The 104,316-nt window shown below is 45.1% G+C and carries 94 protein-coding genes and 1 pseudogene (1 of these 95 cut by a window edge); 53 read left to right on the top strand and 42 right to left on the bottom strand.

All coding sequences use genetic code 11. The features are described 5' to 3' along the window. Positions 1-189: 189 nt before the first annotated feature. From R7R78_RS14905 to R7R78_RS14885, 5 genes are all read left to right on the top strand, one after another. Positions 190-2,466, top strand: a complete 2,277-nt coding sequence (locus tag R7R78_RS14905; RefSeq protein ID WP_225473912.1) for an S-type pyocin domain-containing protein — start codon at positions 190-192, stop codon at positions 2,464-2,466. Then, positions 2,384-2,677: a colicin E3/pyocin S6 family cytotoxin gene (locus R7R78_RS14900; RefSeq protein ID WP_225473910.1), complete on the top strand. Its 294-nt coding sequence runs from the start codon at positions 2,384-2,386 to the stop codon at positions 2,675-2,677. Before R7R78_RS14905 ends, R7R78_RS14900 begins: the two co-directional genes overlap by 83 nt. Then, a complete protein-coding gene (locus tag R7R78_RS14895) occupies positions 2,677-2,922 on the top strand; it encodes a hypothetical protein (RefSeq protein ID WP_225473908.1) in 246 nt (81 codons plus the stop codon). Before R7R78_RS14900 ends, R7R78_RS14895 begins: the two co-directional genes overlap by 1 nt. Before the next feature lie 343 nt (positions 2,923-3,265). Continuing rightward, on the top strand, positions 3,266-3,514 hold the full coding sequence (locus R7R78_RS14890) for a bacteriocin immunity protein (RefSeq protein WP_225473906.1): 249 nt from the start codon (positions 3,266-3,268) through the stop codon (positions 3,512-3,514). Between the two features lie 127 nt (positions 3,515-3,641). Further along, positions 3,642-3,872 carry a hypothetical protein gene (locus R7R78_RS14885; RefSeq protein ID WP_225473904.1) on the top strand — a complete coding sequence of 77 codons (231 nt, stop codon included), beginning with the start codon at positions 3,642-3,644 and terminating at the stop codon, positions 3,870-3,872. A gap of 184 nt (positions 3,873-4,056) precedes the next feature. Here R7R78_RS14885 and R7R78_RS14880 read toward each other — a convergent pair whose 3' ends face one another. From R7R78_RS14880 to R7R78_RS14865, 4 genes and pseudogenes are all read right to left on the bottom strand, one after another. Continuing rightward, positions 4,057-4,386: a hypothetical protein gene (locus tag R7R78_RS14880; RefSeq protein ID WP_225473902.1), complete on the bottom strand. Its 330-nt coding sequence runs from the start codon at positions 4,384-4,386 to the stop codon at positions 4,057-4,059. Then, positions 4,344-4,775 carry a hypothetical protein gene (locus tag R7R78_RS14875; RefSeq protein WP_225473901.1) on the bottom strand — a complete coding sequence of 144 codons (432 nt, stop codon included), beginning with the start codon at positions 4,773-4,775 and terminating at the stop codon, positions 4,344-4,346. The genes R7R78_RS14880 and R7R78_RS14875 overlap by 43 nt, the downstream gene beginning before the upstream one ends. A gap of 287 nt (positions 4,776-5,062) precedes the next feature. Beyond that, a complete protein-coding gene (gene hemB / locus R7R78_RS14870) occupies positions 5,063-6,043 on the bottom strand; it encodes a porphobilinogen synthase (RefSeq protein WP_225473899.1) in 981 nt (326 codons plus the stop codon). Positions 6,044-6,379: 336 nt separating this feature from the next. Continuing rightward, positions 6,380-6,705 (bottom strand): annotated as a pseudogene (locus tag R7R78_RS14865) (transposase); the annotation flags it as partial. A gap of 395 nt (positions 6,706-7,100) precedes the next feature. On the opposite strand from R7R78_RS14865, the gene R7R78_RS14860 reads away from it, so the two are divergent. Further along, positions 7,101-8,705 carry a S8 family peptidase gene (locus tag R7R78_RS14860; protein WP_225473897.1) on the top strand — a complete coding sequence of 535 codons (1,605 nt, stop codon included), beginning with the start codon at positions 7,101-7,103 and terminating at the stop codon, positions 8,703-8,705. A gap of 257 nt (positions 8,706-8,962) precedes the next feature. Here R7R78_RS14860 and fabG read toward each other — a convergent pair whose 3' ends face one another. From fabG to R7R78_RS14840, 4 genes are all read right to left on the bottom strand, one after another. Beyond that, positions 8,963-9,682, bottom strand: coding sequence for a 3-oxoacyl-ACP reductase FabG (gene fabG, locus R7R78_RS14855; protein WP_225473895.1), 720 nt, complete (start codon positions 9,680-9,682; stop codon positions 8,963-8,965). A 299-nt stretch (positions 9,683-9,981) separates the two neighbouring features. Then, positions 9,982-10,776, bottom strand: coding sequence for a metal ABC transporter permease (locus R7R78_RS14850; protein WP_225473893.1), 795 nt, complete (start codon positions 10,774-10,776; stop codon positions 9,982-9,984). Positions 10,777-10,779: 3 nt separating this feature from the next. Continuing rightward, positions 10,780-11,706 carry a metal ABC transporter solute-binding protein, Zn/Mn family gene (locus R7R78_RS14845; protein WP_213866908.1) on the bottom strand — a complete coding sequence of 309 codons (927 nt, stop codon included), beginning with the start codon at positions 11,704-11,706 and terminating at the stop codon, positions 10,780-10,782. After that, entirely contained in the window at positions 11,696-12,838 is a 1,143-nt protein-coding gene (locus R7R78_RS14840; protein ID WP_054577734.1) for a hypothetical protein, read from the bottom strand. The genes R7R78_RS14845 and R7R78_RS14840 overlap by 11 nt, the downstream gene beginning before the upstream one ends. A gap of 208 nt (positions 12,839-13,046) precedes the next feature. Between R7R78_RS14840 and R7R78_RS14835 the strand changes: the two genes are divergently transcribed. Continuing rightward, on the top strand, positions 13,047-13,718 hold the full coding sequence (locus R7R78_RS14835) for a cupin domain-containing protein (protein WP_213961044.1): 672 nt from the start codon (positions 13,047-13,049) through the stop codon (positions 13,716-13,718). A gap of 73 nt (positions 13,719-13,791) precedes the next feature. On the opposite strand, the gene R7R78_RS14830 is transcribed toward R7R78_RS14835, so the two are convergent. Then, positions 13,792-14,031 carry a YdcH family protein gene (locus tag R7R78_RS14830; protein ID WP_005373737.1) on the bottom strand — a complete coding sequence of 80 codons (240 nt, stop codon included), beginning with the start codon at positions 14,029-14,031 and terminating at the stop codon, positions 13,792-13,794. A 232-nt stretch (positions 14,032-14,263) separates the two neighbouring features. Between R7R78_RS14830 and R7R78_RS14825 the strand changes: the two genes are divergently transcribed. Continuing rightward, positions 14,264-15,301: a DUF4382 domain-containing protein gene (locus R7R78_RS14825; RefSeq protein WP_225473891.1), complete on the top strand. Its 1,038-nt coding sequence runs from the start codon at positions 14,264-14,266 to the stop codon at positions 15,299-15,301. Positions 15,302-15,381: 80 nt separating this feature from the next. Here the strand turns inward: R7R78_RS14825 and R7R78_RS14820 are convergent, their stop codons facing one another. Then, complete coding sequence (locus R7R78_RS14820; RefSeq protein ID WP_225473888.1) at positions 15,382-16,278, bottom strand: LysR family transcriptional regulator; 897 nt, start codon at positions 16,276-16,278, stop codon at positions 15,382-15,384. Between the two features lie 80 nt (positions 16,279-16,358). Next, positions 16,359-17,228, bottom strand: coding sequence for an AraC family transcriptional regulator (locus R7R78_RS14815; protein WP_005387011.1), 870 nt, complete (start codon positions 17,226-17,228; stop codon positions 16,359-16,361). Between the two features lie 124 nt (positions 17,229-17,352). Between R7R78_RS14815 and R7R78_RS14810 the strand changes: the two genes are divergently transcribed. Both R7R78_RS14810 and R7R78_RS14805 read left to right on the top strand, forming a co-directional pair. Then, positions 17,353-18,501 (top strand): PLP-dependent aminotransferase family protein, encoded by a 1,149-nt coding sequence (locus R7R78_RS14810; protein WP_225473887.1) that lies wholly within the window; start codon positions 17,353-17,355, stop codon positions 18,499-18,501. Positions 18,502-18,910: 409 nt separating this feature from the next. Continuing rightward, positions 18,911-19,939 carry a hypothetical protein gene (locus R7R78_RS14805; protein ID WP_225473885.1) on the top strand — a complete coding sequence of 343 codons (1,029 nt, stop codon included), beginning with the start codon at positions 18,911-18,913 and terminating at the stop codon, positions 19,937-19,939. Between the two features lie 79 nt (positions 19,940-20,018). Here the strand turns inward: R7R78_RS14805 and R7R78_RS14800 are convergent, their stop codons facing one another. Beyond that, complete coding sequence (locus R7R78_RS14800) at positions 20,019-20,345, bottom strand: DUF4156 domain-containing protein (protein WP_025767966.1); 327 nt, start codon at positions 20,343-20,345, stop codon at positions 20,019-20,021. A 224-nt stretch (positions 20,346-20,569) separates the two neighbouring features. On the opposite strand from R7R78_RS14800, the gene R7R78_RS14795 reads away from it, so the two are divergent. Then, entirely contained in the window at positions 20,570-21,280 is a 711-nt protein-coding gene (locus R7R78_RS14795; RefSeq protein ID WP_225473883.1) for a biotin/lipoate A/B protein ligase family protein, read from the top strand. A gap of 52 nt (positions 21,281-21,332) precedes the next feature. On the opposite strand, the gene R7R78_RS14790 is transcribed toward R7R78_RS14795, so the two are convergent. The 3 genes from R7R78_RS14790 to R7R78_RS14780 are packed head-to-tail and all read right to left on the bottom strand — an operon-like array spanning position 21,333 to position 25,030. Next, positions 21,333-22,370, bottom strand: coding sequence for an HlyD family secretion protein (locus R7R78_RS14790; protein WP_225473881.1), 1,038 nt, complete (start codon positions 22,368-22,370; stop codon positions 21,333-21,335). 1 nt (position 22,371) lies between these two features. Continuing rightward, complete coding sequence (locus R7R78_RS14785) at positions 22,372-23,688, bottom strand: glycosyltransferase family 2 protein (RefSeq protein WP_213963647.1); 1,317 nt, start codon at positions 23,686-23,688, stop codon at positions 22,372-22,374. Next, positions 23,675-25,030: a diguanylate cyclase domain-containing protein gene (locus R7R78_RS14780; protein ID WP_225473879.1), complete on the bottom strand. Its 1,356-nt coding sequence runs from the start codon at positions 25,028-25,030 to the stop codon at positions 23,675-23,677. Before R7R78_RS14780 ends, R7R78_RS14785 begins: the two co-directional genes overlap by 14 nt. A gap of 718 nt (positions 25,031-25,748) precedes the next feature. On the opposite strand from R7R78_RS14780, the gene R7R78_RS14775 reads away from it, so the two are divergent. Next, positions 25,749-27,317 carry a DEAD/DEAH box helicase gene (locus tag R7R78_RS14775; RefSeq protein ID WP_225473877.1) on the top strand — a complete coding sequence of 523 codons (1,569 nt, stop codon included), beginning with the start codon at positions 25,749-25,751 and terminating at the stop codon, positions 27,315-27,317. A 104-nt stretch (positions 27,318-27,421) separates the two neighbouring features. Here R7R78_RS14775 and R7R78_RS14770 read toward each other — a convergent pair whose 3' ends face one another. Further along, positions 27,422-30,301: an amylo-alpha-1,6-glucosidase gene (locus R7R78_RS14770; protein ID WP_225473876.1), complete on the bottom strand. Its 2,880-nt coding sequence runs from the start codon at positions 30,299-30,301 to the stop codon at positions 27,422-27,424. Positions 30,302-30,521: 220 nt separating this feature from the next. Here R7R78_RS14770 and R7R78_RS14765 point away from each other — a divergent pair, with 220 nt between their 5' ends. After that, positions 30,522-31,433 carry a LysR family transcriptional regulator gene (locus R7R78_RS14765; protein ID WP_213866902.1) on the top strand — a complete coding sequence of 304 codons (912 nt, stop codon included), beginning with the start codon at positions 30,522-30,524 and terminating at the stop codon, positions 31,431-31,433. Here the strand turns inward: R7R78_RS14765 and R7R78_RS14760 are convergent. Next, entirely contained in the window at positions 31,386-32,321 is a 936-nt protein-coding gene (locus R7R78_RS14760) for a LysR family transcriptional regulator (RefSeq protein WP_213866901.1), read from the bottom strand. The genes R7R78_RS14765 and R7R78_RS14760 overlap by 48 nt on opposite strands. A 216-nt stretch (positions 32,322-32,537) precedes the next feature. Between R7R78_RS14760 and grxB the strand changes: the two genes are divergently transcribed. After that, positions 32,538-33,167 (top strand): glutaredoxin 2, encoded by a 630-nt coding sequence (gene grxB, locus R7R78_RS14755; RefSeq protein ID WP_029825713.1) that lies wholly within the window; start codon positions 32,538-32,540, stop codon positions 33,165-33,167. A gap of 10 nt (positions 33,168-33,177) precedes the next feature. After that, the gene (locus R7R78_RS14750) at positions 33,178-34,302 is read left to right on the top strand and encodes an alkene reductase (protein ID WP_225473874.1); all 1,125 of its coding nucleotides are present in this window, start codon (positions 33,178-33,180) and stop codon (positions 34,300-34,302) included. 82 nt (positions 34,303-34,384) lie between these two features. Here the strand turns inward: R7R78_RS14750 and R7R78_RS14745 are convergent, their stop codons facing one another. The 3 genes from R7R78_RS14745 to R7R78_RS14735 are packed head-to-tail and all read right to left on the bottom strand — an operon-like array spanning position 34,385 to position 36,762. Then, positions 34,385-35,443, bottom strand: a complete 1,059-nt coding sequence (locus R7R78_RS14745) for a zinc-binding dehydrogenase (RefSeq protein ID WP_225473871.1) — start codon at positions 35,441-35,443, stop codon at positions 34,385-34,387. 4 nt (positions 35,444-35,447) lie between these two features. Then, positions 35,448-35,960 carry a 2,4'-dihydroxyacetophenone dioxygenase family protein gene (locus tag R7R78_RS14740; protein ID WP_025509742.1) on the bottom strand — a complete coding sequence of 171 codons (513 nt, stop codon included), beginning with the start codon at positions 35,958-35,960 and terminating at the stop codon, positions 35,448-35,450. A gap of 40 nt (positions 35,961-36,000) precedes the next feature. Next, complete coding sequence (locus tag R7R78_RS14735) at positions 36,001-36,762, bottom strand: SDR family NAD(P)-dependent oxidoreductase (protein WP_225473869.1); 762 nt, start codon at positions 36,760-36,762, stop codon at positions 36,001-36,003. A gap of 131 nt (positions 36,763-36,893) precedes the next feature. On the opposite strand from R7R78_RS14735, the gene R7R78_RS14730 reads away from it, so the two are divergent. After that, the gene (locus tag R7R78_RS14730) at positions 36,894-37,916 is read left to right on the top strand and encodes a helix-turn-helix domain-containing protein (protein WP_054576148.1); all 1,023 of its coding nucleotides are present in this window, start codon (positions 36,894-36,896) and stop codon (positions 37,914-37,916) included. 20 nt (positions 37,917-37,936) lie between these two features. Here R7R78_RS14730 and R7R78_RS14725 read toward each other — a convergent pair whose 3' ends face one another. Continuing rightward, entirely contained in the window at positions 37,937-39,370 is a 1,434-nt protein-coding gene (locus tag R7R78_RS14725) for a PLP-dependent aminotransferase family protein (RefSeq protein WP_225473867.1), read from the bottom strand. Between the two features lie 271 nt (positions 39,371-39,641). Between R7R78_RS14725 and doeA the strand changes: the two genes are divergently transcribed. The 6 genes from doeA (at position 39,642) to R7R78_RS14695 (ending at position 46,309) form a co-directional block, all read left to right on the top strand. Next, positions 39,642-40,829: an ectoine hydrolase DoeA gene (doeA, locus tag R7R78_RS14720; protein WP_005387041.1), complete on the top strand. Its 1,188-nt coding sequence runs from the start codon at positions 39,642-39,644 to the stop codon at positions 40,827-40,829. A gap of 54 nt (positions 40,830-40,883) precedes the next feature. Beyond that, positions 40,884-41,891: a N(2)-acetyl-L-2,4-diaminobutanoate deacetylase DoeB gene (gene doeB, locus R7R78_RS14715; RefSeq protein ID WP_225473865.1), complete on the top strand. Its 1,008-nt coding sequence runs from the start codon at positions 40,884-40,886 to the stop codon at positions 41,889-41,891. A 123-nt stretch (positions 41,892-42,014) separates the two neighbouring features. Then, entirely contained in the window at positions 42,015-42,494 is a 480-nt protein-coding gene (locus R7R78_RS14710; protein ID WP_005387046.1) for an Lrp/AsnC family transcriptional regulator, read from the top strand. Between the two features lie 155 nt (positions 42,495-42,649). After that, positions 42,650-44,170: an NAD-dependent succinate-semialdehyde dehydrogenase gene (locus tag R7R78_RS14705; RefSeq protein WP_225473863.1), complete on the top strand. Its 1,521-nt coding sequence runs from the start codon at positions 42,650-42,652 to the stop codon at positions 44,168-44,170. Positions 44,171-44,211: 41 nt separating this feature from the next. Beyond that, complete coding sequence (locus tag R7R78_RS14700; protein ID WP_005373789.1) at positions 44,212-45,615, top strand: aspartate aminotransferase family protein; 1,404 nt, start codon at positions 44,212-44,214, stop codon at positions 45,613-45,615. 172 nt (positions 45,616-45,787) lie between these two features. Then, positions 45,788-46,309: a DUF2058 domain-containing protein gene (locus R7R78_RS14695; RefSeq protein ID WP_017633576.1), complete on the top strand. Its 522-nt coding sequence runs from the start codon at positions 45,788-45,790 to the stop codon at positions 46,307-46,309. 93 nt (positions 46,310-46,402) lie between these two features. On the opposite strand, the gene R7R78_RS14690 is transcribed toward R7R78_RS14695, so the two are convergent. The 3 genes from R7R78_RS14690 to R7R78_RS14680 all read right to left on the bottom strand — a co-directional run bounded on the left by R7R78_RS14690 (position 46,403) and on the right by R7R78_RS14680 (position 48,376). Further along, a complete protein-coding gene (locus R7R78_RS14690; protein WP_031781094.1) occupies positions 46,403-47,017 on the bottom strand; it encodes a LysE family translocator in 615 nt (204 codons plus the stop codon). Between the two features lie 77 nt (positions 47,018-47,094). Continuing rightward, complete coding sequence (locus tag R7R78_RS14685; protein ID WP_017819813.1) at positions 47,095-47,487, bottom strand: ribosome recycling factor family protein; 393 nt, start codon at positions 47,485-47,487, stop codon at positions 47,095-47,097. Positions 47,488-47,506: 19 nt separating this feature from the next. Then, positions 47,507-48,376 (bottom strand): LysR family transcriptional regulator, encoded by an 870-nt coding sequence (locus tag R7R78_RS14680; protein WP_005373812.1) that lies wholly within the window; start codon positions 48,374-48,376, stop codon positions 47,507-47,509. 105 nt (positions 48,377-48,481) lie between these two features. Between R7R78_RS14680 and R7R78_RS14675 the strand changes: the two genes are divergently transcribed. Then, on the top strand, positions 48,482-49,738 hold the full coding sequence (locus tag R7R78_RS14675; RefSeq protein ID WP_005387066.1) for an adenylosuccinate synthase: 1,257 nt from the start codon (positions 48,482-48,484) through the stop codon (positions 49,736-49,738). A 370-nt stretch (positions 49,739-50,108) separates the two neighbouring features. After that, positions 50,109-51,173 carry an L-asparaginase 2 gene (gene ansB / locus R7R78_RS14670; protein ID WP_115386508.1) on the top strand — a complete coding sequence of 355 codons (1,065 nt, stop codon included), beginning with the start codon at positions 50,109-50,111 and terminating at the stop codon, positions 51,171-51,173. Positions 51,174-51,249: 76 nt separating this feature from the next. On the opposite strand, the gene R7R78_RS14665 is transcribed toward ansB, so the two are convergent. After that, entirely contained in the window at positions 51,250-52,086 is an 837-nt protein-coding gene (locus R7R78_RS14665) for a pyruvate, water dikinase regulatory protein (RefSeq protein WP_005373820.1), read from the bottom strand. 251 nt (positions 52,087-52,337) lie between these two features. Between R7R78_RS14665 and ppsA the strand changes: the two genes are divergently transcribed. From ppsA to tyrS, 4 genes are all read left to right on the top strand, one after another. Further along, positions 52,338-54,710 carry a phosphoenolpyruvate synthase gene (gene ppsA / locus R7R78_RS14660; RefSeq protein WP_005373822.1) on the top strand — a complete coding sequence of 791 codons (2,373 nt, stop codon included), beginning with the start codon at positions 52,338-52,340 and terminating at the stop codon, positions 54,708-54,710. A gap of 170 nt (positions 54,711-54,880) precedes the next feature. After that, the gene (locus tag R7R78_RS14655; RefSeq protein WP_005373824.1) at positions 54,881-55,660 is read left to right on the top strand and encodes a hypothetical protein; all 780 of its coding nucleotides are present in this window, start codon (positions 54,881-54,883) and stop codon (positions 55,658-55,660) included. A gap of 193 nt (positions 55,661-55,853) precedes the next feature. Continuing rightward, the gene (locus R7R78_RS14650; protein WP_225473914.1) at positions 55,854-56,660 is read left to right on the top strand and encodes a response regulator transcription factor; all 807 of its coding nucleotides are present in this window, start codon (positions 55,854-55,856) and stop codon (positions 56,658-56,660) included. A gap of 81 nt (positions 56,661-56,741) precedes the next feature. Beyond that, a complete protein-coding gene (tyrS, locus tag R7R78_RS14645; RefSeq protein WP_222712040.1) occupies positions 56,742-58,001 on the top strand; it encodes a tyrosine--tRNA ligase in 1,260 nt (419 codons plus the stop codon). 106 nt (positions 58,002-58,107) lie between these two features. Here the strand turns inward: tyrS and R7R78_RS14640 are convergent, their stop codons facing one another. Further along, the gene (locus R7R78_RS14640; RefSeq protein WP_054577719.1) at positions 58,108-59,142 is read right to left on the bottom strand and encodes an ABC transporter substrate-binding protein; all 1,035 of its coding nucleotides are present in this window, start codon (positions 59,140-59,142) and stop codon (positions 58,108-58,110) included. 137 nt (positions 59,143-59,279) lie between these two features. Further along, entirely contained in the window at positions 59,280-59,639 is a 360-nt protein-coding gene (locus tag R7R78_RS14635; RefSeq protein ID WP_054577718.1) for a DUF6559 family protein, read from the bottom strand. A gap of 167 nt (positions 59,640-59,806) precedes the next feature. Here R7R78_RS14635 and R7R78_RS14630 point away from each other — a divergent pair, with 167 nt between their 5' ends. Then, positions 59,807-60,061: a hypothetical protein gene (locus R7R78_RS14630; RefSeq protein WP_005387084.1), complete on the top strand. Its 255-nt coding sequence runs from the start codon at positions 59,807-59,809 to the stop codon at positions 60,059-60,061. 101 nt (positions 60,062-60,162) lie between these two features. On the opposite strand, the gene R7R78_RS14625 is transcribed toward R7R78_RS14630, so the two are convergent. Beyond that, a complete protein-coding gene (locus R7R78_RS14625; RefSeq protein WP_213987127.1) occupies positions 60,163-62,571 on the bottom strand; it encodes a beta-mannosidase in 2,409 nt (802 codons plus the stop codon). Positions 62,572-62,874: 303 nt separating this feature from the next. Between R7R78_RS14625 and R7R78_RS14620 the strand changes: the two genes are divergently transcribed. Further along, positions 62,875-64,461, top strand: coding sequence for a BCCT family transporter (locus R7R78_RS14620; protein WP_005373846.1), 1,587 nt, complete (start codon positions 62,875-62,877; stop codon positions 64,459-64,461). Between the two features lie 61 nt (positions 64,462-64,522). On the opposite strand, the gene R7R78_RS14615 is transcribed toward R7R78_RS14620, so the two are convergent. Beyond that, on the bottom strand, positions 64,523-65,251 hold the full coding sequence (locus R7R78_RS14615) for a UTRA domain-containing protein (protein WP_005387087.1): 729 nt from the start codon (positions 65,249-65,251) through the stop codon (positions 64,523-64,525). A gap of 210 nt (positions 65,252-65,461) precedes the next feature. Between R7R78_RS14615 and R7R78_RS14610 the strand changes: the two genes are divergently transcribed. The 9 genes from R7R78_RS14610 to R7R78_RS14570 all read left to right on the top strand — a co-directional run bounded on the left by R7R78_RS14610 (position 65,462) and on the right by R7R78_RS14570 (position 75,984). Continuing rightward, the gene (locus tag R7R78_RS14610; protein WP_225473861.1) at positions 65,462-66,529 is read left to right on the top strand and encodes an ABC transporter substrate-binding protein; all 1,068 of its coding nucleotides are present in this window, start codon (positions 65,462-65,464) and stop codon (positions 66,527-66,529) included. Positions 66,530-66,541: 12 nt separating this feature from the next. Further along, a complete protein-coding gene (locus tag R7R78_RS14605; protein WP_054577716.1) occupies positions 66,542-67,366 on the top strand; it encodes an alkaline phosphatase family protein in 825 nt (274 codons plus the stop codon). After that, a complete protein-coding gene (locus R7R78_RS14600; RefSeq protein WP_053304599.1) occupies positions 67,363-68,253 on the top strand; it encodes an ABC transporter permease in 891 nt (296 codons plus the stop codon). Before R7R78_RS14605 ends, R7R78_RS14600 begins: the two co-directional genes overlap by 4 nt. A gap of 2 nt (positions 68,254-68,255) precedes the next feature. Then, the gene (locus R7R78_RS14595) at positions 68,256-69,044 is read left to right on the top strand and encodes an ABC transporter permease (protein ID WP_225473859.1); all 789 of its coding nucleotides are present in this window, start codon (positions 68,256-68,258) and stop codon (positions 69,042-69,044) included. Next, positions 69,041-70,060 carry an ABC transporter ATP-binding protein gene (locus R7R78_RS14590; RefSeq protein WP_005373862.1) on the top strand — a complete coding sequence of 340 codons (1,020 nt, stop codon included), beginning with the start codon at positions 69,041-69,043 and terminating at the stop codon, positions 70,058-70,060. Before R7R78_RS14595 ends, R7R78_RS14590 begins: the two co-directional genes overlap by 4 nt. A 2-nt stretch (positions 70,061-70,062) precedes the next feature. Further along, a complete protein-coding gene (locus R7R78_RS14585) occupies positions 70,063-70,722 on the top strand; it encodes an HAD family hydrolase (RefSeq protein WP_225473857.1) in 660 nt (219 codons plus the stop codon). A 192-nt stretch (positions 70,723-70,914) separates the two neighbouring features. Continuing rightward, the gene (locus R7R78_RS14580; RefSeq protein ID WP_225473855.1) at positions 70,915-71,571 is read left to right on the top strand and encodes a TetR/AcrR family transcriptional regulator; all 657 of its coding nucleotides are present in this window, start codon (positions 70,915-70,917) and stop codon (positions 71,569-71,571) included. Then, positions 71,558-72,886: an efflux RND transporter periplasmic adaptor subunit gene (locus R7R78_RS14575; protein ID WP_225473854.1), complete on the top strand. Its 1,329-nt coding sequence runs from the start codon at positions 71,558-71,560 to the stop codon at positions 72,884-72,886. The genes R7R78_RS14580 and R7R78_RS14575 overlap by 14 nt, the downstream gene beginning before the upstream one ends. Further along, positions 72,883-75,984 (top strand): efflux RND transporter permease subunit, encoded by a 3,102-nt coding sequence (locus tag R7R78_RS14570; protein ID WP_213972650.1) that lies wholly within the window; start codon positions 72,883-72,885, stop codon positions 75,982-75,984. The genes R7R78_RS14575 and R7R78_RS14570 overlap by 4 nt, the downstream gene beginning before the upstream one ends. Positions 75,985-76,482: 498 nt before the next feature. Here the strand turns inward: R7R78_RS14570 and R7R78_RS14565 are convergent, their stop codons facing one another. The 4 genes from R7R78_RS14565 to R7R78_RS14550 all read right to left on the bottom strand — a co-directional run bounded on the left by R7R78_RS14565 (position 76,483) and on the right by R7R78_RS14550 (position 82,647). Continuing rightward, the gene (locus R7R78_RS14565; protein WP_213972649.1) at positions 76,483-77,331 is read right to left on the bottom strand and encodes a DNAase; all 849 of its coding nucleotides are present in this window, start codon (positions 77,329-77,331) and stop codon (positions 76,483-76,485) included. 395 nt (positions 77,332-77,726) lie between these two features. After that, positions 77,727-77,993 (bottom strand): hypothetical protein, encoded by a 267-nt coding sequence (locus R7R78_RS14560; protein ID WP_005373876.1) that lies wholly within the window; start codon positions 77,991-77,993, stop codon positions 77,727-77,729. 324 nt (positions 77,994-78,317) lie between these two features. Next, entirely contained in the window at positions 78,318-81,476 is a 3,159-nt protein-coding gene (locus tag R7R78_RS14555; RefSeq protein WP_225473851.1) for an efflux RND transporter permease subunit, read from the bottom strand. Positions 81,477-81,489: 13 nt separating this feature from the next. After that, positions 81,490-82,647 (bottom strand): efflux RND transporter periplasmic adaptor subunit, encoded by a 1,158-nt coding sequence (locus R7R78_RS14550; protein ID WP_005373881.1) that lies wholly within the window; start codon positions 82,645-82,647, stop codon positions 81,490-81,492. A gap of 518 nt (positions 82,648-83,165) precedes the next feature. Here R7R78_RS14550 and R7R78_RS14545 point away from each other — a divergent pair. Both R7R78_RS14545 and R7R78_RS14540 read left to right on the top strand, forming a co-directional pair. Then, a complete protein-coding gene (locus R7R78_RS14545; RefSeq protein ID WP_005373883.1) occupies positions 83,166-84,683 on the top strand; it encodes a phospholipase D family protein in 1,518 nt (505 codons plus the stop codon). A 92-nt stretch (positions 84,684-84,775) separates the two neighbouring features. Next, positions 84,776-85,363 carry a class I SAM-dependent methyltransferase gene (locus R7R78_RS14540; protein ID WP_225473849.1) on the top strand — a complete coding sequence of 196 codons (588 nt, stop codon included), beginning with the start codon at positions 84,776-84,778 and terminating at the stop codon, positions 85,361-85,363. A gap of 54 nt (positions 85,364-85,417) precedes the next feature. Here R7R78_RS14540 and R7R78_RS14535 read toward each other — a convergent pair whose 3' ends face one another. Next, complete coding sequence (locus R7R78_RS14535) at positions 85,418-85,888, bottom strand: ASCH domain-containing protein (RefSeq protein ID WP_005373887.1); 471 nt, start codon at positions 85,886-85,888, stop codon at positions 85,418-85,420. A gap of 200 nt (positions 85,889-86,088) precedes the next feature. Here R7R78_RS14535 and R7R78_RS14530 point away from each other — a divergent pair, with 200 nt between their 5' ends. Together R7R78_RS14530 and R7R78_RS14525 are read left to right on the top strand one after the other, a co-directional pair. Next, a complete protein-coding gene (locus R7R78_RS14530) occupies positions 86,089-86,934 on the top strand; it encodes a tetratricopeptide repeat protein (RefSeq protein WP_005373890.1) in 846 nt (281 codons plus the stop codon). Positions 86,935-86,947: 13 nt separating this feature from the next. Next, complete coding sequence (locus tag R7R78_RS14525) at positions 86,948-87,343, top strand: DUF2391 family protein (protein WP_005373896.1); 396 nt, start codon at positions 86,948-86,950, stop codon at positions 87,341-87,343. 9 nt (positions 87,344-87,352) lie between these two features. Here R7R78_RS14525 and soxR read toward each other — a convergent pair whose 3' ends face one another. Then, positions 87,353-87,787 carry a redox-sensitive transcriptional activator SoxR gene (gene soxR, locus R7R78_RS14520; protein ID WP_005373898.1) on the bottom strand — a complete coding sequence of 145 codons (435 nt, stop codon included), beginning with the start codon at positions 87,785-87,787 and terminating at the stop codon, positions 87,353-87,355. A 201-nt stretch (positions 87,788-87,988) separates the two neighbouring features. On the opposite strand from soxR, the gene R7R78_RS14515 reads away from it, so the two are divergent. The 5 genes from R7R78_RS14515 to fusA all read left to right on the top strand — a co-directional run bounded on the left by R7R78_RS14515 (position 87,989) and on the right by fusA (position 94,699). Further along, a complete protein-coding gene (locus R7R78_RS14515) occupies positions 87,989-89,197 on the top strand; it encodes an MFS transporter (protein ID WP_225473846.1) in 1,209 nt (402 codons plus the stop codon). Positions 89,198-89,350: 153 nt separating this feature from the next. Then, positions 89,351-90,232, top strand: coding sequence for a LysR family transcriptional regulator (locus R7R78_RS14510; protein WP_005373905.1), 882 nt, complete (start codon positions 89,351-89,353; stop codon positions 90,230-90,232). A 101-nt stretch (positions 90,233-90,333) separates the two neighbouring features. Continuing rightward, entirely contained in the window at positions 90,334-91,338 is a 1,005-nt protein-coding gene (gene dgcN, locus R7R78_RS14505) for an N-acetyltransferase DgcN (protein ID WP_005373907.1), read from the top strand. Positions 91,339-91,388: 50 nt separating this feature from the next. Beyond that, positions 91,389-92,381 carry an N-acetyl-D-Glu racemase DgcA gene (gene dgcA / locus R7R78_RS14500; RefSeq protein ID WP_225473844.1) on the top strand — a complete coding sequence of 331 codons (993 nt, stop codon included), beginning with the start codon at positions 91,389-91,391 and terminating at the stop codon, positions 92,379-92,381. 293 nt (positions 92,382-92,674) lie between these two features. Then, the gene (fusA, locus tag R7R78_RS14495; RefSeq protein WP_225473843.1) at positions 92,675-94,699 is read left to right on the top strand and encodes an elongation factor G; all 2,025 of its coding nucleotides are present in this window, start codon (positions 92,675-92,677) and stop codon (positions 94,697-94,699) included. 75 nt (positions 94,700-94,774) lie between these two features. Here the strand turns inward: fusA and R7R78_RS14490 are convergent, their stop codons facing one another. Then, a complete protein-coding gene (locus R7R78_RS14490; protein ID WP_005373920.1) occupies positions 94,775-94,969 on the bottom strand; it encodes a hypothetical protein in 195 nt (64 codons plus the stop codon). Positions 94,970-95,156: 187 nt separating this feature from the next. On the opposite strand from R7R78_RS14490, the gene R7R78_RS14485 reads away from it, so the two are divergent. Further along, positions 95,157-95,969, top strand: coding sequence for an aminoglycoside phosphotransferase family protein (locus tag R7R78_RS14485; protein WP_213867563.1), 813 nt, complete (start codon positions 95,157-95,159; stop codon positions 95,967-95,969). Here R7R78_RS14485 and nqrM read toward each other — a convergent pair. The 3 genes from nqrM to R7R78_RS14470 are packed head-to-tail and all read right to left on the bottom strand — an operon-like array spanning position 95,947 to position 96,945. Further along, entirely contained in the window at positions 95,947-96,156 is a 210-nt protein-coding gene (gene nqrM / locus R7R78_RS14480; protein WP_017635136.1) for a (Na+)-NQR maturation NqrM, read from the bottom strand. The two genes, R7R78_RS14485 and nqrM, sit on opposite strands and share 23 nt — an antisense overlap. 1 nt (position 96,157) lies before the next feature. Beyond that, complete coding sequence (locus R7R78_RS14475) at positions 96,158-96,658, bottom strand: NifB/NifX family molybdenum-iron cluster-binding protein (protein ID WP_025577643.1); 501 nt, start codon at positions 96,656-96,658, stop codon at positions 96,158-96,160. After that, on the bottom strand, positions 96,655-96,945 hold the full coding sequence (locus R7R78_RS14470; RefSeq protein ID WP_005373924.1) for a DUF134 domain-containing protein: 291 nt from the start codon (positions 96,943-96,945) through the stop codon (positions 96,655-96,657). The genes R7R78_RS14475 and R7R78_RS14470 overlap by 4 nt, the downstream gene beginning before the upstream one ends. Positions 96,946-97,445: 500 nt before the next feature. On the opposite strand from R7R78_RS14470, the gene R7R78_RS14465 reads away from it, so the two are divergent. The 4 genes from R7R78_RS14465 (at position 97,446) to ompV (ending at position 101,360) form a co-directional block, all read left to right on the top strand. Beyond that, positions 97,446-98,345: an ABC transporter permease gene (locus tag R7R78_RS14465; protein ID WP_064354518.1), complete on the top strand. Its 900-nt coding sequence runs from the start codon at positions 97,446-97,448 to the stop codon at positions 98,343-98,345. Next, the gene (locus tag R7R78_RS14460) at positions 98,338-99,567 is read left to right on the top strand and encodes a glycine betaine/L-proline ABC transporter ATP-binding protein (RefSeq protein WP_225473841.1); all 1,230 of its coding nucleotides are present in this window, start codon (positions 98,338-98,340) and stop codon (positions 99,565-99,567) included. Before R7R78_RS14465 ends, R7R78_RS14460 begins: the two co-directional genes overlap by 8 nt. A gap of 261 nt (positions 99,568-99,828) precedes the next feature. Then, positions 99,829-100,362, top strand: coding sequence for a copper resistance protein NlpE (locus R7R78_RS14455; protein ID WP_005373930.1), 534 nt, complete (start codon positions 99,829-99,831; stop codon positions 100,360-100,362). A gap of 221 nt (positions 100,363-100,583) precedes the next feature. Next, complete coding sequence (gene ompV / locus R7R78_RS14450; protein WP_017635134.1) at positions 100,584-101,360, top strand: outer membrane protein OmpV; 777 nt, start codon at positions 100,584-100,586, stop codon at positions 101,358-101,360. 75 nt (positions 101,361-101,435) lie between these two features. Here ompV and R7R78_RS14445 read toward each other — a convergent pair whose 3' ends face one another. The 3 genes from R7R78_RS14445 to R7R78_RS14435 form a co-directional block, all read right to left on the bottom strand. After that, positions 101,436-103,103, bottom strand: a complete 1,668-nt coding sequence (locus R7R78_RS14445; protein WP_171345914.1) for an ABC transporter substrate-binding protein — start codon at positions 103,101-103,103, stop codon at positions 101,436-101,438. A gap of 160 nt (positions 103,104-103,263) precedes the next feature. Then, positions 103,264-103,878, bottom strand: a complete 615-nt coding sequence (locus tag R7R78_RS14440) for an outer membrane beta-barrel protein (RefSeq protein WP_005373936.1) — start codon at positions 103,876-103,878, stop codon at positions 103,264-103,266. Positions 103,879-104,058: 180 nt separating this feature from the next. Continuing rightward, on the bottom strand, positions 104,059-104,316 hold the final stretch of the coding sequence (locus R7R78_RS14435; protein ID WP_005387224.1) for a LysR family transcriptional regulator. 627 nt of this gene lie beyond the right edge of the window; only the last 258 of its 885 coding nucleotides appear in the window; its start codon lies beyond the right edge, outside the window; the stop codon is at positions 104,059-104,061.

The following is a 104,316-nucleotide window of genomic DNA, read 5'->3' as shown; positions in this document are numbered from 1 at the left end:
GAGTAGTTTTACAGGCAAAGCCGAAACGGATGATAACCACCTACTGAAGTAGGTGGTTTAGGGCTGAAAACAAAAAATTGTATCGGCGTATACTTCTATCGTCCTACCTAGCTGATTTTTTCAGAAGAAAGTTAATGGCATGCTTACTGCTTATTTCCGTGATAACTAGTATTTACTTTAGGTATTTGTGTGTCCTATAAAGTCCTCCCTCTTTCGGAAGTGATGTCTCATGAATTTGGATTGATAGAGGGCAACTTCCATAATATTTCGAAAGCAGATATCGCCTCTGCTATTCCTTCACATCTTACTTTTGAACAGCTAAAACAGCATCTCTACGAAGGCAATCTCGCACTCGTGAGTGATACGCCTCAAACTCCCGCTCTGCTTAGTTACAACGACCCAATAGGTCCTAAAACTTGGCGGCTGAATTCTGAGGTTATCTCTGAGCTTTCGGATGATGCGGCTAATAATTTGTTAGCAATAACGAAAACCACCAGAGCAACGGGAGGTTACCGCTCTTGTATCGGGGAAACCTCGACGCCCGAACGAGTTTACACGCCGCCGCCAATCACAACCGCAAGTGAAGAGGAACTAATCAAGGAGTTTGAGTACAGCTTCGAAGTCGGATGCTCGGATACCACCATAAAGAAAATGGTGCACAGTGACTTTGCTTTAGCGAAAACTGAAAAAGAGAACGCGGTGACCCGTTGGGAGCAAGCCAATACCGAGCAAGGCACCCGCTACACAGCGTTATGTGTGTTTGATGAGCCAAAGCGTTTAAATATCCACATCGCTGATGACAATCTCGGACTGACACCATTGGAAGCCGTCACATTACAAAAAGCCGGCAGCCATAAAGCTGAGGAAGGTTTTATACCTGTTGTCCCTGCAGTGCGATTGGGTGAACGTTTAGGTTTGCCTACAGAAGGCTATTACTACCACTTTAATGATGGCGAACTTGTCCAAGAATACAAAATTCTTGGGGAAGAAAAGTGGGCGTTTTACGCTACGCAATCGACACAAGACAAGCTCAATGACGAGCGTGGTTTTACTAAAGACCAAAGCGCTATTTTGGTGTATTGGAAATTAGCCGATCAAATCATCGAAAATCAATACATCATTTATCTTGAGCGACAAATCACGCGTGAAGAGCTCGATAATCTCAGTGAAGATTGGCTGTGTGAAAACGGGATAAAGTTGGATATCCCCGCATTGTTTGATACGGTCAAACAGCCGGAAGAAGCGCGCTCAGAAGTTAACAACGATGAGACGCAAGCGGAACAAACCGCAGCGACGCACACCGTAACAGCAGGGGAAGACTGGCAAAGCATCGCTGAACTATATGGTATGGGAGCTAAAGCCTTGCTCTTGCTTAACCCAGTGTTTGAGGCCGACCCTCTGTCACTCGCGGTCGGTGGTGAAATTACTGTTGCTGAGAAACAGCAACAACAAGCACCGGACAAAAAGAATACCTTTCCGCCGCTGCGCCCACAAACTTACAACCACATCCGCAACAGTCATTATCAGCACAGTGATCCATTGCTCGGGTTGACCAAATATAGAGCCATTAACACTGCCGATTGCATAGAAGGCGATGTGGTAATCCTCAATTTAAAAGACGCCACAAGCTTGCTCGTGTTCGCTAAATCCTGCACCAGACCAGAGGGATGTATTGAAATTGGCGACCAACAAGAGTCAATAAGTAACTTTGGTCCTTGGTCATTCTTCTTTGCACAAGCCAATGCAAACCCAGCTGCTGTCATACCCGCCATTCAAGCGACACAAGCACAAATGGCTATGGGCAGTTCCGCAGCTGTCGCCGGTTCCCCAGAGCAAATGCAGCAAACTCAAACCGCAGCGATGCAGTTAGATAAACTGGCCGGCACATTGAAAGACAAAATCGTCGAGGGCTACCGCTGGCAGGTCGAGGGCATTGGCGCTTTGTTTGCCATGCAGCAAAGCTTGTTTGGTGATAACACCCAATACACAGACCAAGATTTACGCCAAGTGACCACAGCGCAAAGCCGTGTTCGTGTCCACATTACCGAGCCCCAAGATGGCGAGTTTTATCCGCACGTACAGGGCTATCATGTAGATGACACACGAATCCCCATCAAATATGTGAAACAGGGGAACAATGGTCAGTTGTTCGTTGCGATTGAAGAGAACGGACCAACCATCTATTGGACACCAGAAGAAAACGGTGAAGCAAGTTGGCAAACTACCCCCGATCATAGTGATGGGTTTGAAAAAGACGATATACTGGTCACGCCAATCCACTCGGGTAGCGATGCGAACGTCACCGTTACGCCTGCGCCAGAAGAAAAAGACTGGCGTGATGCGATTTTAGTGTTCCCTGAAAGCTCAGGTATTGCTCCGCTCTATGTGGTTTACAACAAACCGAATAGCGATATTAAGTACATTCCAGCCCCTAAGGGGAGCCCACCATTACCCGTTTGTCCCTGATGCAATTAAAGCAAAGAAAAAAACGTCAGTACAAGGTGGAGGGAAACTAAGAGAACGGTGGAAAGATAAAAAAGGACGAATCTACGAGTGGGATTCTCAGCATGGAAAAGTCGAAATTTATACGAAAAATGGTAAACATATCGGCGAGTTTGATCACATATCGGGAGAGCAAACAAAAGAAGCAGACCCGGCTAGAAAGGTAGAGAAATAATGAAAATTGTTATTGAAAAGTTCGACAAACAGACTGAGTTACTCGTTTCAGAGTTAGCCATTGAACAAGAACACCTCGATGGAATTGCTCAAGTATTAGGGTTAAAAGAAGATGATATTCAGTTCCTAACAAGTGGGGTTGGCGGATTTGATATTAGTGACGCGCAAGCTTTAGACATAGAGAAGTTGATTGATAAATACTTCTATGAACCAGAGTATGATTATCAGTTAGGTACTGCCGACTAAATATGAGAAAACCTCGGCTCCGATGAATCTATCACAAATAGTACAAAACAATAGGCATTTACATTTAGATCCTGACTTAACTATTTACATTGACAGTACATGGAATCCTGAATCCCATATTTTACTTTGCACAGAGCCAGAGGATGGAGGCTTACCGAAGGGGTATGACTACTTCTTAAAAGTATTTATACTGCAAGAATTACTTGAAGGTGTCCCTGAAATCACCGTCGAGCGAATCATCAAATATGCTCAAGTTAATGCTTAATATCAGCTCAAAACTCTCTTGTGACACTTTCAAAGCGGACATTTACTACTGTTGCTGAGATACATAAGGTTCAATAATATGAAGCTTGTGATTAAAGATGCCTTACAAGACTACACCGAGGCGGAATTGTATCGCTTCTTAGAAGAATTTTTCGAAGATACCGACACTAACGATTTAGATGATGAAGCTTATGACTTGCATATATCAAATCTATCCGCTCATTTTTCAGAGTTAGTATCTCACCCTGATGGTAATGCTGTGATCTTCCACCCTTCCCCAGGTAGAGATGACTCTCCTGACGGTGTTATTTTAGAAATAAAAGAGTAGTATACTAATCAAGGAAAACCTTGCTTAAAAGAGTAAAAAGCAAAAGGAGTCACGATGACGCCTTTTCTTATTCACACGATTCAATCTGTTCTAAAAACAGTTCAAAGTCCTCTTGTGTCAGAACCTTATGGCTGTTCTCGGTGAACATAACATTTTGTCCATTGCGATTGAAGATAACGGACCAACCATCAATTGGACGCCACAAGAAAACGGTGAAGCAAGTTGGCAAACTACTCCCGATTCAAGTCAATTTATACCTGAGAACCTTAAAAAGATGATGGATGGCAAAGCTCCTCAAGCAAGGTTTAAGGGTGCCGTTGGGGGAAGACGTTCTTTCGAAATGCACCATTTTGAATAAATACAACATGGCGGTTCTGTATACGATGTAGACAACTTAAGACCCCCCCCCCGTAATACAACACGAGGATTAACAACGAACAGAATTAGAAGAATGGATTACTTTTAGTAAGGCAAAACCCAATTAACAGGATATGAATGAGTATTTACTCTGTCTTATAATGGGGAAAAAATAAGCTATTTTGTTACAGCCCATCAATTAAGTAATTTGGAAAATGACCGATATCCCATGGCTTTTCATTCTTTGCTTCGAAGTCATTCATGACGCTCTCGAGCAAAGTATCACATAGTTTAGCCAAAAATTGAGTAGGGTAAATAAGTTCTAGTTGACCGCCATTCTCAAGTTTATTCCAGAAAATGTAATGTACGTTTTCTTGTTCCTTCGGAAATAGAGGCAAGCCTTTAGCAGCATACTGTTGGTGTAATAGTCCATTTCTCATACCGTATAGTAAATTTGCGTAAGTGAAATGACTTAGTGTTTTTTTATGATGTTTTTTTCTCCATTGTCCGGCCATAATACCGCTATTTCAATTTTGGTCGGAGCTAAATCTAGAAAAATCATACCATCCTGGTTGCTTCTCCAATCATCGATTAAAAATGCCAAGTGTTGTGTTAGTTTGGGCAAGCCTGGTGAGATGTCCAAAAAACGATGTAGATGCATTGGGCATATTTTTTCAGCTTCGAGCCAATTGCCATGTTCTATGATTACACGAGTAAAGCGTTCTCGAGTGTCAACATTACTACCATATCGTGTAGCCCCTAATGCATCTATAAAGGATGAGTACAATACAGCCTGCATTACGGGGAGGTTGTCCGGATGTGCTTGAATCTCATGTATATCAGTTAATCGTACTTGCAGAAAGTAGCGAACTTCTGTAATACGGTCTTGAATTGCCGCTACCATAGCTACCTCTTTAATCGGCATTAGAGTGATATATAGTTGCATATTAAGTGTATTAGATTAATTGAGTCAAAAGAGAACTTTCGCAAATGTTGCAACCATGAGTTCTAACACACTTAGGGGCAGAAATGTTTCAGCCAGAACGGGCTGAAACCTTAAAGCTTTAAACACTTGGGAATATGCCAAATCTGAAAGTTGAATAATGTGGACGAAGAGCATTCCTTTAGTCCACAGTCCTGTTGCGGCAGAGAACTTATGTTACTTATTAAAATTCATAGTCAAATATTCAGCTAAACTTCTTCACTTAACCATTTCGCATACTGCTTGGTGTAGTAGCTGACAATTAAATCTGCTCCCGCTCGTTTTAGCCCAATAAAAGTTTCGTTCACCACTAACTTTTCATCTAGAGCACCAGCCAGAGCCGCAAATTTAATACTCGCATACTCTCCACCTACTTGATAAGCTGCTAACGGTAAATGAGTCTCTTGTCTTAAGCGGGAAAGCACATCTAAATAAGGTGTACCTGGTTTGACCATAAGGATATCAGCACCTTCAGCTTCATCAAGTGAAGCTTCGAGTAAAGCTTGTCGACCGTTGGCATAGTCAAGTTGATAGTCTTTCCTATCACCATTGAGTTCACAATCTACTGCCGTTCTAAATGGCCCGTAAAAGGAAGAAGCAAACTTAGCTGAATGTGCCAAAATTGCCACGTCATGATAACCGGCAGCATCAAGACCCAGACGAATCGCTTTTACTTGACCATCCATCATTGCTGAAGGGGCTAACATGTCAGCACCCGCTCGAGCTGCTGCTAAAGCTTGCTTGACCAAGTTTTCAACCGTAAGATCGTTACACACTTTACTACTCTTTATTGCTCCACAATGTCCATGATCAGTATATTCACAGAAACAAATATCTGGAATGACCATCATATCTGGCACAGCAGACTTTATTATTTTAATCATACGTGCAAGTAAACCATGATCATTCCATGTGTCGCTTCCTTGCGCATCTTTAGTATGAGATATACCAAAAGGCATCACATAGCGTATACCTAAAGCATAAAGTTCTCGGACCTCATCCGCTAAATGAGACTCTGGGATTCTGCTTATGTTAGGTAGAGTAGAAATTGGCACAGCTCGCTCTATATGTTCCTCGACAAATATAGGATGAATTAAATCACCTAGCTGCACATAATTTTCTCTTAATAAATCTCGCATAGCTTCGGAACTGCGGAGGCGTCTAAGGCGTCGTATTGGGGCCGTATTCAAAATATCATATCCTAATTTAAGTTACTCGATGAAAAGATTCGTTAGTCAGATCTTATGATTTCTCTTTAGCAACAAATCACTTTTTGATCTAAAAATGCAGTTTTTTCACTCTGCTCTTCAATACAAAATCAGTCAATAGTTATTTAAGAAATGAGGTGGCAGCCCGTAACGCAATACTTTTCTATATTTAGGATTCGTATAACTTAAGGTATGGAAAACATATGCCCTCAAAGTTTAAAAGAGTATTTGCACCAAATGATTTTGGGGCAAAAGTGTGTTTCAGTTCTTAAATGGGGAAGTGTTTTCCTCATATTCCTCAACCAATACAGCTAGCCTTTCAAGTTTACAAATTAGTCTTATATTTGCTTTATAGAAAGGCATTGAGGTTACTTACCTTGGCGAGATTTTTTAAAGTACTCAATACCGTGTTGTAAGCGAAATTCAACACTTTTACTGTTTCCCTAACGCCAGAACTATTCGTTGACATATCGACAATTTTTTCTTTTTCATCTGGCTTGCAGGCTTCGTAAACTTAATCGAGCTGAAAGCTCTTTAGACACTCGATACATCTGGAGCGAGGAAAGCCAGAATGCCCTTTTCCATGTTCACGAACGGGCTCTAGTTTTATTATAGAAACGACATTGAACTTGGATAGTAACCATGAGTTAAAAAACATCAGAAATCAGGTGGCTATATTAACATCTATCAACCGATTTGAGTTATGACCAATAAAAGGATAATTAGGTTTTTATTGCGTAAATCATCGGTAAGATGAAGTCATATAACAGGCAATATGTCAGGTGTGTAGAATTATTCTATTTTAGGGATTTTGCTCTAAGTCTAAATGAATCTTTGCATTTCAATTTCAATAAAGCTTGGTTATTGATCATGTTTCTGAGTATGCGAATTATTATCAGTTATGCATATGATTGCTCATTGTCTAGTTTGACTTGTGTAACGTCACTTCAGCACGTACTACGCTGATTGTCTGTGTTTTCGTGTTGACAGTTTGGTACTAGGTAAAAATCAACAAGACTATGATTTCAAGGAATATTTTATGTTAAAGAAACTACTAAGTTGTTGTATCACCTCCGCGCTCTGTTTTCATTCTTCTCTCGCTTTTTCGCAATCCAATGAGATTGTGTACAGTACAGAGTTACAACAAGCTCCGGACATATTACCAGCCACATTAATGCTCGCACCGGACGAGATCGCCATTGCAGATCGCTACATAGTGGTATTTCAACAACCACAAATGATGGCGAGCAACTCACCGGAACTCGAGCAATTCACGCAACAATCCGTAGACCGCATGTCTGGTTTGTATTCGATACAAGTGGAGTCGGTTTTTGACCACTCGATAAGTGGATTTGTCGCTAACTTGAGTCCTGAGCAACTAAAAGATCTGCGTTCTGATCCTCGTGTGGACTACATTGAGCAAGACAGAATCCTATCGCTTGACCCAATAGTCTCGGAAGACGCAAATCAAACCAATGCCATTTGGGGACTAGACCGAATCGACCAACGAAACTTGCCACTCGATAACAACTACAGTGCCAACTTTGATGGGACTGGGGTAACGGCTTATGTTATCGATACTGGTGTGAATAACGCGCATGTTGAGCTCGGTGGTCGCTCAGTTTCAGGGTATGACTTTGTCGATAACGATGCAGATGCAAGTGACTGTAATGGACACGGCACACACGTAGCTGGCACCATTGGCGGCAGCTTGTATGGTGTTGCAAAAAACGTCAACCTTGTCGGCGTGAGAGTATTGAGCTGTACCGGATCGGGTTCTACTTCTGGTGTTATTGCCGGTGTGGACTGGGTGGCTGCGAACGCTTCCGGACCTTCAGTCGCCAACATGAGTTTAGGCGGCGGTCAATCCGTCGCTCTGGATAGTGCGGTGCAAAGTGCGGTTCAGTCAGGTGTCAGCTTTATGCTTGCAGCAGGTAACTCCAACTCCGATGCGTGTAACTATTCTCCAGCACGCGTTGCTTCCGGAGTAACTGTCGGATCGACCACTAGCACGGATGCACGTTCGAGTTTTTCAAACTGGGGCAGTTGTGTGGACGTGTTTGCGCCAGGTTCACAAATCAAATCCGCATGGTATGACGGTGGCTACAAAACCATTAGTGGCACTTCGATGGCGACGCCACATGTGGCGGGTGTAGCAGCATTATATCTTCAAGAAAACCGTTCACTGTCTCCAAGCCAAGTAGAGACCTTGATCGTTAGCCGCGCAACTAGCGGAAAAGTGACGGACACAAGAGGCAGCGTGAACAAGCTACTTTATAGCTTAACGGATGCAGATTGTGGCCAAGACTGTGGTGGCCCAGATCCAACACCGGACCCAGAAGGCAAATTAACCTCGGGCGTGCCAGTAAGTGGTTTAAGTGGTTCAACTGGTCAAGTAGCGTATTACTATGTTGATGTAGAAGCTGGGCAGCGCTTAACCGTACAAATGTATGGTGGCAGTGGCGATGCGGATTTGTATCTCCGTTTTGGAGCAAAACCAGCACTGAATGCATGGGACTGCCGACCTTTCAAATACGGTAACAATGAAACATGTACGGTCAGTGCGACGCAAAGTGGAAGTTATCACGTCATGATTCAAGGTTACTCAAACTATAGCGGTGTCAGCATTCAAGCGAGCTACTAGTTATTCTTCTCTTTACTAAAAGAGAACAAAGCCCGCTTTTCGGTGGGCTTTTCTTTTGGGAATACGGTGCTTTAGGGAATGCAGTGTTTAAGAGGAGACGCTATTCAAACGTATTGGCCTTTTGCTTCAAAAACTCAACTCGAAGCGGCATCGAAGCTTTCTATTAGTTAGTAGTACTCGCATAAGTCGGGTTCCTCAAACAAAAAAGCCCTTTACATAAGTAAAAGGCATTTTTAATTTAGTTTTTGATTAACGAGCTATAATACCAACCCACCGTCAATCTTGAGCACTTGGCCTGTGATGTAGGCGCTCTTGTCTGAGGTTAGGAAAGAGACGCCATTGGCAATATCTTGCACTGAGCCCATGCGCCCTAAAGGGGTTTTGCCTTCCATCATTTGAATGACTTTCTCTGGCAGGTTCTTGGTCATGTCGGTGGCGATAAAGCCTGGAGCGACACAGTTGACGCGTATCTGTGCACCCTTTCTTGAAAGTTCTTTCGCCCAGCCTTTGCTCATTGAGATGACGCCGCCTTTACTTGCGCCATAGTTGCTCTGGCCGATGTTACCATCCGTTCCCACTATAGAAGAAATGCTAACAATACTGCCTGTGCCCTGCTCTAGCATGACAGGAGCAACACGTTGGGTGAGTAAGAACACCGCTTTTAGGTTCACGTCGATCACGCTGTCCCAGTCTTGCTCTAACATATCTGGCAACAATGCATCTCGAGTGATGCCCGCGTTGTTAACCAGAGCATCGATTCTTCCGTGCTGCTCTACAACACTTTCTACTACTTCACTGACGGCTTCGGCATCACACAAGTTGACTTGATAACTGCTTAGCTGCGCCGACTGGCTCCATTCCACGGGCGATATATCTAGCCCGACAACATGGAATCCATCCTCCAGTAATTGTTCACAAATCGCTTGGCCAATACCACGAGCCGCACCAGTGATTACTGCTACTTTTTCCGGTTTCATCTTGGTCTTCCTTAAATGTTGAGATTACAAATTCGCTTGTATCCCTAGCGTTTTTGTTTTTATGCCTAATCGCGTTACAGCTGCGCTTCTCATACGCAGGGTCTTTTATATCTTATAAAAACTATAGAAACAGTCTGGGAGTCGGATGTGAACTAATCAAGGCAACTTGATGACTATGGCAAGATCAACGTAAGAAAGTGTGTTGGAAGGCGCAAAGTTACACGATTGGAGGACTTGGATAGAAAAGTATTGGTCTGATTAATCAAATACTACTTCATCAGACCAATATTACTTGTCTCTTAATCTCTTACAAAAGCTGGTTTTGTTATTTTCACCAGAAAAGGCTGAAGCAAGAGATTAAACAACATGCCAGCAATAAACAGGGTGATCACAATACTCGCACCACTCGGTAAGTCATAGCGAGCCGATGCGGCAATACCCGATAAGATCCCAACAATACCAATGCTGATACCGGCGACAAAGAATCGAGTTCCCTTCAATGCTGCCGCACATAAAGCTGGAATCACCAACAAAGCAAATTCTAAATAAATGCCGGTTAACTTGACCGTAATGGGCATCAGAATAGCAAAGATCAGATAAAAACCACTACCGCGCATAAACGCAGGTTTTAACCAAACTAATAGCAACATCGCAGCGGTAATGAGTGCCAAAGGCCAAACGTCTGCCCAAGTCGCCCATAACAGTTGCCCACTAAGAATGCCTTGAATAAAATCTCCGCCGTGTGGGTCTTTGCTCACCAGCAGGATCGCCAGCGATGCAGACACGACAAACAAGCTGCCGATCATGGGCTCTAAATGCTGCTGGTATCGTTTCTCCATTAAGGCGATCAAACCGCAAAGCATCAAAGACATCACCCAAGGGCCAATCATTTCGCCAAAGAATGAGCCTGAGAACAGCGCGTATTGGCTCAACCAGTAGTGGCTTAGTGCTGCCCCCAATGCCGCGACTTGCGCCACCGCCAAATCTATAAAGATGATCTGACGATTAAGAACTTGTTGCCCCAGAACGATGTTGCCAACTAACGCAATTAAACCACACAAAACCGCAGGTAAAAGCCATGCATAATCCGCCATGGCTTAGATCTTCACAGGAACGGGCGGCACTAACACATCCAGTAAATCATCAATGACCTGATCGTACATCTCATCCAAGCTTTCACCCTCAGAAACGGTCAATGGCAGTTGAATCACAGGTTTGTCAGTATGATCTTGCAACCAGTTCGCTGGACGCTGATCCTGATGGGAGGAGTAAACAATCGCATCAAAACTGTCAGCATCTAACTTGGTAAGCGATTGCAGGTGAGATGTGGTCGGTGAAATGCCCGGTTTAGGTTCGAGATCGGCAATCTGCTTCATTCCGAGCCAATCGTACAAATAACGATACGTCGCGTGATAACCGACAACTTGCTTACCCTTTAAAGCAGCCCCTTTCTCATTCCATTCTTTAAGCTTTTTACGCCAATGAGCACGAAACTTCATACCATTCACTTGGTAACTTTGTGCGTTGTCGGGATCAATCGCTTTTAGGCGCTCCGTGACTTTACGAGATAATGGAATCATGTCATTTGCCGCAAATTGAACATGTGGGTTACCGTGAGCGTGTATATCTCCCATGCTACGGTCAACGTGAGCATGAGTATCTAACATGCGCACGAAGTCCGTCGCGTAGATCATGCTCGGCGCACCATTTTGCACCGCCGCATTGCTGCTACGAACTTGCAGCATAGGTAACCACCCCACTTCTAGTTCTGCACCCGAGCACATTGCCATGTCCGCTTGGCGCATCTTCGCAATCAAAGAAGGACGAGCTTGTACGTAATGTGGGTCTTGCTTAGCCGTTGTCGCTGAATAAATACTGGCATCTGGCGCGTGGCTTTCAAGAAAGGCTTTCCATTCTGGCTCACAAACGAAAATGTTGAGAGCCAAAGCAGGCGAAGAGATGATGGCAGCTCCTGCTGCCATCATCACCAAACTGCATTTATTCAATGTTAGCTTAGAACGCATGAGCACCGTGCGCTCCAAATGTCATCACGTATTGCAGAGTGAACACGTTGTCTGTCTCGCTGTCTTGGTTATCAATGCGAGTGTATTGCGCACGGATAGTACCGAAATGAGAAGAATCCCATGCGATCATCGCATCCATTTCTTTATCATTCAGCTCAGTGAAATGCATGTGGTCGCCGTGTGCATGACCATCGTAGCTTTCTGCTTCGCCGTAACGTAGACCTGCTGACCAGCTTGGGTTGAAGCGATAAACACCCGAAACATAGTAAGCGCTTAAGTTGTCTGGTGACTCTGCATCGTTTTTATATTTGCTGTCTACCACACCGTCTAGCAGCATGTATTCAGCCGATAGCGTGAAGTTGCTGTATTTGTAATTACCGTCTGGTGCCCATTTCCAAACAAAATCAGCCCCGTAAAGGTTCGCACCTGTCACTGCTGCGCCATGATGGTGATCGTGATCATGCTCTTCTTCATGACCGTGGTCGTGATCTTCGAACTCTTTAACCTTGCCGTTTTCGTTGCGCAGGTAACTTAAACCAAACTGCCAACTTGAAGATTCGGAGAAGTCATTCCCAAGCTTCAGCGTCGTGGTGTACACGCCAACTTCAGAACCATCTTCGACAGAAGACATTTTGCTACCACTAAGCGCTTCTACACCAAATTTTACGTAAAGGTCGGTTGGCAACACGATGTTTGCACGTACACCATCATCGTAGTAGTGCGAGCCAAGGAAAGTACGATAAGCAATTGGACGCTCGACAAAGCTATCGGTGTGCATGTGTTGGTTATTCAGATAACCAAAGTCAGATAGGAATCGGCCAGCGCGCACATTTACACCATATGGCAATGCCAAAGTTTCGATGAATGCCTCTTCAAGCTCTAATTCTGTCTCATCACCGTGACTTTCAAGAACCGCGGTCAATGCGCCGTAAAACTTGTCGTCGATATTCGATGAGAAGTTTAATTCCGTATGGCCTAGACCAAAGCCTTCTTCGCGCTCAGAATTATGACGTTGGCCATCTTGGTAGTAGCCATCAACAACAACACCAATCTGTGGGTTCGATAGTGTGTCGGCAAAAACAGGGGATGCAAAAATGCTACCGATCACGAGAGACACCAATTTCTTATTCACTACTTTTTCCTTTTTGTTATGTTATAACATTTAATTTTGCGATGTTATAATATAACAATTCTCATTACACAAGCAGAAATTTAAATTAGGCTCCGATTTCATGTTCGTACTCAATCCATGAATTAGGCTATCAACAAATGAATCAATTGATGTTTTTTAAACGTATACTAATGAGAATTAGTAATTAAATAAGTAACGGAATTTCAATATGTTGAATATGGATTTTTCAAAAAGAATCGTGATAGATACTGCTCAACAGGAATGGATCGCCAGCCCTTCCAAAGGTGTGTGGCGCAAACCTTTGGAAAGAGAAGCCAAAGAATCAGGGCACACCACCAGCGTAGTGAAGTATGAGCCAAACTCGCACTTTTCGACTCATCCTCACCCTCAAGGAGAAGAAATATTAGTGCTCGAAGGAGTGTTCTCTGACGAAGATGGTGACTACCCTGCTGGAACCTACTTGCGTAACCCTCCTGGAAGTAAACATGCGCCCTATAGCAAAGAAGGCTGTGTGATTTTAGTTAAACTAAATCAATTCAATTCTGATGATCTTGAAACAGTTCGCATCAACACGAACGAAGCGAATTGGTTACCTGGCATCGGTGGGCTGAAAGTCATGCCATTGCATGATTTTGAGCACGAACATGTCGCGTTGGTTAAATGGCCAAAAGGTGAGAAATTTCAACCACACCGTCACTTTGGTGGTGAAGAAATTTTCGTATTGTCAGGCGAGTTTAGAGACGAGCTAGGTACCTATCCCGCTCTCTCTTGGATCCGAAGCCCACATATGAGCGAGCATTTTCCTTTTGTAGAGCAAGAAACGATCATTTGGGTAAAAACTGGTCACCTGCCGCTCCAAGCTCCTGCTCAGCACTCCTAATGTTTGCACACTTGGCATCGTCCATTGGAACTAAAATCGGCCCGCTATTTACGAGCCGATGATCATTTCGTCACTAAGAACCCATTATTCGCGAGTGGAGCCAGTCTTTGAGCTCAGCCCGGTTATGTTTTAACACGTTCATTTCGTGATCATCAATCGGGCTTCCTTGAAGTTCTAGTACGCGGATTTCCTTATCTAAAGCATTGTAGTTTTTAACGGTTTCAGCAAATGATGCATCGTTTTCGGTAAGCTGGGTAATGGTATCCAAATGTTCTGGGAATTCATGAGTTAATGAGTGATTTTCACCTAACATAGAGACCTCTTGGCTAGAGTTGTTGATGTATTTATCCGCTCATTTTTTGAGCGACACATTTCTAACCATAGCACTTCAAATAGCACAATATCGTCGATTTGAGCACACTTTTACTGAACTTCTTAGTCATGGTTTATCACTCTTTTAACCGCGCGACTCCGCTCGTTATTATTCTGTGTTTTATCAATAATCGACTACATTTAATACACTTCTCATAAAAAGGTACATCTAAATGAACAGCATGAAAATTGGCTTGATCAGTGCGTCAATAACAGTTGCGTTGATTGGCTGTAATTCAGACAGTGACTCTGTCAGCACAATGACTCCGGTTACCTTGTCTGTATCAGATGCCCCTATTGATGACGTATCAGAAGTGGTTATCGCATACAACAAAGTGGCATTTCTCCCTTTGGATGGTGGTACACCACAAGTTTTCGATGTGTATAAAACCGACGAAGACGGAAATTTCGTTGACGAAAATGGTAATCCTCTGCTCGATAATGAAGATCCAATACCATTAAGCGTTAACTTACTCGACTTCCAGGGCAGTAACGCTCAAGAGTTAGTGGACGACGAGCTGATACCCACTGGCAATTACAAACTCTGCGTGTTTGCGAATGATGGCGATCATCCGGATTATCCATCCTATGTTGTTGATGAAGCGACCGGCAATCAAATACCACTGACCGTAAAAGGTAATGGGGCTTGTCCGCAGGGGGTCGGAAAAGATCCGAATTCTGGGGTACTGTTCTTTAATGATACCTTCGCAGTCAACCCTGACAACAACGAATTTGTGGTGGAGTTTGACCTGCGTCGTGGCTTAAAAGACGGAACTGGGCAAAACGAGGGCTACAGTATTCAGCGCACCTCAGTCACTTTAATTAACACGGTTACAAGGGGTGAAATTCAGGGAGATATCGCAACATTAACCTACCAAAACTGCGAAACGGATACCCCAAGCGCAAATGGGTATGCACACGCGGTCTACCTATATGAAGGAAATATCGCCGAAGAGAACATGGGGCCATTTGCAGGCGCAGAAGGCCAAATAATGCCAATCGCAGCGGCGAACGTAGTGGAAGACATTGATGAAGCAAATTACGAATATGAATTTGGCTTTGTAGAGCCCGGTACGTACTCCGTCGGCTATACCTGTACCGCAAATGACGATTCTGTAGATGGTATTGTTGCAGGTGAAACCTTTAGCATTTATCAATCTACCAGCGGAATTAGCGTCTTTGTTGGTACCGATACAAACGCAGACTTTTAATCTCTCTAACACTGCAGACCCTGCATGGGTCTGCTTTTTTTGCTATTCCAACTGAGCACGGATCATGGTCTTTGTGACTTTTAAACCTCTTCCCAATAAGGTGGCGTGCCATAGTATTCAGCAAAGTAATCAATAAAAGCACGCACCTTAGGCGCAATTAAACGAGAGCTTGGGTACACAGCCCAAATCCCAGCATCCATCGCTAAAGGGTGATCTTCGAGTACTTCCACTAGCTGACCACTTTGTAATTCTTGATAAACACTCCAAACCGAGTTGATAGAAATACCTAACCCGTTTACCGTCGCGTCTCTCATCGCATCACCATTATCGGTTTTAAAACGACCAGAAGTTCTTACATTGAACATTCCATCTTTTGTATTGAATGACCAATTATTCATTCCAACTAAGTTAATACATTCATGATTCGTCAAGTCTTGGGGCTTGTTAGGTCTCCCAAATTGTTCAATATAATCTGGTGATGCAACGATAATACGACGATCTGGCGCAAGCTTTCTTGCGACCAATGAAGAATCTTTCAACTCAGCGACACGAATGGCGACATCAAAACCTCCCTCAACCAGATCAATAATGTAATCAGAAAATCGGCAGTCCACGGTTAACCCTGGGTAACGCGCCATAAAACCTTTTAATGCGGGCACAATATGTAAGCGACCAAAAGTTGCAGAGGCGGTTATACGTAATACTCCCGTTGGCGCACTCTGCCCTGATCCAACAGCTCCCCTTGCTGCCTCCACTGTTGCAAGGACCTCCTCCGCGTGAGGTAAAAAAGCCTGCCCTTCTTCAGTTAAGGAAACTTTGCGTGTGGTGCGATGAACTAAACGAACTCCTAAGCTGTCCTCAAGTTTGTTGATGTGCGCACTAGCGACAGCAGGAGAAAGTCCAAGCTCCTGACCAGCCATGCTGATGTTGTGTGTCGAAGCCAAACGGACAAATAGCTTTACATGATCGATGTTCATTTAATTTTCAATTATTTGTAAAAAATCATCATATAGAGCTTAGCATTTTATTCCTTACGGATAGTAAATAAAGACTCCAATTAGAAAAAGCTGATAGGCAGATAGAAGTCCAGCTCAAACGCCTCATCATGGCTAAGGAAATGGTTTTTATGATAGTGAACATAAGCGGGAGTAGAACGCTGCTTAAAGCCTGAATTCGGCAACCACTTCTCTAACACCATACTCAATTGAGGAAGAAGCTCTCCATATACCCCTGTTAAGCGAAAAACAGCATGCAAACCACCCGGAATCGTCATTTGATTCACGACACCGCGTACTTTGAGCGGCTTATCAATCGCCATACAAGCCACATAACGACACTTGTCGAGCTCAACCCAGGCGGGGTTGGAGTGATGCAAACCGTATTGAACCGAAAAGTCCCGATTCTCAGAGCTTGCCCACGCCTTCAAAATCAGCCACGCATTGCGAATGGAACGGCTATAACCCTCATGCCGCACATAAGCCGCAAAGCGTTGTGGAACCTCCATAATTTTAGGTTCTGGCAACTCGCGTTTAGCAACCCGATGATAACCCGCAGCCACTTCCGGATCTTTTAGATACGGCTTTTCTGCGACTTGTAAATCATGCTTTCGCCACGCACCAGGAGACATAGCGAACGTTGCTTTAAACGCTCGGCTAAAAGAAGACACCGAGCTAAAGCCGCACTTGTTAGCAATGTCTAACACCGATGAGCTGGTATCAAACATCAGTTGATTGGCGGCGTATTCCATTCTTGTGCGACGGATATATTGATGGACAGACTCCCCTACCACATCTTTAAAAATACGATGGAAGTGCTGTTCAGAATAGGCTGCTACATCTGCTAGCTCTTTAGCCGATAAATCTCTGCTAATGTCCTGGTGAATGTAAAACAGCACGTCATTGATTCTGGAAACTTGTTGATGGCTCACGGAGTAAACTTTCGCTTAAATAGCATAAACAGACATGTTTAACAGCATAAATGGACACACCAAGCTTGGCAATTTACCTATACTATTTCTGACATAAAAAAGACAATTACGAGAAGCACAGCACATGGAAATCGCACAGTCATTACAACAAACTAAGTCATCCTACATCCGAGAGATCCTCGCAGCAGCGAGCGATAAGAACGTTATTTCTCTTGCAGGTGGCTTGCCGGACGAAAAAACCTTCCCGATCGACTTAATGAAACCGACTCTCGAAAACCTCGCGAATATGCCAGAGGTGTTTCAATATGGCGCAACAGCAGGCTACGCCCCGCTACTTAACTTTTTGACCGATTATTACCAGCTGCCAGAATCTCATTTGGCGATGATCACAACGGGCTCTCAGCAAGGGCTAGATTTGATTGCGCGTGCGTACGTGAATCCGGGCGATAAAGTGGTGATGGAAGCACCGAGCTACCTTGGTGCTATACAAGTATTCGGTCTAGTGCAAGCCAACATCGTGACCGTTTCACAAACCGAGTGTGGCCCAAACCTTGAAGAACTCGAACAATGCTTTGCCACGCAGCAACCAAAAATGTTCTACGCCGTACCCGATTTTCACAACCCAACGGGCGTATGCTGGGCGCTAGAGACTCGCCAAAAAGTTGCCGAGCTTTGTATACAATACGACGTGGCGTTCATTGAAGACGCACCATACCGCGAGCTGCGTTTTTCTGGTGAAGCACTGCCGCTAGTTTCGGACTTCTGCCCACAGCACTCCATCGTATTGCGCTCTTTCTCCAAAATAGCTTCACCAGGCTTGCGTATTGGTGTAGTTACGGGCAAAAACAGCTACCTTGAGCCACTCATCAAAATTAAACAAGGTGCCGATCTGCACTCTAGTATTCCTATGCAAGCTTTGCTGCATGGTCTACTGCAACATGACAACTTCGAAACGCACATTTCAACCATCTGTGCGCTTTACAAATCACGTTACGATGTCATGTTTGCTGAACTGCAAAAACAGCTGCCAGAAAGTTGCGTACTCAAACCCGTCGATGGTGGTATGTTCGTTTGGGTCGAGATTCCAGAATGCGACACCTTCGAACTGGCGAAAAACCTTCTCGCAAACTGGGTTGCCGTAGTGCCGAGCCCGGTCTTTTATCCAGAAGGTTCAAAGGTAAAAGCCGCTCTGCGTCTTAACTTTACCAATGCTACACCAGAAGAACTGACGACAGCTGTCTCTCGACTCGCGGATGTCCTCAACACGTTGTAATTGAGCGCGAGTGTAAGAACCTGCCTTTGAGATTCGAAAAAGTCTCAAAGGCAGCATCAAAAAAGTTCCCCAAAAAATTTATATTTTTCCTTCAAATCAACTCTCTACAGTAAGTGCCTGTTTTCTCTTGAACCTCTCACTCATATAAAAATGAGAACTCAATCACGTATTTGATGGTTAGAAAAGTTACGTCTATCTTTCAGTCAAAGACATCAACTTCGCAGCGTTAATGCTCTCAATTTCAGACACTTTATCTATCGTGGCTTAGCGGTTGATAAACGACTAAAAAAGCATCTGTGGGCATACCCACTACGAAGGGTTGACCAGAACCATTCTGAATGTCGCGAGCCAATCTTTTGATTGGCAATTACGTCAGCGAATCGCACCAAATGACAGAGGGGTTATCAGGATGAATACTCGAACCACGACAGGACTCGTCACCATCGGCTGGTCCGTTACACTTTCACTTTTTACCGCATTCGCCGTGTATGCCAATACGTCGCCAAACTGTAGTGACGTATTAGCGGGCAACACAAGCGCCGCATCGCAAAAAATGATGGTTTTATTGGGCGAAGACATCACCAAATCCAACCGTATAACTACGGTGATTCCAGCCGAAAACAATCCATTTGTGACCGAAGAACTGGTTTCGGTTTCTAACGACGTATCGCCAAACGGTCGTCTTTCACAAAAGAGTTTGGAAGAGATTCGGAAAGTCCGCTCAAATCTAGAGAAAGCAGCACAGGAAGTAAGCCGATTACAGGGCACTTTTGAAGTGGCTTTCATCAGTTTGATTGATGGTTACTGCCAATTTTCTAATCATAAACGTACTCAACATGCCAAAATCGACTTTGACCATTTGGAAGGCCTCACTTTGTATTCAATCCCCGCTTTAATAGCAATGGTCGATCAGTCGTACTACATGGCAAAGAATCGAATCGCTAATGAGCAGAAACAGTTAAGCGACATTGAAAAAGAGAAACAGCGGCAGAAACAACAAGCAACCGCGGCAGCAGCCGCTCGTTACCAAGACGGTAACGTACTCGTAAGAGTCGAGAACTTTGATGGCGCTAATGTGACATTTTCCGTTACTAACATTGGATCACAAGGATCATTACAACCAAATTTCAACACGTCTAATGCCTATCGCACAGAAAGTGGAGAATTAATCTACAATTCAGAATCTTTACTACACCTGGCGGATACTGCAGGTAACACACTTGAAACAATGGGTATCGCTGAGCTCTCATCACAAGGTGGAAGTGACATATCGATCTCTCCTGGAGAAACCCGAAAATTCGTTACTAGCATTGCTTCAGAAGTCGCGCCACATACACAGTTGAGCTTAGAGTTTCCAGCCAAAGTACTTAATACCGAGCGAGACTTTACGTTGTCGTTTTCTGATACATCAGCGGTGGCGACAGCAAACGTCAATTAACGCAAAGTCTCCAGTATTTGTAGAGCGCATCAAAGACAGGCGAGCAGCGCCTGTCTTTCAATTATGATCAAGCCAATAGCTACTGTTTGCACTTGTAAGCATTTGCAAACATCGTCACTGACGTAGAAAAGCTCAACGGTTGATATAAGTACAAGGTATCTGCGCCTAAATCCGCCGCCTTGATGCGCATTTGGTTTAGCGTCCCCCAAACCATGTCTTTATCGGCGTGAAGCCAATAGTCGTAAAAGTGTCCTTCTGAGCCGATCACGGTACCCATTAGTTCACAGTTTTCAATCGCATTCACATTGTCCCAAAGCACCTGTACTTGCTCAGATTCTTGAGTTGGGAACGTCACACATCCCGTTAATGATGCCGCTAACGCGAGAGTCATCACTCGCTTTTTCATACTTATATCGCCAAAAATTTTCATAGATGGCAGATTTTATGAATGGCTGATGTGATGACTAGCAAAAACTTTTTATCGCGTGTTCAAGCAAACTTAATGGACAACGGAAAAGACTCAAAAGGTGATCATGCAACTAGCGAGCAAAAACCTAATCACTCAAACCTAGCAATAAAGCTGTATCTGAGATACAACAGTAATGATTAAATAGCCGCGAGGGATAGAGTTTGGTTGCTAAAAATAAGCTAATTCGCTACACAGCTACGGAAGTCGCTGATGCATTTGACAAAGAAGATGAGCTCATTAAACAAGTTCAGTCCAACCAACTCTCGCAAGTGCTATTGCTTTGGCAAGTAAAAAGTCCAACGCTCGTGCTTCCCGCGGGTAAGAAATGGCCAGTGTCTAATGAGTTAGAACATGCGTTAAATACGTCTGGCTGGAAGCTCTTTTCTCGTAAAACCGGTGGTGCCCCAGTCCCTCAGGTGCCAGGTATTATCAATCTATCCCACATTTACCACTGGCCAGAAGGCGAGCCTTACAACATCAAAAAAGCGTATCTCGATTTATGTGCGATATTAACGGTTTTCTTTAAACAGCTCGGCGTGAAAGTGGATGTTCATGCTACGCCTTATTCCTACTGCGATGGCGAGTACAACCTCAACATTGGCGGGCAAAAAGTCGTGGGAACCGCGCAGCGTGTTTTACTTAAAAAAGGCGGCGGACAAGTGGTATTGTCACAAGCATGCATTCTGATTGATGCCGACGTCGAGAAGATTGTCGAACCAGTACGAATGTGTAATCAGCTTTGCGGTCACAGCGATGATATTCGTGGTGATGTCCACACACCACTCTTCTATCATATATCCGACCGCCCATCGGTAGATTCGCTCTTTCAGCAATTGACGAGTGCGTTTTTAACGCATGCAAAAGCGGAGTAAAAATCAGTGTAAACAAAAAGGGAGCAAAAGCTCCTTTTTTTGTTTAACGATATTAAAAGCGAACTTCGACTTCTACGCCTTCAATCCAACGGCTTTTTTCTAGAGCTTCATCAAAACTCAGCGTCACCTTCAAATACGCAGGTTGACCTTCGAATGGGCTTTGCAGTTCAGAAGGCAATTTGTTCACAACCTCAACTGGCTTCGATACCGTCGCTCTAAACTTTCGACCATCAGGAAATACAACTTTCGCTTTAGTATCCATCTTACTGTATTGGAGATATTTAGGGTTTAAGAAAGCGGTTATCTCCGGCGTAACATTGCGAGCGATCGTAAGTAAGGGAGTATTTTCAGAGACATTTTGCCCTTCGTGTACATGAACATCGAGCACTCGCCCTTTCATAGGAGAACGAAAAGTTAAATTTTCTTGTTGCGCGCGTTTGACTACCAATTCACGCATTAATGATCGGTACTCTTGAGTTACCGGACCAGCAAGCTCCAGTTCTTCTAAATCGCGCATCGCATCTACGTAAGCAATTTTTTGACTACTCAATTGATTACTCAAAGAGTTATTTACACTAACAATTGCAGCATAATCGACCTCTGAAACCTGTCCCTTTTTTCTATACACGTCATATTTTTTTTGAATTTCTTGTACTTTTTTCAAGCCCTCTTCAGAACTTGCAATCGCATTTTTATACAGTTCATCCGTACTCTGAACCTGATTTTTAGACAATTTAATCAACTCTTCTTTTATAAAATCAATCTCCTTGTTCAGAGCATTGTCTTTTAACAGCAAGAGCGCTTGGTCCTGAGCTACTTCCGTACCAACATTGAGCGGAATAGGGCCAACAATCGCTGAGCGAGTTGCGGTTACCGTTAATGGGTAAGAAGTAATTATCGCTGGCGCTGTCACTAACACCTGAGTTCGAAACAAGTAATATGCCATGAACAAGAGTGGACTGACTACAATGGCTAAAATCAGGTACCAACGAAGACGATAGCCGCCACGTTTTGCCTGTCCATAGACGACTTTCATACCGCTCTCAGACTGCGGTTTGTTTTTCTTATCTAAGTGAAAGTTAACTTTCATACTAAAACTTTTTACCTCGCTTCAATACCCACCAAGGTGCCATACTTGATTCTTCATGACTTCTCCTCACAACCTCGTTAACCATTGAGAAAGCGGTAATCAAACGCATGAAAAACTGGTAGACAGGGTAAAGAAATAACCATTTCGCTGACTTCAGATCCTCTTTTTTTCTCTCTGATACAAGCCCAATGTAGACAACAAAAATCAGAGCAGATAAGAAGAGGTAGACAAAATAGAGCATTAGCATCAACGCCAATACAAATTTAAGTGGATAGACAATCACCATGTACACGCTAAATATCACCACAAGCAGCGGCAATAAAACGTTTTGAATCACGCCATAAGCCAAAGTGAATAAGAAGTTTCCCCAACCAAGTAACCGTGGAGACAACCCTTCATTGTGTTTACGCAAAAACAAAAACAATAAATCGCCATCCCAACGCAACCGCTGCAATACCAAACCTTTCAACGTATCTGGTACATCAGTATGGCCGATGGAGTGCGTCGAAAAGGCCAATTTATTATCAGGGTAACGACGTTTGTATTGCTTCAAGCGCATGGTTAAGTCGAGATCTTCTGCGGTATGCGTATCCCAGCCCCCCACTTGCTTAAGCAGGTTCTTCCGAAACGCTCCGAAGGCGCCAGAAATGTTATTGAGCACTCCCCACGTCGCCATCCCCGTTTTACCGGCTTGCATCGACAGCATGTACTCCAAGGATTGCATTTTGGTCAACAAGTTGGCGTTATGGTTGCGAACTCTTAACGCACCACCGCTCGCAATCACATTTTTATCCGCAAACTGTTTCATCATGGTGAAGACCATGTCGTTATCGAATGACGTATCTCCATCCACGTTAATGACGATTTCACCACTAGCCATTGATAAGCCGGCATTCAGTGTTGAGACCCTGCCTCCTCGTTGCCATTTTGGCAACACGCGCACTTTACGATTACGAACGCCTGCATGCCTTTTCTCACCATTTAACGCGGCTTGATAGGTATCTTGGTTTTGTACCGCCCCATCAACCACAGCAAGTACTTCAATATGACCTGGGTAAACTTGCTCAACTAACGTATCGATAGTGATCCCAATCGCATCACCTTCACCATAACAAGTAATAACGAAACTCACTGAAGGAAACCGCTTTAATTCTCGGTCTTCTTGCGCATATGACCAACGAAATATCCCTGTTAGCACCAGCAAATATAGAGGTAGCTCGATAATGATCATGACGGGAAACAGTAATAGCCATAACTCTTCATTGTGAAGTAGCATGCCTCGAAGATAGTCGAGCAGAACGAGACTATCTTGCAGCATAAATCTCACCCATCAGCGATTCCATCCAAACAGAAACACCGTCTTCAATGATCGGATCGGGCAGGTCCCAAGCAAAGGCATCCAACTCAAACTCTTCGTCTTCAACTAGTTCACCCAGATCCGATAATTTTTGCTGTAAAATGGACAGGCTCGCGTTGGTCGTATTTGGCATTAGGACAAGCAAAACATCCTGTTTGTACTGACAACAGATATCGGTATCTCTAAACAAGCCGCTAAGACGACGCGTCAGTTGATCCATCAATGAGAACAATCTTGCATCGCCATATTGCTTACCGTATTCATCGATCGTCGGTAAATGCAGTCCAAGTAGAAGGTGCTGTTCTTTGTGTCTCAGCGCGACTTTATTTAACCATGCAAGCAAATTTTGGAAAAAGCTGACTTCCACTTTGCCTTTGATCGAGAGTTCAGGAGCTTGAATGGACTTACCGTGTTGGAAAATGTATTCACCCACTTCACCAAGTCGATATTGGTAAATTTTACGGACAACAAGCTCTTCAACCTTGATCTTTGAGTCACAACTTAAACATTGACTGATCGTCGCCGCTTCAACAAATAAACTGGAGCAACTATTACAAACGTGGTTTTCAAGCGGGCGATCATAATCAACGCCGATATGGCGCAGCTGAGTCAAACATTTGGGGCACTCGAGCTTTCCACGGCGCTGAAAGCTGTGTTGTTCACCAACATGGCCACAAGTGAAGCAGTGCAAAGAGCTTTGAGAGTCGATATCGATGCTGCTGCAATCCGGGCACACCTCTACATAATTCAAGTGCCCGCTATTACATTGAGAACAAACACGAATTCTGTCGATCAGTACTTCTGCTTCTAATACTCCGCGACCTTGCTCTGAGAGTACGTATCGATAAGTCGAATAAATATCAGGAAAGAACATATCGATAATTGGATACGAATAAACCGACATAGACTCTAAGCTTTTTAAAGCAGTCACTCTTCGCTGACGATTGACCCCAAGCCAACCAATCAAAGGGTCTAACACTTCCGGTTCATCAATGGCATCGAGCTTATTTTGAATAGATCGCCAAATTTTTATTGATTCTCTAACTTCAAATACACCGTCGGTAACGCATCGAGAATAAGGGGTTTCCACGGAGACATAAACCGCCCAAGACCAACGTCCTTTCTCCTGATAAAACGCTTTCAGCGCGGTATCTATTTGGTGTGAATCTTGATAAGCAATACACACCATGCCACCGAGTCCCGTTGCCACCTCATCAATATGATTAACCAAAACCATATCTTCAGCTAACTCACTGACAGGCTGTTCACCAACCCAGTAGAAATTGTTATTTATTGACGACATTTTATTAGTTCTCACAACCACAAAATTAATTCATAACATCAGAAATATAGAACTTGCAGTAACAAGGCACTCTAGGTAGACAAACCTTGCCACCGTTAAATACAACAATAGAACAAATATTTAGAGAGCTTTAACTCAGGCAGTAAAAGCAGAAAGATCTCTGAATAAAGTGTGAAGGAGTCTGTGAGTAGAGAAATCGGACAGCAAAGCGCATAGTACAACCTTTTGTTAGCAAGCTGGGATAATAGTGCGATTTGATGCAGAATTAGATCCTTGCATTCACATAAAGCTCATTGTTTTATATCAGTCGATTCCTTTCTGCTCAGCATTTAACCATACCGTCATGTATCAAATCTGAGACTTGGTAATACTTTACCAACTAATTTCCATTAAAATTGAGTGGCAAAACACTGAATAACATTCAATCATTCTGATTATTTATCAAATAAGTATTTTTAAGCCGTTTGAGTGATTAATAATCACCATTTTTCTCGCTGTTTTTTCCGAAAGAACACGTAACACATTCAAACTACAGAATGAATCTACGTCACTTTTCTATGCTCTTTTTTGTTCAAAAAATAAATGAGATCCAGTTCAAATATTTATCCATGACGGAATTAGTTGAAGCCTGCGCGTAAAAGCCTCAGAATGTCGCACTTTTCGCACCGATTTATTTTCGGCGCGTTGTTATCTAACTCTACAATTGAGAATCATACATATGGGTTTTACCTCGTTAGGTCTATCTGCTCCAATCCTTAAAGCTATTCAAGAGAAAGGCTACGACACCCCTTCGCCAATTCAGGCAAAAGCAATTCCTGCTATTTTGGAAGGGAAAGACGTAATGGCAGCAGCGCAGACTGGTACAGGTAAAACCGCAGGCTTTACGCTACCGATTCTTGAGCGTTTATCGAACGGCCCTCGCGTTCGTGCTAACCAAGTTCGTGCACTTATCCTGACGCCAACGCGTGAACTTGCGGCTCAGGTGCAAGAAAACGTGTTTATGTACAGCCGTCACCTTCCACTAAACAGTGCAGTTGTTTTTGGTGGTGTGAAGATCAACCCGCAAATGCAGCGTCTTCGCAAAGGTGCGGATGTGTTGGTCGCGACACCAGGGCGCCTGATGGATTTGTACAACCAAAATGCAGTGAAATTCGACCAACTGGAAGTGCTAGTGCTGGATGAAGCAGACCGTATGTTGGATATGGGCTTTATCCGTGACATTCGTAAGATCCTAGCTCTGCTACCAAAACAGCGTCAGAACCTACTTTTCTCGGCAACTTTCTCGGATGAAATCCGCGACCTTGCGAAAGGCTTGGTGAACAACCCGGTTGAGATTTCAGTGAACCCGGCGAACTCGACGGCGAGAACGGTTGAGCAAAGCATCTACCCTGCAGACGTGAAGAAAAAAGCACCGATGTTGGTTAAATTGATCAAAGACGGCGATTGGAAGCAAGTGCTGGTGTTTACGAAAACGAAACACGGCGCAAACCGTCTGGCGAAGTTCCTGATCGAACAAAATCTACCGGCTGCTGCCATCCACGGCAACAAGAGCCAAGGCGCACGTACCAAAGCACTGGCGGATTTCAAATCGGGTGAAATTCGTGTGTTGGTCGCGACGGACATTGCTGCGCGCGGTATCGATATTCCGCAATTACCGCAAGTGGTGAACTTTGAGCTACCGAAAGTGGCAGAAGACTACGTTCACCGTATTGGTCGTACTGGCCGCGCGGGCGAAGTAGGTAAAGCGATTTCACTGGTGTGTGCGCTAGAAGCATCTGAGTTGTTTGCGATTGAACGTTTGATTCAAGAAGTACTACCACGTAAAGAGTTGGAAGGTTTTGCGCCAACCAATGTGGTGCCAGAATCTAAACTGGATACTCGCCCAATCAAACCGAAAAAACCTAAGAAGCCGAAAAAACCAAAAGCGCCAAATGCTGCAAGTGAAAACGCCCCAGCAACCAATAAGAAAGCAGGCAATGGTGCAAACAAACCTAAGCGTCGCTTCAACGGTGGTAACAACGGCAACAAAAACAGCACCAACCAAGGCGGTGTGGGTAAGCCTAAAGGTAACCGTGAAGGCCAAGGTCGTGCACACAGCAAACCAGATGACCGTAAACCTAACGGCAACAAGCCAAATGGCAATAAACCGAGTGGAAATAAACCAAACGGTAATAAGAGTGGCAACGCTGGTAAACCGTCTGGTAACCGCAAGCCAAACAATGCTAAGCCTGCAGGAAACAAACCGTCAGGTCAGCGCCGTAAACCTCGTCCGCAGGCTGCAAACTAATCTGTAAACGGCCACCGATAGCAAATACAACAAAGCCGCTGATAATCTCAGCGGCTTTTTTTCTTAAAACACAGTTTTTTAGAATACAGCTTTGTTAAAACAGTCTACATTAAAGGTGTGATTCGAATATCTGCGATTTGCGCTTCGTTCTTTTCACCCTCAATACCACCAGCGTAGATGTAGGTTTCATTCGATTTGAGGTAACTCATATTGAAGTGGTCCTTCAGCGCGATCTGATAGGTTTTTCCCTGCTCCAACGCTACTTCAATTGGCGTTGAGTAACGCATACCTTGGTTTTCACCAATATGGCCCATCTGCAAGTAACCTTGGCCAACCACCTTACCTGCATCATCCAATACCTCTAACAATTTCACGGTGTTCGTGATGCCAGTATTAAGTTGCCCTAGGTTATTGTTGTACCAAGCATCGAACTGGTAAGTGCCCGTTACAGGGGCTGTAAACGACTCTGCACCTTTTACGATGCCACTGTCTTTACTCACCGTAACCACTGAGACATTATCTTTGAGTGGCTGATATTCGCCATCGAGTTTGATGCGGATCTCTTCACCGACACAAACTGGTTGGCTTGGGTTAGAACGGAAGCCTTTATCGTTAATGCTTTCAGCCAAATAACAAGCAAAACCTGTTGGCGTATCGGAATAAGATTGAGCAATCACGTTCTTTTGAATCAGCTCGCCATTGCGATACAAGTTCACGTTGTACTTACTCGTCACGTCAATCGAAACCGAATTATCAACGCTTTTTACCACCAATGTTGGCTCTTGCGGAGAATAAACGCGACTATCTTCACTTGCGTACGGTTTCACACCAGAAACTAAAGTAATGCTGCTATCTACATTCACAAGCGCGCCCAATGTCACGTGGAAATGCCCCTCATCGTCCATCGTGACATTTTCAACTGGGTAGTAACCTGTGTCATCTTTGCTTACTTCAGGCAAGTCAATCGTTACCGAGTAGTTCTTTCCTTTGAAGGCAAAGTTTTCCAACGTAATTTGTTCAGACTGAGCCAACAAGTTATTGCGCACCCAACTTGTGATAAACGGCTTCACTTCCAACTTACCCGTTTCGGTATGGATGCCGAATAGGGTCTCTACCACCATGTTCAAGTAGCCACCCACAGACCAAAGCTGACGCTGAGAGTTAATCACTGGGCCATCAAAGCTCGGATCTTCGCCATGATCACTATGGATGATGAATGACTTACCAGAAAGCCACTCTAAGTTCTCCATGTTGGATAAGTTGGTTGCCGTACCACGAACCAACGATTGAATGGCATTGTTCGCTGCTGCCACGTTTTGTGTTTGATGCGCGGCGCGCAAGCTGTACGCGGTAACAAATGGCCAAATTGCGCGGTTATGGTACACAGGCACGTCTGGTTGTTGAGGGAAATAAACCGGCACGCCAAACTCACTGTGTGGGTAATTGGCCATGATTTGTTTCGCCTGCGCATCACTTGCCACACCACTGATGATCGCAAGTGCTTCGCCCAACATGTCATATTTGTCGACCGCGATGTCTTTGCCATTATCAAACAAATAACTTACGTACATACCGCGTTCGGCATTCCAAAACTGCTCGTTGATAGCGGTTTTTAGCTGTGCAGCCCACTCGGTGTATTTGACCGCATTGGTTGAATCGTACTTCTCTGCCAACTTAGCCGCGAGCTGAATCGCGCGGTAGTGAACCACGTTTGTCGATAACGCTTTACTGCTACCAATCGCATTGACATCGTTTGGCGTCCACGTTGAATACGTTTGCTCACGCCAATCGAGGAAGGATTGCTCACCAGTGTATAAACCAGATTTCGCATCAAAAGCCGCCAGGCGATCGGCTTCAAGTGTATTACTGATAGCTTTATATGCGCGCTCAGCAAACTGGTTGTACTCTTCCCCATCCAATGCCGAAAGTAAGCGTTCTGCACCAAGCGCCCAAGTCGTGCGGTCGGTACTGATTGGCCAGCTGCCGCCAGTGCCCGTATCTTGCACAATCTGCTCGCCATCGTATTGCTGATCGGTCGTATCGCGGAAAGCGGACAATTTGAAATTCAAACCATTTTGCACCCGAGTTGGATTCATCAATGCAAGCGAAAGGTCTGCTGCGTACGCCAAATCACGCGTCCATACGTAATGCCACTTCGCGCCCGTCTCAAAAACTTCCGCTTTGATTGGGTTGTTGTAGTTGTAATTGCCGTCTTTGATTTCAGAAACGGCAAGCTGGTCTAGCTCTTTCATCGTCAACGCAAACAACGCATCAAACGCGACATCGCCCGACACCACTCGCGGCCCTGTTTGTTCATTAATCACTAAGCCTTGGTCGAGCGCATCACGCAATTCTGTCGTCGTTGAAATACCAAATTCACGCAGCTCAGCTTTAGGATCTTTCACCGAAAAAATCACGGTATCACTCGAGTCATCGTAATTGGCGAACAGTTTCACTTCTTTATTCTGATGCCCTTCATGCACCATTGCAGGGTCGAGAATCGCATCAGAGTAGTATTTTTCCGCTTCTTCTTGCGTTGCTTTCGTCACAGTCATTGTCGCGCGACTTTCATCGGCAAAGCTCACAGAAAACTTGTAATACCCTTTGTCTTCAAACGTGATCTCAGAGTTGCAATCATCGTTCATACACGCTTCATTCGTGTCCGGTTTTGGCAGGTACTCTTGAGCTTTATCGAACGCCGCGGGCTCCTCAAAATAGGTGTATTGGATCTGCCAACCCGGATCAGCAATCTTGAACTGATTGCTACCTCGAGCGACGCGCAGTACGGTTTCGTACTCGTTATTACCCAAATAGTTTAGCTTGGCATGCTCTGCCGTGCCCCAATCCCCATTTAAACCACGTAAATATAAGTCGGCTGAAATAATTGGTTTGTCGACCGGCACAGGCGCATCAGAGGAATCTGACCCACATCCAGCAAGACCAATATAAGACGCGACAGCAAGCGCAATAAAACTCGGTTTCATGTTCATCCCTTAGATTGTTGTTTTGGCGACAGTCTAAAGAACACCCTTTTGATGGGAAAATAGGAAGTCAGGAGCGAGCTATAGATAACATCTATACGTCAAACCCTAACAGTGATGTAGATCTATGAAATGCGCATAATTTCAATCAAATGAGATTACAGATTTGTGATTTATAAATGAAATTGTGCAAAATACCCCTCGTTCTTAGAGGGGAAAGAAAATGGACAAATCTCTGCAGCAATTTTTACTGGTTGCACGCTGCCAAAGCATCAGTGCTGCGGCAAGAATGGCAGGGTTAAGCCAGCCAACGGTAACAAGCAATTTAAAGAAGCTGGAAGAGAATCTCGGCGTGACGCTGTTTGAACGTCATCCTAATGGCATGGTGTTGACCGAATACGGACGCATCCTCTATCGCCATAGCAACGCGATGCAGCATGAATACAACCAAATGATGCAAAGCATTGATGAACGGAAACAGTACCAAGTCGGAAAAATTAAAATGGGTACTGGCGATGCGTGGTGGCCGCTGTTCGTCAAACAAGCACTCAATGACCATCTGACCAAGCAACCATCGGCATCTACGCACGTCGAATTTGGCAACCACTTAGGCTTGATGGATTCATTAATCAACGAACAGATTGAATTCTTCATCGGCCACGAGATTGTCGGCTTGTCGTCTAAATGCGATGTTACGTTTATTCCACTATTTCAAACGGTTGATGCCTATTTTGTTTCCCCAAGCCACCCACTTCTAGGGAAAGCCGTCACCGAAGAGATGCTGCACGAATACCCCGCTCTTTCGGTCACTTATGACGCTAAGAAATTCGCTCACGTCATCGATAACCCAATCCCGAAACAAAATGAACGCGAAAGGCAGCAACTGGATGACAGACCGACTTACGAAGTGGATTCTCTGCTCGCCAGCATTGATGTACTGAAAGAAAGCGTCGCGGTGATGTCTTATACTCGCCATCTGCAACCGTATTTGGAATCCTTTGGCTTACGATGCTTAACCATGGAAAAAGAACCAAACCCTGGCACCGTCGGGATTTATCGCCACCGCAGAGAAACCTCTGAATCGCATCTAGAGCTGATTGCTGGCATCACTCAGCGCGCTAAATTGCTCAACTAGAAAGTCCAAAAACAGGCGAACTCTTTTCGGTTGATATTGACGGCTTTGATAAATGACATGCAGATCCGCTTCAGCGCCTTGCGAGAAGGCGCTGAAGTTTTTCATATACCCATCCAAAACCGTTACTAAACGTTGCTGTTTGAGGTCTTGCTGAATATCTAAAATCGATTTCAACGCAATCCCCGCCCCCTCCAACGCCCATTGTCGAATCACTTCACCATCATCAGAAAAGCGCTTTGGCGTGACCATGATCGTTTGGTGAGACTCTTCATCTTTAAAGTGCCACGTTTTTAATTCTTCATTGCTACGCACCATGGCTAAGCAGCGATGATCCGCGAGATCTTGTGGACAGTTTGGGACACCTTGCTTCCCCAAATAATCAGGTGACGCACACAGCACACGTTGACTCGATGCCAGCTTGCGCGAAATGAGATTACTGTCCGCTAACTCGCCGTAACGAATCACCAAATCGAGCCCCGATTCAGCCAAGTTCGATAAATTGTCATTAAGATAAAGATAAGGCGTCATATCCGGATATTGCTCAGAAAAAGCCGACACCATCGGCGAAATAATTTGTTTGCCAATATCTCGTGGAGCTGAAATTTTCAACGTTCCGCGCACTTCCGAAATACCCGTTTGCAGCAAGTTTTCCGTCTCTTTCACACTATCAATGATGTTCAGACAAGCTTGATGGTACATTGCCCCTGCGTCCGTGAGTGATACGTGGCGTGTGCTTCGGTTGAGCAGCTTTACGCCATAGCGTTCTTCTATCGCTTGCAGCCTTGCCGTTACCGTCGCCGGAGACAAACCTAACTCCCTTCCCGCCGCTGCCAGACCTTGATGTTTAACGATGCTGACAAACAACGTCATATCCGAAAACTTATCCACCTTCGCGCCCTTATTATTTGGAAAAACTGAATAATCAATTCAGATATTACCCAATTATCAAATTAAGTCGAATCCATATACTGACCCTATCGACATTGTTTAGACCCAGAACGTTATGTGACAGGGCAAAGTTAAACGCCGTCACGCTGTATTCGGCGTCACTGTGTTCAACGCACAACAACACGCCCTGCCCAGCCAAGAGATAGGAAACAAAAAATGAAACTGTACATTTATGAACATTGCCCCTTTAGCGCCCGCGTCCGTTTTGTTGCAGGCATGCTGAATATTCAGCTCGACGTCATCAACATTGCTTATGACGACGAGAGCACTACCACAAACATCATCGGCGCAAAACAAGTTCCTCTTTTGATCAAAGACGATGGCGAAGCGATGGCGGAAAGCTTAGACATCATCAACTACTTCCTTGAATTGGCATCTTCCAATGAAAGCAGCCAACCCTCAGCACCGGTTTTAGACTGGCAAAAACAGGCGTTTTTACCGCTACAAAAAGTCGGGTATCCGCGTTGGTCAAACATGACGTTACCAGAATTTGCAACAGAAACAGCTAAACAAGCATGGCGTGCAAAAAAAGAAACCGAAGCGTTAAATTTTGAAGCCTTGATTAACGATACACCTGCGATTGCGAAAGAAGTCGCCGCTTTGATAGAACAAACCAAACCCTTGCTCAACCTAAGTTCAGAAAAGCAAACGTCACTGGTTGATCAAGCCATTATGTTTTCCATTCTACGCGGCTTTTTCAGTGCGCCCGAAGTACAATGGGATCCAGCCGTACTTCACTGGATGGCAACCGCTCGTAAAGCGACCAACGTGCCAGTGCTTATCTAAGGAGCGCATCATGAAACAAAGAACAAATAAGCTGTTTGAACCAGCTCAACTGAAAGCGTTGTCACTACAAAACCGCATTGTCATGGCACCAATGACCCGCGCACGCACCACTCAGCCGGGCAACATCCCGAATGAGATGATGGCAACGTATTATCAACAGCGCGCTTCTGCCGGGCTGATCATTTCCGAAGCCACACAAATTTCGGACGATTCTCAAGGCTATTCGTTCACCCCTGGCGTTTACACCGATGCGCAAGTGGCGGGCTGGCAAGGTGTGACCCAAGCGGTCAAATCACAAGGCGCAGCGATGTTTTGTCAGCTATGGCATGTGGGCAGAGTGTCTCACCCAACATTCCAAAATGGTGAACAGCCTATCGCGCCATCTGCGCTCGCTCCGGTAGAGACGCAAGTTTGGATTGCAGATGAACAAGGCAACGGCAATATGGTCGATTGTGTTGAGCCACGCGCCATGACACAAGCGGATATCAACCGAGTTGTCGGTGATTTCGCGAACGCAGCCAAACGCGCCATTGAATCGGGTTTTGATGGTGTAGAAATCCACGGCGGGAATGGGTATCTGATCGATCAGTTCTTAAGAACCAACTCAAACCATCGAACAGACAACTACGGCGGTTCACGAGAAAATCGTATCCGTTTTCTTATCGAAGTAGTGGAGGCAGTTATCGCCGCTGTTGGAGCGCATCGAGTTGGAGTGAGACTGGCACCATTCATTACGTTTAAAGATATGGACTGCCCAGATATCGTGCCAACAATCTTGGAAGCATCAAAGCAACTACAGGAGCGCGACATTGCCTACTTGCACTTGTCCGAGGCCGATTGGGCCGATGCACCAACCATTCCAGAGACGTTTCGAGTCGAACTTAGAAAGCGCTTTCGCAACGCTATCATTGTTGCAGGTCGCTACGATCCTCAACGAGCAAACGAAGTGTTAGAGAAAGGCTACGCGGATCTTGTCGCATTCGGACGACCATTCGTAGCAAACCCAGACTTGGTCTCTCGATTGCAACATCACCATCCGTTGGCAGAACTCGATGGCTCAACGTTGTTTGGCGGAAACGAACGAGGCTACACCGATTACCCTGCTCTGCAACAGGAATGCGCAGAACAGGCCTAACAAAAAAGCCCCAACCTAGCAGCTACGGTTGGGGCTGTCACCAAACTAAAATTGGTTTTAGCTAGCTTAATCTGGCTAAGAGTTAAATCACTTCTAACGCGCCGCAGCGCCAAGGTTCGATAACGACTTTGATGTGGTCATTTGGCGTCATTAACTGTCTAAACGCGTCTTCGACACCGTCGATTCCCACTTTGGCGGTGAGCATTTTCTGCCAAGGCAACTTGTGTTCGGCAATCGCTTGTAGGCATTGCTCAAACTCGTGCGGTTGGTAGTAGTAAGAGAATCTCAAGTCGAGCTCTTTTACCGTCGCGTACGCGTAGTTAATGATTGCGGGTGTCGTATGGATACCCGAGATGACGATTCGCGCTCGGGCAGGGGCGCGGCGCATAAAATCGTCAATCAAGGTATGCTTGCCCACACACTCGTAAATGACCAGACGTGAGTTCATCGCGTACTGCTCACCAACGGCGATCTCGTCTTCCTTGGTCGAGTTGATCAATCGATTTGCGCCAAACTCGCTGGCAAGTTGCAGCTTTTCTTCCTGAAGATCGACCGCAAGAATATTGCTGACGCCACGTTGTTTCAGTGCAGCAATCACAGCCAGCCCTATAGGACCGCAACCGACAACCAGCGCGGTTTCTTCCGTTTCGATTTCACTGCGGTTGACCGCGTGCAAACCGACCGCTAGTGGTTCGGTTAATGCCGCCGCCTCAGACGGCATTCCGTCTGGCACAGGTAGCAATAACGCTTCATCAAGCAGAAAGTACTCAGAGTAAGCGCCATAAGTACCCGGAGTAACACCAACGCCCGCGCCATTTTGACTAAGCAACATCGGCACAGAGGTGACTCGGCTACCAACGGACAACGTTTGCTGCGTACCGGCGCCGTATTCGACAATTTCCGCGCAGAACTCATGCCCCAACATCACTTGAGCGTGCTCACCGGCTTCATCAGGCATCAACCCGAGCTGGTGGAATACATCAAATACCTCATCCGCGTGTCGAGTAATGTGAAGGTCGGAGCCACAAATGCCACAAGCTAGACTACGAACCAACACTTGTCCCGCTGCGGGTTTGGGGATTTCGACTTGCTTCAGGCGGACACTACCATTCTGCATTACGATACTGTTCATCTGTTGCATGGGGTTACTCCGCTAGCTCATCGCTTAGGCCAGCAATCGCACCCGGTTTGATGTAGCGCGCGGTGAAGCCTTGTGCTTTCGCTGTTGCAATAACAACTTGCTCAATCCAACCCGCATCCATGATGTTGATGAAGTTACCATCTTCGTCAAAGTTAATGTTTGCACCTTGGATCACCATAAATCCGTCGGCACCGCCTGAGCTTTCAGGGCAGTGGAAGGTATGAATCGAACCGCCCGGCTCATATAAGTAGCTACCAGCGGTTTGGACTTGGTCTGGATACTCGATGTAGTGCCAAGCGCCGCTCAGGGTATAGAAGTGCACCACACCAGTGTGGTAGTGCTTAGGCAGAGTGATACCCGGTTTGAATTTGGCGCGAACCACCCAAGTACCGTTTTCTGGGTCTAGAAACAACGGGTAAACATCAACACCCGGTAGCGCGTCTTTGATGATCGACTCTTCATTGGTATTAAGAGTTAATAGGAAATCTTGATGCTGAATAACTTCTGGTAATGACATAACTTACATCCTCGCTATTGCTGTAATGTGGCGTGCTCGCCTATCCCATAAGTGGGTACTTAAAATTCTCGAAACCGTCAGACGCACTGACGGTGCAGCCGTTGATACAGTTGGCTTTCTCGCTGACCAGAAACGCCACCACATCAGCAATCTCTTCTGGTTGTGTGAAGTTTTGACGCATCTGTTCTTTGCGGATGTGGTCCCACAGGCCAATCTCTTCGTATTGCCTTAACATCGGAGTATCAACGCGTCCCGGAGCGACAGCGCAAACACGAATACCCAATGGTGCGAGTTCTAATGCGGCGCATTTGGTCATCATATCGACTGCGGCTTTACTGACGTTGTAGGTAAAGGTCATCTCAGACGCCATTCGTGCGTAAACAGAAGAAGTATTGAGGATCACGCCCGGCGTGCCTTGCGCTTGGAATTGTCTTCCAGAGGCAAGAATGCCGTAGTAAACGCCATTTTGGTTGACCTTAGAGATCGGCTCAAAATCGGCAATTGGGTCGTGGTCAAGCAGAGGTTTCGGTGCACCGATGCCCGCGTTGTTGACCATGATGTCAAGCGAGCCAAACTGTTCAACCGCGCACTTCACCATAGCTTCAACTTGTTGGTAATCGGTGACGTCCGCGACAAAGGTTCCCAACTGCTTTGGGTCAAAACTTGTGTACATTTGCAATGATTGTTCTGAAATATCGACAGCAAGCACTTTGGCTCCTTGCTCTCTCAGCTTTGCAATGATGGCTTGGCCAATTCCACCAGCCGCCCCAGTCACAATGGCAGTTTTATTGATAAGTTCCATACAGCTTCTCATCCATGCGTTGTTGTTATCGAAATGTAACTTAGATCAACTCACTGGCACTCACTTGACCTTTTACGAAGTAAATTTGATATATTGCGATTTACAACCTGTTAACATTTTAAAATCGAGACATGTATATCGTACGAAGTGGCGCTGCTGATAAATTTGATAGCTTGGTTTCAGAATTAGGTCAGAATCCGCAAGAGATAATGGCCGCTGTTGGCCTGTCTGCGGCGCAGTTTCGCAATCCCGATACGTATCTCGCCTACCCTAGGCTGGCTGAATTGCTGGAGGAAGCGGCTGCTCGTTGTCAGCAACCGCTGTTTGGCGTGTTGCTCGCCGAGCGTCAAAACCTACAGAGCTTGGGAGACTTACCAATGCTGGTTTCCCGGGCGCAAACGGTCGGTGAAGCCTTGGCGCGGGTGAATGATTTTCTCTATCTGCATTCGTCAGGGGTCACTCTCAACATGACGCCACAAGATGATTGGGTACGGTTGTCGCTCAATATTGATGTGCACAGCGAACGAGGTATCGCGCAGTTGATGCAGCTCAGTGTGTCGCATCTGGCGATGTTTATTGCCAGTCTGCTTGATATTGAAGCAAGTCACTTCGCGCTACATTTGACTCAACACGCAACATTGGAAGTAGAAAAAAGCAAGTTTGCCCAGCAGAACAAACTGCGTTTCGGTGATAAGTTTGACGGTATCCTACTTAAAGCGACTCTGCTTAACGCTAAGAACCACCAAGATGAAGACGCACTAGAGCGCCATTTTCAACAGCACCTCAAAGAGCTGCAAACCCGTTACCCCAACAATCTCAGTGACCAAGCAGCAAACATGATTGGCCGTCTGCTCTCAACCGGAGAATGCAGCGTTGAGCGCGTTGCAAGAGCATTGGACCTGCATCCGAGAATGCTGCAAAACAAGCTGAAACAACAGGGCACAAATTATCGGCAGCTTTTACAACAAGTGCGTCAGGATTTCGCCGAACAGCGATTGCATGAGAATATTCAGAGTATTACCGATATCGCGTTGCAACTGGGCTATGCAGAAACTGCGGTATTCAGCCGTCATTTTCGTCGCTGGACGGGAAAATCGCCAAGGCAATGGCGACAAGAAAAAACTCAGTTACAAACGTTTAAGCCCATCAGTTAAAAGCATAAATAACCTATCGTTCAAACCAAAAAGTGTGAGGTGGGAGGGTTGGTATCGAGAATTTCAGCAATCACAGATAACCCGTGTTTGATGTAGCCTCGGTTTGTTTCTGCTCCCAAGCTGATTCGCACGTAAGGCATTGGCTGATTAGTATCGAGAACAAACGGTTTATATCCAGTGATCTGCACCCCTGAACGCTTAGCCGAAGCAACCAGATCATCGCTATTCCACTGCTCGGGTAGTCTCAACCAAATGTGCTGTCCATTCGGGTGCGAGCTATAAACATGCCCTTCTAAAGCGGCTTTTGCTATTCGCTGTCGCTTAGCAAACTCATTGACTTGAAAGCGAATAAGTCGATTTAACGTACCGTTCTCGATCCACAAATGAGCGACTTCAAATGGTAATGGAGTCGCAGACCAACTCGTTGCCGCTAAACGACCAATCGCGTGCTGCAAAAAATGACGTGGGACCGTCAGATAGCCAGTGCGCATGCCTGGCGCTACAACTTTGGTTAAACTGGTGACATAGAAAGCTTGTTCGGGTAACAATGTGGCAAGGGGTGGGACACGGTTAGGTTCTAGTGCTCCATACACGTCATCTTCAATGACATAGATGTCGTATTGCTGTGCAATATTCGCTATCGCCTCTCGGCGTTCAACATCCATATGCGCACTAGTCGGGTTAGCCATGCTCGGTGTGCAACACAATACCTTGATTGGTTTGTGTTTACATGCCCATTCAAATGCATCCGGCGTTATACCAAACTCATCCATTTCAAGTGGTTGCAACTTAAATCCAAGCATTCTCGAGCGAGAGATCAAGCCATGATCAACCAAGTGACCACAAGCAACTAAATCACCGTGTTCAACAACTGTGCTTAAAGCCAACGTTAAACCATGGCATGCTCCATTTGTGAGTAATATTTGATCGGCACCCACATTCAGCCCTTGGCTACTTAGAAATCGAGCTCCTGACTCAATATGATGAGGCTGACCTGTTACCGGCTTTGCCTTACTGATCAAACCACGATTGTTTGTTTGCCCAGCAATCTCCATTAACGCCTGATTAAAAAGCGTAATGTGGCGATCGGTCACCACTGGATTTGCAATCGACATATCAATTTCATCCGGCGTTTCTTTCATCTCTTGTGTCAGCATGAACTCCGTGTCCGTACTTTCATCCACAAAACCTGATTTGACAAAAGTACCATTCCCAACCCAAGACTCGATCGCCCCTTTTTTCTCTGCATAACCATATGCATGGCTCACCGTTTGTACGCTGACGCCAATTTGCTCTGCAAACTCACGATGTGTGGGTAATCGAGTCCCCGGTTTTAGATAACCACTGCGGACACATTCGACAAGATAGTTACCAATGGAGATGTACTTAGCGGTGCCTGGCCGAATGATCGGGTTCAAAGAAATTGTCATGACACAATATTTTAATTGATTCATTTTTAAGGCTCATTGTAACTTCCATTTAACAAATGGCGAACTTTAACTCACAAAACGAGGTGAGATGCACAAAAATAAACCACAATTGTAATGATTGACATGAAATGTATGGGTTAAACAAACATGTTAAACAGCATCGTTCAATCCAAATACAACCCCAGAGGTAAATTGCAATCATTTTTAACGCAGATCTGGCTAGCTGGTAGAAGGTAGAAATACCTCAGCGTCTCCGAAGGCCCATAAGGCGTCGGATTTCTAACAAGGAGAAAATATGAGAGGCGTTGCTTTGCATTTTACACTGGATGAGTTCCAGGATCGGTTAACGAAAGTTCGGCAATCGATGGAAGAAAGAGAATTGGATGTCCTTATCATTCATGACCCTTCTAACATGGCGTGGCTGACAGGCTATGATGGGTGGTCTTTTTACGTGCCACAATGTGCCGTTGTTGGTCCATCTGATGAACCCGTTTGGTTTGGACGCTGCCAAGATGCCAACGGAGCATACAGGACTGCGTATATGTCGGCAGAAAACATCACCTACTATCCAGACCATTATGTAATGAATCCGCCGCTACACCCGATGGATTTCCTGGTCGAAGCCGTACTGGCTCCGCGCCTTTGGGATCGTGGTCGTATCGGTGTAGAAAAAGATAACTATTACTTTAGCGCCACCGCTTACGAATCACTCACTACGCACCTACCGAATGCTCAACTTCTCGATGCAACTGGACTAGTCAACTGGTGCCGCGCCGTTAAATCCGATCAAGAACTGGCATACATGTACCGTGCCGCTCGCATTGTTGAAAACATGCACCGTGTCGCGTTCGACATGATTGAACCAGGATTACCGAAACACCACCTTGTTGCCGAGATTAACCGCCAAGCCGTGCTCGGGCACGAAGACCACTTTGGCGATTACACCGCGATTGTGCCGCTTTTGCCATCAGGTTCTGATGCTTCCGCACCTCACCTGACTTGGGATGACAGACCCTTCAAGAAAGGCGAAGGGACGTTTTTTGAAATCGCAGGGGCGCACCGCCGTTACCATTGCCCACTCTCACGCACTATTTTTCTTGGCGAGCCTGACGACAAGTTTAAACGAGCCGACGAAGCCCTAACTCTAGGACTTGAAGCGGGCTTGAAAGTGGCAAAGCCCGGAAATACCTGCGCCGACATCGCCAATGCACTAAACCAGGTTCTCGATAAAGCGGGATTCTCACGCGAAGGTGCCCGTTGTGGCTACCCAATAGGTTTGAGCTACCCACCAGATTGGGGGGAACGAACCATGAGTTTGCGAGACACCGATAAAACCATCTTGAGAGAAGGCATGACATTCCATTTTATGCCGGGGCTGTGGTTCAAAGATTGGGGGTTAGAAACAACGGAAAGTATCGTCATTACCCATGATGGAGCAAAAACATTGTGTGATTTTCCACGCCACTTATTTGTTAAACACTAATTTTTCAAACCTTAAGCTCTGTTGAGCCAGGTCTGAGAACTAAAAGGACTTGATATGCAAAAAAGCTCGATCACAGCCACCATAGACTTTGACCGAGAAGGTGTACAGCACGGCTTTTTAACGCTGCCCTATTCACATGACGACTCCGCTTGGGGCAGTATTATGATACCTATCACCGTGATCAAAAATGGTCACGGACCAACCGCACTGCTTACTGGCGGTAATCACGGAGACGAATACGAAGGCATCACCAGCCTGCTAAAATTGACGAACTCGCTTCAGGCAGATCAAATCCAAGGTCGTGTCATTATTGTACCCATGATGAACTTACCTGCGGTACAAAATGCCTCACGTACGTCGTTTATCGATAAAGGGAATTTAAATCGCAGCTTTCCCGGCAACCCCATAGGCACAGTGACCGAGAAAATTGCGGATTATTTTACTCGTTACCTAGTTCCTAAGTGCGATTTTGCGTTAGACATTCACTCAGGTGGTAAAACGTTAGATATCGTGCCGTTCGCCGCTGCCCATCGTCTCGACAATCTCGATCAAGAAGAAGCCTGCATATTAGGTGCAAAACTGTTTGGCGCACCTTACACCATGATCTTGCTCGAAATGGACGCCACCAGCCTGTATGACACTGCCGTGGAGTCTCAGGGAAAAATCTTTGTTACCACCGAACTAAGAGGAGGCGGAACCAGCACTCCAGAAACCATCGCTTATTCCGACCGTGGCATTCGCAACTTCTTACGCTTCTCAGGCAACTTGCCCGGTGACTACGAACAACCAACCCAACCAACTAAGTTATTAGATATGCCTGATGCAAGTTGTTATGTGCAAAGCCAACACCACGGCATCACAGAATACTTATTTGATCTTGGCGATACCGTCAAAAAGGGCGATGTATTAGTGAGAATCTTCTCGACCGAGCGCACAGGTACCGCCCCCGTTGAGTACAAGTCACAGCTCAATGGTATTTTCGCGGCGCGTCGTTTTCCTGCTATGGTGAATATCGGTGACACTATCGCAGTTATAGCCGAAGACTGCGGCGAGATAGGCTGATTGAAAAACCAACTAAAGAAATCAAAACAAATGGCATACCAGAAGCAAACTGGAAAGCACCTTATAACAGCGACCAGTCATCAGCCTTTATGAAATGATTAGTATTCAACAGGGAGACTCATAATGCGCCTCGATCGCTACGACGTAAAAATTCTACAAATACTTCATGATAATGGTCGTATCACCAAATCTCACCTTGCCGAGGCCATCAACCTATCCGTGAGCCCTTGCTGGGAGCGCGTCAAAAAACTGGAAGAAGCAGGCATCATTGAAGGTTACGGAGCAAAAGTAAATACCGATATTTTGTTCAAACGAACGTCGGTTATGGTTGAAGTTACGCTCAAAGAACACAACGCCCAAGCGTTCAAACGCTTCGAGCAACTGGTTCAACATTCACCAGAAGTCACTGATTGCTATGCCACGGGCGGTGGTATCGATTACATCCTTAAAATTCAGTCAGAAGATATCGACCAATATCAGCGGCTTATCGACAACTGGTTAGACTCAGATGTGGGCATTGAGCGCTACTTTACTTACATTGTTACAAAAACAATCAAACGTGATGCGGGCACATTCGAAGTAAACCAAAACGCTTTGTTATAAAAGGGAAAATGCGTATCAGGCGTGAACAGAAAAAACACCATATTTAACGGCACTAAAAAGAAAGTTCTGACGTTTTAAACCTCGGTATCAGAAATTATTTCGGTCACTTCTCCATTACAGTTTCATTATGGACAACGATGCTGGGAGAAGGACTCATGGCAGCACTGCACAGCTTACACACTGAAGAATTAAAAGCCTCACACGACATGATGGCGATAATGAAAGACGTACGTTTGGTGAGAGGTTTAGCGTACGTGAATGGCAAATGGGTAAGTGGTGATCAATTTCATCCGGTGGATAATCCAGCAGATGGCACGGTCATCGGTTACATCACTAAGCTATCTCAGCAACAACTCTATCAAGCGATTGATGAAGCCGACCAAGCCTTTCGTCAATGGCGAAAAATGCAAGCAGAAGAACGCGCTGAAATTCTCATGCGTTGGCACGACCTGATTCTAGAATCAAAACAAGACCTTGCTCGTTTGATGGTTATGGAGCAAGGCAAAATATTAGGTGATGCTTTGGGTGAAATCGACTACGGCGCATCCTTTGTTCGCTGGTTTGCAGAGGAAGCACGTCGCAGCTATGGAGAAACCATCCCAAGTCATATCCCGAATGCGCAACTATCGACGGTACGCGAGCCGATTGGTGTCGCAGCTCTGATTACACCATGGAATTTTCCTAATGCCATGATCACACGCAAAGCCGCAGCCGCACTAGCAATAGGCTGTCCGGTGCTCATTAAGCCCGCCAGTGAAACGCCTTTTTCTGCGTTAGCGTTGGCAGAGTTAGCAGACCGAGCTGGCTTTCCACCTGGTGTATTTAACGTTATCACTGGCGATGCGATGATGGTGTCACAAACCTTGTGCCACTCCGATAAAGTCAAAGCGCTCTCGTTCACAGGCTCAACTCGAGTAGGCAAACTGTTGCTACGCGACGCGGCACAAACCGTGAAGAAGTGCAGTATGGAGCTCGGTGGTAACGCCCCTTTCATCGTGCTGCCAGATATGGATGTCGAGCAAGCAGCCAAAGCCGCCGTGGATGCGAAGTTTCAAACCGCAGGACAAGACTGCTTGGCCGCAAACCGTATTTTCGTCCCTGACGATAAGTACGAAGCGTTTTTGGAAGCGTTTGCCAAAGAAATGAGCCACATCGTTTTGGGCAATGGCTTAGACGAAAAAACCACCATGGGACCGCTTATTAATCGCACTGCGGTGGATAAAGCGCATGATTTGGTGCGTGACGCGCTCGACAAAGGCGCGCGATTGGTAGCGGGATACCACCAGCCCGTACCAGGCGAAAACTTCTTCGCGCCGACATTGCTAGCCGATGTCACCCCTGAAATGGCGGTGTATCGCGAAGAGAATTTTTGTCCTGTGGCAGGCGTATTGCCTTACCAAGACTTAGATACCGTGATTGAAATGAGCAACGACACTGAGTACGGCTTAGCTGCCTATGTTTATGGTCACGATATTCACCAAATTTGGCACTGCATGCGCGGTTTGGAGTTTGGCATGGTGAGCGTGAACTCCGTCAAAATGACAGGGCACCCTATCCCATTCGGCGGCGTGAAACAGTCTGGTCTTGGACGAGAAGGAAGCCGTCACGGATTTGAAGAATACAGTGAAATCAAATACTGCTGCTTAGGCGCTTTACCAACCGTCAGTGGCAGTTAAGGCACGAAATATGGATATCCAATTATTCGAGGAGAAGGATCATGAGTAACAAAACCCAACAACTTTTAGAGATCGATCGTCAGAGAGTATTTCATGCCTCAACCCACCTGAAGCAGTATGCGGCCGGGGAGCTTTCGGGAAGAATTATCTCGAGCGGAAGCGGAATACGCATCACCGATTCAGAAGGCATCGAGCTGATAGACGGCTTTGCCGGGTTGTATTGTGTAAACATTGGCTATGGCAGGACCGAAATGGCCGATGCGATTTATGAGCAAGCCAAAGAACTGGCGTACTACCACACTTACGTCGGTCATACGAACGAAGCGCTCGTGACACTGTCAGATCGCATCATCAAAATGGCGCCTGAAGGCATGAGCAAAGTTTACTACGGCATGTCAGGCAGCGACGCGAACGAAACTCAACTTAAGTTGGTGTGGTATTACAACAATGCTCGTGGTCTACCAGAGAAGAAAAAAATCATTTCGCGTGACCGCGGCTACCATGGTTCAAGTATCGCGTCCGGTTCAATGACAGGTTTGCCGCTGTTCCACGCCCATTTTGATTTACCACTTGAGCGCATCAAACACACCATCGCGCCATATTATTATCGCCGTGAAGACGAGAGTATGTCTGAGCTCGAATTCTCTCAATATTGCGCAGATCAACTCGAAGCGATGATCTTGGAAGAAGGCCCAGAAACGGTAGCAGCAATGATTGCAGAACCAGTGCTCGGTACTGGCGGTATTGTGCCACCACCAGCAGGGTACTGGCAGGCGATTCGCAAAGTACTCGACAAATACGATGTACTCTTGATTGCGGATGAAGTGGTGTGTGGCTTTGGTCGCCTCGGCTCCGATTTTGGCTCACTCCACTACGACATGAAACCAGATCTCATCACGGTAGCGAAAGGGTTAACCTCAGCGTATCAACCGCTGTCTGGCGTGATCGTCGGTGAACGAGTTTGGAGTGTGCTAGAAAACGGCACCGACCAATGGGGCGCTATCGGACACGGTTATACCTACTCTGGTCACCCAATGGGAGCGGCAGCTGCGAACTGCAACCTCGATATCATTGAACGTGAAGGCTTAGTGCAAAACGCGGCCGAAGTCGGCGCTTACTTGCAGCAACGTATGGCAGAGACGTTTAACGATCATCCATTAGTCGGTGATACTCGTGGCGTTGGCTTGTTGCATGCGTTGGAGTTTTCTTCAGACAAGCTTCGCCGAGCACACTTTGATCCAAACTTGAAAGTAGGCCCGCAAATCGCGGCGGCCTGTTTAGAGCAAGGCTTAATCGCTCGCGCTATGCCACATGGTGACATCCTCGGTTTTGCTCCACCGCTTATCGCGAATCGCAACGATATAGACACCATTGTCGACAAAGCGCATCAAGCGGTAAACAAAGTGATGGATAACCTCGTCACATCTAAACAGTGGCAGCCATAACCCACCTAGATTTCAGTAATGCTCGCGGGCTTTGGAGAAGGCCCGCTTTGCACTTTCCATTAAAGAGATAACAAGCCAACCAAACATTTTAGACCCATAGAAAGCACTATTATTTACTACAAGTGGCAATAGTGGGTAAAATGCCCAAAATTGCGCACTAACTGGATAAAACATGGCAAAACTTACCCTTCAAGAACAAATGCTGAAAGCTGGCTTAGTTAATGAAAAGAAACTAAAGAAAGCGAAGAAAGGCTCTAAAAAATCACGCGTTCAAGCACGCGAAGTAAAAGCGGCGGTTGAAGAGAATAAACGCCAACAGTTAGAGCGTGATAAACAATTGAGCGAGCAACAAAATGCTGAGCGATTAAATAAAGAGATCAAAGCGCAGATCAATCAATTGATTGAGATGAACAAGATCGACTTAAAAGATGGCGACATCAAATACAACTTCACTCACGGTACGCTAGTGAAATCACTTTATGTAGATTCACTTATCCGCGAGCAGTTGATCAAAGGTATTTTGGCAATCGCAATTGTTGGTGAAAGCTATGTTGTCATTCCACGTGGAGTAGCAAATAAAATTGCTCAACGTGATGAGTCCGTCATCATCGAACAAAAAGAACCTGAATCGGACATTCCAGCAGAAGACGATCCATACGCAGATTTCGTCGTGCCTGACGATTTGATGTGGTAACAATAAATTAATCGATGCATTAACGAAAAGAGCCGCTGATGTAACATCAGCGGCTTTTTTTATAGAAAAATAATCTACAGAGATGATGTGTTGTTATTGCTTACTTAGTAGCAAATTCGCCCCTGATGCGGCTAAAAACAACGAACATCCGCGATTGAAACGTTTCGCCATTTTTGGATTTGAAAACCAGTGTCTCAAGTACAAACCAAAGATGGCATAAATTGAAATGGCGACCATTTCTAATATCAAAAACGTCGAGCCAAGGGCAAAAAACTGCTCTTGAACGTTGGCACTGGCATCAACAAATTGCGGCAAGAATGCAGTAAAAATAAGAATCGCTTTCGGGTTGCCAGCAGCAAGCGTAAATTCTTGCTTCGCAAGTCCTGCGTAGTTGCGCGAATTGTCTAAGTCAGAGATCGGGCTGGACTCTGAGCGCCAAAGGTTAAACGCAATCCACAGTAGATACAGCGCCCCTACCAGCTTTATTGCCAAAAATAGCATTTCTGACGTATACAAAATCACAGCCAGACCTGATGCAGACAACGCAATCATCGCTGAAAAAGCAGCAATTCTGCCTAAACTGGCCGTAAACGCGGCCCTAAAGCCGTAACAACGAGCATTATTCATTGCCAATAAATTGTTTGGGCCTGGAGCCATATTTAGAGCAAAGCAAGCAGGAATAAAAAGGAGAAGCTGCCAAATATCCATAATAAAATGGTCTTAGTGAGTGATTTTGATCGGTACCCTAACATCTGTTAATAAAGTGAGTAAACCACAAACCGATCTTAAAGCAACTCAGCATCAAATCGTGCCGTGCGAGCTTGAACTAACGTGCAGTTCGTTTCAGCCATCAGCTCCGCTAAGGTGATGTTTGGGTTTTGTCTCACCAAACGTATCAACTTCACGTCCAAAGGTTCCAATTTGTCTTGGTGAGCAAGTAGAGCTTGTTCGATTTTGTTGATCGCAAATCGCATCGTCTCTGCTTCTTCGTTTTTGAGATGCTCTAAAAACGCTTTTACATCCAAAGCCTCGCCCGAGATTTGCCAGTGACGAGATCGTCTAATTCGCTTAAGATCGCACTGTTTTTCTGCTGCGAGTGTTTTCGCTCGCTTGGCATGGTCGCCCCCAATACGGTGAATCAAGGATGGGAGCGAAATCGTAATCTTCGTCTCTTTCATGGCCTTTTCTTTCATCGTCTTAGCCCTCAACCACCGACACATTCTCGCCAACCCAAGCCAACAACTGTTTTGCCGCTTTGGATAACACCTGATTTTGACGCACGATGTAGCCGAAATCAGTGTTTGGAAAACTTGGCAAAGGCGTAACTTCACGAGAAAGCTTTAATCTCGGATCGAGCGAGAAATCCGGCACAATAGCAGTCCCAAACCCCGCTTCCGCCCAGTCGATTTGTGCTTCTACACTGCCCACTTCCATCACGCGATGCTTAGGCAGATTTAGCTCAGGTAAAGACGCATCAATCAGCTCTCGGGTTCGAGTATCGTGCCCTAGCAGGATTAGCGTCTGGCTCTCTTTTCGATTGTCTTGCCACTCAAAAATGTTATCGCCAAACGCACACCAGTGAATTTGCGTGAGAGGCGTGAAATGCAGCGGTTGACTCTCTTTTTGTGCGATAACAAAGCCGATATCGGCACGCGCACTTTTCACCAAATCCACCGCTTGAGAAGATGTGGTGTTGAACAATGCCAAGTCGATCCCCGGATATTCACTTTTGAATTGCTGAAATGGTTTGATAAGCAGTAAACGTGAAACAATATCGCTCGCCGCAATAGAAAGCGTCCCCTGCGTAAGATCGTTGATGGCATTGAGATCTGACTGACAAATTTGCAGCTCATTGAGCATCCGCTGCGCCGTAGCTAACAAACGCTTCCCCGCTTGCGTCAACTGCACGGGATTTCGCTCAATCAATTTCGTGCGCGTGGCTTGCTCCAACTGCTTGATATGCAAACTTACGTTCGGCTGCGTCATGTGCAGTTCCGTCGCTGTTTTACCAAAGTGTTTTACCTCTGCAAGAGTGACGAAGGTTCGCAGCCAGTTCAAATCTAACATTGCCAATTCCGATATGAGATTCTTATCAAGTTAATGAGTATAATTAATTTCTCTTATTATGGCGAACGTCTTAAGATTTTTGCATCTGTTTTTGGAGATTAAATTATGTCGTCTATCGTTGTTGTGGGTGCAAACTGGGGTGATGAAGGCAAAGGCCGCATCGTTGACTTTTTGGCAGAGCAAGCTTCTGCGAGCATTCGTTTCCAAGGTGGTAACAACGCGGGTCACACCGTGGTTAACGATCTAGGTACGTTTAAGCTGCACCAGCTACCAAGTGGCGTATTCAACCCAGACTGTTTGGCAGTGTTAGGTCCGGGTATGGTCATCAGCCCTGCGTTGCTGTCTCAGGAGATTGCGGAAGTTGAAGAAGCGGGCGTAAAAGTGAATATGTGCATCTCTGATCGCGCAACACTGTGTCTACCTCTACACGCACTAGAAGATACGCTAGAAGAACAACGTTTAGGCGACAAAGCATACGGTTCAACTCGTCAAGGTATTGCACCTGCGTATGGTGACCGCGTAATGAAGAAAGGCATCCTAGTTGGTTGGTTGAAGCAACCAGAAGTATTGGTTGAACGCCTTCAATTCATGATGGATTGGAAACTGCCGCAACTGCGTGCACTTTACCCGACGTTCGAGTTTGAACAAACCGCTGAAGAACTGGCGAACTGGCTGCTAGAAGTCTCTGCACCTTGGCGCGATTCAATTTGCAACGTAACGCTTCCTCTAAAAGAACTACAAGCGAAAGACAAAACTCTATTGTTCGAAGCGCAGCTTGGCGCGGGTCGTGACCTTGTTTACGGTGAGTACCCTTGGACAACATCTTCTAACGTTGTATCAATGTACGCGGGTATCGGTAGTGGCCTTCCGGCACTTCGTCCTGAACGCGTTATTGCGGTTGCAAAAGCATTCAGCTCATCAGTAGGTACTGGTACGTTGATCACTGCAATGGAAGAGCAAGACGCTTTCCGCGAACTTGCTGGCGAGTTCGGTGCAACTACGGGTCGTCCACGCGACATGGGCTACTTCGACGCAGTCGCTACGAAGAATGGCGTTGAACTGCAAGCCGCAACTGAAATTGCACTAACGAAAGTAGACTGTTTGACTGGCCTTAACGATCTGAAAATCTGTGTTGGCTACGAAGGCGACCACAGCAAAAACCCAATCTGGCCTCAAACTGCCTCTCTTGCGCCAATCTACGAGAAGATGGAAAGCTGGAGCGAGGACATCACAGGTTGTCGTAAGTTTGAAGAGCTTCCAGTAGCAGCACAGAAATACGTTCTACGCATTGAGGAACTCATGGGCGTACCAGTAAAAATGGTGTCTGTGGGTCCTGGTCGTGAACAAATGATTATGCGATAAGATGTGAATTAACACATCATTGGCAAGCGGCTTTTATCTGTTCCGGGGTAAAGCCGCTTTTTTTTACACTGTAAACTTTGGAAAATTGCACGGCTGAATTCATGTTTAATAACCTCATCACGAGACTCCTACCTCCTTTATTTATAAATCAATAAATTATAGGACTTAACACGTTGTGCACGTTACTAGCACATCTCACTTGTTAAAGAAGCACGTCAATTAGGTTAACTGGTTGATTTGATATTCTTTAAGTGATTAGTTGATCACGATCTTCATCTGCAATTTGTTGAACTAGTACTCAAAAAATCTAACCCGCTGTTTTTAGGATAGATGAGTTCCCCAACATCCAACCTAACAGCAGGTGATTCCCATGACGAAAAATCTTTTCCGCCTCAGTACGATAACCCTTGGTTTGTGCCTTAGTTCTTTGTCTTTCGCGCAATCCGATCTTCCGAACATTAAAATTCTTGCCACTGGCGGCACCATAGCAGGCGCAGGTCAATCTGCAACAGAATCAAACTACACAGCAGGTAAAGTCGGCGTTGAATCATTGATTTCTGCGGTGCCGAGTATGACCAAGATTGCCGATATTTCTGGAGAGCAAGTGGTCAGTATCGGTTCACAAGATATGAATGATGAAGTGTGGCTAAAATTATCGAAAAGAGTTAATGAGCTACTCGCTCAAGATGATGTTGACGGCATCGTCATTACTCATGGTACGGATACGTTAGAGGAAACCGCTTACTTCCTTGATCTGACCGTCAAGAGCAAAAAGCCTGTCGTGATCGTCGGTGCAATGCGTCCTTCCACCGCAATGAGTGCTGATGGACCAGTCAACTTATACAATGCAGTCGTAACAGCCACCGATGAAGATTCAGAAGGACGTGGCGTGCTAGTCGCAATGAATGACACGATTTTCGATGCGCGAGATGTGACAAAAACCAATACAACCTCCGTCAGCACTTTCCAGTCACCCAACTTTGGTGCTATCGGCTACATTCATAATAGCGATGCCAAATATCAACGAAGCCCAGAGCGTAAACATACGACAGAAACCCCATTCGATGTATCAAAGCTTACTAAGTTGCCTAAGGTCGGTATTGTTTATAACTATGCAAATGCCTCCAATTTGCCAGTGAAAGCCTTTGTGGATGCGAAGTTTGACGGCATCGTAAGTGCTGGTGTCGGTAATGGTAACTTGTACCACACTGTGTTTGATGAGCTAGAGAAAGCGAGTAAAGATGGCGTTGTTGTTGTAAGAAGCTCCCGAACGCCTAGCGGCTCAACCACTTTGGATGCTGAAATTGATGACGAAAAATATGGCTTTGTTGCCGCTGGTACATTGAACCCGCAAAAAGCACGTATCTTACTGATGCTGTCACTGACTCAGACCAAAAACTATCAAGACATCCAAAAGATGTTCCAATACTATTAATTCTGTCTAAGGTTCATTTGATAGAGGAGGTACACACCTTACCTCCTCTTACACATAGCGACATGAGCGTCTCTTGTTAGCCAAACAAGCGACGCTTCATTCCTGCTTTTTCCAGAATACGCGTAGTAATTTCCTCAACAGACAGAGAGGACGTATTGATATATGGGATCGCCTCTCTTCTAAACAACGCCTCAACAGTGTCTAGCTCCAGCTTGCACTGCTCTGTGCTAGCGTAATCACTTCCAGACAAACGATTTTCACGGATTTCAGTCAAGCGCTCGGGATCGATAGTCAGCCCAAACAACTTATGACGATGGATCTCAAACTCAGGCAACAAACGCATCATCTTCACATCTTCCGCAATGAACGGATAGTTCACAACACGTAAACCAAATTGCATCGCCATGTACAAGCTAGTCGGCGTTTTTCCGCTGCGCGATACTCCCAGCAGGATAATATCGGCTTGTTCCAACCCTTTTAGCGTGATGCCATCATCATGCGCCAATGTGTATTCAATAGCCGCAATACGGTCAAAATAGGTGTCGGAATCTTTCCCCACACTGCGAGAACGCTGCAACTTAGGCTTTGGTGCCATCTGAATGTCGTCTTGCACTTTCTGCACAATACTCTCCAACACATCGTAACTGTATGCCGGCGCTTCAAGCAGCATTTCACGTACTTCTGGAACGACAATTGAGAAAAAGACCAGAGGTTTGACGCCATTGCGCTGGTAGGAAGTTTCAATTTCTTTGACTACGTCAGTAGCTTTGTCCTGGCTTTCTACAAACGGAAAGGTTTTTTCGTTAGGAATGAACGGAAATTGACCGAGAACAACATGCCCTAATGTCTCACATGTTATCGCCGTACCGTCAGAAACATAGAATACATCACGACTTTGGTTATTTATTTGCATTTCTGTTTAATTTTTCAAAATCTTTTGAGTAGGATGGTACACATAATATTAATAAATCAGTTTGGCTTTCAGTTAGGTTCACCACAGCTTTAAAAATTCTTTTGAATTTTTTTCAGCCAGAACGTAATCGTTTGCCTTTGATATCAATCTAAATGAAGCAATGTATGGTCAACGTGTAATAACAGCCAACATGCGATTGTTTAGATCGATTTAAGTCCCCCTACTAAGCTGCAATGTTTCTGGAGAAAGACATGCAAAAGAACACCCTCTGGTTCAATGGCCTATCCATGGATGATGTCGACAAAGTCGGCGGTAAGAATGCTTCACTTGGCGAAATGGTTTCTAACCTAGCAAACGCAGGCGTTTCTGTACCAAATGGTTTTGCGACAACCTCATACGCGTTTAACCAATTCCTTGACCACGAAGGTTTGGATGAGCGTATTCACCAATTACTCGATGAACTAGACGTTGAAGATGTAGAAGCTCTGCGTAAGACAGGTGCAAACATTCGTCAATGGGTATTAGAGGCCCCTTTTCCTGCGGACCTTGAACAAGAAATTCGTGAAAATTACCAAGAACTGATCGAAGGCAATCCTGAGCTTTCAGTCGCAGTTCGTTCATCTGCTACGGCAGAAGACCTACCTGATGCTTCTTTTGCTGGTCAGCAAGAAACGTTTTTGAACGTGAAAGGCATCGACGCAGTACTAGAAGCAACTAAGCACGTTTACGCTTCTCTATTTAACGACCGTGCGATTTCTTACCGCGTTCACCAAGGGTTCGACCACCGTGGCATCTCGCTATCTGCGGGTATCCAACGTATGGTGCGTTCAGATAAAGCCTCGTCGGGTGTTATGTTTACACTAGACACTGAATCGGGTTTCGACCAAGTTGTCTTCATCACCTCTTCATGGGGTCTAGGCGAGATGGTCGTTCAAGGTGCAGTAAACCCTGACGAGTTCTACGTTCACAAGCCAATGCTTGAAGCAGGCGAACACCCAATCGTTAAGAAAACATTTGGTTCTAAGTTGATCAAAATGATCTACTCAGATAACCAAGAAATCGGCAAACAAGTTGATATCGTTGATACTTCTGATGAAGAGCGCAACACGTTCTCATTGAACGACGACGAGATCAAAGAGCTCGCAAAACAAGCAATGATCATCGAAAAGCACTATCAGCGTCCAATGGACATTGAATGGGCAAAAGATGGTATTGATGGCAAGCTGTACATTGTTCAAGCGCGTCCTGAAACCGTATGTTCACAAACGGAACAAAACGTGATTGAGCGCTACGAGCTACAAAACAAAGCGGATGTTTTGGTTGAAGGTCGTGCAATCGGTCAGCGCATCGGTAAAGGCGTGGTTCGCTTGGTTGACTCTCTGGACCAAATGTCTTTAGTCCAAGAAGGTGACGTGCTAGTTACAGACATGACTGACCCAGATTGGGAACCAGTGATGAAAAAAGCATCTGCAATCGTAACCAACCGTGGTGGCCGTACTTGCCACGCTGCCATCATCGCTCGTGAGCTTGGTATTCCTGCAATCGTTGGCTGTGGCGATGCGACAAGCAAGTTAACCGATGGTGCAACCGTGACCGTATCTTGTTCAGAAGGTGAAACGGGCTATGTTTACCAAGGTGAACTTGAGTTTGATGTAAAACGCTCTTCTGTTGATGAACTGCCACTGCTACCAACAAAAGTGATGATGAACGTGGGTAACCCTGATCGTGCGTTTGACTTCGCACAAATTCCAAATGAAGGTGTTGGTCTTGCTCGTCTTGAATTCATCATCAATAAGATGATTGGTATCCACCCGAAAGCATTACTTAACTTTGATGCACAAAGCGATGAGCTAAAAGCAGAAATCACTCAGCGTATTCGTGGTTACAAAGATCCTATCGATTTCTACGTAAGCAAACTGACAGAAGGTATCGCAACCATTGCTGCGGCATTTTGGCCGAAACGCGTTATTGTTCGTATGTCTGACTTTAAGTCTAACGAATACAGCAACTTGGTTGGCGGTAAAGCATACGAACCGCATGAAGAAAACCCAATGCTTGGCTTCCGTGGCGCGTCTCGTTACATTTCTCCAGTGTTTGAAGACTGCTTCGAGCTAGAAACTCAAGCAATCAAACGCGTTCGTAACGAAATGGGTCTGAAAAACGTTGAAATCATGATCCCATTTGTGCGTACACCAAGCGAAGCAGCATCAGTGATTGATTTGCTAGCGAAGTTTGATCTGCGCCGTGGCGATCAGGGTCTTAAAGTCATCATGATGTGCGAACTGCCATCCAACGCGGTCCTTGCCGATGAGTTCTTGAAGTACTTTGATGGCTTCTCGATTGGCTCAAACGACATGACTCAGCTAACGCTTGGTCTTGACCGTGACTCTGGCGATGTCGCACATCTATTTGATGAGCGCAACCCAGCGGTTAAGGTGATGCTTCAGATGGCGATTGATGCGGCAACAAAAGCAGGCAAATACGTTGGTATTTGTGGTCAAGGCCCATCAGACCACGACGACTTAGCGGAATGGCTAATGGATCAAGGTATTAGCTCTGTATCACTAAACCCAGATACGGTTATCGATACTTGGTTAAAACTCGGTAAAGTTAGCAGCAAGTAACACACGATAAACTCTAGCCCTCACACTCCCCTTGTGAGGGCTTTGTTATTCACACGTCATTTCACAATCAGTTCGTGATTCCTCTCTCAAGTTCGTCATTTAGTCAATTTCATTATCAAAGTCTGATGACCTAAAATGAATGGTATATCGATAACTCCAGAGAGAATTTGATGAAAAAGCCTATCGCACTCCTTACTACATTGATGCTCCTGGCATCCCCTGCTTATGCCGATTGGGATGAAATTTCCAATAAAATGTCTGAGCTTGGCGACGCAGTTTCTGATACTGCACAAGATGCTTGGGACGACACCAAAGCGTTTTCAAAACAAGCGTGGCAAGATTTCACGAACTGGTCCGAGGAAGCGATCAATACCGCAGGCGAATGGACAGAAGCCAGCATCGAGAAAAGCAAAGAATGGATAGATGCTGCCGACAAAAAAATTGATGAGCTGATGGAAGGCGATACGCCAGAAGAAGCTCGCCAAGCCGTGGACTTAATGGCAGATAGCGCTTTGCTCAAGTTATTTAATGAAAAGCCGGAGGCAAAAGCTATTTACGACAACGCGTACGGCTACGCGGTCTTTGATTCTCGTAAATTATCTTTGCTGTTTCACACCAACTCAGGGTCAGGAGTCGCAGTGAATAAGGAAACAGAAGAACGCACTTATATGAATATGTTTGGTTTGGGCGTTGCACTTGGGGCTGGCGGCAAATTTTACCAACAAGTGGTTCTGTTTGAGAGCAAAGAAGACTTTGATACGTTCGTCAACGAAGGATGGGAGGCCACAAGTGAAGCCTCTGCTGTTGCGGGCGAAGATTCAGAGCAACTTTCAAAACAATTTAACAGCGGCGTCGCCGTCTATCAGTTGAACGCTAAAGGTTTGCTCATCGATGCTAACGTGTCTGGTTCTAAATATTGGGTTAACGAAGAGCTCACTAACTCGCAGTAATGCATAGCAACTAATCGCTTAAATAAAACCGTTGTTATGCACCCTTATCAATAAGTTAACGGGGATATGATTCCTCAAAACTGAGCACTTACGCAACTTTCTCTATGGAAGTCACCAGAAGATGGCGACTTCCCTTTCTCGTTGGATTGCTTTTGGTTATGCTTGCGCAAAACCACCTGCAATTCGGTATCCCATGCCTGACAATAACTTTAATAATCTGCTAGCAGAAGCAATTTCTGCTCTTAACACGCCTAACTTTACTCCTAAACTTATGCGTGTCATTCGCACTCTTTTTCATTTTGATTGCGCAGTTATTTTAGGTTACCGAGAAGGTAAACATCCTATTTATCTCTACGACTCAATTGAGAACGAGCGAGAGTTACTTTTTCAACGCTACCTTACTGACTCATTTCAAAATGACCCTTTTTTTCTCAAACTAAACGAGACAAAGCAACAAGGCGTATTTACGCTCAAAGACGTGGCGCGTAGAGGCGTTGACTTCACCTCATACTGCGAGCAGTTCTATCATCAAACAGGGTGGAAAGACGAGCTTAGCATGCTAGTCGAAGTTGAATCTGGCCGTTGGGTCATGCTGTACTTCGGATATATGACTGATGGAAAATACTTTTCTCAGCAACAAATCAATAAGCTAAAGCCCTATTTCCCGATAATTCAGTCGCTTTGTCAGCAGCATTGGAAACAAACGGAATTTACCTTTTCTGAGCCTGTTTTTGCACAGAGTGCTTATTCTGGCAGTATGCGATTAGCCATTGAGCAAGCTTTAGCAACGTTTGGCGTAGAATCACTCACCCGTCGCGAACAAGAGGTGGCTTCGCTTCTCGCTCAAGGGTTTGACACCAAAGAAATTGCCGCGCGGTTACACTTAGTTCAAGGCACGGTCAAAAATCATCGAAAGCGAATTTACTCGCAATTAAATGTGTCTTCATTGAGTGAGTTATTCCAGCTTTTCCTCAATCACCTCATTCTCCATTCAAGATAAAAACTGTCCCTTAAGGGATATATCGAGAAAAGGTGTCGCGTTTTAGTCTAAATGTAACAACCACTATGACAGACAAAAAGAATGACGACACCATTACTGCAAGATTTACAAGATCGTGGCTTGATTGCACAAGCCAGCGATTTGGAAGAAATTCAGACACTTCTCTCACAGCCACAAACCGTTTACTGCGGCTTCGATCCTACAGCTGGCAGCTTGCATATCGGCCACCTCGTGCCTTTGATTATGCTTAAGCGCTTTCAAGATGCCGGACACCAAACTGTTGCCTTGATTGGCGGTGCAACGGGCATGATTGGCGACCCAAGCTTTAAAGCGACTGAGCGCAGTCTGAACTCAGAGGAAATCGTCTCAGGCTGGGTTAACGATCTTTCTAATCAAATTCAGCAGTTGATGAACCACCAACTGACCAAGCCGATGATCATGGTGAACAACGCTGACTGGATGAAAGCGATCAATGTGATCGACTTCTTCCGCGATGTGGGTAAACACTTCTCGATCAATACTATGGTCAACCGAGAATCGGTAAAACAACGCCTGCAACGACCTGACCAAGGTATCTCCTTCACCGAATTTAGCTACGCCCTACTGCAATCGTACGATTTTGCCGAGCTAAACCGTCGATACGGTTGCCGTTTGCAAATCGGTGGCAATGACCAATGGGGAAACATCGTCAGCGGGATCGATTTAACTCGCCGTCAAAATGGTGAGCAAGTATTTGGCTTAACTCTGCCGCTGATCACCAAATCCGATGGTACCAAATTTGGCAAAACCGAAGGCGGCGCAGTGTGGCTAGATCCTAGCAAGACCTCTCCTTACGCGTTCTACCAGTTCTGGCTTGGCGCAGAAGACGCCGACGTTTACCACTTCTTGCGTTACTACACATTCTTGAGCTGCGAAGAAATTGCCAGCATTGAAGCGCAAGACCAAGCAAGCCAAGGTAAGCCACAAGCACAACGTATTCTCGCTGAAGAAATGACGCGATTTGTTCATGGCGAAGAAGGCCTAGCCAGTGCCGAGCGTATCACTCAAGCTTTATTCAGCGGTAATGTGCAACAACTGAGTTTGGGTGAATTAAAACAGTTGGAGTTGGATGGTTTACCAAGCATTGAGAGCACACAACAAGATTTGGTTGAGCTGTTGATTGAGTCGGGCTTAGCAAGTTCGAAGCGTGTTGCACGCGAACACATCAGCAACAACGCCATCAGTGTAAACGGTGAAAAAGTGGCGGCTGATAACCCGAGTTTAAGCTTCCCACTGTTTGATCAATATTGGTTACTGCAACGCGGTAAAAAGCACTTCTGCCTCGTAAAGCGTGCCGCGTAGCAACACTCGCAGTACAAAGCCTATAAAAAATTCCCCTCACCACTTTCGTGATGAGGGGAATCCAAATTTGAACGATTTTAAGCCTAACAATAGGCAAAGACGTTGCTTATTGCGTTCTTAAACGTTGCCAGTACTTTTCGTAAATCGCTAACGTTTCTGCGCCAACATCATTAATAAACTCGCCTTTTTTCATGTCTTCTGATGAAGGGAAAATAGTACGGTTATTTTTCAACTCTTCTGGCAATTTGTCACGCCCAGCGTTCGTTGCCGAGGCATAACCCAAACTGGTCACGATTTCCGCTTGGTTCTCTGATTGGTACATGAAGTTAATAAATTTATGCGCCAATGCTTTGTTTTTACTGCCAGACGGAATAGTGAAGTTGTCCATCCACAATACCGCGCCCTCTTCCGGCATCACGAACTTCAGCTCAGGCATTTCAACCTGTCCTTGGAATGCGTTGCCGTTCCATTGCATGCCGACCGATGTTTCACCGGACACGTAAGGGACTTGCGGCGCATCTGAGTTGTACAGTAATACGTTGTTTTTCAGCGCTACTAGAGAATCAAAAGCCTGCTCGATTTCAGCTTCGTCTTTTGTATTCACGCTATGGCCATTTTTCTTCAGCGCCATACCGAACACGTCGCGGACGTCATCAATCAACATGACTTGTTGTTCGTATTGAGACTCCCATAAGTCTGCCCATTTCGTCACTGGTTGCTCAACTATGGATTCGTTGTAGCTGATCCCTGTAATGCCCCAAATATAAGGCAGAGAGTAATCATTTTTCGGATCGTGCGCTTGGCCAAGTAAGCCGTCCATTGTGTCTTGCATGTTTGGCACTTGAGCGTGATCTATTTTCGAAAGCAGTCCTTCTCGACCCATTTTTTCAATGAAGTACGCAGAAGCAAAAACCACATCGTAACCAGAACCTTTTAGCAATTTTAGCTTGGTATACATTGATTCATTATTCTCAAAGGTCGAATAATTAATCGTAACGCCTTCTTGTTTTTCAAACGCTTTTAACGATGCTTCCGGCAAATAGCCACCCCATGCATAAACGTTCAACGTTTTGCTATCTGCATGAGCAAACATGCTGAGCACAAGAGCACTCAGCCCCAATCCTTTGATGATTAATTTCATGGTATGCGATCCAACCAGTCCAGCGACGCGCTGGGATTCGGGTGCATAATTAGGTAATTATTACCCAATTGAAAGAAAATTTAATTAATCTTTAACAGCAAAAATATTTATCGAATTTATAAAATTAACGCATGTTTTTAATATCGACTGTGCATACCAAAATGATGAGACATTCCATCTTCCATTCGGCCACCTTTCCAGCCACCAGAGCCGAGTAAATTAAGCACATCTTGAGCGGTATAATCGGCACCAGAAAAGAAATCATGCGCCACGTCTGAGCGTATTGCTTGCAACTCTGGTTGGTTTTCCAAATCAAGATGTTGCGGATCCGCATATAATGCCAACGCAATTTTTTGTTGGCACGCGCTTAACTCGCTGGTGCTCGTCTTTACCTGACCAACCGAAAAGTACTCACGACTGCCGTATCCCACCACCAATCTGGTACTCATTAGTTTAATCACTTTCTTAATGCGACGACGTTGTATAAATCTCAACATGTTTTGTTATTCCTGTATTAAGTTGGCTATGGTCGTATTCTTTTGTTCGAATTAAAACACTCTGTTTTATCCGCGAAATTTCTCTAGCGCTTTTCGCGATGATCGGTTGTATAATACGATCCTGAAATATTTTGTTACGTTACCTCGGTAACCCCTGAGACTGCAACATGAACAACAGCAGATGGGTCGGCTTTATAGGCGGCACGATTGTCTTACTTAGTACCTTTATCCTCTTCGGATCTTCCGTCCACGCTGCTTGGTACCGAATCCCTGCGGAAGCCATTCATGGTATCGCCTTCACTTTGGCTTTTGGTTTAGGGTTAAACAGCCTGCTGGCGTACGCGACGGCAGTGATTACTCTTGCTGCACTATTCTACATTGGCTTTGTCGTTAGCTATCGGGTCCATCAGAAACTTAAATAAACTTCTGTCTCAACCTGAGCTTAATAACGGATACTTGGTAACTAAAAAGGGAGCAAACGCTCCCTTTTTAGTTATCAGCATGTAGATGTTCTATGCCCGCTTTAATCATTAAGGTGGCATACCCTCAACGACTGCTGCATACCTGAAACATCATCACCTAAATACTCAACCGTCATTGGAACCTTGGCCAACAGAGTAAAACTAGAGTCACTGAACCTTCCATCAGCATCACTCTCCAAATGAACAAAAAACGCAGGCTTATCCGCAATCAATGTAATTTTCCTCCCTTCAATAGAGACACCTATATTGGCTTTCGCTATCGGCAAGGTTTTTAGCTCGTGAGTACTAAACCATGTGTTGCTTATTCTGTCTTCACCGATTTGCGCTTCAACATAGAAGAAGCCTGACGTAAGTTCATCCTTCTCGATCGATTCATCCAATTGCCACAAAATCGTATTGCTGTCTGCTATGACTGTTTGTTCTAAGCTCCAACATTGCTTTTCTTCCCCTTGCCAATCTACCCACTTAAGCAGTGCGTTGACGCTTGCGGATTCTTTGGCATCATTGAGCAAATGTAGGCTCAACTTGCCTGTATGCTCGGAAAATACCAAATACTGTGGCGCAAAAAATCGCTTCGCATGGTAGTGCAACTGCTTCCATCGACCACTGTATTCCAAACTAGACCAAGAACTGACAGGCCAATTGTCGTTGAGTTGCCAGTACAGCATGCCGCGACAAACTGGAGAAATGGCACGCCAATGATCGCATGCAGTTTTGATCGCGATTGCCTGCTGAACTTGACTTAAATACAGCATGCTCTCGAATCCAGAGGGAAAACGAAAATAGCGCGTGAACATCTCTGTGATAATACTATTACCTCGAGGGTTCTTCTGATGTTGTTCGAAAGTTGGGGATGTAATATTCCAGTCTTGCTCAGGGACAAACCGCTTAACTTCAGCAAAAGATGGCCAAGATTGAAAACCAAACTCAGAGCAAAAACGAGGATTCACGTCAAGGTAGGCACTGAATGATTTTCCTGAATGCCAAACGTCCCAAAAGTGCATATCGCCTTTACTATCATCATGCCACGCATCACCGAAATCCAGTTCACCATTACATGGGGAACTTGGCCAGAAACGGCGAGTGCTATCTTGCTCGGTAATCTCCTTCTCAATCATGCGGTTGAGGCGATCGTAGTTAACCGTGTATTTGACTTTACTGCGCTTAGATTCGTCATACCAACCAATAGCTCCAATCACTTCATTGTCACCACACCAAAGTGCGATTGATGGGTGCTCCTTGAGCCTCGGGATTTGGAATCTAAGTTCTTCTTCTACCTCTTTTAAAAACTCGTCGTTTGATGGGTACAACGAGCAGGCGAACATCATGTCTTGCCACACCAACAAGCCAAGTTCATCACAAAGGTTATAAAAGATTTCACTCTCGTACTGACCACCGCCCCATACGCGAATCATGTTCATGTTGGCGTCAACCGCACTTTGCAAAAGGTTGCGATAACGTGTTTCGCACTCTCGCCCCGGCATTGCGTCAATAGGGATCCAGTTGGCACCTTTAGCATTAATCGGTACGCCATTGACGATAAATTCCATTGCAGAGCCGTGCTCATCAGCTTGGTTATTTAGGGTTAACTGACGCAAACCAATGTTGTGCGTTAACTTTTGCTCTCTGCAAGAAATGGTAATGGGATAGAGATACGCTTCGCCATAACCCGATGGCCACCAGCGTTGAGGCTCCAAAATGTGGAACTGGCAATGATAGTGACCACTTCCTTTTGTTTGAATACATTGACGCTCACCATTAAATTCAACAATCATTTCATGGCGTTGACTGTCCGTTTCCACTTCAACTACTACATCAAGAAACACACTCCCATCGGCTTGCCATTGCTGCTCTGTCGAGAAGCCTTTGAGCCAAAGCTCATTCACAATGTCGATTTGAATGGGGTCGTAAATACCCGATACCATCAAGCAAATGCCCCAGTCCCATCCGGAATGGCATTGTGTTTTGCGGATCAAGTTCATGTGTGGAATTTGGTTGTTGCCCATTGCCGATGGAATAGGAAATGGCAGTTTTTTTGCTCTTGCGATACCTTCTAAATCCGCCCGAGCAAACTCAATCCGAATCGTGTTAGTACCTTGCTTTAAATGCGGTTTAATATCCACACGTTGCTGGGTAAACATGTTGCTGCACGTTAGTGCTAGCTCACCATTAACATAGAAGGTTGCCAATGTATCGACACGAGTTAGCGTCATCCAAATTTGCTTGGCAGACAACGTAAACGCGTCGACTTCAAACTCACGTGAGATATGCCACTCACACTCTTCAATCCATCGAACTTTGTTTTCATTATCGGCAAAATAAGGATCTGGAATCTGCTCTGCTTGTAAAAGCGCCGACACATTATCGCCCGGAATAAACATTGGAATTTCAAGATTGGGACGCTGTGGCGAGGTAAGCATCCACTGCCCGTTAAGTTCGAAGTGAGCCATCGAGTGAAACCTTAGCTTGGGAAAAACATGTTTTCTCAATGTAATCCTGATAATCCCATGCAAAAATAAGGGAAATGTTAATTACATACGAAATGCGGTGCATTTCACGTAAAAACTCTTTCTTTTGATCTCTACCCAAAAATCAGCAACTTGGCTAACCTGTTAAAAATTAATCGAAATCTAAGGTTATATTTGCAACTTCGACATGTTAACATCATCGGCTTTTTGAACATCCTCACACTTTTCGTTGAAACGATGTGAGGGGAAATGCACGGCTTCATAGCCCTAAAAAGCGAAGTAATTATGTCAAATATGACGAATGCCGCCTCCCACACAGCGCCTATTCAGGATGCTGACTATTCTGCTATTCATCCCCCATCTTTACTCAAGCGCCTCGAACTCACCAATCCTGTCTTTTGGTTAAGTGGTAGCTTCCTCACTCTATTCGTTTTACTTGCTCTAACGAATACCGACTCTCTAACCGCAATGGTTAACACCGGCTTCGGCTTTGCTACTAAATATTTCGGAGCTTACTGGCAAGTACTGCTTCTTCTGAATTTCCTAATTGGTTTGGCTCTTGCGTTTGGTCGCACTGGTTATGTGCGCCTAGGTGGTCTAGCGAAACCTGATATTGATAACTTTAAGTGGTTGTCAATCGTACTCTGTACTCTACTTGCAGGTGGTGGTGTATTCTGGGCTGCTGCTGAGCCTATCGCCCACTTTGTGACTGCTCCGCCTCTATACGGGGAAGCCTCACCGAAAACTGCCGCAATCAATGCCCTATCTCAGTCTTTTATGCACTGGGGCTTCTTAGCTTGGGCGATCCTTGGTGGTCTATCTTCCATTGTCTTAATGCACTTGCATTACGATAAAGGCCTGCCTCTTAAGCCGCGTACTCTGCTTTACCCTGTGTTTGGTGATAAAGCCATTAAAGGCTGGATTGGTGATGTTGCTGACGCATGTAGCATCATTGCCGTAGCGGCAGGAACCATCGGTCCTATCGGCTTCTTAGGTTTACAAATTAGCTACGCGCTAAATTCATTGTTTGGCCTGCCAGATACGTTCGTAACGCAAAGTATGGTTATTATGGCGGCGATCCTGATGTATACCCTTTCTGCACTAAGCGGTTTGAGCAAGGGTATTCAAATCGTCAGTCGTTACAACATCATTTTGTCTGTACTGTTAATTGGTTACATCCTGTTCTTCGGGCCGACAAGCTTTATCGTTGATGGCTACGTGCAAGGCGTTGGTCGTATGGTGGATAACTTCTTCCCTATGGCACTTTACCGTGGTGATACAGGCTGGCTAAGCTGGTGGACAGTATTCTTCTGGGGTTGGTTTATCGGTTATGGCCCAATGATGGCGATCTTTATTGCTCGTATCTCTCGTGGTCGTACAATTCGCCAATTAATCATGTCTATTAGCATCGCGGCACCGCTGATTACTTGCTTCTGGTTTAGTATCGTTGGTGGCAGTGGCCTTGCGTTTGAACTTGATAACCCTGGTTTGATTTCATCTGCGTTTGAAGGCTTTAACTTGCCCGCAGCACTGCTAGCGATTACTGGTGAATTACCTTACCCAATGATCATTTCGGTTCTGTTCCTGATCTTAACGACAACATTTATCGTGACGACAGGTGACTCGATGACTTACACAATCAGTGTAGTGATGACGGGCTCAACAGAACCAAACGCAGTGATTCGCTCGTTCTGGGGGCTGATTATGGGTATTGTCGCTATTGCGCTTATCTCAATGGGCTCTGGTGGTATTTCTGCATTGCAGTCTTTCATTGTAATTACTGCCGTGCCTGTGTCTTTCATTTTGCTGCCAAGCATTTGGAAAGCACCCGGCATTGCAAGCAGAATGGCGAAAGAGCAAGGCCTCGTTTAAAGCGCCTTCCTACCAATATGCGAAAAAGAGCCCTTAATTGGGCTCTTTTTAATTCTGCGCTTTATCCTACGCTATCAATACGAATCATCACTGCGTCTGGACGCCAATACTCGAATTCGCAGTCCATTAAATGCCCATCTTGTTTGTAGTTTACCCGCCGAATTTTCAGAACGGGTTGTCCTTCAGCTAGGTTCAACGCCTTAGCGACATGAGCAGGAGCTGACGTGGGAATCACATCAAAACGAGAGCGCTTTGTCTCGTAACCATACTTCTCACGATAAATGCCCGTCAGGGACATGGTGAGGTTCTCAGACAATATCCCCTCAAACAGTGCCGCTTTGAGCACGTTCTCAACAAACAATACCGCTCGCCCATCAATAAAACGTAACCGTTCAATTACATAAATTGGGGTAATTCGCTCCACCTCTAACGATTTGGCATACTCACCTGCGGCCATTTCACTTCGCACGTTGAGTAACTTAGTTTCTGCAATACGATGCTGCTCTCGAATCATTTGATGGAAGTGAGAACGAGACAACGGGTTGTAACAGATACGCTCAGGAGATACATACCAACCCCGGCGCTCTTCTCGATAAATAAGACCTTCCGTTTCTAAAGACACCAACGCATCTTTGATAGTGATTCGAGTCGTAGAAAACAGCTCACTGAGCTCTCTCTCTGACGGCAGTTTTTGTCCTTCCGACATGATGCCGGAAAGAATCTGCTGTTTTAAGCTGCTTCTAATTTTTCCTAATTGGGTACCAAATTGTCCGGTGCCTGTCGCTCTCATTCTGATCTAGTCCAACGATAATTTGACGAATAACATAAGGCGTTTACGTAACAAAAATATGACATTAATCAACAGAACACATACTGAACGTATGAAATATAAGTGCCATATAAAATCAGCAAAACTGTCAAATTACTTGCGCTAAATCGTCACATTCCATCCATAGCATACAAAGCGAACTTACTGACCTAGTCCAGAAGGATGGAGACAATGAAAACTTTGCTAAGTCGTTCAATTACCGCACCAGCGGCAATCATTGCGGTAACGCTCGCTACGCCAACAGTAGCGAAAGAAGCCGATATTGAATCTTTGGTAGCAGCAGCACAAAAAGAAGGGGCGGTTTACAGTGTGGGTATGCCTGACAGTTGGGCAAACTGGAAAGACACTTGGGCTGATTTAAAGTCAAATTACAACCTTAAGCACCAAGACACGGATATGAGCTCGGCTCAAGAAATCGCAAAATTCGAAGCTGAGAAGAAAAACGCGACCGCAGACATTGGTGACGTAGGCTTTGCCTTTGCACGTGTAGCGGTAAAAAAAGGCGTCACTCAGCCATATAAACCAACAACTTGGAATGACATCCCAGATTGGGCAAAAGACGAAGATGGTCATTGGGCACTTGCCTACACTGGCACTATTTCTTTTATCTCCAACAATTACCTCGTAAAAGACGCGCCAAAAACGTGGGATGACCTATTAAAAGGCGACTACAAAGTGACCGTAGGTGACGTAGGCGTAGCAGCACAGGCAAACAACGCGGTTCTCGCCGCAGCGTTCGCCAACGGTGGGGACGAATCCAACCTCAAGCCTGCGCTCAAATTCTTTTCTGAACTCGCGAAGCAAGGTCGTCTTTCATTTACCGATCCGAACATCGCCAACCTAGAAAAAGGCGAAGTTGAAGTGGCGATCATGTGGGACTTCAATGCATTGAACTACCGCGACAAAATTGACCGCGACCGCTTTACAGTGAGCATTCCTCAAGATGGCTCTGTGATTTCTGGTTATACAACCATAATCAATAAATACGCGAAGAACCCTAATGCAGCAAAGCTTGCTCGTGAATACATCTTCAGCGATCAAGGGCAAATCAACTTAGCAGAAGGTTATGCGCGTCCAATCCGCACCAACATCACACTGCCTCAAGCAGTGCAAGACAAGCTAATTGCTAATGACCAATACAGCAATGTTCACCCAGTGACTGACTTCTCAGCTTGGGAAAAGTCCGCACGTAAGCTGCCACGTCAATGGCAAGAAAGTGTCTTAATCCACCAGCAATAAGAGTAAGTCGTTATGAGCAATAAGGTCATCCTTGTTGTTCTAGATGGACTGAACTATCAGGTAGCCCGTGATTGCATGGGCTACCTCAATGGTCTTCTAGAACAAAGTCGTTCCCAACAAGAAACTCGCGCAACGCTTTATCCTGTGCAGTGTGAGCTGCCCTCTATGTCTCGCCCACTTTATGAGTGCATTTTAACGGGCGTTCGCCCTGTAGAAAGCGGCATCGTAAACAACAATATCGTTCGTCTATCCAAACACGATTCCATTTTCAGTTTGGCAAAAGCCCAAGGAAAAGTGACCGCTGCGGCTGCCTACCACTGGGTAAGTGAGCTTTATAATCGCGCGCCATTTGAACCTGTTCGCGATCGTTTCACGCATGATGAAACCCTGAATATCCAGCACGGCTGCTTTTACCATTGGGATCATTATCCTGATGAAGCCTTGTTCCTGGACGCAGAGTATTTACGTCGAAACTATCAACCTGATTTCTTATTGATCCATCCGATGAATATCGACGATACAGGACATAAGTTTGGCCTAGACTCTCGCCAATACCGCAATTGTGTGCGAGGTGCAGACATTATTCTTTCCAACTACATCGATCAATGGCTTGCTGATGGGTATCAAATCATTGTGACCAGCGATCATGGCATGAACAACGATCTTTCTCACGGTGGGATTTTACCTGAAGAGCGAGAAGTTCCCCTGTTTGTCATTGGTGATAAGTTTACCCATCAAGATTGTCATATTAAGCAAACTGATATTTGTGGCACCGTTTGTCAATTGCTAAACCTTGACCACACGAAGCCATACACTCAGGAATTGTTAGCACTATGAGAAGTTCAGTCCTCTCCCCTAGCTCTAGCGAATCACGCTCAAATTTGGCAAGTACTTGGTTAAAGCGCTTTAAGCCTGCCATTTGGTTGGCGCCTTTCGCGCTGTTTTTCTACCTATTTCAACTCGCACCGATGATTTGGGTACTGTTAAACAGCTTTATCTACGATGGCGAGTTTGCCTTCGATAACTACATTGAAGTGCTCGACTCCGCCTTTATGATGCAGGCGTTTGGCAACAGTTTGTGGTTAGCTGTGTGGTCGAGCATTTTTGGCTTAGCCATTGCGACTCTGTTGGTCTCTTCTCTACGCAGAGTCGATTCTAAAGTCCGCGACGGTGTGATTGCGTTTACGAACATGAGCAGCAACTTTGCAGGCGTACCTCTGTCATTCGCTTTTATTATTATTTTGGGCACCAATGGGGCGATTACCCTTTTGCTCAAGCAGTATGGCTTACTCGGTGATTTCGACCTTTATGGTAAATGGGGCCTGCTGGCCATTTACATCTACTTCCAAATCCCGCTGGCGGTGTTGTTGCTCTACCCTGCGTTCGACGCGTTGAGTGATGATTGGCAAGCAGCAGCTGCGCTACTGGGAGCCAAAACATCACAGTATTGGGCGAAAATCGCGCTGCCAGTGCTCTCACCAGCCTTATTCGGTACCTTTATTATCTTAATAGCCAACGCAATTGGCGCATATGCGAGTGTTTATGCGCTGACCTCCGGTAACTATAACGTCATCACAATTCGAATTGCGAGTCTGGTATCGGGAGACCTGTTCCTTGAACCTAATCTCGCCGCTGCAATTTCGGTGATTCTAATGGCGTTACTTGCCTTTATCACAGTGATTAACCAATGGCTCATTTCGAAAAGCTATGCAGGTAGGAAGTAGTCATGAACAACGTTAATACTCGATTCCATAAAACGGTGGTTTATTCCATTGTTGGGATCATGCTCATCCCGATTTTAGCGACCTTTGTCTATTCGCTTTCATCACGCTGGGGTGCCACGGTGCTTCCAGATGGTTTCACTTTTGATTGGTACGTTAAATTGCTGACCGACCCACGCTTTTTGCAAGCGTTTGGGCGTTCGCTGTTTATTTGTATTGCTTCGCTAACCCTCAGTGTGCTTCTGGTTCTGCCAGCGATATTCGTGGTGTTTTACTACTTTCCAAGGCTCGACAGGCTCATGAACGTATTGATTTTGCTACCATTCGCTGTACCACCAGTGGTGTCCTCCGTCGGCTTGCTTCAACTTTATGCTGACAGTGAAATCTCCCTTATCGGTACTCCTTGGATTCTAGTAGGTACTTACTTCACCATAGCGTTACCGTTCATGTATCGTGCGATTTCTAATAGCTTCGAAGCAATTAACCTTAACGATTTAATGGACGCTGCACACTTGCTAGGAGCAAGCACAACCAAAGCGTTTTTGATGGTCATTTTACCTAACCTCAAAAAAGGACTGATGGCATCGCTTTTCCTTTCATTTTCATTTCTATTGGGAGAGTTTGTGTTCGCCAATATTTTAGTCGGCACACGTTATGAAACCCTGCAAATCTACTTGTATAACATGCGTCAGACGAGCGGCCACTTTACGTCTGCCTTAGTGATGACCTACTTCCTATTTATTTTTTTACTGACTTGGTTGGCAAGTCGTTTCAGCCGAGGAATCAAACAATGAGCTACGTAACAGCGAAAAATCTGACTAAACGTTTTGGTGATAACACCGTATTTGAGGACATTCACTTTAACATCGAGCAAGGTGAATTCATTACGCTTTTGGGCCCTAGCGGTTGTGGTAAATCGACACTACTTCGCAGCCTTGCTGGGCTTAACCCTGTCGATGGAGGCGAGATTTGGGTAAACGGAGAAGATATCACGCATCAAGTCCCGCAAGAGCGTGGTATTGGGATGGTCTTTCAATCGTATGCGCTGTTTCCCAATATGACCGTCGAAGGCAACATTGCATTTGGCTTAAAAATGAAAAAGCTTGCGAATGATGATATTCGACGTGAAGTGGCTAAAGTCATCAAACTGGTGGATCTGGCAGGTAAAGAAAAACACTATCCGCATCAACTTTCTGGTGGTCAGCGCCAGCGTGTCGCACTCGCTCGAGCGTTGGTGGTGAAACCTCGCATATTATTGCTTGATGAACCACTTTCTGCGCTTGATGCCAAAATCCGCAAACACCTTCGTCAGCAAATCCGAGATATTCAGAAAGAGATGAATCTCACCACTATCTTCGTAACTCATGACCAAGAAGAGGCGATGATTATGTCTGATCGTATCTTCCTAATGAGTAAAGGAGAAATTGTTCAAGCAGGAACACCTGAAGAAATTTATACTCATCCTGCTAACGAGTTTGTGGCCGGTTTCATGGGGCACTACAACCTTGTAGAGGCCAATAAAGCCAAGCAACTCTTCAACATTGATACCGAATGGAAAGTGGCGATTCGCCCAGAGTCTATATATGTAAAAGAGCAAGGTCGTCAATATGATAGCCACATCTCAGCGCCACAAGTAGGTACGATCACCAACCACCAGCTTCTAGGTAATGTTATTCGCTATCAAGTGAACGTTGAAGAGTGTGAGCTCACTGTTGACTTGCTTAACCGCTCTTCAGAACGCTTACTAGCGAATGGCAGCCAACTAGAGCTACTCTTTAACCTAAACGAAATTCAGCCAGTGAGAGCCTAAACATGTCCAAACCTTTGTATGTTTTTGATATGGATGAAACCCTAATAAACGCTGACTGCGCAATGATTTGGAACGAGTTTATGGTTGAGAGAGACATCGCGACTGATCCTTTATTTATTAAGGAAGATCAGCGTCTAATGGCCTTGTACTCTGAAGGCAAAATGGACATGGAAGATTACCTAGCGTTCTCCATGAAGCCACTAGAAAACATGCCGATTGAAGAAGTAAACGCCTTGGTTGAAGAATGTGTTGAAAGCCATATTTTGCCTAAACAGTTCCCTCAAGCCAAAACCCTGATTGAGCAACTGTCTCGTGATGGTATAGATATGGTTATCATCTCTGCCAGCGTCACTTTTTTGGTGGAAGCCGTTGGTCGCCGTCTTAATATTCCAACCGCACTCGGAATTGATTTAATCGAGAAAGACAACTGTTTTACCGCTGAAATCGAGGGTATCCCGAGTTATCGTGAAGGCAAAGTCACGCGATTAAAACAGTGGCTAGAAAATCAGCCTGAGCGTTATTCCGAAATCCATTTCTATACCGATTCAATCAACGATTTACCGCTTTGTGAATACGCGAACTACGCTTATCTGGTAAATCCATGCCCACAACTAAAAGAACACGCCAACAGACCGAATTGGAGTGTGTTAAGTTGGGGGTGATATAGCCTCACAAGACCGTTCTTCCTAAGTAAATACTTTTCTATTTGTTCAAAGAGCAGTTCTTTCTGCTCTTTTTTACTTCTCTTCATCACAAATTAATCACTTGATTAAATACTGATTAATTTTTCACATGTCGCATGAGAAATCAGCGTCTTATAATTAATCAAATGTTTAATATTTTGAGAGAAGATTGTGACGGAAGCGCATCGAAGGGCGGGAAGACCCACAGATAATATCGACGCACGGGAAAAACTGATTTTCCACGCGCGCGAACTCTTCACCATTATGGCTTATGACAAGGTCTCTACTCGCCTAGTCGCGCAGAAAGCAGGCGTGAACGTGGCGATGATTCGTTACTACTTTGGCAACAAAGAAGGCTTGTTCGAGACCATGTTGCGCGAAACACTGTCACCGATGCAAAAGCAGATGCAGACGTTGGTATCCAACAGTAACGAGCAAAACTTTCTCGATCTAATGCGCACCTACTACCGCGAAATGATCAAGGTACCACAGTTCCCACGCTTAGTTGCCCAAGTTATGAATATGCCCCCATCGGAAACCCAACGCAAACTGCTCGAAAAAGTCTTCGCAGATATCAGCAAGCCAATGCAAGGCGTGATCTTTGATAAGTTGATCGACAGTGGCGTTTTACGAAAAAACGCCGACCCTCAACTTTGTCGCGTCTCTTACATCAGCTTGATGGTGTTTCCTTTTATGGCACCACCAGCACTGCTCGCCATTCATGGCATTGAACTTTCTGAAGCCTTCTTGAACCGATTATTCGAACACAACATACAACTGATGAAACATGGATTTTTGGACTCGGGCGACCAATATGAAGATAAATAAAAAGCTGCTGTTCTTTCCTGCTCTTGCGGTGGGGGTCGTCATTCTGTTTTTGGCGATTAGCCTAAAACCAGATTTGCCCGTAAAACCCTCTGGAGATCGTGCACGGTTGGTCGAGACGATTCCACTTGAGCTAAAAGCCATTGCTCCAGTAGCCATAGGGTTTGGCAAGATCGCCCCAAAAGTGGAATGGAAAGCGATAGCCGAAGTGACGGGTAAAGTGGTCTACCGCCATCCGCAACTGGAAAAAGGACAAGTGTTGCAAGCAGGGACAGAAATCTTGCGCATCGACCCGCTCGATTACGAGTTGAAACTGGTTCAAGCTCAAGCCGATCTCAAATCTGCCCAAACCTCTCTGGCTAAGCTGAACCAAGAAGAAGCGAATCTCAAAAGCACACTCAAGATAGAAGCCAACCGTCTGGTTATCGCCAACAAAGAGTTAGACCGTAAACAAAACCTACGTAAGAAAGGCTTAACCTCGCAATCGGATGTAGATCAGCAAGAGCAAAGCGCGCTCTCTCAACGTAAGTTAGTACTGGATATTGAAAATCAAATTGGTTTGATGCCGGATGAGAAACGAGTCGCGGAAGCCCTAGTTAAAGTTAATGCATCAAAAGTGGATGAGGCCGAACGCTCGCTTGATAAAACCATCATCACGCTTCCTTACGATTTGCGTATTGCTGACGTAGAAATTGAGAAAAAGCAAGTGGTTAACCTCCAACAAACCATGGTGACAGGACATGGTATTGATGTCATGGAAGTGGAAGCTCAACTATCCATTCATGACATGCAAACTTTGGCGGCGAGCATCGGTGAGTTTGTCCGCGATGAATCTGGTATTCCACAACCTGATATGAATGCGATTCATGCCAACATTGAACTCAGCAGCGGTAACCTCTCTGCAAGCTGGCCTGCGAAAGTTGCACGCATCAGCGAAACGGTTGATCCAAGCCAAGCGACGGCCGGTGTGATTCTGGAAATTGAACAAGACTACCGTGCATTAAACCCAACGTCTGCGCCTCCATTGGTGAACGGCATGTTTGTGCGAGCCTTAATTGAGGGGCAAGAGAACCCGAGTTGGGTCATCCCAGAGCGTGCGCTTCATGGCGATAAGATTTACCTGATGGGCGATGACAACCGTCTGCAAGTCGTCACGGTTGAAGTGTTATATCGTCGCAATAACCAAGTGGTGATCGATGGTGAACTAGAGCAAGGTCAGAAGCTGATCATCAACGATTTGCTGCCTGCGATTAACGGCATGCTATTGAAAGAGTCACCTGAACAGTCAGAAACGGCTATTGAGGAGTCTGATTCATGATCCGATTCTTCGCCAAGCATCCAACAGCAGCCAACTTGCTGATGCTAACGCTGCTGATATTGGGGATTTCTTCACTTTCCACGATTAAGCGTGAAACTTTTCCTGAGTTTGATCCGCCCTACATCCTAGCTGGTGTGGTTTACCCCGGCGCTTCCCCTCAAGAGGTAGAAGAGAGCATCTGTATCCGAATGGAAGATGCTGTCGATGGCCTTGCCAACATTAAAGAAACTCAGTGTGAAGCGATTGAGGGTTCTGCGCGTCTTATCTTAAAACTGAATGAAGAAGCCGACATTGGGCGCATGTTGGTTGATGTTCAAACCCAGATCAACTCGATAAACGACTTCCCACAAGAGATTGAATCTCCTGTGGTCCAAGAGCTCGATTGGAACGAGCCAGTTGTGGATGTCGCGATCACCGCAGATACCACATGGCCAGAGCTAAAAGCGTATGCCGAACAGCTTAAACGCACGTTAAAAATCGATTACGATGTCTCTTTGGTTGAAGTTGCAGGCTTCTCTGACCACCAATACCGAGTAGAGTTAGATACTCAAGCCATTCGCCAACTTGGCTTGAGTGTGGGTGATATTGCAGAGCAGATTGGTCGTCAAAACGTCAAGTTGCCAAGTGGTAATGTCGAAACGCCAGATAAGAACTTTCTGATCCGCTTTGACGAACGACGCGTGACGCCGGAAGAGCTTGAGACTATCGTCGTGGGCTCTGGTACAAATGGCTCAATCATCCGTCTAAGAGATATTGCGACGATTACCGACCGGTTTGAATTGGACGAACAGAAAGTCCTCTTCGATGGTCACCCTTCTGCCCTACTAAAAGTCAGCAAAAACAAAGAAGACGATGCACTGCGCATTAAAGAACGTGTTGCTCAATTTGTCGAAGAACAACAAGCCATCGCGCCAGACGGTGTGATGCTACAAATGACCAATGACCTTTCATCCGTGCTTTGGGATCGCCTGACCATGATGGTCAAAAACGGTTGGCAAGGTATCATTCTGGTCTTCGCCACCATGTGGTTGTTCTTTAGTTTTCGCTATTCCTTTTGGGTCGCAGCTGGTTTGCCCGTTGCCTTCTTAGGTGGGTTATTTTTGATGGCGCAACTTGGCCTGTCCATCAACATCATGTCTTTAGTCGGGCTACTCATGGCCATCGGTATCATGATGGATGACGCCATCGTTATTGCCGAATCGATTGCCGCTCACCTCGACCGAGGAGAAGAGATCGATGATGCCGTGATAAAAGGCGTGAAAAAGGTACTGCCGGGGGTCATCTCTTCCTTTTTAACTACGGTGTGTATTTTCGGTAGCTTGTTATTTTTGCAAGGTGAAATGGGTGCGGTACTTAAAGCGGTTCCTCAAGTTCTGATCCTCGTACTGAGTTTAAGTTTGGTGGAAGCCTTCTTGATCTTACCTAACCACCTTTCTCATTCACTGCATAAACAAAAGCAAGAGCGAACAACACCGAAGTTCAAACAAAAGCTGCTCGCTTCTTTTGAAAACTTCCGCAACACCACCTTGGTCAACGCAGTGGATAAAGTGGTCGAGTATCGCTATGCCTTTATGGGTGGCGTGGTTGCCTTGCTTCTTATCTCCGCTGCCACGTTAGTAGGTGGTTTGCTCAAGTTCCAACCCTTCCCTGAACTGGATGGCGACATTGCAGAAGCGCGTATTATTCTTCCTCCGGGTTCTTCTCTGTCTCAAACGGAAGCTGTCGTCGGTAAGATCGTTGCTTCCGCTCAAAAGCTAGATAAAGAATGGACAGAAAAAGTGGAAGACGGCAATCCATTGGTTCTGCACATCACCAGTCAATTCAATGCTAACGCCGACGCGAATGAATCTGGCTCTCACATTGCCACGGTACGTCTGGATTTGCTGGGCGCCGAGAGTCGTAACACACTCATCGATGAATTTATCGACGCATGGCGTGAAGACATTGGTGAACTTGCGGATCCTATCTCACTGGTATTTAAACAACCGACCATGGGGCCAGGTGGCCGGGCGATTGAGATTCGAGCGAAGCATGATGATCTGGATGCACTCAAAGCAGCCTCTATCGACATTCAGCAATACTTGAATGAATTTGACGGTGTCCATGGCGTATTAGATGACATGCGCATGGGTAAAGAAGAAGTCTTGGTTAAACTTCGTCCTGGGGCGGAAGCTTATGGTATTAACGGTCAGCTCATTGCCAATCAATTGCGCGCGGCTTTCTTTGGCCAAACCGCAGACGAGATCCAAGTTGGGGTAGAAAACATTTCCATCGAAGTTCGCCTCAATAAAGCGCAAGCTGGTGACTTACAGCAATTGGCAAACTTCCCAATAATCTTGTCCGATGGTAATCAAATCCCACTCGCGACCATTGCAACTTTGGATTTCCAGCGTAATTACGTAAGAATCCAGCGCATTGATGGCTTGCGCACTGTAAGCGTATTCGGCGATATCGACAATACGAAAGCCAACTCAACCGCCATTATTCGTCAGTTCCAACAGGATGAAGCACCAAAGCTTATGCAAAAGTATCCTGGTCTTCGCTTTGATTTTGAAGGTGAAGCCAAAGATACCGCTGAAACTGGCGCATCAATGGGTAAAGGCTTCTTGCTTGGTTTGTTTGGCGTGTTTGCGATTCTGAGTTACCAATTCCGCAGTTATTTGGAACCATTCGTCGTCATGCTTGCGATTCCCCTCGCTTTTATTGGCGTGGTATGGGGACACATCCTACTCGGTCACTCATTAAGTATGCCAAGTATGATGGGCTTCGTCTCATTAGCAGGGATTGTGGTGAATGACTCGATTCTGTTAGTTCAGTACATACGCCATCATGTGGATGAAGGGGATAATGTGCATGACTCAGTAGTCAAAGCCAGTCGGGAACGCTTTAGAGCAGTATTCCTAACATCAATGACCACTGCAGCAGGTTTGCTTCCGTTACTGACTGAAACCAGTTTGCAAGCACAGGTTATCCAACCACTGGTTATCTCCATCGTGTTTGGTATTTTCGCATCCACTCTGCTGGTGTTGTTTATGATCCCTGCTGCGTATGCCATTTTAGCTGACTTCGGCCTAGTCCATAAGCACGAAGAAATCTAAAACGACTGATAAGTAAACTTATCAAAATGAACAAGAGCGGCTTAGGTCGCTTTTTGTTCAATACCAACACGTTAAAAAACACACAATCACTTAACAAACAGAGGGTTATTGTGTCTCATTAAGTGTGAATATGAACAGTTAAGGATTAAGTATGTTGAGTTTTATATAACCAAATCAAATAACCAACACAAGATTTATAATATGTCTTATTGTCAAAAACGGAATTTCACAGAGTAAAAATACACGTAGGCAACACATTCACAATTTAAACTCACGATAATGAAAACATTGATTGAAGAATTAACATTTTAACAATCATTACAACAATGTTAACTTTAGCCTCGTTGGTCGCGCTGGTGGTAAGCCTCTCACCAAGCCTATTGTCAGTTTTATATGGACGTTCGACCACCTCCAAAATGAATAGACACCCAATTTGGTGCCCTTTTTTCGCCCGTGAAAGCATTCTTCGCGGGCTTTTTTCTTCCCACTGAAATGGGCTTAATCTGCGTTAGTTTCTTTGCTCAATCTCTCTGTTTTTCCAGTCGTATACGATTCGATTACCGGAGACAAGTCCAGTAATTCCAATACTTTTTTTTCAAAAGTTTCATCAGCACTTCTCACCCAATCTAAAAACTTCTGCTTAGCAAACATCGATTCGTACTTATACCAAAACTCGATGCTCAGGTAGAATTCATTTTTTATGGGTAAATTGTATACTCTTCGTAATTCACTCTTATACTTAATATTACCTTCTGAGTATTTTGAGTATTTGTTTTTTCCAACTTCAACTAGCTCACACTTTATTGGTGGATAACCACTTAAGAAACCTCTAATTAAATATTCTTCTTTTTCTCTTTTTCGGTCTTCACTTTCTGGAATTTCTCCCCATTGTTTATTCGCACGCTTAGTCAATTCTTTCATCAAGTCTGTATGATATCCCCTCATAGAGCCTTCACTTTGCTCCGGGGCATGATAAAAATCATAATATTCTCTCTCTAAAAATGAGGACAATTGACTAATATTATCAATATCTTCTCCAATAGATTTAACCCGTAGCCTAATATATAATCCACCTAGTTTGTTAATAGGAAGCAAAGGGTTTAATATTTTCTTCTGAAACAAAAAATATACCGTAGCTAATTTTATAAACCTTTCATGCCTCTCTATTTTTGATTCAACATCGAACTGTTCTAAATTAACAAGATCCTGGTATACATGTCCTTCATATATGTTGTTCGGACACTCAAATGACAGCACTAAGTCATCTATCTGGAACGCATTATGTAATAAGTCAGAGAAATCCGGCTTTCCTCTAAAACCATCTTTACACATTTTAATAAAACTCATATGTCTATCTCTTACTCTTCAAATATGCATCAATACCTTTAAACGAGAGCCTGCAATATGAGTTCTAATTCAAGTAAAGGTAAGCCACATACTAAGGTATTATGAAGGTCAAAAAGGAGATCGGATCTTTTCTAAATTTTAAATATCTAACATCACCTCCACTTTACTGAAATCTACACTTTTAAAAGTTACATCCGCTCCATCCAGCAATAGCTCATCAAACACGCCAACTATTGATAATGAGCTTGAGGATCTGATCCCTACCCATGAAATGAGAAACAAAAAAGCCAGCCTTAAAAGGCTGGCAAGTAGAGCAACAAGGTCAGTGCTTACTGCTAACTAACACCGAACTCGTATTGGATTCATTTTCGTCTGTTAGTCTCTTTTAGCGGCGTTTATGACTTGCTTGCTTTCTCTTTGTGGCACGTTACCTTTACTAACTGTTCTTGCTCATCTTTAATGTTTTTCACGATACGCTCATCACGTGCGTGAATGGCATCCATGTTCATTTGCTGAATATCTGCTATAGCTTCATGTTTCATTTCAGAAAAGTCCTGACGTAAATCTGAGCTCCACTCCTCTTTGTCTAAAGTGTTAGCAGCAGCGATTGGTGATGACATTACAGCAATAAGACTTAGAGTAGATAGAAATACGCTTTTCATAATAAGCTCCTTGAGGATTAGCAGTTAATTTTAATTACAATTTATATATTGCACATACGATGCCAACTTTTATTTTGTTATTTTTCAACAACTTAAACAAACCCTCATATTCAACGTTATCTTCGTCTGGTAAATTTCGCTAACCAAGTGTCAAATTAACCATACGAATTTAAAACATTAGAAACATACACATTAGAAATGCTTTGTCAGGCAGTTTTCTCATCAGATAATTACGTAACTGCCCACTAAAAAATCGCTTTGAATCAAAATGCGGAAACAAAAAAGCAGCCCGAAGGCTGCTCCTAATCGTTAATACCAAGCTTGTTAACTCGATACGCTTGCTTCAACGCTCGACGTCACTGGCGACTTTCTGAAACGATTAATCAAACGATGGATAAACCTCTTAATCGATCTGAAAATATTTTTAATATCTTCAAGCATTAAATACAAACAAGGCACCAACACTAAAGTCAGAACCGTTGCGTACAACACCGCAAAGCCCAAAGCGACAGCCATCGGTATGACAAAACGCGCCTGCAAACTCGTTTCAAACATTATCGGCAATACACCCGCAAACGTCGTTATTGAGGTGAGCGTGATAGCTCGAAAACGAGCACAACCCGCCTCAACAACCGCTTGTTTGATGTTCATACCCCTTTCTCTCACTTGGTTTACGTAATCTGTCATAACCAGAGAGTCGTTGATAACCACGCCAGCAGCGGCGATCAAACCAAATGTCGACATCATACTGATGTCTAAACCTAGCCAGAAATGGCCCCAAATCGCCCCCGTCAGACTAAACGGAATGACGGACATTACAATCAAAGGTTGGGTATAACTTTTTAACGGTACAGCTAACAAGATGTAGACGATGATCATACCTGCAATAAAGAACAAAATCTGTTCATTACGCTGCGCAGCCTGCTCTTCAATATCACCACCCAATTCTGTTTTCACACTCGAGAACGCTTGCTTCATATCCGGTAAGATATTGTCGTCAATGACCTTCACGATTTCTTGAGGTTCAACCAATTCTTCGTCTATCGAACCATAGACATAAACGGTTTGATACCCGCCTTCACGTCGAATGCTACTCACGCCCGGCTGCTCGTTGATCTTCACCACATCACCTAGCATGACCTTCTTACCTGCTGGTGTTGTAATCACAGCGTAACGCAATGATGAGAATGCTTCACGCGTCAATTGCGGGTAACGCACCATAACTTTAATTTCTTCACCATCACGAATAATGCGCTGTGCTTCGCCACCATAAAAGCTGCCACCAACTTGCTCTGCGATCATGGTGAGATCCAGACCGAGATCGTACGCTACAGGCGCAAGAGACAGGAGTACTTCTTTGCTTCCAGAATCAATAGAAGATGAAATATCATATAACCCTTCTTCCTGCTGTAAACGCTCTATCAAGTAACGCCCAGCCTCGTTGAGCTCATTGATGTTAGAACCAAACAACAAGTAACCAAACTCATCTCTGTCACCACCACCCGCACTCTGCTCGCGGATTTTGATGCTCTTCATACCTGGAATAACAGGCATAGCTTCACGCCAACGTCGAGCCAGTTCAAATGTATTGAACGGGCGTAACTCTTCATCAACCAGAGGTACTAATACACGACCTTCGGTGCGGCTTCTGTTGTACGACAGCACATCACGAATCATTCCTTGACCATGTTCTGCAATGGTCTCAGATTCGATCTTTTGCATGACACGTTCAATAGTCTTGAGTGCACTGATTGTCTGCTCACTTGAAACGGTATCATTCATTTCAATAGTGATCGCAGGATAGTCAGTCGGCACTTTAGGGTTAGGGATCACCCGAACATAATTCGCGTTGATCAAAGCCGCGCTGATCAGCAGTAAACCACAGAACACCGCAAACACTGTCCAGCGCCAATGGGTGCATGTTGTTACAAAGTTCCGATATGGACCATTTACAAAACCAAAAAAACGTTGGTTAAATCGGTCACGCCAACCACCTGGTTTAACTGGCTTAAAATGAGTATGCGCAAGGTGTGCAGGAAGGATCAGCTTCGATTCAATCAAACTGAAGATCAAACACAGAATCACGACACCAGCAATGCCGTAAAAGAAAGCGCTATCAATACCACTCGAAAGCAAGAATGGTGCGAATACAGCAATCGTTGTCAGAACACCAAATGTCGCTGGCGTAGCAACGCGTTTGACACCGCGTACCACGTTCTCGACACCGCCGCCCTTTTCTTCGATTTCACTGTACGCACTTTCTCCCATGACGATGGCGTCATCCACCACAATTCCGAGCACCATGATGAAAGCAAACAGCGAGACGATGTTCACTGTAATACCCAAAGCTGGCATCATCATTACAGCACCGAGGAAACAGACAGGTAGCCCAATCATTACCCACATAGCCAAGCGGAAACGTAGGAAAATGGTCAGCATAATCGCGACTAATGCAGCGCCTTGCAGCAAGTTTTTCAACATCATGTCGAGACGCCCATTTAAATAATAAGTCGTATCAACTAAGACTTTGAGCTTAACATCCTGCGGCAATGTCTTGTTTTTTGCTTCAATATAATTACGAACGGACTGTGCAACAGGGATAATGTTCTGATCACGAGTGGCTTCAACAGACATGTAGATCGCATTTTGCCCTGAGTATTCAAAATAGCGCTCTTCTTCCGTAAAGCCATCTTTGATCGTGGCGATATCTTGCAGTAAAACCTTCGCACCATTTGCGCCAAGCTTTACAGGAATATTTCTAAACTCATCACCACGGTAGTATTGGTTTTCAATCCTTACTGCAATCATCCCTGAGTTTGTTTTTACTTCGCCCGCAGAAAAGTTGGCTGAGTAACGGCTGATCGCGCTGCTGATATCGCTCAACGTCAGGTCGTATTTACGAAGAACAAGTGGGTCAACTTCAATCGCTATTTCTTCTTCTGGCGCACTCAGATACACCAGCATGACGTTTTCTAACTGAAGTAATTCATCTTCGATTTGCTTAGCAATCGGTTTAAGCTCCTCGAGCGGTCGGTCCCCAACTAACCCCATTTCGATTACATCTTGGCGCCATTCAACTTGGTAGACATTGATTGGTTCCATACCCGCTGGTAAGTTAGACAAGGTATCAATACGTTGGTTTACATCATCTAAGACACGCTTGATATCGGCATTAACGTCTACCTCGATGGAAACATACGCGCTACCTCTAGAGGCCGTTGAGACTGCTTTTTTAATCCCGGTGACGTCTTTAATCGATTCCTCGACCTTAACGAGAATACTCTCTTCTATCTCTTGAGGAGAAGCGCCAGGATAAGTAGCACGAACATCAATGTAGTTCACCTCAATATTCGGAAACATCTGCCTTTGAATAAAGAGAAAACTCACCACACCCATGATAATGATGAACACCATCAAAAGGTTGGCAGCGACGGGGTTATTCGCAAAATAGGCAATCAGGCCCTTTTGTTTAGTATCTTCCATGACAAACTCCTACTTACTGTACGACGGTTTCGGAGTCGTCACTCTTTTTTGCGATTTGTACCGCCATGCCTTTTTGAGGGTACTCGGGCAAGGTCAGTACCAACTTATCACTTTGCTCTAAACCTTCGCCCACCAGCAAAAACTCACCTTCTGCTCTCAAAACCGTGACAGTTCTGGGTTGAAGTTGATTATCGCCATTCACCACCCACACGGTACGGTTTTTAACTAATTCCTGTGGTAAGCGATAGATATGCTTAAGTTCCTTACCAGTGAAGCTCACTTCAACGTAGGAGCCGAATTTAATTGGAGGCTGCTGGTTATCGACACCGTATGGGTCCGCGATTTGAATGACCATGTTAATCATTCGGGTAGCACTATCAATCATGCCTAAATCACGAACTACTCGACCTTCTCTAGTGGTAGAAAACACACCTTGCTGCGTCACTGTCGCAGTGAGTTCACCAATGGATTCGGGTAAAAATGCACTATCAAAACCGGCAATGGGTACGTGCACCTCTGCCACTTCGATGTTGTTTAACGTGGCAACTCGAGAACCAGATGTAACAAATTGACCAACACCAATATCACGCTCAACAACCAGCGCATCGTAAGGTGCAACGACTTTGCAATTTTCTAACTCTCTTTTTGCTCGTTTGAGTGCCGCTTGAGCCGACTTCACTTGGGCTTGTGCGCTCAAAACGTGAGGCTTGCGTAAATACAGATCCGTCACTTGCTTATCGCTCAGTCTCTTTGCCTGACGCTTTGCCACTTCGGCTTTCGCTTGTTCCTCAATCAAGTTTGCGCGTGCACTAGCTAAATCGGCTTCAGCTTGTAAAACCGACGCTTCATAGTTGTCACTTTCAATTGTGAAAAGAACCTCTCCTCGTTTTACGATGCCACCCGTCACAAAATTCGGGTGCCAACTTGTAACTTCACCACTAACTTGCGCGGAAAGGTGTGTTTTTTCAAAAGGGACTAATTCACCGTGACTAGTAATCACCACTTTGTGATCGGTAGGAAAAAGAGAAGAAGCCTGAACAGTAGGTTCTGTAATTGCATCTTTGGTTGACTCTTTTTCCGGCGCAGTTGCGGCAATTGCAGCATATCCTGCATAAGAGCCTCCAACGACGGCGAAGGGTAAAAGCCAACGTAATATGGGTTTTGCTAACATCGAAAATCCTTTTTTATTGTTGTTTTCAACACCACACTTTTATTCAGTCCATTGCTCCCGGTAAGCATGGTGGTGAGAGAATTGAATTTGAATAAACATCAAAGCGGCGCTTGCCTAGTCTTTTAAGCAGCGAACTAGATAGTTATTGCCAATTCAAAGTTAATAAAATTAACAAAAAATTAACCAACTGCGCAAGTTGCTCTGACTTAACTTGTATTCTAAACAGCAAATGACATGCCAAGCATTTATTTATTAAAAATCATATGGTTATATAAAAACCATTATTTTATCCAGTGTGCTATTGGTCATAATCACCAGATATTAGTGATTATGACCAATACGGCCATAATGATAATTAAAATAAATGATTATCTGCGCTCTAAAAGTTGAACTTAGTGCAGGCTCTATGGCAATTCATTGATTAATCGCTCGTTATCAAACGGTTCTGGGTGCATGTGGCGTCAGCTTAAGTCTATAATTTGGAGTAGGTAACACTCTGTAAGACAAGGAAATGTGCTTTGTTACAAACACTCGCCAAGTTGCTCTTCCCCTCGCTGCTCACTCTTTTATCGGCATGCTCATCCGTATCGTTGAATGACGCCAGTGAAAAGTCCACCAGCTTTCAGCTCGGTTATCAAAAGGATTCTGTTCTTGCGCAGTACTTTGACGCTTACGGGAGAGACCCTAAGTCCATAACTGGCTTTGCACCGTTAAATCAGGGACACGATGCCCTTCTTGCTCGAACCTCTTTGATCGAGTCCGCCCAGAAAAGCCTTGATCTTCAATACTATATTTACCGTGGTGACGAAACGAGTCAGCTAATAACGTGGCGCTTGTATGAAGCGGCAAAGCGTGGTGTTCGAGTAAGGCTGTTGCTTGACGATATGCAAAAGCGAAACGACGATGTGATGGCTGCCCTCAATGCACATCCTAATATAGAAATCCGCTTATTTAACCCGCATCAGTATCGCGACTCCCGTTGGTTCGCTCTTGCTAGCGATTTTGAACGCCTTAATCGTCGTATGCACAATAAGTCTCTGATTGCAGACAGTGTTTCCGCTATTGTCGGTGGTAGAAATATCGGCAATGAATACTTCTCTTTTGAATCGCAAGTTGAGTTTGGTGATTTTGATCTTCTGCTCTATGGTGAGGCGGTACAACAAACTGCCGATCAGTTCGACCTCTACTGGAATAGCGCCTATGCGATACCAATGGAATGGATTACACCGAATTCACAGCAAATTACCGACCAAGCGATTCAAAAGCAGGTCAATAAACTCCGGTTAGAGGAAAAGTTTTCAACCGGCCGCTATGACTTCACACAACTGGATATGTACCAAGATCTAAAACAAGGCAAACTCAAGCTCTACTGGGGAGAAGCGAAAGTATGGTTTGATCTGCCCGATAAAGTCGCAACCCGAGAGAGCCAACTTATTGATAATTTGTCGGAACTGGTTAAAAGTGTTGAGGATTCATTTGTGCTCATCTCTCCCTATTTCGTTCCAACTGAAGTAGGTACTCAAGCATTAAGTAACGCGGCCAAGCGAGGCGTTGATATCACGATTGTGACCAATAGCCTCGCGTCTAACGATGTGTTTGCCGTGCATGGTTGGTACGCAAAATATCGAAAAGAATTACTCGAAGCTGGAATAAAGCTTTGGGAAGTAAAAGCGAGCGCGAAACTCCAAAGTAAGTGGAGCCTCACGGGGAGTAGCAGAGCAAGTTTACACGCTAAAGCAATGACGATTGATAACAAAACACTTTTCGTTGGTTCGATGAACTGGGACCCACGTTCGGCCGCTTTGAATACCGAAATGGCCGTTGTTATCGAACAGCCAGAATATGTGCAAATGTTTCTAGAACAACTGCCGAGTCAACTGTCGAGTAACGCCTATGCCTTAACTCTGCGCGACGGGGACATTGTCTGGACCGACGTAAAAACAGGCGAAGAATACAAGTCCGAACCAGAAGCAGGAGTATGGCGAAAAATGGGTGCTTGGTTCTCCGGAATATTACCAATTGAAGATCAGCTATAACAGTTGCCAATACTGCAAACCTACCCAGTAAAGCGAAACAAAATGGACGCTAGTTTTGGGGCTGGGGGGCACAACCAACATAAGGAAGCTCAATGCCAGCGCAATGGAATGAATACTATCAGAAAATTTTAAGCCAACCTCACCGCCCAAGCGTGGAAAATGCCGTAAATCGACTTAAGATAGAAGGCAAAGTCGCTCTTGATATTGGCTGCGGAATAGGTCGAGACAGCCACTTTCTCCTCGAAAAGGGATTTAAGGTTCACGCATGTGATAGCAATGAAGATGCAGTAAAAACTTGTTTAACACGCTTTGAAGGTAACAAACGATTTTCGGTTTCGCAGTGCTGTTTTACTGAGTTTAATTATCCTCAGTGCAGCTTGGTTATCGCAAATGCCAGTTTGTTCTTTTGCCCTGACAAAGGCTTCAAACAAGTCTGGACAAAAATAGACAGCGCATTACAACCGAGCGGTATCTTCTGCGGCGATTTCTTGGGAGTGAAAGACTCCTGGGTGACCTCCGAAATGCATCCAAACATTACCGCATTAACGAAAAAGGAAGTGAAAAGCTTATTCGAAGGTTACGACCTCATTTCATTGCATGAAAGAGATGAAGACGGGACCACTGTAGTCGGAAGCCAAAAACATTGGCACATGTTTAGTGTGACCGCTCGAAAGCGCTAAAAATGGTCTCTCGATAAAGAAAGCAGCACTTCAAATCAGTGCTGCTATCAGAGATTAATTGACGGGATACACCACTTCAAAACGCTCTAAAACCAGCGTACGTTTCTCATGCCAATCGATGTTCAACTCATCGCATTCAGCTTTAAAAAATGCAGTATGAGCATCACGCCACCAGTTTAAGGTTCTATCACCTTCGCCTTCTGCGAAGGCAAACTCTGCGGTTACATCCTCATATTTGCATGTACTTACGTCAGTAATTCGTATCACGCAAACCGGGTCCCCATCCCAATTCGTCACTACTTGTAAATGACCGACTTGGGGCATGGTTTCACCATGTTCTCGATACCAAAGCTCCAAACTGCACGATGCAGTTTTCTGTCCAATACGAACCAAATCTGCGCATACATTCGCGTTGTATTCGTCGGCACAATAATAGTCAGCACTGACTGATGGTACAGCTTCCCTTTGTTCTGGTGATAATAATTCTAGGAATTGTTCTAAGTAATCCTTAGCTCGCGCGTCCATGCTCACTCCATTAATCATAAATTCGCAAGGAGCATAAAAGATATCACAACAAATAACCACCAGGAACAAACTGAAAAACAACAAGAATATGACTTCTACGAAGACGACTGTTATTTCTTTTGTAATAACTTTGCTAAACGTTTGTGCTATTTGCTATTGTTGCATGGTCTATCTGTACTCTTCTCGTGAAAGGACGTTATATGCGCTTATTTATTGGTATTTTTTTCTCGCTGATACTTGCCTTGCCAACAATGGCATCGGAGGAAAAGTATTCAGAATCGGATCTGTTAGATAGACCATTAATGGAACGCTATATTTTAGATGAACTAAAAGCGCTGCGTCAGGACTATCAAAGCCTAGAAAAGCGAATGATCACAGAGATCACCGATCGCGAGCTAACGGTCGCAGATAAATCGTTGAACTATGCCAACGTGACCGTTACATACTTCTTCTACATCATTGCTGGTGTCGCATCTCTGATTGCCTTTGTCGGATGGCAATCTCTGCGTGAGTTTAAACACAACACCAAAGAGATGGCTGATAAACGATTGGAGAAGATCGCCCAAGAATACGAGAAAAAGTTTGTCGCCCTTGAGCGAGATTTAAAACGCAAAACTCGCATTATCAGTGAAAACAACAAAGAAATTGAGAAAATCAACGAGATCCATAACTTATGGCTACGTGCACAAAGCTCTCAAACTCCAGAGCAACGTATCGAAATCTATGATGAAATCTTGTTAATTCGTCCAGGTGATTTAGAAGCGTTGACGTACAAAGCCGACGCAGCGATGGAAATCAACGAATACCATTGGGCACTTAGCATTTGTAACCGCGTACTTGAAGTCGATTACACCAACGGCCCTGCACTGTATCAACGCGCGTGTGCATACTCTCGCCTTGGTATCGAAGAGCAAGCTATTGAAGACTTGGAACGCGCAATTGAATACAGCCCATCCATTCGTGATTTACTTGCCGAAGAACGAGACCTCGAATTGCTGCACGGTAATGAGCGTTTTGAAAAGCTCTTACATCTAGCAAGCGAATAATGGAATAAACAGCATGAGCAGCCACTTTAATCTAGAAGACGCTAGCCAAGTATTGGTTGGCGCTTTTGCCCTAGCAGTCCCGATCTCATTTTCGGAGGAAGCGTGGCGATTGGGTGAGAGCCTACCAATGGCAAACTTGCTCATGCTGTTAAGTCTTTCTGTCATTTTCCTCAGTTTTTTCGCGTATCAAAGCGTGTTTCAAAGCCACATCAAGAATCGCGTATCCATCTTTATTTTTCGTGTGGTTATCGCGTACCTCATTGCGGCCGTTGTGGTAGCGTTAGTTCTTTTCTGTCTTGATAAGCTGCCACTCATGAATGAGCCTTTGGTTGCGATAAAGCGCGTTATCGTCATCACAATGCCTGCTTCGATGGGCGCGATCGTAGTCGACAGTTTCGACAAAGAATAGAGATAATCGCTACTCTTCTTCTAACGTTAAGTTCGACCCCGAGTGGTCTTTCCCTAATACATCTTCTGGGTTTCGCAGTGCGCAGGTTTCTAACGACAAGCACCCGCAGCCAATGCATCCTCCTAAATCGTTTTGCAACGCTTTAAGTTTTTGAATCTTTTGTTCTAACTGTTCATGCCAATGGCTTGCCATTTCTTCCCATTGCGCTTTGTTAGGGGCTTGGTGTTTCGGCAGTTCATCTAACGCATGTTTAATTTCTTCTAACGACAACCCAACTTGCTGCGCTGCTTTGATCACCGCAACACGGCGCAACACACTGCGATGGTAGCGACGCTGATTACCTTGATTTCTCCAGCTCGAAATCAGTCCTTTTTGCTCGTAAAAATGTAGGGCAGATACTTTCACTCCAGAACGTTTTGCCACTTCTCCTACGCTGATTTCCATCCTTGACTCCCTGTATATCAATTTTGTTAAAAAAACGCTTTACCTCAAGTTTACTTGAGGTTTTAAAGTTGCACCATCTTAATTAACGCTAAACCCCGGCGATCTCAAGATAATGTGTTCAGCGCGAACGACTTGGTTGTTAACCACAAGACAGTTGGACATCAACCTTTTGAAATCCATCGGGAGTTAGAGGCAAACATAATGAAAAATAAAACTCAGCCGTACTTAGCTGGCCGCTTCTTCGACAGTATCTCCTCTGGCTTATTCATGATGGCGCTGCCATGGGTCATGCTTTCCGAACCTAACATGGGCACTTTCGTAGCTTTAGTTTCTCTGATCTGCACCGCGATTTCTTTTCTAGCAACGCCTTTCTTTTCCACTTTAATTGACCGACATTCACGCAAAGTACTACTCGTGCTCAATCAATGGTTTCAATCGGGTATGGCTTTGGTGGTGTTCATTGCTTATTGGTTAGGGTTTGAGTCACACTGGTTGCTGGCTTTTGCGCAATTGGTGTATTGGGTTTCGAGTAATTTTGCATGGACGACCAACAATGCCTTCACCCAAGAAAATTATCAGCACCATGAGTATGCGAAAATTTCGGGTCAGCAAGAAATTGTAATGCAATCCACGACCCTCGGAGCTGGCGCGTTGGGTATTGTTTTGCTTGAAGTGTGGGGCATGAAAGAGTTTGCTTTGTTTGCGGCCAGCGCCTCTGCGTTAGCAGCGATGTTCTATATTCTGACGCCTTATACTCAACAATTAAGGGCATCAAAATCCGTTGCTTTCATCGCGCAACTCAAAGAGAGCAAACAAATATTCCGTCTCGAACCCCGATTTTATGGCTTTATTCTGCTCTCTTGCCTCTCTTATCCTGCATTGACGTATTTGAGCAAACTGGTGCCGATTTGGTTTTCTGAACAAGGCATCTCTGGCGATTGGTTTGCAGGGTTCAACATCAGTTTTGGCCTCGGCTCGTTGCTAACCGGCTTTATTGTCACCAAAGTGCTAAACCGTGCCTCCCATAGCCACATTATGTTCGCTTCGATGGTTATGGTCTCTTTTGCGCTTATCGGGATGAGTTTTACGATGAGCCCGCAGATCATCTTGTTGTTTACGGCGCTGTTTGGCGTATTTAACGCGCTAAATCGCATTGCGAGAGTCAACTGGATGCATCACACCGTAGCGGTTCATCAACGAGGTCGCGTCGATGGCGGCATCAGCATGTTTGCCACCACCATTCAATCTCTCAGTTACGTCCTGATTGCAATATTGAGTCATTACGAACTAACACAATACGGTTTTGCAATCGCAGCTGCTGTCATGGTGTTAGCAGTGATTTTGATGGGATTACTCAGTCGAGACGTCGAGCCGTTTAACGACCTGCCCCTTCATGCAGCAGCAAAGTGAAGCATAGAAATTGAGAAGTTGAGAAATTGAAAAAGCGAGATAGGAAGGCAACCAACATCGTCTTCCTATTTTTACGCCAGCACTTTTGCCTCTATCGCTTATCAGCAAGGTTGGGTATTCTGAGGTGACCAACATGAGCAGAGGGAAATCGCAGTGAACTTAAGGCAATTAGAAGTCTTTTACGCCATTATGCAAGCAGGAACGGTGTCAGGCGCGGCTCGCTTACTGCACGTTTCCCAACCTAATGTCACTCGAGTTCTCGCCCATACAGAACAACAACTGAGCTTCGCTTTATTTGAGCGTGTAAAGGGCCGTCTCGTTCCAACTCAAGAAGCCAAAGCCTTATTGCCAGAGGCTGAAAAAGTCTATCAACAACTCGGACAATTTCGCTCTCTGACCAACAAAGTCAAACAGGGAACTCAACATTTACGAGTCGGTGCTCCGCCTGTTTTGGCCGCACACTTGTTAGCGCCGACTGTCGCGTTGCTGTCGAAAGAGCACGGCATCTCCTTTGAGCTCTCAACGGCTAATCGCGATGAGCTGTGCTCAGGTTTACTGAAACATGAACTGGATGTCGCCATTGCGTTCGGTGAAGAAACGCCACCAGCGATCATGGGACACATGTTATTAAAAGAAAACTTGGCGCTAATTGCCCCTAAAAGCGCAGCGATACCCACAGAAAAAACCGTCACTTTAGAAGAACTCATCAGTCACGATTTACCCATTATCGGTTTAGATAGCCGAGACCCTCTGGGCTTGCTGTTACATCAAACCTTGTCAGCGCGTGACGAGCATTATCAACATGCCATTACCGTCCGCAGCTACTCCGCGGCGGCTGAACTGGTGAAAAACGAAGCAGGATTCGCGATTGTAGACCCTTGGACTGCAAAACAATATCGCCAAGATAATGCCGTTTCCGTGCATGCTTTGGAGCCAAATATGTCCTTCTCCGTCTCTATTTTATTCGCAGAGCACACACCTCAATCCATTGCGACAAAGCAATTTATCACCGCCCTAAAACAACAGATGGGTTAAAGGTATAACCTGAAGTTATACCTGCCTAACAAATAAGCATTCGGTTTCCTAAATCAGTCTGGCTACATTAATGAGCAATAACGATGACGAAGGGAACCATCATGCAAATTGCTCAACCTTACCTACTCTTTCTTGGCGATGTAACCGATCCACTCGCAGCAAAAACCGCGCGTGGCATATACCAATGGCGACCTGAGATTTGTCTTGGCCAAATCCGCCTGACGCCAGAAACCGTATCGCTTGGTTTAACCGACATGACACTACAACAAGCGCAGCAGCAAGGAGCAAAAACGCTGGTGCTCGGCACGGCAAATCCAGGAGGCGTCATTCCCGAAGCTTGGCAAGCAACCTTACTTGAAGCGGCAGAGATGGGATTTGAAATTGCATCGGGCATGCACCAACGTTTGGCGGAACTTTCTCCTCTTGCCGATCTAGAACAACGCGGATTAACCAAACTGTATGATGTTCGCCATTATGATGCCCCGCTCAAGGTCGGCAATGGCAAAGCTCGCGCAGGCAAGCGAGTACTTACTGTAGGAACAGATTGCTCCGTTGGCAAAATGTACTCTGCCCTCGCCATTGAGCACACATTAAAGCGTAAAAACTGTCGCGCAGAGTTCAAAGCAACGGGTCAAACTGGAATTCTCATCGCAGGCAGTGGCATTTCAATTGATGCCGTAGTTGCCGATTTTATCTCCGGCGCAGTAGAAACGATCAGCCCTGAGTTCACCGATCACGATTGGGACATCATCGAAGGGCAAGGTTCGTTATTTAACCCTTCGTTTGCTGGCGTAAGTTTGGGCTTACTTCACGGCGCACAAGCTGACGCTCTGATACTGTGCCATGAGATTGGTCGCCCGCACATCCGCAACTTACCACATGCGAGCTTGCCAACCATTGAACAAACGATAGAAGCGAATCTGGCCGCTGCTCGCCTAACAAATCCAAACGCTCAATTAGTGGGTATTTGCTTAAACACTTCGGCGCTCAGCGAAGAAGATGCTGCCCAGTTATGCCAGGATTGGAGCGACAAATACCAAGTGCCCGTCACCGACCCTGTACGTTTTGGCGTTGATGCGGTTGCAGATAGGCTCCTTACGATTTAAGAAACATTTACGGTTTAGAAAATAACTGCGGTTTAGGGAAAACTAGTGAGATGAAAATTCATGTAGAACCTGTCACGATTGCCATGGCGACACCATTTCGCATCTCTCGCGGCAGTCGGACAGAGTGCCACGTAGTCCGAGTGACAATTGAACATCGAGGCATGACCGCCCAAGGTGAATGCACGCCATACCCTCGTTATGGTGAATCGGTTGAATCGGTGATTAAGGCGATTTCTCACGCCGCACATGAACTGCAAAGTTTGTATGCCAAAGGCGAAGCTGATGTCATGGTTCTCAAAAGCCAGCTTCAATCGTTATTGCCCGCGGGGGCGGCAAGAAATGCATTGGATTGCGCCCTTTGGCATCTTCACGCGCTTTTGAGCCACAAGCAGCAGGTTAACGACCTCTTTGCGTTACCAGAGGCGATTGTGACGGCGATGACGGTTTCTATCGACACGCCGCAAGCGATGGCCAAACAGGCGCAAGCTTACGTTAGTCAAGGCGCAAAACTGCTAAAGGTAAAACTGGATGGTGAACACGTACTTGATCGCGTTGCAGCAGTACGCGATGCTGCGCCGCACGCGCAAATTGTTTTAGATGCGAATGAAGCATGGCAAGGCCTCGACCTCGCGACGGTATTTGCTCAACTCGAACCGCTAGACATCACCATGATCGAACAACCGTTGCCACAAGACTGCGATGACGTACTCGCCAGCATTCCGCACCCCATTCCACTTTGCGCCGATGAAAGTTGTCACACCAGAGAGCAATTGCATCAGTTGGTTGGCAAATATGAAATGGTGAATATTAAGCTAGATAAAACTGGCGGGCTCACTGAAGCACTATTATTAGCCGACGACGCCCAAAAACTCGGTTTTAGCCTCATGTCCGGTTGTATGTTGGGGACGTCGCTGGCGATGCGAGCCGCGTTACCTATTGCAGCTCAGGCAAGCGTTGTCGATCTTGATGGCCCGGTGCTGCTCGGACAAGATGTAACGCCAAGCTTGGTTTATTGCGACGGCGAAATCGTTCTTTCCAAATAGCCTAAACAATCCAGAGGTTTTGCTCCAAAAGTCAGAACCTCTGAGTTTATGATCTCGATTAAAAGACAATCAGCCCCATCATGAAATAAGTCACATAAATTATATGGTTATTGAGGCATGCTAAGATTCCAGTAGTCCAAGAAGGTGGTCTTATGCATCGAGTCATCCGGAAAATGACGTGGAAAACGAATGGGCGGTAATCCCGCCCTACTCCAATGCAGTGCGTGGGTTTCTATAACAACCCACTTCCTAGCAATTCGTAGGTTTTTCACGCCATCTTGCAAGGAGGCTCTATGCCTATCAACAAAATACGCAATATCGCTTTTGTCGGCCAAACCGGGACCGGTAAAACCACGCTGATAGAAAAACTGCTCTTCACCTGCGATGCCACGCACCATTTAGGCAGCGTAGAAAAAGGCGATACCGTTACCGACTTCGACCCTCAATCCATCCAATATCAACACAGTATTGAAGCAACGCCAGTCGCACTGCGCTGGAATAAACACCGGCTCAATATCATCGACACTCCGGGACAAAACGAGTTACTTGGCCGTACTATCAGCGTTTTTCCTGCCGTTGAAACATCTGCCCTTGTCATCGACCCTCAAACCCCACTAAACCAAACTTCCGATCGCTTATTCACCTTTGCTAAAGAGCAGCAAAAATGTCAGATGATCATCATCAATAAGCTCGATAACCACGGTAATCAGTTAGAAAGATTGATGGAGAACATCGTTGAGCATTTTGGTGACCACTGCTTGCCGATCAACTTACCTTCGGCTGACGGGGAATCTGTAGTTGACTGCTATTTCGAACCAGAATTGGGACGAGAAACCTTACTTGCAACGGTAGATGAAGCTCATGAGACCTTAATTGACCAAGTCATCGAAGTCTATGAAGAACTGATGGAACTGTATCTGGAACAAGGCTCCGAACTCACCGCAGAGCAACTGCATGATCCGTTTGAAGAAGCACTGAGAACTGGACATGTGATTCCGGTCTGTTTTGTCTCAGCACAAACCGGCGTGGGCGTCGAGTTGCTGCTGCGCACCTTGGCGGAGATCATGCCCATGCCAAACGAGGGTAACCCTCCTCTACTGGAAAAGAACGGCAAAAAAATCAAAGTAAATTGCGAAACCTTAGAGCACACCGTCGCACACGTGTACAAAGTCAGCGTCGACCCATATATGGGAAAACTTGCCTACTTACGTGTGTATCAGGGTGAAATCAATGCGGGCAGCCTGCTTTATATTGGCGAAAGCAACAAGGCATTTAAAGTTGGGCACTTATATCAACTGCAGGGCAAAGATAGAACCGAGATCCCTCGCGCGCTTGCAGGCGACTTCTGCGTTTTAGCCAAAGTGGATGATCTCGAATTCGATTCAATCGTTCATGACTCTCACGAAGAAGATGGAGTTCAACTCAAAACGTTGGACCTTCCTGACTCCATGTATTCTTTGTGCTTGAAGCCTCTTAAGCGTGGAGATGAGCAAAAATTAGGAGATGTGCTGAATAAAATTGCCAGTGAAGACCCTTCTCTGCGCATCGAACATCGCGCTCGCACCAACGAAACCATCATCAGCGGCCAAGGGGAGTTTCACCTCAAAGTCGCATTAGAAAAGATGGCGAACGTGTACAAACTGGACGTCGAAACCTGCCAACCAAGCGTCGAATACTTTGAAACCATCACCAAACCTGCCGAAGGGCATTATCGACACAAAAAACAAAGTGGCGGTGCAGGCCAGTTTGGTGAAGTGCAATTGAAGGTTCGTCCACTCGAACGTGGTGCCGGATTTAAGTTCATCAACAAAGTAGTGGGTGGCGCCATTCCAACCGCGCTCATTCCTGCTGTTGAAAAAGGTATTTTGCAAGCGTTAGAGGAAGGCGCGATTTCTGGCAACCCAATTAAGGATGTGGAAGTCACCGTTTATGACGGTAAATATCACTCCGTCGATTCGAAAGAAATTGCGTTTGTCATCGCAGGTAAGAAAGCCTTTTTAGATGCGATTAACAACGCAGATCCTATTGTGCTAGAACCCATTGTCCAGATGGAACTGCACATCCCAACCGCGAACGTTGGCGATGTTTCTGGAGATTTATCTGGAAACCGAGGCTTAATCGAAGGCACCGAGCCAATCGACAGCAGCTTCACCTTACTCAGAGCCAAGTCACCTGTAAACGAGCTGCAAGATTACGCTCGTCGATTACGCTCTATCACTGGTGGTGAAGGCAGCTTTAGTATGACCTTAAGCCATTACGAGCCTGCGCCACCAGCAGTGCAAAAACAGGTCTGCCAAGGCAGTACACAACAAGGTTAATTCCCTAAGATTCAAATCAATCACATAAACAAAAAAGCGCCCTCATTTTGAGGGCGCTTTTAGGTAAAAGAAAAATTATTTATCGAGAGACAAACCTATCTGACTGATTTTGCTTTCAAACTCTTCGATGCTGTTCGCTTTGTAAGTCGGAGCACCGTTAAAGTAGCGCGGTTTCTCTGGCAGCATCGCATTTTTCAGCTCTTGTTCTTGATCGATATTGTCATGGTAAACCGTTACACGATTTGGAATATCCTGCTTCATTACAGCCATTTTGGTTCTCCTTTATTAAGACGAATAGTAAGCGTAGAACGAATTTATCGGAGTACAGGCGTAACTGTGTAAAATTTAGACACCAACGACAAAATCATATTTAAACAGTTGCATTTAATATTTTTGAGGCACTTTGTCGTGGCTATTGGCAAACGTGAGTGCAGCGATTAAGGTGAGCTCTCTCTACATGAAGACAGGAAGTCCGGTGTCGCAGCAAGAACTCAACCAAATGGGCAGTGCCAAAGTTTTTCTCATCGAAAAAGATGGCGTCCAAGTAATAGAAAAACGTAACCCTACTCAAATAGAAGTCGCGTTTTATCAACGCTATGCCGAACAGTTTAACGCGCTTGGAATACACGTACCGCGCTTGATTCAATTCGACGACCAGAAAAACGTTCTGCACATTGAATACGTTCCCCACGCAGTCGAGCAAGCATTCTTACTTGAAGATGATCGAGTCATTGAACAACTCGTCAAACTGCACCAACTTCCACCAACATCAGATGGTGTTTATCACCGCCACCAGTGGACACCACAAGCGACTCAACAAGCACTCGCTACACTTGAACTGGGCTCAGAGACAGAGCAGTTCTTCCACAACCTCCAACAACGATCGGCGCATCTTTTCGATGGACAGAACTTGATCTCCGGAGACTCGAATGCTGGAAACTGGGGACAGCGCGAAAATGGCGAGCTGGTGCTGTTCGACTGGGAACGCTTTTCTACAGGGCATGTCGCGATAGATTTAGCGCCGCTCATCGAGGGCATGGGCACATTTGATGATTACTTGAACGTAGCAGGCAAGTATATAGAGTGCGCAGAGAAAGGTGAAACAACAGAATTGGCGCGCGATATCGGACTAGCAAAAGCGTGGATCGTTGTCGAGGTAGTCAACATACTGGTCTCCAGAGAGAATCCGCAGACCAGCAAATATTTGGACTGGTTTCGGCAAACCTTGCCGCAATGGGCCAAAAGCCTTAGCGCTCAGGTGATGAGTTAGGCTCTGAGATTTGATATAAACGCCTTTCAGGTTCTGCGCATGAGGTTTCACAATTGCACACCTTGTCAACGCCGACATTATTCAAACCACCACAACTCCCTTGAATGCGCTTGTTGTGAAAAATGACGCCAAGTGACATCAACAAAATGATTGCGAGAAAACCAAGAAAGGTAAATAACCAAACCATATTAACCTGCCTTATTAGCCATCGACTCTAGCTTAAGTATAGCAGGGCTAGATGTTGCTTTGAGTAGCGCTTTAGGTCTTGCCAACAAGGAGGGTTTTGATTTTGGGCCACCACAGGAGCCGCAGCCACCTTTTTGTTTGTGAACACTTTTCTTATGATTGTTTGATGGGCGTCCTTGAGAGGGCTCAATCAAAGGCTCTCTTGGAACCGCAAGCACATCTTCCAAGGAACTACGAGTAGACAGCCTAAATACTGGCGTACCACTGCTAAGTAGCTTTGCCAATACACGTTCACCGATATTTCGCACAAGAACAGCATCCACATTGTACCCTTGTAGAGACTGAATCAACTGAGACTTCGCATTACAACCAGCTTGTGGCATAGAAGCAATGTTCGCTAGGTTTTTAAGCATTCCGTCAGTATCAGAATAAATAGCGATGTATGGTGCTTTTACAAAGTGGTTTGCCACCCGCTCACCATCATTAGGAATAGCATAAATCATAAGTTTGACTCCTCATTCGGAAAAACTAATGCATGACCTTCAACTAAACTTTTTGCGACTTTCAATCTTGCACTTTTTACTGTGTTACCAAAAGTTTGTCTGGAAACGCCCATCTGCTCCGCAGCTTGCTGCTGGCTAAGCCCCTCTAAGTCGGCTAAACGTAGCGCTTCTAACTCTTCTGGTAATATGGCGACTTGCTCCAACTGATTAAATGGAATGCCATTGGGCTTAAAGCAATGGTGAGCCGCACGTCCGCATATTCGTCTTTCTATCTTTGGTCTTGCCATCATTGTCCCTCAAAAACACAGAGTCAAATTACGCCTTAAACTGGCATATGCCAATAACATTTTTAGCATATGCCAATAAACTAAGTTTGCAAAAATCAACACGACAAATACGTAATACATCAACATTAATTAGACATCTAATAATTTAGGAATTTTGATGACAAACGAACAAAAAGATCAATTCTAATTAACCGGATAATAAAAACGTTAGTTTGCGCAGATTTTTCATACAAATACACGCTAATGTGTTCATTTTATTGAAGAAGAAAAACTATAATCCAAGCAAATCATTAGTTTGAACACTAATGATTGTTTTATTTAAAAGGATGTATACCTAAGGAACGAAAAAGAGAAGTTTGACAACATTGGTCTGAGCTTAAAGGGTAATACGTTCGATACAGAACCTGTCGAACGACCATTACTTGGCCTAGGTGCCCTACTCTTCTTGCCAAATTAAGTTTCTTGAAAGCGCTTAGGTATATCAGAAAAAGGAAGTACATATGTCTGACTCAAATTGGCTCAGCGAATTCCCGGAAATGGATGCCTCTGATCTCAGGGCGATTCGCAAAACACTCGACGGCGCCTACAGAGATTTCTCTCGCGAGTATGGTGAACTCATTGAGTCTCTGTTTGATCCGCTCCTTTCGTTTCTTGTCTGGTTTGAAAAACTTCTGATTTCTACACCTTGGTTCATTATTTTAGGTGTCTGCACCACTCTCGTTTATGCCGCCAGCCGCTCTTGGAAACTGGCCGCTGCATGTTTTGGTTCGCTGATTCTGATTGGCTATTTTGGAATGTGGGAAGACACTATGCGTACGCTCAGTATCATCACTGTATGTACTATGCTTGCCATCGCACTTGGTATCCCTATCGGCATCGCTATGGCGCGCTCTAATCGCATTCAGTCGGTGGTAACACCATTACTCGACGTCATGCAAACCATGCCGGCATTTGTGTATCTCATTCCAGTTGTGATGTTATTGGGCATCGGGAAAATTCCTGGCCTTATCGCAGTAGTGATCTACGCGATTCCACCGGTTATTCGTTTAACCAATTTGGGCATTCGTCTAGTTGACAAAGAAGTATTGGAAGCCGCAACCGCATTTGGTGCCAGCACTCGGCAACGGCTTTTTGGGGTTCAGCTTCCGCTTGCAATGCCAACCATCATGGCGGGAATTAACCAAACGATCATGATGGCACTGTCAATGGTGGTCATCGCATCAATGATTGGGGTAAAAGGTTTAGGTCAGCCTGTTCTAAAGTCTATTACCAATCAATATTTCACTCTTGGTCTTCTCAATGGTTTAGCAATTGTCGCCCTAGCAATCCTTTTTGATCGTGCTTCACAAGCGTATGCGAAACGCACTCAAGCTCATTTAGGAGACTCAAAACATGACTAGTCCACTTATCGAAATCAGCGGTCTGTATAAAATCTTCGGCCCCAAGCCCAATAGCGTGATTGAGCGCGTTAAGTTGGGACATAGTAAAGAGCAGGTTTTAGCGGAAACGGGCCACACGGTCGGACTAAAAGACATCAACCTGCAAATTCAAAAGGGTGAAATTTTTGTCATTATGGGATTATCCGGTTCTGGAAAATCCACCATGATTCGCCACTTCAACCGATTAATCGATCCAACCATGGGGCAGATTTTGGTAGAAGGGGTGGATGTCATGCAACTTTCTAACAAAGAGCTTGAACAGTTTCGCCGTCACAAGATGTCTATGGTGTTCCAACGCTTTGGCTTGCTGCCTCATCGCACTGTTATCGACAACATCGCATATGGTTTAGAAGTTCAGGGAATAAATAAAGAGGCGCGCTTAGAAAAAGCAAATGAATGGTTAGAAACCGTTGGACTGACGGGTTATGAGCACCAGTATCCTGCTCAACTATCGGGTGGACAGCAACAGCGTGTGGGCCTTGCACGGGCACTGGCTACCGACGCCGAAATACTGTTGATGGACGAGGCTTTCTCAGCATTGGACCCTCTGATTCGGAGCGAAATGCAAGATCAGTTGGTAGAGCTGCAACAGAAGCTGCACAAAACCATTATTTTCATTACTCATGATTTAGATGAAGCGCTTCGACTTGGCGATCGCATCGCGATACTTAAAGACGGTGAACTTGTCCAACAAGGTTCACCGGACGAAATCTTACTGCATCCTGCCGATGAGTACGTTGAAGCCTTTGTAAAAGACGTCAATAGAGCGCGAGCACTGACGATCGAAACGCTGATGCAGCCACCTTCGTACTGTGTTCGCGCTGAAACCATTGAAGATGCGCTGAGTGAAATGAAACGTGTTAAACGTGATTATGCCTACCATGAGACCAATGCAGGCTATCAAGGCGTGATAACACAGCAAGGATTGCTAAACGCAGCGAAGTTAACTCACCTATCAGATTGGCGTGATGATATCTATGAAGAGGTGCCTATCATCTCTCCACATTTAGCCATTGAGCAAGTGCTGACTGAAGTCATGTCGTGTGAATATTCACTGCCCGTCATCGATAAGCACGGCAATTTGAAAGGCGAATTAAATCGTCAGGTTATTGCGGAGCTGTTTTCTGATCAACGAAGCACAAAACGAGGCACTTCACGCTCAAGCTTCAATAACGTTTCTTAGATGATGTTGATAATACAACTCACAATAATGTGGGCTGTTATCAATTAACTCGCTCCCACTCCCCTTTTTAGATATTTGTCTGTGGGCTCAAGCTTGATACCCAAAGCAACATTTACATTGTTCTGATTTTCCTGACAATTTCATGCTCATATCCGGTTTTATTGACATAGTTAGATCATTCTATTGCTTTTTGATGACGCAAATCCTCGATAAATGTCTACTATTACTCTCATACAAAATCTTGATTTAAAGAGGGATAAAATGAAAAAGACAATGTTGGCACTAACAGGCGCGGTAATCATTCTTGCAGGCTGTCAAGATGAGAAACCTGCCGAAACAAGCGCAGTTGAAGTACCTCAGGCAACGGAAACTGAAGTCACCACCAGTGCAGACGTTACGACTGAGACAATTGACACGTTACCAGTAGAAGAAGAACAGGTAATTACTGAAGAGACATTTGTAGACTCTGAACACAACGCACAAAGTGCTCTGGACTGGAACGGCACCTACAAAGGAACACTACCTTGCGCGGATTGTGCTGGTATCGATATGACAATCACACTAAATCAAGATGGCACTTACGTACTTGAAGAAAGCTACCAAGACAAAGAAGACGGTCAATCAAAATCTGAAGGTCAATTCACTTGGGACGCAAATGGCAGCATCGTAACGTTGACAAATGAAGATGCACCAAACCAATACTTTGTTGGTGAAAACGTACTTATGAAGCTAGACATGAATGGCGAAAAAGTAACGGGTGACCTAGCACCACTATACAACTTAACGAAACAGTAAGAAGTTAGTATCAATACCTGATAAATACCTCAAATCCGAGCCACCCCAGCTCGGATTTTTCGTTATTTTAACGAAAGCTATTCCAGCAACCTTTCTATTCTGAAGCAACATTCTGCTTCTTACCCTGATTGTTCATTACATTTCCATACGCTTTGCCGATAGATGCTTACAACATCATTTTGTACAGTGTTCAAAACAAAACAGAACAACTCGGAAAAATGATGAAAAAAACATTAATTGCACTACTTACTTTGACAGCTGCTGGCTCAGCTTTCGCTGGCGATACTTACATTCGTAACGGTAACATCTACAACAACGAAGGCGGTTGGAACGTAGAAGCTGGTGTGGCTCAAGGCAGCGATCTTTTCAAAGATCAAAAGCATAATACAGCACCAATTCTCAACGGTGGTTACCATGGTGACGACTTTAATGCCGACCTAAGTGGCATTAACTACCGCTTCTTCGGTAACACCAATGAGTTAATCAACATGAGTGCCTACCTTGTAGGTAGCGGTGTAATGCGCGACGGTGATACAGCGAAAAGCCTAAAAGGCACAGATAAACGCCGTTTCGCCGTCGATCTAGGTTTAAACGCAGACTTTACACTGGATCAAAACAACGTCATTTCTACGTACCTTCAGCACGATATCAGTGGTGCTTACAAAGGTTACTTAGCGGGCGCGACTTACTTCCACATCATGAAATTCGGTAGTGTTGATTTTGTTCCTTTTGCTAACCTAACTTATCAAAGTGAAGACTACGTAGATTATTACTTTGGTGTAAAACAACGCGAAGCAAACGCAAACCGCAAAGCATACAAAGGTGATTCAACGGTAAGCTATGGTGTGGGCTACAAACTTGTTATGCCAATCAACGACAACTGGCAAGTAAGCCAAATGACACAATACACGCGCCTAGGCAGCGGTATCAGCGACTCTTCTATCGTTGATAGCGCAAACCAATGGGTTGTTGGCGCAAGTGTGTCGTACAACTTCTAATCCGATACGCCCTTATAAAGCCATCATTTCGATGGCTTTATGCGTTGGACATTTGCATCATCTTGCACACAGACGTTAGTGTGAATGAGCAATCCATAACCTATGTAAATCGCTATAGCCTGTATTCTTCACCTGCACACCTCGCACTTGCTGTGTTTTTGTCACTTCTTCGTAGCCAACAAACAAAGGCAAATATAGGTACTGATCGCGCAGCGCTTTCTCTAGGTTTAATAAAGACTGTAGCGAGTGATCATCAGCCATCGCCCTGCGAACCTTTTCTCTGTGGCTTAACATCTGGCTTTGATCAAAACTAAAACGCAGTCCAGTTGCTATCGACAGCCATTCGAAGATGCCATATTCAAATGGTGCTTCCATGACTTCCTCAATGAAGAGCAAGTCTGCTTGGTGAGACACTACCTCAGGAAAACTAATGTCATCAATAACGACGATCTCCAACTCTAATCCCGTTGCACGAATCACACTGTGCAACCATTCGGAATGGCGAATTAGACTCGGTATCGTCCAGACAGGTTCAGCTAATACCACTTTACCTTTCAGTTTAGGTATCACAACACCATCTGTTATTGATAAATCTTGCTCATGAGTCTCTAACTGAATGCTGTCAACGGCACTTGGCGCATCATAAATTCGCTTTTGCACATGGATGTAATCAGCGAGTTGATACCAAGTCTCTTTTGTGAGTTGGGATTCCGCGCGTTCGCGGTAGGTCAAATATGAAAATGCGCTAATTTTTTCCACTTCAACGTGATCGGAGCTTTGGTTAAAGCTCAACATATTTAAGGTTTTAACATCACCATGAGACAGCGTTATTTGATCTAACAATGCGCGTGCTGAAAAATACTCTTTGTGCGCTTCAAGAGTCATACTCTCCTGGTTCCAGCCGCTGATTTTAAATGGCCCAGTCCCTATGTGGTAGGAATAACTAGAACCGAAAGAGACGACATCTCGACACAGAATAGACGCATGAGGAGTTGCTAGCATGTATGGAAACAACTTGTTCGGATACTTCAATATGATTTTTAAGCAGTTAGATGTTTCTGCAACCACGCTATCAATGCATTGCCAGAGCTCGTGAACTGGTCCTTTTATCTCCCTGAGTCTTTCTATACTCCAAACCACATCCTGTATATTAAGGGGCTCGCCATCATGGCGATATATGCCTGGCCGCAACCATAACGTAATTACCTTGCCTTCCATTTTCCATTCGTGTGCTAACGATGGCTCGATACCACCATTGGAATTTTGGGTCAGCAATACGTCATAAACGCTTTTCGCGACGTGTAATTCAGTGTGACGGTAAGTATTCGCAGGGTCGATTTTGGATACCCAAGGGTAAGAAGAAATCAAAATAGCGTTATTTGATTCGTTCAATCGATTCACTTTTTCAGAAGCGATAGTCAGTGCTCTAACCGCGGTTTGACCGAACCAATCAATAAGTTTCGTTATTGAGTTCATTCTTCCTCTGCCAAGCTCCTCAACCAAAAACTCGGTCATCGCTTGCTGGAGGGAAATATTAATACTGAGACGGCTAGCGTTACTTCGGCCAATCGCAGGTTGCCAATCGACCCAATCGTAAGTGGCAAGCTTTTTCATCACAATAGAAACATTGCGCCTCGACGTGCAAATCACCGCTTCTAGCTCAGAAAGCGTAACAAGGTGATACTGGTGAGGTTCAAAGTGCTTTAACAGTAGATCCAGATACCTAAGATTGACATCGTTCACAAAGATTCCTAAGAGTTATTCCAAAGCAAAAAAATAGCACAGGACGCTTAGCAACTAAACTTCCTGTGCTATATCTAAACAAATTCAAAGCTTGGACTCAGCTCGACCAACAGAAGTCAAAAACGTTTACTAAGCCAAGAGGTAACTTGAATAAGTATTCTTAGAAACGGTAGCTCATACCTACAGAGAACACATTGATGTCTGCATCAACCGTTACTTTTTCATTGCCAAATTTCGCAATGTCTAGCTCAGGCATCATGTATTCCCATTCAACTTGTAGAGCAAAGTTTTCAGTAATAGCGAACTCTGCGCCTAAACCGTACATGCCTGTTACAGTGCTGTCAGAAATGGTGGTATGGCCTGCGCTACCGTCAATCACAGAGTTGCTAATTTTGAATTCAGCATTGAAGTAAGAAAGACCAGCTTTAGCAAAAAGGTTGAAACGATCGCCAATCGGTAGAGTCGCTTTTGGCTGAATCGATAGATACTTCATGTCACCAACAGTAACAACTTTGCCGTCTAAAGCATCGTAGCCACCAATGGCTGCTTCTAGAGAAATGTATTCGTTGAATTTGTAACCACCGAATACTTTGCCTGAAAGGCTTGAGTCATCTTCAAGTTTAAGTTTAGTGCTAGCGTTAGTACCACCACCATTGATAGAGCCATTAACATCACCAAACGATGCTTGACCTACAGATGCACCAACGTAAGGAGCTGCGTTTGCAACAGAACATGTTGCTAGAAGGGCTGTCATTAGCCATGTTTTTTTAAACATTGTATTTCACTGCCTGTTAATTATTGAGGTTGTGTTTTGCCCATCCTTAAGCATGCCATGCTGTCCATTTCACTTGGTTTCAAAACCAAGTGGATGTTAATGAATAAAAACTCAATAAAACATGAAATATTTAGACACAACTTTGCCACTTTCTTTCTTAATTTTGACAATTTAGTCATTTCACAAGCATTGCTGCTTCAACCAGTTAGTGAGCTTGATGATTTCCGCTTGCTTGGCTCGACTCTTTTTATGAATAAAATAAAAGCTGTCGCCGGTTTCCAATCCATGAGAAGGGATATACACCAAATCGTGCGCTTTATCTCTTTCATTAAGCATAAAATCATTCGCAAATGCGATGCCTTGGTCATAACGCGCCGCCTCTATTGCCAACAACATATGACTAAAATGTTGAACATCGACATCTTTCGGCAAGGTGTA

It is taken from the genome of Vibrio sp. 2134-1 (genome assembly GCF_033339495.1).
This window is presented reverse-complemented; position numbering and strand designations above follow the sequence as displayed.

Excerpts from the sequence above, each read along its gene's own strand:
- R7R78_RS14610 (WP_225473861.1), top strand. The coding sequence starts at position 65,462 with ATGAAAACTTTGCTAAGTCGTTCAATTACCGCACCAGCGGCAATCATT.
- doeB (WP_225473865.1), top strand. The coding sequence starts at position 40,884 with ATGCAAAAAAGCTCGATCACAGCCACCATAGACTTTGACCGAGAAGGT.
- R7R78_RS14860 (WP_225473897.1), top strand. The coding sequence starts at position 7,101 with ATGTTAAAGAAACTACTAAGTTGTTGTATCACCTCCGCGCTCTGTTTT.
- R7R78_RS14525 (WP_005373896.1), top strand. The coding sequence starts at position 86,948 with ATGAGCAGCCACTTTAATCTAGAAGACGCTAGCCAAGTATTGGTTGGC.
- R7R78_RS14440 (WP_005373936.1), bottom strand. The coding sequence starts at position 103,878 with ATGTTTAAAAAAACATGGCTAATGACAGCCCTTCTAGCAACATGTTCT.
- R7R78_RS14615 (WP_005387087.1), bottom strand. The coding sequence starts at position 65,251 with ATGAGAGCGACAGGCACCGGACAATTTGGTACCCAATTAGGAAAAATT.
- R7R78_RS14515 (WP_225473846.1), top strand. The coding sequence starts at position 87,989 with ATGAAAAATAAAACTCAGCCGTACTTAGCTGGCCGCTTCTTCGACAGT.
- R7R78_RS14475 (WP_025577643.1), bottom strand. The coding sequence starts at position 96,658 with ATGATTTATGCTATTCCTAATGATGGTGAGCGGGTGGCAAACCACTTT.
- R7R78_RS14890 (WP_225473906.1), top strand. The coding sequence starts at position 3,266 with ATGAAGCTTGTGATTAAAGATGCCTTACAAGACTACACCGAGGCGGAA.
- R7R78_RS14540 (WP_225473849.1), top strand. The coding sequence starts at position 84,776 with ATGCCAGCGCAATGGAATGAATACTATCAGAAAATTTTAAGCCAACCT.
- R7R78_RS14455 (WP_005373930.1), top strand. The coding sequence starts at position 99,829 with ATGAAAAAGACAATGTTGGCACTAACAGGCGCGGTAATCATTCTTGCA.
- R7R78_RS14565 (WP_213972649.1), bottom strand. The coding sequence starts at position 77,331 with ATGAGTTTTATTAAAATGTGTAAAGATGGTTTTAGAGGAAAGCCGGAT.
- R7R78_RS14485 (WP_213867563.1), top strand. The coding sequence starts at position 95,157 with ATGAAGACAGGAAGTCCGGTGTCGCAGCAAGAACTCAACCAAATGGGC.
- R7R78_RS14675 (WP_005387066.1), top strand. The coding sequence starts at position 48,482 with ATGTCGTCTATCGTTGTTGTGGGTGCAAACTGGGGTGATGAAGGCAAA.
- R7R78_RS14470 (WP_005373924.1), bottom strand. The coding sequence starts at position 96,945 with ATGGCAAGACCAAAGATAGAAAGACGAATATGCGGACGTGCGGCTCAC.
- R7R78_RS14560 (WP_005373876.1), bottom strand. The coding sequence starts at position 77,993 with ATGAAAAGCGTATTTCTATCTACTCTAAGTCTTATTGCTGTAATGTCA.
- R7R78_RS14845 (WP_213866908.1), bottom strand. The coding sequence starts at position 11,706 with ATGCGTTCTAAGCTAACATTGAATAAATGCAGTTTGGTGATGATGGCA.
- soxR (WP_005373898.1), bottom strand. The coding sequence starts at position 87,787 with ATGGAAATCAGCGTAGGAGAAGTGGCAAAACGTTCTGGAGTGAAAGTA.
- R7R78_RS14895 (WP_225473908.1), top strand. The coding sequence starts at position 2,677 with ATGAAAATTGTTATTGAAAAGTTCGACAAACAGACTGAGTTACTCGTT.
- R7R78_RS14600 (WP_053304599.1), top strand. The coding sequence starts at position 67,363 with ATGAGAAGTTCAGTCCTCTCCCCTAGCTCTAGCGAATCACGCTCAAAT.
- R7R78_RS14555 (WP_225473851.1), bottom strand. The coding sequence starts at position 81,476 with ATGGAAGATACTAAACAAAAGGGCCTGATTGCCTATTTTGCGAATAAC.
- R7R78_RS14655 (WP_005373824.1), top strand. The coding sequence starts at position 54,881 with ATGAAAAAGCCTATCGCACTCCTTACTACATTGATGCTCCTGGCATCC.
- doeA (WP_005387041.1), top strand. The coding sequence starts at position 39,642 with ATGAGAGGCGTTGCTTTGCATTTTACACTGGATGAGTTCCAGGATCGG.
- grxB (WP_029825713.1), top strand. The coding sequence starts at position 32,538 with ATGAAACTGTACATTTATGAACATTGCCCCTTTAGCGCCCGCGTCCGT.
- R7R78_RS14900 (WP_225473910.1), top strand. The coding sequence starts at position 2,384 with ATGTGGTTTACAACAAACCGAATAGCGATATTAAGTACATTCCAGCCC.
- R7R78_RS14790 (WP_225473881.1), bottom strand. The coding sequence starts at position 22,370 with ATGAAAGTTAACTTTCACTTAGATAAGAAAAACAAACCGCAGTCTGAG.
- R7R78_RS14535 (WP_005373887.1), bottom strand. The coding sequence starts at position 85,888 with ATGGACGCGCGAGCTAAGGATTACTTAGAACAATTCCTAGAATTATTA.
- R7R78_RS14695 (WP_017633576.1), top strand. The coding sequence starts at position 45,788 with ATGGCAAAACTTACCCTTCAAGAACAAATGCTGAAAGCTGGCTTAGTT.
- R7R78_RS14575 (WP_225473854.1), top strand. The coding sequence starts at position 71,558 with ATGAAGATAAATAAAAAGCTGCTGTTCTTTCCTGCTCTTGCGGTGGGG.
- R7R78_RS14735 (WP_225473869.1), bottom strand. The coding sequence starts at position 36,762 with ATGGAACTTATCAATAAAACTGCCATTGTGACTGGGGCGGCTGGTGGA.
- R7R78_RS14775 (WP_225473877.1), top strand. The coding sequence starts at position 25,749 with ATGGGTTTTACCTCGTTAGGTCTATCTGCTCCAATCCTTAAAGCTATT.
- R7R78_RS14880 (WP_225473902.1), bottom strand. The coding sequence starts at position 4,386 with ATGGCCGGACAATGGAGAAAAAAACATCATAAAAAAACACTAAGTCAT.
- R7R78_RS14550 (WP_005373881.1), bottom strand. The coding sequence starts at position 82,647 with ATGTTAGCAAAACCCATATTACGTTGGCTTTTACCCTTCGCCGTCGTT.
- R7R78_RS14875 (WP_225473901.1), bottom strand. The coding sequence starts at position 4,775 with ATGGTAGCGGCAATTCAAGACCGTATTACAGAAGTTCGCTACTTTCTG.
- R7R78_RS14685 (WP_017819813.1), bottom strand. The coding sequence starts at position 47,487 with ATGAAAGAGACGAAGATTACGATTTCGCTCCCATCCTTGATTCACCGT.
- R7R78_RS14585 (WP_225473857.1), top strand. The coding sequence starts at position 70,063 with ATGTCCAAACCTTTGTATGTTTTTGATATGGATGAAACCCTAATAAAC.
- ansB (WP_115386508.1), top strand. The coding sequence starts at position 50,109 with ATGACGAAAAATCTTTTCCGCCTCAGTACGATAACCCTTGGTTTGTGC.
- nqrM (WP_017635136.1), bottom strand. The coding sequence starts at position 96,156 with ATGGTTTGGTTATTTACCTTTCTTGGTTTTCTCGCAATCATTTTGTTG.
- R7R78_RS14635 (WP_054577718.1), bottom strand. The coding sequence starts at position 59,639 with ATGTTGAGATTTATACAACGTCGTCGCATTAAGAAAGTGATTAAACTA.
- R7R78_RS14810 (WP_225473887.1), top strand. The coding sequence starts at position 17,353 with ATGGAAATCGCACAGTCATTACAACAAACTAAGTCATCCTACATCCGA.
- R7R78_RS14690 (WP_031781094.1), bottom strand. The coding sequence starts at position 47,017 with ATGGATATTTGGCAGCTTCTCCTTTTTATTCCTGCTTGCTTTGCTCTA.
- R7R78_RS14625 (WP_213987127.1), bottom strand. The coding sequence starts at position 62,571 with ATGGCTCACTTCGAACTTAACGGGCAGTGGATGCTTACCTCGCCACAG.
- R7R78_RS14710 (WP_005387046.1), top strand. The coding sequence starts at position 42,015 with ATGCGCCTCGATCGCTACGACGTAAAAATTCTACAAATACTTCATGAT.
- R7R78_RS14730 (WP_054576148.1), top strand. The coding sequence starts at position 36,894 with ATGTATATCGTACGAAGTGGCGCTGCTGATAAATTTGATAGCTTGGTT.
- ompV (WP_017635134.1), top strand. The coding sequence starts at position 100,584 with ATGAAAAAAACATTAATTGCACTACTTACTTTGACAGCTGCTGGCTCA.
- R7R78_RS14465 (WP_064354518.1), top strand. The coding sequence starts at position 97,446 with ATGTCTGACTCAAATTGGCTCAGCGAATTCCCGGAAATGGATGCCTCT.
- R7R78_RS14705 (WP_225473863.1), top strand. The coding sequence starts at position 42,650 with ATGGCAGCACTGCACAGCTTACACACTGAAGAATTAAAAGCCTCACAC.
- R7R78_RS14700 (WP_005373789.1), top strand. The coding sequence starts at position 44,212 with ATGAGTAACAAAACCCAACAACTTTTAGAGATCGATCGTCAGAGAGTA.
- R7R78_RS14770 (WP_225473876.1), bottom strand. The coding sequence starts at position 30,301 with ATGAAACCGAGTTTTATTGCGCTTGCTGTCGCGTCTTATATTGGTCTT.
- R7R78_RS14745 (WP_225473871.1), bottom strand. The coding sequence starts at position 35,443 with ATGCAACAGATGAACAGTATCGTAATGCAGAATGGTAGTGTCCGCCTG.
- fabG (WP_225473895.1), bottom strand. The coding sequence starts at position 9,682 with ATGAAACCGGAAAAAGTAGCAGTAATCACTGGTGCGGCTCGTGGTATT.
- R7R78_RS14530 (WP_005373890.1), top strand. The coding sequence starts at position 86,089 with ATGCGCTTATTTATTGGTATTTTTTTCTCGCTGATACTTGCCTTGCCA.
- R7R78_RS14740 (WP_025509742.1), bottom strand. The coding sequence starts at position 35,960 with ATGTCATTACCAGAAGTTATTCAGCATCAAGATTTCCTATTAACTCTT.
- R7R78_RS14605 (WP_054577716.1), top strand. The coding sequence starts at position 66,542 with ATGAGCAATAAGGTCATCCTTGTTGTTCTAGATGGACTGAACTATCAG.
- dgcA (WP_225473844.1), top strand. The coding sequence starts at position 91,389 with ATGAAAATTCATGTAGAACCTGTCACGATTGCCATGGCGACACCATTT.
- R7R78_RS14780 (WP_225473879.1), bottom strand. The coding sequence starts at position 25,030 with ATGTCGTCAATAAATAACAATTTCTACTGGGTTGGTGAACAGCCTGTC.
- R7R78_RS14590 (WP_005373862.1), top strand. The coding sequence starts at position 69,041 with ATGAGCTACGTAACAGCGAAAAATCTGACTAAACGTTTTGGTGATAAC.
- R7R78_RS14750 (WP_225473874.1), top strand. The coding sequence starts at position 33,178 with ATGAAACAAAGAACAAATAAGCTGTTTGAACCAGCTCAACTGAAAGCG.
- R7R78_RS14800 (WP_025767966.1), bottom strand. The coding sequence starts at position 20,345 with ATGAAAAAGCGAGTGATGACTCTCGCGTTAGCGGCATCATTAACGGGA.
- R7R78_RS14725 (WP_225473867.1), bottom strand. The coding sequence starts at position 39,370 with ATGAATCAATTAAAATATTGTGTCATGACAATTTCTTTGAACCCGATC.
- R7R78_RS14650 (WP_225473914.1), top strand. The coding sequence starts at position 55,854 with ATGCCTGACAATAACTTTAATAATCTGCTAGCAGAAGCAATTTCTGCT.
- R7R78_RS14680 (WP_005373812.1), bottom strand. The coding sequence starts at position 48,376 with ATGTTAGATTTGAACTGGCTGCGAACCTTCGTCACTCTTGCAGAGGTA.
- R7R78_RS14570 (WP_213972650.1), top strand. The coding sequence starts at position 72,883 with ATGATCCGATTCTTCGCCAAGCATCCAACAGCAGCCAACTTGCTGATG.
- ppsA (WP_005373822.1), top strand. The coding sequence starts at position 52,338 with ATGCAAAAGAACACCCTCTGGTTCAATGGCCTATCCATGGATGATGTC.
- R7R78_RS14640 (WP_054577719.1), bottom strand. The coding sequence starts at position 59,142 with ATGAAATTAATCATCAAAGGATTGGGGCTGAGTGCTCTTGTGCTCAGC.
- R7R78_RS14595 (WP_225473859.1), top strand. The coding sequence starts at position 68,256 with ATGAACAACGTTAATACTCGATTCCATAAAACGGTGGTTTATTCCATT.
- R7R78_RS14850 (WP_225473893.1), bottom strand. The coding sequence starts at position 10,776 with ATGGCGGATTATGCATGGCTTTTACCTGCGGTTTTGTGTGGTTTAATT.
- R7R78_RS14830 (WP_005373737.1), bottom strand. The coding sequence starts at position 14,031 with ATGTTAGGTGAAAATCACTCATTAACTCATGAATTCCCAGAACATTTG.
- dgcN (WP_005373907.1), top strand. The coding sequence starts at position 90,334 with ATGCAAATTGCTCAACCTTACCTACTCTTTCTTGGCGATGTAACCGAT.
- R7R78_RS14820 (WP_225473888.1), bottom strand. The coding sequence starts at position 16,278 with ATGAACATCGATCATGTAAAGCTATTTGTCCGTTTGGCTTCGACACAC.
- R7R78_RS14620 (WP_005373846.1), top strand. The coding sequence starts at position 62,875 with ATGTCAAATATGACGAATGCCGCCTCCCACACAGCGCCTATTCAGGAT.
- R7R78_RS14785 (WP_213963647.1), bottom strand. The coding sequence starts at position 23,688 with ATGCTGCAAGATAGTCTCGTTCTGCTCGACTATCTTCGAGGCATGCTA.
- R7R78_RS14765 (WP_213866902.1), top strand. The coding sequence starts at position 30,522 with ATGGACAAATCTCTGCAGCAATTTTTACTGGTTGCACGCTGCCAAAGC.
- R7R78_RS14805 (WP_225473885.1), top strand. The coding sequence starts at position 18,911 with ATGAATACTCGAACCACGACAGGACTCGTCACCATCGGCTGGTCCGTT.
- R7R78_RS14665 (WP_005373820.1), bottom strand. The coding sequence starts at position 52,086 with ATGCAAATAAATAACCAAAGTCGTGATGTATTCTATGTTTCTGACGGT.
- R7R78_RS14885 (WP_225473904.1), top strand. The coding sequence starts at position 3,642 with ATGGCTGTTCTCGGTGAACATAACATTTTGTCCATTGCGATTGAAGAT.
- R7R78_RS14835 (WP_213961044.1), top strand. The coding sequence starts at position 13,047 with ATGTTGAATATGGATTTTTCAAAAAGAATCGTGATAGATACTGCTCAA.
- tyrS (WP_222712040.1), top strand. The coding sequence starts at position 56,742 with ATGACGACACCATTACTGCAAGATTTACAAGATCGTGGCTTGATTGCA.
- R7R78_RS14490 (WP_005373920.1), bottom strand. The coding sequence starts at position 94,969 with ATGGCTGTAATGAAGCAGGATATTCCAAATCGTGTAACGGTTTACCAT.
- R7R78_RS14825 (WP_225473891.1), top strand. The coding sequence starts at position 14,264 with ATGAACAGCATGAAAATTGGCTTGATCAGTGCGTCAATAACAGTTGCG.
- R7R78_RS14630 (WP_005387084.1), top strand. The coding sequence starts at position 59,807 with ATGAACAACAGCAGATGGGTCGGCTTTATAGGCGGCACGATTGTCTTA.
- fusA (WP_225473843.1), top strand. The coding sequence starts at position 92,675 with ATGCCTATCAACAAAATACGCAATATCGCTTTTGTCGGCCAAACCGGG.
- R7R78_RS14460 (WP_225473841.1), top strand. The coding sequence starts at position 98,338 with ATGACTAGTCCACTTATCGAAATCAGCGGTCTGTATAAAATCTTCGGC.